The following is a 115,343-nucleotide window of genomic DNA, read 5'->3' on the forward strand; positions in this document are numbered from 1 at the left end:
CCTTCCCATCCCGAACAGGGAAGTTAAGCCCGTTTGCGCCGATGGTACTGCCACACCAGGTGGGAGAGTAGGTAGCCGCCTTCCTTGGACGCCCCTTGCAACAGCATGGGGCGTCTTTTGTTTCAATCAGTTTGGAAATAACCTTCCCATGGTAAGAAATTTTATTTTTTGCAAAGCTTAGCTTTAACGCAAAACATCTCTTTTCCCGAATCCGTTACCAATAAATCAAACGAACCTTCAGAGACAAGTTTTTTATATATCCGACCTTTATTTTCCTTGGTAGTATCATGGCCTTCTGATGGTATATGAACCACATAATACTTCATGTCAATTTTGTGTTTTCCATTTTTTAAACCGCTAGCGGTTAAAAGGCCATTCCAGAGGGGAGCTGCAGTATTGTAGATATAAAAATCTGTTTCAAGCAATGCTTCGCCAAAACTTCGGTTTCTGTCAAATCTGTCATGTAATTCTTGACCATCACGATTAGCAGATGCTTGTTTCAAACCAGTAAATCCTCTACCTACATTTTCATAAACCCCGATAAGTTCTCCATTTCTATAGTATTCCAACAATGGCCATGAATTTTGATAATCAGGGGATAAACCTTCCTTTATGAAAAGTTCTCGCATGGAATTAGTAGGGTCCTTTAAGACTACCCTAAAATAGATAGGTTCCCCAAGTGTAAATTCGGTTTTAAGACTTGATTCCGGAAGAGTTTTTTTAAGCTCTTCTGACGAGAAAACAATTTCTCCCACATGGTTTTTTTCAAGGGAAGAACGGCTCTCCTCTTCATTGGTGGAGAGTATCTTCATTTGTTGTACTTCCAATTTAAGTTCTTCATGGCTTTGTTCTCCAAAAAGTATAATACCTCCAGTATTTCCTCCCTCATTGAAGAAGTCATATTTCATAAATAAAGCACCATAAGGTTTTCCTTCTTTCGGAGGCGTTATGTAGAAGACTTGTTTGTCTTTTTCATCTCCTATTTTTTCACCATTGGGTCCATACGTAAAAGATGTCTTGGCCTGATAGGGTTCAGAAGTGTCTTGACCATTTTTGTACATCACCTTTTTTGTCCATTTAAAACCATCCTCACTTCTTGCAAGGGTAACAAAAAATTCTATATTCCTTGATTTGTATCCACTCGTGGAGAAATCAAAAAATTCAATTTTGTCATAAATGGGCGAGGAGGTATTGTACTCTTTCATCGCAAAAGGCGTTGCTTGAGAGTTTGGTGCCTCTACCTCTTTTCCAATAGTTTGATTTTCCCCTTCGTAAACAGATTCGATTGATGTATTTCCTTCTTTTTTAGGCTTGTTTTTACCGATTTCTTTTTTCACTTTCCCCAAAAGGCGTTGGGAGTGCAAGGTTTGGTTAAAAGCCGTACCCAAAAACACTACCAAGAAGGTTGAAAGAATAATATTATTTGAATTTGCTTTCATGTTTAAAAGAATTTAAAATTTTGAATGATAGATTTTCCTCGAAATTATTTATGAACAGGCTAAAGTTTCATAGTGAATTGATAGGAAGTTTATTTGAATTGATGGAATGGGGACAAAGTCGAATTTTCGGACATCGTCTCGGCTGTGATTTTACATTTGGGCATAGTTTTTAGCTATCTTTAGCTAAAAACTATGCAGAAGTTCTACCTATTTTTTTTCAGTTTTATTACATCCCTACTTTTGTTTTCACAAGATGGCCAGTTAAAAGCTTTGGTTGGCGGTACTCTGATTGATGGATACGGTGCAGAACCTATTCGAAATAGTGTCATCCTTATTGAAGGGGAACGCATAAAAGCCGTGGGTACACTGGGAACAATCGAAATCCCGGAAAATGCCGAAATTATCTCCACAGAAGGAATGAGTGTCTTGCCTGGATTATGGGATATGCATGTTCACACAATGATAAACGGGCATGCCGATTACAAGTATTGGGATAAAACATATCCTCCTCTTTTTAAGGATGTGATTATGCCTGCATCGGCGCATCAGCTTCTGATGGCCGGTGTTACCAGTGCCCGCGATTTAGGAGCTCCTTTGGAAGAAAGTATAGCCGTGCGAGACGCTATTAAAAATGGGGAGATACCCGGAGCAACCTTATATGTTTCCGGTCCTTTTATTCAGCATAAACCCTATCCAGGTACTGAGGCTTTTCGGTGGGGTGTAAAGGGCCCCGAAGATGGAAAGAAGAAAATCAGGTCTTTGGCCAATGCAGGCGTTGATGTGATCAAATTGATTGACCACGATCAAATGACGATGGAAGAACTACAAGCGGTTGTGGATGAAGCCCATAAGAACAATCTCAAAGTGGTTGCCCATGGACATCGACCTGAAGAGATTCGTAGGGGATTGAAGGTTGATGTGGATTGTTTTGAACATACGGGCCTTTCCTCAGCTCCAAAATACCCGGATGATGTCATGCAGATGATCAAGGAACGTACTGCCCAAATGAACAAAGGTCCCCTTTTTTGGTGTCCTACTGTTGAGGGACTCTACAATTATGAGTATGTAAGGGACAACCCTGAAAAATTGGATAACGATTCTTGGCATTTGGGTTTGCCAGACAGCATAATTGCGGATATCAAGGAAAGTATTAAACATCCGGACAGATTACCTTATTTTCAGTTGACTCCATCCAGACGACCTACTTTGAAAACCAAGATTCATCAATTGTTGGACGCTGGAGTTGTTCTACTGATTGGAACGGACAGCGGGATTCCCATGAAATTCCATAGTCAATCCACTTGGAACGAATTGGATGTTTGGGTGAACGAGTTTGGGATAGACCCCATGTACGCCATTCGTTCGGCAACCTATTGGCCCGCCTTATGGATGGGTGTTGCTGATGAAGTGGGTACCATTACGCCTGGAAAGTATGCCGATATCATAGCTGTAGATGGCGATGTCCTGCGCTATATCAGCTTGTTACAGGACGTAGATCTAGTAATTAAACACGGAAAACGCTATAAATAAAAGCTAAACTTGAAATCCCAATCTGCTACAACCTACGGTATTGAGGAACGTTGGAATGCCTATTCCCACGGATTTGGAATTCTACTGTCTTTGATCGGATTGCTTTTTTGGTTGAATCATTTTCAAGGAAGATCGCTTGAATTTAAGTCTGGCATAATCATTTATAGCGCTTCGCTGATTCTGCTTTTTACCGCATCAACAGTGTATCATGCGGTTGACGACGCAAGAACTAAGCGTAAACTTCGAGTGTTGGACCATATCAGTATTTATTACCTGATTGCCGGCACCTACACCCCGGTCTGTTTGCTCGCCTTGCAGGAATCCAAAGGTTCGCTGTTATTAATAATTGTATGGGGTATGGCACTCTTCGGAACCCTACTAAAATTGTTTTTTACTGGGAAATTTGAGGTTTTTTCTTTACTACTTTATGCGTTTATGGGCTGGTCTATCGTTATCGATTTTAATTTTTTAAAGGAGGTCCTTTCTAGCAGTGGCCTGTTTTATTTAGGTCTTGGAGGAGCATTTTATACTGTGGGAATTTTGTTTTATGCCATTCGTAAGATTCCCTATAATCATTTGATATGGCACTTCTTTGTTTTGGGTGGTGCCATAAGTCATTGGATTATGATTTATAAAGAAATGTTTTAGTCCACCAACCAATCATCCACAGCTCCGTGAATGTTGGATTCACTATTCAAAAAGATTGATTCGATTGTGTTTGAAACCGAAAATGGTCTTTTGTTGCTGGAAATTATTTTTTCTAGGTAATCATTAAAATCAATTATGTTTTCATATCGTTTTATTTCCACTTGTCTTACTTGTAGATCGCGGGTTGAAAAAGCATCATAGAATTCCCATGATTTAATTTCTTCAGGAATTTCAGGGATATTTACTTCATTGGCTAGTTGGCTGTCAAAGATTAATTCCCAGCTATATGGAATATAATTTGCGTCCACAATTTGAGAACCAAGAATTACCTTGCCCAAGACCTCATTAGTACTGTTTTTTTCTATCGAAATGTTTCTTTCAGAAACTGTATAATCCAGTGTCCAATCCAATGTTGTAACTGAACTAACTGGTATGCCGATACGATTGGTGTAATATCCATCTATGGTCACCTCGTAGGAGTATTGATCAAAGATGTCGTTAAAAATGTAAGTTGAATTCAAGTTGTCGGGAGCACTGCTTTTTCCGGTATCTATTAGATGATAGAAATTATTTTCAAAATCATTTTGACCAAAATAACCAACCAATCTAAAATTGGTATAATCTATAGGAAGACCTGATGCTTTGTTCATTTGAATTGTTCTATTTTCTAGTCCTTGATCGGTAAAAAGATTTGGCGTAAAAATGAAGTCTTCGGCAGTATCCCAATCCAGGGTGAGATATCTATATGGAACTTCAGAATCTTTCATGGTCAAATACAAGAAGTCTGAGGAAACATCGTCGCAGCTAACACATTCAAATCTATCTATTTGAACGCTATTGAAACTGGAATAATCTATGCTTGCAATATAGGCAATACCAAAACCACTAAGAACTATATCTGAAAGGGTATCAAATCCGGTGGCTTGAAAACTTTGGTTACCAGGTCGGAGTTCATATTGTGGATACGTATCTAGATTGATTTCCGGAAGGGACCCAGTCGTAAGATTACTTATTGTGCTAAATCGAGCGATACCCAAATCGTTTAATTCCGCAAAGGTCAGCATGAACATATCGGTGCTTGAGAAACTAGCTGTGGTACTTAGTATGATACTAGTATCGTTAGTTTGTACCCGTTCTATTCCCAAAACTTCGCCGTTCAAAGAGGAGGCAAATACGTAAAATTCAACTATATCCGAATTTAAAGGTTGATTTGGTGGAAAATTAATGGTAATTAAAGGAGTTTTGTTTTCAATATTTATGAGTTGTTCTTTTGAACTGGTATTTCCTGAAGTATCGGTTACCGTAATTTTTAATGTGTAATTCTTGAATTTGGATGTTTGAGCCAGTTTTGATTCAAATCCAGTCACGTCTATAACTATTTGATAGGGGGCTGAAGTATCTTCTCCAACTTTTTGGTCATCAATAAAGGCTTCAACCTTTGCAACACCACCAGCATCCCGCGCATCTACATTAATTATGATTTCGTTGCTCACCACAATAGGGGTGGAACCACTGCTGGTTGCGCCCGCTATATTGAAATCTACCGTTGGCGCTTGCGTATCCGGTTGAGGGGTTTCTTCTCCAGAATCTGAGGAACATGATAAAAAGAACAATAAAAATAAAGATAGAAGGGCAGGAAATATTTGATTCTTCATGGATGAGTTTAGTTATAGCCAACATAATAGTGGTTGAGACACTCCACAGTACTTCCCGAATAGGCCAATTGTATCCTTTTTGTGAAAAAGCCGTTGTGTCAAAATCGAGAATATGACAATTAGTTGAAGTGGAAGTTTTCAAAATTGAAAAATCCTCCGGTAACACTCAATTTTGATTCTACAATATCTGATATATTGTCATGCTCCTTTTGATTTTTTATAACAGTATCCAGATATTCCTCATATGTGGAAATATTGTCAAACGAAGTGATTTGAATTTGCTCTACGTTTAAGGTGCCTTCTTGATTGGCGGCGTAGAAATCCAAATCAGATAAGTCATCAGGAAGATCTGGAAAGACAATCTCGGAAGTATTTTGACTATCGAATAAGACCGTCATAACATAGCTATCACCACTAGTGGGTCTTAACAAAATTCGCCCTAGTCGGTGGTCCGCACCAGTTGTGGTTAAGGAAAGCGTATTGCCTGTCTGAATATTTGAAATAGTCCAATCTGGCACTGTGTATGTTTCTGGCGGAACCCCTCTTCTAATCGTATAATAGTCGCCAATTGCCAACGTATGGGAATAGTTGCTGAACGAATTGTTTAGGTAATACTGGTATACGCCCCCGAATATTAAAGGAGGGGTCTGACTGTAAATTCTATGAAAAATTCCTTCAGAAAAATCTTGGGGGGAATCGTAGCCATCTATGTTTAAGACGGGAAGACTAAATTCAAGTGCATTCACTATTGAAAAAGTCGGGGTTTCCAAGTCAATGTCAGTAATCATATCTGAACGGTTTAGACTAAAGGTTCCATCAACGGGTAAGGTTAATTTGTAATAAGCATAATCAATATCTGTGAGTTGAGAACTATACAGATAATAATAATCCCGACTAATTGAATCATCTCGGTCAAAAATATTCATATTCGGATTTTGTTCTGAAGGAAAATGACTTATCGCATAACCTTCACCATCGCCTGAAACCGATTCAACCAGCCCAAAGCCATTAGTATCAAATTGAGTAAGTTGCCCCACGTTATTCGGCCTTAAATTGAAAACCATTTGACTTAATGAGTTTCTAGAAATATCTTGGATGTTTGTCACCCTACTTTTTGCTCCATCGGGAGTGTTTTCAACTGCGAGATAGGTAATCATATATTTTTGTTCCGGAGTAAATTCACCCGGAGCATACAACGTAATAGCGTCTTCACCCAGTTCCACTGACTTCGAAACAATCATAGAACCATCATCAGAATTTGAGGCGAAAATCCAAAAACTGGTCCAGAATTGACTTAAAAAACCCTCTGGAAGAGTGACTTCCATAAGAAGTCTAAGAACTTCTGTGTCGATTTCCAGAATACTTTGGTTTCCTAGGTTATCAGTGGCAACAAAGGAAAACACAGCATCACCAGTTGGGTAGTTTTCAGGATTAAAATCGAACTCCACACTTATTGGATTTTCGTAGAGTTGAATTTGTTCACCTCTAAAAAGTACTTCCAAAGAAATAGCTTGTGAATATTCATCGCTTACATTTGGTTTTATGTTCAACAGGTTATCAAGAATCTGATTTTCTTCTAAGGTATCAATACTTATTTCTGGACCAGTATTATCTGAAATGAAATTTACACTATAGGCCGCTGTGTTATCTGCCAAATCCTTTGCTTCGAGTCTAAGCAAATTTTGACCATCCGAGAGAGCCAGGGTATTGATATTTAATTCATAGACCTCAGTATCAAACTCTTGAACAACCTCATTATTCAAATAGGCAATCACAGATACTAGGCCTTCATTGTCACTTACGTTGAAAGTGACCATATTTGAGTCCCCGTTGATCACTGTCCCTTCTTCAAGTGAGACTTCGGTAATACTTGGAAGCAAATTATCAATATTTATAGTTTGCTCTTTTGATGTTACATTTCCTGCGGCATCCGTTACAGATACTTTCAAGGTATAGTCCCTAAATTTTTGGGTCAATCTTATTTTAGATTCAAACCCCGAGACATCAATTCGAATTTGAAAGGGAGCCGTGGTGTCTTCTCCTTGTTTTTGATTATCAATAAAGGCCTCTACCTTAGATATAGTTCCATTATCCTGAGCATCAACATTAACGATGATTTCATTGCTTACCACAATGGGTCCTGTACTACCGCTAGGTGATCCCGCTATGCTGAAATCTACTATCGGTGCTTGCGTATCCGGTTCAGGGGTTTCCTCCCCAGAATCAGAAGAACATGATAAAAAGAACAATAAAAAAAAAGATAGAAGGGTAGGAAATATTTGATTCTTCATAGTTGAGTTTGGTTACAACTAATATAACAGGAATTTGAAAATATTAAAACACTCTTATGAAGATAAACTGATAATATCGATGAATAGACGGTTGGGTGATGAAATTAAAAGTATGACTTTCCATTTCAAAAAAGTTAGGGGGCAGACTTATAAAAAATACGCCAAGACCACTCCAACCATAATTACTCCTAGCTTTTTGAAGTCCAAGGAATGATCTTTGGAGCTCTCAAATAAAATAATGGTCGATACATGGAGAAAAACACCAATGGCTATTGCGGTTATCTGACTTCCAAAAGATGCAATCAAGTTTGTTTGCGTTGCCAGATAAGTGCCCAAAGGTGTTATCAGTGAAAAGGCAGCGATGAAAATGAGGGTATTCACTGGTTTTATCTTGGAATTAATCAAGAAAGTACTTAAAATAATGGCTACAGGAAGCTTATGGATGATAATTCCATATAAAATTGAATTTCCCTCTTCAATGGGCACGCCTTCAACAAGGGCATGCAACGATAGGCTTATAAATAATATAATGGGAAAATTGGATTTTTTAACTTGAATGTGCGTATGACCGTGCTCAGCACCTTTGGAAAAAAATTCCAAAAAGATTTGAAGCAAAATACCAACCAAAATGTAGACCGCTATCTCCTTACTATTTTCGGATTCATATACTTCCGGCAGCAATTCGAAAAAAGTCAATGCCAACAAAAATGCACCACTAAAGGCCAAGAGTAGTTGTATGCCCTTCGGACTTTTGGGCTTCAAAAAAATGGCAACAATATAACCGACCCAAACCGAAATTACGGGAAGTATGAAAATCATAAAACTGGGAAAACATTGATGGGTTGCAAGGGGTAAAAATAACCTATTTTTACCAAAAGCATTGGAATATCTATGGCAGGAAATTTTAGGATGTCAGCCAAGACCTTTTATGGTTTGGAACCTGTTTTGGCCCAAGAACTTAGGAATTTAGGGGCAGGAAGGGTTGAAGAGGGTCCTCGAATTGTTTCCTTTGATGGGGATTTGGGTTTTTTATACAAGGCCAACCTATGTTTAAGAACGGCTTTGCGGGTATTACGACCTATAAAGACTTTTCAGGTGTACCATGTCAAGGACTTGTACGATCAAGTTTATGTATTGGATTGGCCCAGTTATTTTGACTCAGATAAGACCTTTGCCATTGATACCACTATGAACTCCAGGGTGTTCAACAACTCTATGTTCGTATCACAAAAGGCCAAGGATGCCATTGTGGACAAATTTCGTAGTGTGGAACGAAAAAGACCTAACGTAAACTCACAGAATCCCGATATCCGTATCAACATACATCTGTTTAAAAACACCTGTACAGTTTCTTTGGATAGTTCTGGAGAGTCTCTTCATCAAAGGGGATATCGGATTGCTACCAATATAGCACCTATAAATGAGGTGCTTGCAGCTGGAATGCTATTGTTGAGTAGATGGGATGGACAAAGTGATTTTCTGGACCCTATGTGCGGCAGCGGAACAATTTTGATTGAGGCCGCAATGATTGCCTGTAATGTTCCTGCCAACATTAACAGGGAGCGATTTTCATTCTTGGATTGGAAGGATTTTGATAAGGAACTTTACGAAAAGATAAGGTCTGCAAGTTTGAAGAAAATCCGACCTTTTGAACACAAGATTATTGGATACGACAAGGCGCCTTCAGCGATTCGAAAGGCACAGGAAAATGTGGATAAGGCCAACCTTTCGGAATTTATTGAACTTGCTCGCAAGGATTTCTTTAGGACCGAAAAACCCGTTGAATCTCTGCTCCATATGGTATTCAACCCGCCCTATGGAGAAAGATTGACCATAGATGCCGATCTTTTCTATGAAAAAATTGGGGATACCTTGAAGCAGGGTTATCCAGGAACCAATGCTTGGTTTTTAACCTCGAACATGGAAGCTTTGAAGCGAGTTGGACTTAAACCAACAAGAAGAATAAAGCTCTTTAATGCAAAACTGGAATCCCGATTGGTGCACTACGAAATGTACGAGGGAAGCCGAAAGAAAAATAAAACAGAATGAAACCAAAACATAAAGCCTTACTTTTCAATTTTATCGCTTTCGTGGTGTTGTTCCTTTTCATACGTCTGCTATTAGGATATTTTCTGCCTCTCAATCGAATTTTTCTTGCGGTCACTTCTGCGATTGCCGCCAATATTTTAGCTCCGAAATTTGGGGCTATAGAAACGGAGGAAGGAGAAAAGATATTGATGAAATGGATTTTCATCAAAGGAATGCGGGAAATAAAATAAGACTTCTGCTGAAGTAGACGCTATTCAGGTTCCTCAGCTTTTTTTCGCTTGGTTTTTTTGTAAAGGGGAATGAAATATGAAATGGTGTAGTTGTATCCAACCCCAAAGTTGCTCGCATCAGTTACTTTGTTAAAACCCGGAATCCAAAGGTTGGGGAAACGGTCCGATTCATCATTGGTTACCAAAAATCCAACACGTACGCTAAGGCCAATATAAATATTGGCAAAAAGTTCAGCTTTTACTCCGGCGACAAATTCAAGCCACGAGGCACTTCGGCCACTAAATTCCTCTCCTTCCAGAGCTCCCGGCAAAAAGCCATCGGGAACGAATAAACGGTTGCTATCAAATATTTGATATTCGTTTAGGGTCTGGCTAAAGGTGGCGAATGAATAACGACCTCCAATACTGATCAAGTTATCCATCCCAAACCAATTTTGATAGGTGTTTAAATCAACCCCTAATTTTATGTAGCTGCCCGAGGTGGTATAGTTGTAGAGTGGAGTTCCGCCCAAATCTTCCGTTTGTGTTTTTTCCTCATTTCCCAACTCGGCTGCGAGATATAATTTATCGGTCAATCGGTAATCACCGACCAATTCCAAGCCTGTATAATCCTCATCGGCAAAGGATAGGACCAAACGACTCAAATCCACACCCACTCTTAACCCATATTGCTCCTTGTATTGCACACTATCTTGGGGAGCGGGGTTTTGATTGGACTCTTGACCCAGCACCAGCATGGGCAAGAGAAGGAAAAGACTAATGAAATATCTTGACATGAATATTATTGGAATTTTCTATGGTTGTCTGCACAATTCGAATATCCTGAATCCAATTGGCTCCATTTGGAGATAACGCTACGGATAAATCGTCATAGTTGGCCACAAAGCCACATGCTCTGGAGATAAACGCCTCCCGAGTCGTATAGGATATCGTCAATGAATCAATACTTCCCGTTTCCGCTCCTGAGGTTTCATCATCTGCTGATTCCGTAATAAATGTGAACCCAGTGCTAGAAGAATCAATACGCAAAGGAACGGCAATGGAATCCAAGGAACTAGAGCGGTCCGCAATCGTATTGATGTTCGTATCCAAAACCACCTCTCGGATTCGTAGGGAAGGCACGGTTTTGGACAAAGTGGTATCGGCACTATCAAAAAAACCGATTACCAAAAGAGGCGTATCGGCATCTACACAGATATCGTCCTTTTCACAGGAGGCTATGGTAATAAATAAGATTGTAATAAAGAGTACTGGGAGTATTTTTTTCATTCTGAAGCAAAAACTGTACATCTCAAAAATTATACCCGTTTCTCCAAAAGTACAACATTTTCCACGTGATGGGTCTGGGGAAACATGTCCACGGGTTGCACCTTCATGATTTGATAGTCATCTTTCAGGAGTGCTAGATCCCTAGCTTGTGTTGCACTATTACAACTCACATAAACAATCCTTTGTGGGCTTGCGTTCAAGAGTTGGGTAACTACCTCTTTATGCATACCATTTCGGGGAGGGTCGGTAATTACAAGGTCGGGGCGCCCATGCTGTTCAATGAAATCCTCTTGGAATACGTTCTTCATATCGCCAACAAAAAATTCAACATTCGAAATATTGTTGTTCAATGCATTGGCCCTAGCGTCATCAATAGCTTCAGGTACCGATTCCACACCTATAACCTTTTTAGCTTCTTTAGCCACGAACTGTGCAATAGTGCCTGTACCGGTATATAGATCATAGACCAATTCGTTACCTGTAAGTCCGGCAAAATCACGGGTGATTTTGTAAAGTTCGTAAGCTTGTGCCGAATTGGTTTGATAAAAAGACTTTGCGTTGATTTTGAACTCTAGCCCCTCCATTTCCTCCAAAATATAATCCCTTCCCAAAAAACAACGGATTTCCAAATCATAGAGGGTGTCGTTACCCTTAGTGTTGATGGTGAACAATAAAGATGTAATCTCGGGAAAAGTTTTTTGAATATGGTTCAGAAGCTGTTCACGCTTTTCCGAATGATCCTCATAAAATTGTAGAAGGACCATAATTTCGCCGGTGGATGCAGTTCGAATCATAAGGGTGCGCAACATCCCCTCCTGTTTACGTGGGTTGAAGAAAGATAGCCCATGCTCAACGGCATAGCTTTTGATTTCCAAACGGATGGCATTGGAAGGGTCTTGTTGTAAATGGCACTTACGGATATCCAGAATTTTATCCCACATTCCGGGAATATGAAATCCCAAGGCATTTCTGTCCTCAATGGTTGTCTCAGAACTAATTTCCTCTTCGGTCAGCCATCGACTATCAGAAAAGGAAAACTCCATTTTATTTCTATAGAAATATTGATTTTCAGAACCAAGAATTGGAGATATCTCCGGCAATTCAAGGTTGCCAATCCGTTGAAGATTGTTCTCAACTTCTTTTTGCTTGAAAAAAAGTTGGTGCTCATAGCCCATATTTTGCCATTTGCATCCTCCGCACGTACCAAAATGTTCGCAAACAGGGTCGGTACGCCTATCGGAAAGTTGATGGAATTTTGTAGCGACCCCTTCAAAATATGCTTTTCTTTTTTTCGTGGTGGTTACATCCACCACATCACCAGGAACAGCATTTGCCAGAAAAATAACCCGGCCATCGGGAGCCTTGGCCACGGCCTTTCCTTTGGCGCCAGCATCAATTACTTCAACCTGATGAAAGGTTTGCCTTTTATTTCTTTTTCGCATGAGGCAAATGTAAATTCTTTTGGTTGTTCGGCCATTGTTAAAGTTATATTTAAGGATGTAGGGAAGTGTCAAATTCCTCCTGATAGTATCTTAATTTTTTTTACGTTACTTCAAATATTTGTAATTTTCCCACTCTTCTAGGGATGATTTCTCTCCCACGCTGAATTTTCGAGACTTCGAAAGGAAAAAGGTATAGCAGGAATGGTTATTTTATTAATTAAAGCACAATTAAAATGGCTGTTTTAGAACATTTAACATCGCAAGAAGCGATAGACCTAGAAAACAAGTACGGAGCGCAAAACTATCATCCACTTCCGGTCGTCTTAAGCAAGGGCGAAGGGGTGTATGTATGGGATGTGGAAGGTAGAAAGTATTATGATTTTTTGTCCGCCTATTCCGCAGTGAACCAAGGGCATTGTCATCCTAAGATCATAGGTGCCCTAAAGAACCAAGCAGATCAGCTTACGTTGACCTCACGGGCATTTTACAATGACATGTTGGGCAAGTTTGAAGAGTTTGCGACGCAATTTTTTGGTTTCGACAAATTGTTGCCCATGAACACGGGTGCTGAAGCAGTTGAGACAGCAATCAAACTTGCCAGGAAATGGGGGTACGAAAAGAAGGGTATCCCTGCCAATCAGGCAAAGATTGTGGTTTGTCAAAACAATTTTCACGGACGGACCATTTCCATCATCTCCGCCTCCAATGATCCTATTGCAACAGAGAACTTTGGACCTTTTACACCAGGCATTATTTCTATTCGATATAATGACATCAATGCTTTACAGGAGGTTCTGAAAGATGAAAACATTGCAGCGTTCTTAGTGGAACCTATTCAAGGTGAAGCGGGAGTGTATGTGCCCGACGAAAATTACATCAAGGAAGCATTTGATTTGTGTAAGGCCAAGAACGTACTTTTTATGGCTGATGAAGTTCAAACTGGTATCGCACGTACGGGCAGATTGCTTGCTACCTGTGGCAATTGTTCATGTCCTGATAAAAACTGTTCGGGGACTCCGGATGTGAAGCCCGATGTTCTGATATTGGGCAAGGCAATTTCTGGAGGGGTTTTGCCAGTTTCCGCAGTGTTGGCCAACAATGAAATTATGGAGGTAATTCGTCCGGGCAACCATGGCTCAACCTTTGGGGGCAACCCATTATCTTGTGCAGTGGCTATGGCTGCTTTGGAGGTGGTCAAAGAGGAACGACTTGCCGAAAACGCGAGTACATTGGGTCAGCTGTTTAGGGAAGAGATGGAGAAGCTTATTGAGGAAACCGATTTGGTACGTCTTGTACGTGGGAAAGGACTTCTCAATGCTATTGTAATAAACGATTCTGAGGATAGCTCCACGGCATGGGATATTTGCATGGCGCTAAAAGAAAATGGCTTGTTGGCAAAACCTACCCATGGCAATATTATTCGTTTTGCCCCACCTTTGGTCATGAACCAGGAGCAACTATTGGAATGTGTTGCCATTATATCTAAGACGATCAAGGAATTTGAGAAATAAAAAAAGCCCCTTTAAAAGGGGCTTTCTTACACCTATTAAATTCATCACGGAGCTGCTGAAGTACCGTTCTTTGATTTTGATCTTCGTAGTTGACGCTGTATTTTTCTAATGGCCGATTCTATTGATTTTTCGGGCTCAATAATATTGTATTCTCCCCAGAAATCCGGATCGGAGAAACCAACGGCCTCCTCACTTAAAATAATGGATTTTTTAATCCGCTCCTTATTTTTTGGATATGCCCCGCTTACATTCTTTTCCCAATCCGTCACGGCCATTTCTGCGGTCATGGTGTAGACAGAATTGAACAATTTATCCTCCCAATCGACTTTAAATTCCAAAAGCACATTGCTATACCCGTAGTACCATCTACCACCTTTCTCTCGATAATCCACGCGATAAGCAACTTCGGTAGGCCAAACATCGACTTGGGCGGGCTTTCTTCGCACAAAGAGCTTTGAGGCCTTAACCTTGTCTGTTATGTTCAGGGTATAGATCGCACTGGTAAGGGTTCTGTTCTCCACATCAATAAACAACTCTCCTTGGTACAAGGGCTCAACAATTCCTGGCAGCTGATTAAACCTGATCACATAAATCAGCTTGTCGTTGATTCGTGTGGAACGACTGAAAGAGAAATTGTAGTTGTCCATAAGGCCATCGGCAAAAATATATTCAGGATACTTCATAATGTCGACATAGAGGGCATTGAAAGGGCCTCCCTGTAATTTAAGTGCCACTGTATCCAATTTGCTATAATCGGTACTCTTTCTGGCCTTGTACAGCTCTACAGCATCTTTTCGTTGCGAATTATAGGGTGACTTGTAGATGTTGACCACGGCTTCGGAAAGAGAAACATTCTTTCTACGTTTTTTAATGGTTTCGCGATAGAATGCAGTCATCAAGGTAGGGTCATCAAAATAATTGTCCCCTTTTCTTGCCAAAGTCTCCTGAACCAATGCTCGTGCGTCCCTTGGTGCATTTACATCAACCTCCGATAATTGGGTTACCGAAATGGAAAGGGCAATACGGTTTTTGTTAGTCTTCAAGTTTGTAAGAGGAATGGTTTTACTTTCATATCCCAAAAAGGATACAATGACGTTGGAAGCTGTATTGCTCTCTGGAATTTTCAAAAGGAATTCTCCCTCGGTATTGGTAATGGTGCTGATATTGGTTCCTTCCAAAGCCAAAGTGGCAAAGATCAACGGTTTATTGGTTGACTGGTCTACGACCTCTCCCTTATATTGTTTGAATTTTTCCTGTTGCCCGTCTTGAAATGCGTGAGTGGAGCTTGGTATGGCCAACAAGGCGAAAAACAGGCTCAATATTGTGTACGATACGTTATTATTTTTAAACATACTTTCTGTTGTTTTCGATTTAAATCTACTACTCTAATTTAATGATTTTTAATGATATAAGATGAATTAACAATTCTGGTCACAAAAATAACGAATGCTGTCTTCCTTCGAATTGATCAGTATCAGTTTACTTCCCTAAAGGTAGTTATAGTCTTAAAAATTCTGTATCTCCTTACAAACATTTACGGTTTATTTTCCAAAATCATGAGGCTTCTTTTACCAAAAGGTATTCAGAGGGGTTCTGACCCTCAAACTTTTTGAATGCTTTATAAAAAGAAGCTCTGTTATTAAAACCGCAATCATATGCAATTTGGGTCATAGTGCTCTTTTGTGAACCTAAGGTCATAAGACGCTTGGCCTCCTTGATTCGATGTTGGTTGATAAAATCAAAAAAGGACAGATTAAAATGTTGATTGATAATTTGGGAGGTATGGTTCCTTGAAAGATTGAGCATCCTGGCCACATCATCAAGTCGGAGGGTGTTCTCTAGAAAGATTTTGTCGTTTTCCATGATTTGAAGCAATCTGCCCTTCATCTCTAGGGAAAGGGCGTTCGAAAGTCCAGTTTTACGATACTTTACAAATGGAATGACCTCTTTAATGGTCTTGCCCTCGAAAATTTCGGGCTGTACGAATCCAAAAAAACTGAGCATCGCAATAAAAAATACAATGACCATGTCGACAAAATAATCGTAGTTCGGGTTCATTATTTGAAGCCGGGTCAGGTAAATGTAGCTTGCAAAGGCAAGAACAAAACCCATATAAGACCCAACAAACCACTTCAACCATTTGTTCTCATTGAAGCTTGGTGTTCTCCGAGGTCCAAAGTCAATATATGTAAGTATACCGTAAAAGGCCATGAGCAGAATAACAGCATCAATACTGAATGAGGGTAACCACGTATGAGCTCCGAATTGCCCAGTTTCAATTACCTCCAGCTTTGTTGTGGCGTCCAACAGGTAAAAAGGACCGTTCAAGACTACAATGGTTAAAACAGGTATCAAAAAAAGGAAGTCTGTCCTTTGAAAGCCTTGGTTTTGGGTCACATTTCGCACATAGATGTAAAGCAGAGGACCGTAAACCATCCACAAGGGAAACTGAGTGAACGTAAGATGAACAAAGGCCTCATCGTTCAAGTATCCTGACCACTTTAGGCAATTATTCAGAAGCTCGTATGAAAACAATAGGGTGTAAATCCCAAGAAGAGTATTGGCAAATCGATTTCCTTTGGTTTTGAAAAAAAACAAGACACCAATGCCCATGCCAAGGGCCGTGAAAAACAAAAAAAGCAGAATGTGCCAAGCCATATCTATACCTTTGATTTCAAAGATACAGCTAAGGTGAATTTTAGTGTCTCTTAGTGTAGGGACTTACAAAAGAGCGTTATTTTTGGCCTTAGTCCAACATGAAAAGCGCATTGGCAAAAAAGAGTTTTCCGTTTTCCCAGAAACCTCTAAACAGAGGATTGTCCACCATATAGACCACTTGACCTTTCCCTACGGATTCTGCTCCGAAAATCAAGGATTTTTGAACTTTCTTTTGGGCATCACTCCCCGCAAAACCAGAAACAGGTTTCACGGTGTCCTCTAGGTAGGCGGCATTACCCGACTTAAGGTAATCATAACTGGAGTTGCCCAACTTTAAGGTGAAATAGTCTTTGCCATAACCATAGGCGAGGGGGTGCGTATTATCGACTGTGGCCTTAAATATAGCACCAGTAATGGCGTTTTTTATCCGTTCACGTTGCCTATTTTTATGTAGTTTGGGCTTGCTTGTGGTAGTATCCTTTTTGGACTCCTTCTTTTTTATGCCAAATCCATTTTCACCTCCCATGGAGGCTATGGCACCACCCATTGCTATGAGCTTTCCTCCATCGGATACCCAAGCTTTGAGTTTTTTCAACTGACTTTCGTTGAGAAATTCCTTATAATTTCCGCCCGGTAAAATGAGAATGTGGTACGATTTTAAGTCTACAGATTTGTAATAATCGGTATCCAGAACTGTCAAGGGATAACCCAATTGTTGCTCGAAGAAATGCCATATTTCGCCAAATCGGAGGGTTGAGGTGGGTTTTCCCGATAGGATGGCGACCTTGGGTTTTTTTATCATTTTTACATAGCGGGAGCCAAAGTCTTTTCCTGAATCCACAAAACCAGTTGGGGTTATTTCCAAAGAAACAGCGTGCTTAGCTGAAATGCGTTTAAGTTTTGGAATGAAGTTTTTGGTGTTTTTGTTATCCGCTGTCGTGATGATGAGCCCTCCTCTTTCAAAGGATTTGTCTTCTATTTTGAAGGGATGATTTGTTTTTCGTACACGTATGCCTTCTTTTAACAAGTCGGCCAAAAACCGGGCATCCCTCATGCTGCTCCAGTCTGATAAGAATGCATAGGTGCCCTCTTTTATGATCCCCGCTGATATGGTATTGCTTGAATTGGAAGAAGGCGTAAAGCTGATATTGCTCATGGAGGCCACAGCGTCCAGTCCATAAGCATAGGGTAGTGACCATGCAGTGATATCATAGGTCAAAGAATCGCTAAGTTTCGATTTAGGCTCAAACAATACCTTGACCAAAGTTCCTTTAGTTTGGTTGGTTGACACCACCAAAGTGTTTTCTGTGATGTTTGCGTTGCCGCTAACTCCAGTACTATAATTATAACCCTTAACTGAACCCTTGGTATTGGCGTACCCAAACTCTATTTCGTGGGCTCTTAAAAGTTTTTCCAAAGCTTTTCTTTTATCACCATCGCCATTTAGGGCGTAGCTTTTGTACTTAAAGTTCTTCTTTTGATAGAATTTTTCGAACTCCGAATTCAGTTTTTCAGCATTTTTGGACGAAACTTCCACGGTGGACATACCTGTGGTGAAGTGATGGGAAATTCTATCCTTCAGGGTAAGGGTATCCCCAATTTTGGTAATCACGCCAAGGCCTGCTCTTCCGCTTCCACCCTGTTCATAGGTCATACCGATAGCTCCATTATAGGTTGGGTAGGTATCCCCATAACTTGGATAGAACAAGTCAAATATTTCCTTGGTAAAATAGAACCAACCGTTGGCATCAAAGTATTTCGCGTGGTTTTTTCCCAAAGTGACCTGAAATTCCCGCTGAAAATCGGTAATCACTTCGTGATAAGGCTCCGCGGCAGGAGCAAAATAATAAGGATTGTCCACGCCTTGTTCATGAAAATCAACATGTACATGGGGCAACCACTGATTGTACACTTTTAAGCGTTGCTGGCTTTCCACTTGGGTCAACCAGGCCCAATCCCGATTGAGATCGAACATATAGTGATTGCTACGGCCATTCCACCAACCTTCATGATGCTCTTTGCTATTGGGATCTACTTGATTGGGGGAATTTTTATATTGGTTGTACCAGTTGCTATAGCGGTCACGACCATCTGGATTTATACAAGGGTCGATAATTACCACCGTATTTTCAAGGTAGGCACTCTTATTGGTGAGCAACTCGTAAATTGTTTGCATAGAGGCCTCCGTACTCACACTTTCATTTCCATGTACGTTATAACTGAGCCATACTATTGCTTTTTCGGCCTTATTGGCTTCCCCTTGGGCTGATTTTAGATGCTCTTTTCTAATATTTTCCAAGTCCGAAATATTTTCTGGAGAACTCACATATACCAATAAAAGGGGCCGTCGCTCATTGGTTTTTCCGTAGGAAGTCAATTGTACACGCTCGGGTGCTTGTTGGGCCAAATAAGTATAATAATCTACTACTTCATGGTGTCTTGTAAATTCTGTACCCAATTCATAGCCAAAAAACTCAGAAGGGGATTTGATGTTTTGGGAAGACAGACTAAAGGAAATAAGGCAAAAGGAGACGAGTAAAAGTCTTTTCATGCGTCAGCAGTTAGTTGATAACCAAAGCTAGCAATAAAATCCAAAACGGCAATCTGCACCTCGTTAGGTGGACAAATCGATAAAAAGTAATTAACGTATTTTTAGGAAGAGTAAAAAAGAAGAGATTTATCTTTAGCACGTTTTTACTGTTTTTAATGGATGTAGATTGTATACCCTTTAGGGAGACCGGTTATTTTTCCAAGTTAATTTGCGATTATATCGACCAAAAAAGGGAATTGGCCCCTTTTTACAACAGATTTCCCTCTATGGAAGCTTTCAAAGACCAAATTGAGGAGAAAAAGGCCAACTACCCATCCAAAAACCGAAAGGTCCTTGTTGACCAACTTCAAGCCCAATATGCGCATCTGGAGATATCAAAAGCAACCCAGAAAAACATTGATGCATTAAAACAGGAAACAACCTTTACGGTGGTCACTGGTCACCAATTGAATTTGTTCACGGGCCCGCTATACTTTCTATATAAGATCGTATCAACCATAAATCTTGCAAAACAGCTCAAAAAGAAATATTCGAAGTACAATTTTGTGCCGGTGTATTGGATGGCCACGGAGGACCATGATTTTGATGAGATAAACTACTTCAATTTTAAAGGGCAAAAAGTACAATGGAACCGAGATGCCTCCGGTGCCGTCGGTGAGTTAGACACAGAGGGTCTTGATGCATTGTATGAAACTTTTTCAGGAGAACTTGGAGTTTCAAAGAATGCGGATGAGCTCAGGGATTTATTCAAAAATACCTATTTGGAGCACAATAATCTTACCGAGGCGACCCGATTTTTGGCCAATGCCCTTTTTGGAAAGCACGGTCTGGTCATTTTGGATGGCAATGATAAAGGTTTGAAGCAATTGTTGGTGCCCTATGCTGAAAAAGACATTTTTGAAAATATTCCCTATCAAAAAGTTACTGAATCCATGGAGAACTTATCAAAGGTCTCTTCGCACTATAAGATTCAGGTGAATCCGCGGGAAATCAACTATTTCTACTTAGATGAAGGCATAAGGGAGCGCATCGTTCAAACGAATGGAAAGTATGAAGTAAATTCTATGAACATTCAATTTTCCAAAGAAGAGTTAAAAAAAGAACTCATGGAGAATCCTGAGCGATTTTCGCCAAACGTAATTGCCAGACCCCTTTTTCAAGAAATCATATTGCCCAATTTGTGTTATATCGGGGGAGGAGGTGAACTGGCCTATTGGTTGGAACTGAAATCCTACTTTGATGCCATGGGAATCACCTTTCCGATGTTACTTTTGCGGAACTCCGTGCTTTTTATAACTCAAAAACAGGCAAAAAAGGTCGACAAGCTTGCTCTAAAGGTATCCGACTTGTTCTTAAAGCAACATCAGTTTATCAACAAGAAAATTCGGGAGATTTCAAATATTGACATTGATTTTGGACCGCAGAAGAAACATCTTGAAGCACAATTTGATGCTTTGTACGAATTGACAGAAAAGACGGACAAAACGTTTTTAGGAGCTGTTAAGGCCCAAGAGGTGAAACAAAAGAATGGATTGGATGCCTTGGAGAAACGATTGCTTCAAGCCCAAAAAAGGAAACTAAAAGACCATGTGGTTCGGATGACCGATATTCAAAACGCACTTTTTCCCAATCAATCCCTTCAAGAAAGACAGGCGAATTTTTCGGAGTTGTACCTCGAACTGGGAGAGGACCTCATTGCTGAGTTGATGAAGCATTTAGACCCATTGGAGCAGTCTTTTCTTGTGTTAAGGCACTAAATAGTTGCCTTCCCAACCTGTACCTTTTTTAATGAATTTTGCTCTAGTGTGATGGGTGCGTCCCAATTTTAAAAAATCAATTTCCTCTGGAACGATATGAACGATGGCGAAATGCTCTGTGCCTCTTAAATATTCTATCTCCTCGGGGTCCTTTATCGGAGATCCAGGGGTTTGACTGGCCGTGTAATCTTTTCTGGCATTTAATTGGACTCCGCTCCAATACTTTTTTAGAATCGCCGGGTCAGTTTCAACCGATGCTTTTCCCATTATTGTGAGCTGCCATAACTTTTTGGGATGATAAAAAAGTGCAGAAACCGACGGTTTTTCCTTTATCTCCTTCATTTTGGTGGAACGATTGTCTGTATAAAAGGTTAAGCATAAATCTTTCGTCACCTTTCGAAGTACTACGGTTCTTAGTCCGAGGCCGTTTTTCAGTCCATGTGTAGCCAAGGTAAAATAACGAAATGGATGCTTCTTTTTAGAGGTTCCCAACCTTAATTCAGTGGTTAATTCGTCCAGTAAAGTTTGAATCATGCCCCAAGAAAACAACTTTTTTCAAAAAAAAATTAAAAATGAGGTAGGGTTTTTTCGGGGTGGGTTGTTTTACATATGAAAATTGCTATGAATTTTTATAAATATTGAGTTGGTAAACTCATATGTTTAGGTTGGTTTTGATTTTATTAAAAGCCCCGGAGTGGTTCCCGGGGCTTTTGCCTTTTAACTAACTCAAATCAATGGAACACTAGTTGCATGCATTGGCAATATCCCTAGTTTCTGTAGATGTTTCTATAAGACGATCTATGGAGGTGGTACCACGAACGGTAACTTGAATGAATTTGTCTCCAACCTCTGTGACTACCCCAGTAAAGCTGTTGAATGCGAATTGGGTTAAAATTTCTTGTCCGGTCAAATCGTTGTTATCCTCCTGATAGTTTCCAGAGATAATAAATCGCTGTACAAAAGGGACCTTAATGTTTTGGTATTGTTGGTAAATATCAGCAACCGAGATAGCGGTCCCTGGAGGGACACCAACCTCCCTGGAAACTGAAACTTGAACGGATTGTTCCGTGCTCAAACTCCGAGATTTTGTATTGGTCTCAGTAGCTGTTTTTGAATATTCGTAGCTCCCTGTAATTGAACCTTTTATGGACTTTTTGGTCCCACTGCCAAAGAATTTGGCTTCAGCTTCATAAGCAACCTCCACACTTACTTCCACGCCAGCGGTATTGGTGGTAGAAACTGACATGGTTTCCTCATAGCCTGAAGTCTGTGTTGTAGTAATGGTCGTAGTTTCACCAATGGTCTGGGTAAGTGTTCCACTACTGCAATTGCGCAGAGTGCTGTTATAGGCACTATTGGTGGCGGATGGTGGCATTATGGGTTTCATGAATTGGGAATCAACTACTTGTATATCCCAATCAATATCAAAAAGTAGTATCCTGAAGTAGTGCGGCTCATCTGGAGTACTAGTGTTGGCAATTACAAAATTGCTACCAGACACTACTAAAGGGTTTTCTGTGCCTCGAGGTACAATCTTGAATAACCCAGGTCCGTCTTTCTCGATTTTGAACCAATAATTTTGAAAGTCAACAACATTGGTGTTGCCACCATTTACAGCTAGATTTCCCCTGCTTTGAACATTAAGTTGGCCACTTGACATGTATAAATAATGAATATCGTTACCATCATGTACTGCAATTGAGAAATATTCTTCATTACCAGAAATCCTTTCAAAATGATACGTTGTGTATCTTTCGAAGAAATCAGGTTCTTCCGAATAGTTCATAGTTCCCCTAAGTCTTATATCAGATGGTGGGTTGATGCCACCAGCAGGATAGCGTTGTGAAGATGGAGCACCTACTACATTATTGTCTTTATCCACTAACTGGACATAGTATTTTAAATCTGGTCGCAGGTTTACCTCGGCAAAAAGGTCATCAAGACCTTCAGCATCTATTTCTTCCTCATCAGGACTTGCCTTAAACGACAGCTTGGAAAAACTTTGAGTGGCCAGTACGGCATCTGTTTCATCCCGTACTGAGACCTCCAGGGCTACACCTTCCCTCAACTCTTGTTCTAGGGCATCATCAAGTTGGTCATTTTCAAAAGATAGGTTGGCCAGGTTGTTGAATTCGTCAAAAGGTACTGTTTCTTCAAAGGGAGAGGAAGATGAGATAGAAATTACCGCGGTAACGGGATTATATCCTCTTCTGGCAATTTCGCGGCCACTGATACTAATACCAATCTGACCTTCATCCGTTTCAAATTCATCTGTGGAAATCGTAGGGGCAAGTTCCTCGACCTTTTCATTTTCGGTGGGTGGTTGTTCACCAGAGTTCTCACTGCTACATGCTACAAGAATTATTAGCATAATGGATGTAGCAAGCCTGCTAGGTATTCTAAAATTTGTTTTCATCACGTTTTCGTTTTGTGGTTAAACTTGATTGTTTGTTTTGTGTGACCTGCCCGGTAATGGTCTGCAGCCCTTAGCCGAGCAAGACCACAAAACGGTTGTCAAATTGATGACACCACAAACCTAAATGACTGATATTGAGGTATAAAAAAATAAGGGTGGACAAGAGGTGGACATCCTAAAAATAGTTGTGGGACAAGAGGTGGACAGTTCTTAAAATGCCTATTTTCAAAGGCTTAGCACCAAATCTTGCAATGAGTCCTCTGTAGTGATATCCAGTTTTTTACGAAGTCGATATCGGGCCTTTTTAATCCCTTCAGGTGAAATATTAAGAATATTGGCAATCTCTTTTGATGACAAATTCATTTTTAAAAGGGCCAAAAGACGAAGCTCATTTGAGGTGACCTGGGGGTATTTTGACTTTACATTGCTATTGAAGTCTTTATGTACTTCTTCAAAGTACCGAGAGAAATTCTCCCAATTGTTATCGTCCTGTAAATCAAAGTCTATGGTACGAATCAATTGTTGGTAACCATTTTTGGATTCCTCTGTTTCCTTTAATTCCTTTGCTTTTTGTTTTAACCCTTCCAAGACTTCGTTTTTTTTGGCCAGATGCAGGGCATGGGTGGTGAGTTCTTTCTTTTTGAAAGCAAGTTCTGCATCAACCTTTTCTTTTTCCAACCGATTTCTTTTCATCTTCTGTCGAATTCCATAAAACCCGATAAAAGAAATAACCAAAAGACCGGCCAAGAGTATTTTTTGAAGATTACTGATTTCCGCTTTTTGTTCCAAAACAGTAATTTCCCTGTCTTGCAGAACAATTTGCTGCTCTTTTTTTTCGGTTTCATATTGTGTCTTCAGTTCTTCAATCTGTCTTGATTTGGTTTCATTGAATATAGAATCATTAAGGTTTTGGTAGGCCTTAAAGTCTTGAAGAGCTGCATAAGAATTTCCCATGGTCTCATACACTTCAGCACGTTCTTTAAAAGCATCAGCGAGATTATCGATGGAACCGATGGAATCGGCCAATTGTATCGCTTTTGTAAAATAAGTCACCGATTTGGGGTAATCAGCTTTTAAAAAATAGGTGGAACCAATATCGTTAAAACTAATAATCTGATTGTTGATGGAACCTCTCTTAACGGATAAATCGTTGGATTTGAACTGGTACTCTAGTGCTTCATCATAGCGGCCCTGTTCCATTAAAACGGCTCCAATGTTGCCATAATTGGCGGCTACAAAATCGTCCCTTTTCATTTTATGGCTTTGGTCCAGACTTGATTGATAATTTTCAAGAGCCTTTTCATAATCTTTCAAATGGTAATAAGCCGAGCCAATTTCCATATAGGTGATGGCAAGCCAATTGGTATGGTCTAGTTCTTTGAAGGCTTCGAGTCCTTTGAAAAGATAAGGCAGGCCTTCTTCACTATTGTTCCTAAGAACCTCTGTTCTGCCGATGCCTACGTCCACAATCGCTCTTTTCAAAGGGTTTTCCTGGTTTAAGGTGTCGAGCACCCGGACGGCATTTAAAAGTTGCTCGATGGCAAGTTTAAATTCTCCCTTGTCCAAATAAATAGTAGATTTTCTCTGGAAGGCATCACTAAGCATTTCTCCATTTTTCATTTCCTTGGCTACGGTAACGGATTTTTCAGAAAGATCAAGTGCCTTTTTAAAATTGCCTTCCAGATTTTCAAATCGTGTCCATTCATAGAGCGTGCCGAAAAGTAACTGTTTACTTTCCAATTTTTTCGATGCGGTTTCTGCTCTTTCGAAATAGTAGGCCACGGAATCTGGGAGGTAATAATTCTTATAGTACATGCCCAGATTCTTCAATGCCATTGCCTCGTCTTCTTTAGAGCTAATTTTTTCTGAAAGTTTTAGACCTTTATGGAGGTACTCTAGTGCCAGTTCAGGACTAGACCTTCTGGTTTCGATGAATATTGCCTCTGCAGTCTTCACTTTTTCTAAACCATCAGAAAGTGATTTGTAGGCGTTGAGAAGGCTATCCAATCCCTGATTATCCTGAGCACGGATGAAGGGAAGGCAAAAAAATAACAGGGTGATAAATAGGAGTGTTGAGGTTTTCATAGTGGATGGCTTATCTCTTAAAAATAGACAATTCCAATCAACCTTTTGAAAAAGAAGCATTTATAAATGAAAAGCCCCGGTAGTGGGCCGGGGCTTTGATTTACTTGACCGTGTATGTTTTTCGTTCTGGCCCTACACCTTTTAGGGTAAGGGACTTCCACTCTTTGGGCAGAATGGCATTCTTTTGTATGATGCCCTCTTCGCCAATATCCAAGCCTCCAAAACCAAACAAAACTACCTGTAGCATACCTCCAGCCCCTGTGGCAAAATAGGGGTTGTCACTGGTAGCGGCTTCAGCAAGTGCTCCAAACGGAGGGCGTTTGTTGGGTTCATAACTTCTTCTGAAAAGTCGGTAGGCCTCTTTGGCATTTCCTAGGCGGGCGTAGATCACTGCAAAAACAGACTGCCCCATAGCTGGACCTTCTTCAGCCAGTTTTGGCTCGTAATATTTCAAATCCTTTAGTACGGTTTCTTCATCATTGACTACATCCAAGGGGTAAGTCAATAAATTGACATCGGCCTGTTTTATCCGTTCTCCATCATAATCAGCGTGCTCTTTTGTAGTTCCATCAGGAAATTTGAGTATCCTGATTTTGGAAGCGACTTCGTTCCACTCAGGATTTGCTACTTCGCCGACAGCTTTTGCCGCTTCAGTGGCATATTGCAACGCCGTAATGGCAGAACCATTGGTAAAGGCATTGTCATCTACGTTAGGCGCAAACTCATTGGCACCCACCACATTTTTTATGCTATAACTGCCATCTTCGTTTTTTGTGGAACGGCTCACCCAATAATCAGCAACTTCTTTCATCATAGGATAGCCTCGTCCTTTGAGCCAGTCCATGTTTTGGGTTACCCTATAATAATTCCAAAAGGCAATGGCCACATCGGCGGTGATGTGATGCTCGAAAGTTCCGGTGAGTGCCCAAGCAGGTGTGGCTTCTTCGCCAGTGTCGTCGCTTTCCCAAGGAAACATGGCGCCCTTGTACCCAAAATTAATGGCCTTTTCTTTAGCCTTGCCCAGTCGGTCTGAGCGGTAGTTGACCAAAGAACGGGCAATATCTTGGTTCAACATCAAAAGGGGAGGGAACATCCACAATTCGGTGTCCCAAAAAATATGTCCGTTGTAGTTTTGCGAAGACAATCCCATTGGCGCAATGCTAAGATTGGAATCTCCTCGGGAAAATGCATAAAGATGATAAAGGGCCAGCCTTACATCCAATTGATCTTGAAGATTGCCTTCAATAATGATATCTCCTTCCCAAAGCTCTTCCCATAATTTTCTATGTTGCCCCAACAAATCTTCACGAGGGGTCAACAAGTTGAAGATGACAAAACGCTCCGATTCGGTTTGTGGGTCTTCAAAATCTTGGGTGCTACAAACAGCACCTGTCCAAGCAAACTCAAAAGTCTCACCTTTTTTCAACTCTTTTTCAAAAGAAAGGCGATTATCATAAGGGGTCACCATATCATGAACCAGCTCAGGACGTTGGTTTTCGCGAGTGGAATTGATGGCATGCCATATAAAGGTGGCCGAAGTACCTACCAGATGTCTTCCCAATCGACTTTCGGCTACCGTCTGCAAAATGGGCATGGTGGTTTCAAGGTCTTGCAGTACCCTAAAGGTACTATTGGGGCTGTGGTATTCATCCGGCGTTTCAATAATACCTGTTGCTTTGATTTCTATATCCTCCAAAGGTTCGACGTGAACATCAATATATCCGGAATACTGAATGTTTCTTAAGGCATAAATGGTGTAAGAGACCTTTGCTTTATTCTTAAAGGTAAAACTTGTGGTGAACCCAGCGGTCTTCATATTGAGACTTTGAGACCAATTGGACACATTGTTTTCATCAACTTTTTCACCGTTAATTTCTAATTCGAGTTGGGCGAAATTCATCCCTAAAAGAATCTTGCTTACCCCTAGGGGAGATTCCTTGTCATAGACATTATTGAGAATGATGGAACGGGTCTGAAAGGGTTTGTCCTCGGGAAGAATTCCAATTCTTCCGTTGGCGGCCACGATTCCGGTATATTTTTCAACTTTTCCTGAAGATAAGGTCCAACCATCTTCTTGGCATAGGACGGAGAGACAAAATAACAAACAAATTGTAAGGCTGATAGGATGTTTCATGTTAGGACTTTAAAACAAGTCCTTAAAATAAGATTTTATTTCGAAAAGCGTGGCTTCGGCCATGGTATCAAAACGAAGGTGTGCGTGCCCCACACGTTCATAGGGACCAATACCAACACTGTAGAAACCACCATTTTTGGCGGCATCTATACCCTTTTCGGCATCTTCAAATACAATACATTCTTCGGGCTGTAATCCGAGTTTTTCTGCTCCAAAAAGAAAAATTGCGGGATTCGGTTTGCTTTTGGTAACACTGTGTCCATCGCCTACAACATCAAAATAACCGGTAGCGCTTAATTGCTCCAGTACTTTTTGTGCATTTTTGCTGGAGCTTCCCAGGGCCACGTGAAACCCCTCGGTTCTTAAATGAGTTAGAATTTCTTTGGCTCCCGGGAGGAAATCCTCCGGAGTGATATCATTCAATAGGTCTTGATACACCACATTTTTCTTTGTGGCCAATTCCACAAGGGTCTCGTCATCCAGAGAAATTTCGTTGTGATCTAGGATGAATCTCAGGGAATCCATTCTCGATATTCCTCGAAGGTTTTCGTTCACTTCGCGGTCAAATTCCCAACCCATTTCGTCCGATAGTTTTTTCCAAGCTAGAAAATGCTGTTCCGCAGTATCGGTGATGACTCCATCCAAATCGAAGATGAATCCCTTGATCATAGCTAGTGTTTTAAGCATGCAAAGAAATAACGAAAATTGTTAAGAAAAAAGCTACTTAAGGCAATATTCCATTTTTTAGAGGTGCGTATCCCTCACAGGTTTTTGCTATTTTTTTGGAAAGCAGGCTGGCAAAAAACCTATATTTTTAGTGATTGAAAGCAATTCATATGGGCAGAAAGATCGGTATTGAAGAGGCGTTTATAAATTGTTGGAAATATCCCTAAAAAGATACTTTTTCAACTCGCTCAAATTGCTATTTTTGCCCATGCATAACAACGTACTTATCCTAGATTTTGGTTCTCAGTACACCCAGTTGATAGCGCGACGCGTAAGAGAACTTAACATTTATTCAGAAATTAAGCCGTATAACCATCTCCCTGAGGATTTATCGCTGTACAAAGCTGTTATTCTCTCCGGTTCACCTTTCTCGGTGCGGTCTGAGGATGCTCCCCATCCTGATTTATCTGAAATAAAAGGCAAAATACCTTTGTTGGCCATTTGTTATGGTGCACAATACTTGGCCCATTTCAATGGAGGTAATGTGGCGCCTTCCGCTACTCGGGAATACGGTCGGGCACACTTAAGAGCACTGAACGGAGACGAGTTTTTGAAGAATATTTCTGAAGGCAGCCAAGTTTGGATGAGCCATAGCGATACCATCAAAACGTTGCCGGATAATGCCGTCTTATTGGCCAGTACCGAAGATGTGGAAAATGCAGTTTTCCGCATTGACGGGGAAGACACATATGGCATTCAATTTCATCCCGAAGTGTACCATACAAAGGAAGGCTCCCAGCTTTTGCGAAATTTTCTGGTCGATATTGCAGGATTGGAACAAGATTGGACCCCTGATGCCTTTGTGGAGACCACGGTTCAAGAACTAAAAAATAAGATAGGATCGGATAAGGTCATTTTGGGCCTTTCAGGTGGGGTGGATTCCAGCGTGGCGGCCATGCTTTTGCATAAAGCCATAGGAAATCAGCTGCATTGTATTTTCGTAAACAACGGATTGTTGCGAAAAAATGAGTTTGAAACCGTACTTCACCAATATGAAGGTATGGGACTGAACGTGAAGGGAGTTGATGCTTCGGCACGTTTTTTGGATGCCTTGGCTGGAGAGTCTGACCCTGAAAAGAAACGTAAGATCATTGGAAGGGTTTTTATCGAGGTTTTTGATGATGAGGCCCACCAAGTGGAAAATGCAAAATGGCTTGCGCAGGGTACTATTTATCCTGATAGGATAGAATCCGTATCGGCGAGTGGCGGCCCATCGGCCACCATTAAAAGCCACCATAACGTGGGCGGACTGCCAGATTTTATGAAAATGGAAATTGTGGAACCATTAAAACTATTGTTCAAGGACGAAGTACGAAGAGTAGGGGCCAGTATGGGCATGCCCGCATCTATTTTGGGAAGACATCCTTTTCCGGGTCCAGGATTGGGCATTCGTATTTTGGGTGACATTACCCCTGAAAAGGTGTCTATACTACAAGAGGTGGATGCCATATTTATTGACGGGCTCAAAAAATGGGGACTGTACGATAAGGTTTGGCAGGCCGGTGCCATGTTGCTTCCGGTGCAAAGTGTTGGTGTTATGGGTGATGAACGTACCTATGAACGGTGTGTGACCCTGAGAGCAGTGGAAAGTACGGATGGTATGACCGCAGATTGGGTGAATTTACCCTATGAATTTCTACAAAAGACCTCCAATGATATAATAAACAGGGTTAAGGGCGTTAATAGAGTAGTGTATGACATTAGTTCTAAGCCACCTGCAACTATAGAATGGGAATGAAAAAATTTAAAATCGCTTTTGTGGCCCTTGTTTTTTTGGCCACTTCCAAGATTACTGCCCAGCAGTATACCACCCACGCGGTGAAGGAAGGGGAGACCTTACAGAGTATTTCCCAAAAATATCGGGTAACTCCCTACACCATTATTCAATCCAACAAAGAAATTAAGACCGCTGCTGATGTAAAACCCAATACGGTTTTGATTATACCCTTGGACGGAAAAATTGTTCAGACCGAAGAAAAGGTAGAGGAGCAAGAAGTTGAAGAAGTAAAACCCATAAGTTTTTCGCGACATCGGGTGCGCAAACGTGAAACCTTGTTTTCGCTTACCCAACGCTATGAAATCACCGAGGAGCAGCTCAAACGTTTTAACAGACAACTATACTCGGAGCCCTTGAAAAAGGGAATGGTATTGCAAATACCCAAGTATCCTGAGGTGGACCCCAATGAGGAAAAGGAACTCGATTTTGAGACCTATACCGTAAAACCGAAGGAGACACGATGGAGTATCGCCCATAAATATGGAATTACCATAGACAGCCTATTGGTTTTGAATCCGGATTTGGACAAAAACAGCAATTATTTGGCTATGGGCGAGGAGCTAAAATTGCCCAGACCCAAAGGCGATAGTTTAAAGGATCAGCAGATAGACTTGTTTACTTCATACACCGTTCCCGCCAAAATGACCTTGTATAGTCTGGGCAAAGAATTTAGTATTCCTTCCGATTCCATTGTGAAGTTGAATCCTGAAATCATGCAACAGGGTGGACTTAAGGAAGGGATGGTCATTCGACTTCCCAAAAAGAAAGATACCAGTGGAGAGGTGAATACGGACAACTTCATTTTTTATGAAGTTAAGCCCAAACAAAACATCTTTAGGTTGACCCAAAACCTGAAAATCACCCGTGAAGAACTCTTTAATTTGAATCCTTCTTTGGAAAATGGATTGAAAGCGGGTATGGTATTAAAAATTCCAAGGGCCAATGCGCAGGGATTGGAGGTAAAGAATGCCTTGGTATTGGACAAAATCAATTTGAGGGACAGTATCAATATTGCCAACAGACCCAAGTTGGTGTTTATGTTGCCGTTTCGGCTAGATCGTATCAATTTTAATGATGGAAAAAAGACCAGGAACCAGGTCATGACCCGTAAGGACCTTAGCCTAAGTCTTGGATTCTATTCAGGTGCCCTTGTGGCTTTGGATTCCATTAAAAAACTGGGCGTGTCTGTAGATGTGAAAACCTATGATACCCAATTGAGTGTTGAAAAAGTGAAGGAAACTCTACTTAGGGAAAATCTTATGGGAGTAAATGCGATTATAGGGCCAATTGCTCCTTTGGCATTGGATGAAGTTGCAGTTCAGGCCTCTTCCAAAAATATTCCGGTTATTGCTCCAACGGCTTCAAAAAGTGTTTTGAGTCATGGAAATGTATTTTATTCTGTTCCGAAAGAGGAAGTGCTCCGAGCCAAAATGTTGAGCTACCTTAAAAAAACCCATACGGACCAGAATGTGGTCATTATCGCAGATTCAACGCATCAAGCAGCGTATGATTCCATACTCAATAAGTTTCCAGCTGCTCAAATCGCAAAGATTATCGATAATAAGTCCTTGCACTTGGATGAATTTTTAATTCAGCTTTCCGAAACCAAAGAGAATTGGGTGTTTGTTGAGACAAATCAGCCCAACATGGTTTCTAGTGTTAGCTCAATTCTGAATTCTGCGAATACCGAAGAAATTCCTGTGCGTATGTTCACAACAAGTTTCAACAACGCTTTTGAGGATGATGCCATATCAAAAACGCACCTCTCCAATCTGCGTTTTACGTATCCTTCGTTTTATAGGGAATTGGGCAATGATGCTTTTTCAAGAGCCTACCGAAAACGCTTTAGGGGTGTAAAGCCCGACAGGTATGCGGCCCGAGGTTTTGATGTTACCATGGATGTTTTGCTGAAACTTGCCTATCAAAACAATTTGTTTGAAACTTCCAAGATCATTGGTCTCACCGAATATTCAGGAAACCGATTTAACTATTTCAACGATTGGTCTTCGGGGTATTTTAACAAAGCGGCCTATATAATGGAGTACGATAGTTTACAAATAAAAGAAATCAAACTGGATGACCTCGAAAGTAACCTATAACGGAGATCTTCGCACAACATGTCTGCACCTCAGGTCGGGCAATGAATTTATAACCGATGCTCCAATTGATAACAATGGAAAAGGGGAAGCATTTTCCCCAACGGATACGGTAGCAACTGGTTTGGCGAGCTGTATGATGACCATGATGGGCATAAAGGCAAGGGATTTGGGAGTTGACTTGGTGGGTTCGGAGGCTGAGGTTACTAAACATATGGCTGCCAATCCTCGTCGTATTGCCAAAATTGAACTGACTTTAGAACTGCCAGAAGCGGTTTCCGAAAAGAACCGAAAGATTTTGGAACATACGGCAAATACCTGTCCCGTTCACTTCAGTCTGCACCCCGATATTGAAAAAGTAATAGAATTTAAGTGGGGAAGGTAGTTTTCATATTCGCTTTTTTGTTCCTTGGATTTTTTGGATTTGCGCAAGAAATCGAGGAAAGTATTCTGTGGAATCCAAACAGAAAACTCAGCTGGTCCGATTTTAAAGGAAAAATACCTCCAGCGGCCGTTCCAGCGGCAACAACAGCAAGTGGAATAAGCTACAAGTATTCGGCAAACTTGATTCACCATGAGGTGGATTTGGATTTTGAGGTCAATGCCTACTTCTATCCCAATGAATCATGGTACAAACCCAATGATTGCGACGATTTGATTTTAAGTCATGAGCAACTTCACTTCGATATCTCTGAGCTTTTTGCGCGTAAAATGCGGAAGAAATTGGCACGCACTTCCTTTTCTGACAACGTAAAAGCTGAAATTCGCAGGATTTACAAGGACATCCTTCAGGAACTAGAAGATTTTCAGGATCAATATGACTGGGAGACCAATTTTTCAAGAAATCGGGAGAAGCAATTGGAATGGAATAAAAAGATTGCCAAAGCACTTCAAAATCCTAGCTAGTTCTTTTTTTAGTCTTCAAGATTGGAAACTTTGGACCCATGGCCAATGTGGCCTTTGCCTAAACATCGCATCTAAGGAAAGCATCTTTTAAAGCACCAATTTTGTCATCCCAGGTCACAATAAACTCTTGGGCCACATGGCCCTGAAATCCAGTATCCAAAATAGCCTTCATAATGGCGGGATAAAACAGTTCTTGGGTCTCATCAATCTCATTGCGCCCAGGCACACCTGCCGTATGGTAATGTCCAAAGTAGGGATGGTACTCCTGTATGGTCTGTATGATATTTCCCTCCTGAACCTGCATATGGTAAATGTCGTAAAGCAGTTTAAAGTTATCACTACCCAAACGTCTGCACAATTCAACGCCCCAAAGGGTGCTATCGCACATATAATCTGGGTGGTTGATTTGATTGAACAGTTCCATTTGAATGACCACACCGTGTTTCTCTGCCAAGGGTAAAATTTGGGAAATTCCCTCAACGCAGTTTTGCAGTCCGACATAATCGTCCATACCCCTGCGGTTACCACTAAAACAAATGAGGTTGGTATAGCCAGCTTCCGCTACTTGGGGAATTACTTCGGTATAGTTTTCAATAAGTTGATCATGGTACTTTGGGTCGTTCCAACCTTCAGTCAAACTGATTTCAGCACCATTGCACATGGAGCAATGGATATCATATTTTTTTAGTAATGGCCAATCCTTGGGCCCAATGAGGTCAATGGCCTTAATGCCCAAACTATTCAAAATCTTAAGAAACTCTTCCAAAGGAAGGTAATTGAAGCACCATTGGCACACGCTGTGGTTGAGGTTGTTCTTAAGCTTAAAATCTTGCTGTGGGATAGATTGTTGCCCCAAAAGGGCAGAGGAAGCCAATCCGGCCGAACCCACAGTCGCAGAGGCAATAAAATCACGTCGTTTCATTTGGATGGATTGTACCAAGAAAGATAGTACATTCACCCTACAAATGGAAATACAACCGAATCCACAACAACTGCTCGAACTGGCCCACTACAAAATGCCCTTTGGCAAATACAAGGACCGATACTTGGTTGATTTGCCCTTGCCATACTTGGTGTGGTTTCAGCAAAAGGGCTTTCCCAAAGGCAAATTGGGGGAGTATTTACAAATCACTTTGACCATTAAAGACAATGGTTTGGAACCCATAATCCGAAAACTTCAAAAAGAATTTCCAAAGGAATAGGGTTGTTTCGTTCAGCAATTTGTAATTTTACTTCCCGTAATAGAAAGTCCATCATGTCACAGACAAAATACATTTTCGTTACGGGAGGCGTTACTTCTTCATTAGGCAAGGGAATTATCGCAGCATCTTTGGCTAAACTACTGCAAGCCAGGGGGTACCGGACCACGATTCAGAAATTAGACCCTTATATCAACGTAGATCCAGGAACACTGAATCCATATGAACATGGGGAATGCTATGTGACCGATGATGGAGCCGAAACCGATTTGGATTTAGGACACTACGAGCGTTTTTTGAACGTACGTACCTCTCAGGCCAATAATGTGACTACAGGACGTATCTACCAAAGCGTCATTGAGAAAGAAAGAAAGGGTGAGTTTTTGGGAAAAACGGTTCAGGTGGTGCCCCATATTACAAACGAAATTAAAGAACGTATCCAGATTTTGGGGAACAGCGGCGATTACGATATTGTAATCACTGAGATAGGAGGTACCGTGGGTGATATTGAGTCACTGCCCTATATCGAGGCTGTTCGTCAACTGCTTTGGGAATTGGGGGAGAACAATGGTATTGTAATCCATTTAACGTTGGTTCCTTTTTTATCGGCTGCCGGAGAATTGAAGACCAAACCTACACAGCATTCGGTGAAGACTTTGATGGAAAGCGGAATAAAAGCCGATATCTTGGTATGTAGGACGGAACACGAAATTTCAGAAGATATTAAGCGCAAGCTGGCCCTGTTCTGTAATGTGAGGCAAGAAGCTGTAATCCAATCGATTGATGCATCTACAATTTATGACGTTCCGATTATGATGCAGGAGGAAGGTCTGGACACGGTGGCACTGGAAAAATTGGCACTTCCAAACGAAAATGAGCCTAATCTGGATTCATGGAAGCAGTTTTTGAACAGGCATAAGAATCCCAAAAATAAAGTCACTATTGGGCTTATTGGAAAGTACGTAGAACTGCAAGATTCGTATAAATCCATTTTAGAATCCTTTATCCACGCTGGAGCGGTCAATGAGGTAAAGGTCGATGTACGTTCCATACATTCGGAACACATTTCTGCTTCTGATATCGACAAAAAAATGATGGGTCTCGATGGTATCTTGGTAGCACCGGGATTTGGTGAACGGGGCATTGAGGGCAAAATAATGGCAGTGCGCTATGCTAGGGAAAATGACATTCCTTTTTTGGGGATTTGTTTGGGGATGCAAATGGCCGTAATTGAGTTTGCAAGAACCGTACTAGGTCTGGAAAACGCCAATTCCACAGAAATGGAAGCCAATACAGAGGACCCGGTCATCAATTTAATGGAGGAGCAAAAACAAATTACTAACATGGGAGGAACCATGCGTTTGGGAGCTTGGGACTGTCAGTTGCAAGAAGGTAGTTTGGTTCATGAAGTATATGGAAAAACAGAAATTTCTGAACGCCACCGACACCGTTTTGAATTTAATAATGCCTACAAATCCAGATTGGAGGAAGCTGGATTGAAGGCGACTGGTTTCAATCCGAAGACTGGATTGGTGGAAGTCATTGAAATACCTTCGCATCCGTGGTTTATCGGTGTACAATATCATCCTGAATACAAAAGTACCGTGGCTGACCCACATCCTTTGTTTGTTGGTTTTGTAAAGGCTGTCTTGGCGCAAAAACAGCAACAAACTAATGCCAGTTTGGCATAAACTGCGGTTTTGGACATATATTTGCCACCTGAAGAGCGAGAAAAAAATTTCTACTAAATAATTTTCATGGAAGAAAAGAAACTGGATATCAATTCCATAATTGGATTTGTGTTGATTTTTGGGATACTCATTTTTATGTTTTATCAAAATCAGCCCACTCCCGAGGAATTGGAAGCTCAGAAAGCGGAGCAGGAGCTAATTGAGGCAGAAGCCAAAGTAGCTGAAGAAGAAAAGGAGAGCAGTCCTGAAATAGAAAAACCGCAACCCATCAATGTGCAGGATTCCACGGCGGTAAGTGAGTACCAAAATTCTGTAGGAGCCTTCGGATTTACTTCAGTGTCCGAAGCAACGACCATACTTGAGAATGAGTTGGTTTATTTGGAAGTTGCTAACAGGGGAGGACAGATTGTAGAGGCAAAAATGAAAAATTTTGTCACTTACGATTCCATCCCCGTATATCTTGTGAAGGATGGCAATGCTAACTTTAAACTTAGTTTTTCCACTACGGATAATCGAGTTCTAAGCACAGCAGATTTGTTCTTCGAGCCCTCATTGACAAAAAATGGGGATGATCAAGTGCTTTCGATGAAAGCCAAGGTTAGCGAAAACCAATTTTTGGAATACCGCTACGAAATGAAACCGGATGACTACCTAATTGATTTTACCGTACGTTCCCAAGGATTGAATGGGGTCATCAACAGCGGACACCCCATCACACTTGAGTGGGATATGAAAGGTATCCGCCATAACAAAAGTGTGCAGTATGAAAACCGTTATACGCGGCTGACGTATAATCACGAAGACGGGAAGATCAGTAAACTTTCTGAGAGCAGTGACTTGGATGAAGAAACCGAGGAGGATATAAAATGGCTTTCTTATCGTCAGCATTTTTTCAGCAGCATTTTAGCCACGGATAATCCATTTAATACGGCCGAACTTACATCAAAGAACCTTGTTGAAGAAGAAAACAAAGAAACATTGTTTACCAAGGAATATAGTGCCAAAGTACCATTGGCGTTGCAAGGAGGCGAGCTTTCCCAAAATATGCATTGGTATTATGGTCCCACCGATGTGAAGATTTTGGATGATTATAAGGATTTAAACTTGGCAGATTCCATTCCTTTTGGATGGGGTATTTTTGGATGGATCAACCGGTACATATTTACACCTTTTTATGGGTTCTTGAGCTCATTTCTGCCCTATGGAATTGCCATTATTATCATGACCATATTGGTGCGATTGGCGCTCTCACCGGTTACATACAAGTCATACCTTTCGCAAGCCAAAATGAAGGTCCTGAAACCTGAAATCACCGAGCTTAACGAAAAGTACAAGGACAATGCCATGAAGAAGCAGCAGGAGACCATGAAGTTGTACAATAAGGCAGGGGTTAGCCCCATGAGCGGTTGTATACCGGCCTTGATGCAATTGCCCATTTTCTACGCCTTGTTCATGTTTTTCCCAACTTCTTTTGAGTTGCGTCAGAAATCGTTCTTGTGGGCTGAGGATTTGTCTTCCTATGATACGATTTTCAACTTGCCGTTCTCCATTCCATTTTATGGAGATCACGTGAGTCTTTTCCCAATTCTGGCGTCCATAGCGATATTCTTTTATATGACGCTGACTACAGGGCAGACCATGCAAATGCAACAGCAACCGGGCATGCCCAACATGAAGTTTATCATGTATCTATCACCGGTTATGATGTTGGTGTTCTTTAACAACTATGCCAGTGGATTGAGTTTATACTACTTCATCTCTAACTTGATCACCATCTTTATTATGTTGGCCATCAAGAATTACATTCTGGATGAGGACAAGATTCATGCCCAGATTCAAGAGAACAAAAAGAAGCCTAAAAAGGAGAACAAGTTCCAGCGTAAGATGCGTGAAATGATGGAACAGGCTGAGAATCAGAAGAAAACTGGGGGTCGAAGATAGTTTTTCTCATACGATGTAGCCCATTTTCCCGTTTTAATGATAGTGAGATTAAACCTTTTGGGTTGATCAAAGTCTAACAGGAAAACCTACTACATCAACAATATGAAAAACCTAAGATTTGCACTTTTTCTTTTGGCATTTATTTTTATCGGTTCTACGGAATATGTTGAAGCCCAAGTACGCAGACCTGCGGTGAAAACCGTTCGAAAAAAACGTAGGGTAAAACGCAAGGTACGTCGACAAAACCGCAGGGTGGTAAGAAGAACGTTGAGACGTTTGCCCAATAACACAAGACCCATAGTCTTTAGAAGAGTTACGTACTATCCCGTGGGTGGTATGTACTACGTTCAACGCCGAGGTATTTATGTAAGGGCGTTTCCCCCAAGGGGATTCAGACTGCGCTTGTTGCCAGCAACGGCGATTACCATAAGTGTTAGGGGAGTACCCTATCGTTATGCCGATGGTGTTTTCTATAATGAAATCAATGGGGAGTACGAAGTAACACAGCCACCGATCGGGGCGGTGTTAAATGAACTGCCTGAAGACGCAGAGGAAATCGATTTTGACGGTGTATCGGCTTACGAGCTCAATGAAGCCATTTACCAAGCGGTGGAGGATGGCTATGAAGTTATCGATGTTATCGAAGAAGAAGAACAGGAAGATTGAGCACTGATAAATAGAGTAGCCCTAAATCAAAAAAAACTCCCCCGATTTCGGGGGAGTTTCCATTTATAGGTATAGTTTGGAAAGATTTGGGACTCCAAAGATGCTGCTTAATATCTGCTTAAAAAATTAATAGTTGTCAAAGGGCCCGTTTTTGTATGGTAAAAACCCCCCTTTTGATGTGTCATCGACGAACGGTAAACTCCCCTAGATAAACGAACTCCCTTAACCGAAATCAAGGGAGTTTTTTAACAGAAAAATACTTACAAAATTTTTGTTTTTTGCAGCTACGAATTAGTGTAGTGCATCCAAAACTTCTTGAGGTAAAAGTACCTTGTCGATGATATGGACAACTCCATTGCTTGCGAAATTATCTTCCGCAATCACTTCGGCATCCACATGGGTCTTATCACGAATGAAAATTCCGTGGTTAAGGATAGCAATTACATCCTCACCCTGAACGGTATGTATTCGCTGATGATTTTTTAAATCTCCTGAAGCTACGGCCTGTCCTGCTACAACGTGGTATGTCAAGATTTTGGCCAAAAGTTCTTTTTCCTGTGGAGTATCAAAATCATCCAAACTGTTGTATTGATCGCCCAAAGCATTCAACAAGTCAACAAATGCCTCGTTGGTGGGTGCAAAGACCGTAAAGGGGCCTTCTCCACTAAGTACTCCAACCAATCCAGCATCGGCTTGAATCAAGGCATCCACAAGTAGACTTAAATCATCTACAGACTGGGCTAATTCTACAATGTTAGGTGTAGGAGGGAATAGAATATCCAATACTTCTTGTGGAAGCAATACTTTGTTGATTACATGTACCACACCATTACTCGCCTCTACGTCTGGAATAACTACAGTGGCATTGGTATCAGTGGCATCGACAATATGTACGGTATTGTTCTTAATGTTGATACCTACATTTTCCCCTTGGAAAGTTTCAATTTGCTGTCCGTGGGAAAGGTCAGCTTTGAATGCAGCTGTGCCAACTACTACATGATAGGTCAATACCTTCACAAGAATATCCAACTCTTCCTCGGTATCAAAATCTGATAAGCTGCTAAAGTCATCTCCAAGAATATCGAGCAATTCTATGAAAGCGGCATTGGTGGGTGCGAAGACCGTAAACGGCCCGTCTCCGCTTAACGTTTCCACCAAACCTGCATTCGCTGTTTGCAACGCTTCAACCAAAAGGCTAAGGTCGTCGGTTTCAACAGCGATTTCAACAATGGTCTTTAGCTGAAGTGAAGCCACAAAATCCAAGGCAGCCTGTGGAAGCAAAACTTTATCTATAGTATGGGCCACGCCATTGGAGGCCATAAAATCGGTACCTGTAATATTGGCATTGACTTCAGAGGCATCTCCGATAACAAAGGTTCCATCTTGCTTGATAACGGAAACGTTATTTCCAGCAAAGGCCGTGGGTACATCTCCAACTGCCAAATCAGCCTTTAATACTTTTGCAGGAATCACATGATATAGTAGAATGTTGCGAAGCAAATCGATTTCCTCGGTCGTATCAAAATCATCCAAAGAAGAATAGTCATCGCCCAAAATATCCAATAAGGCTACAAAGGCATCATCGGTAGGGGCAAAAACAGTAAAGGGTCCATCGCCGCTAAGAGTTCCAACCAAATCTGCTTTGATAACGGCAGCTTCAAGTAACGAAAGGGCTTCGGTTTCAACTACTAATTCTACCAAGTTGCCCAATTCCTCCTCGTCCTCATCGTCATCCTCATCGTCATCACCACTTAGAGCGTCAAGAATTTCTTGCGGAAGAAGAACTTTGTTGATGACATGTACTATACCATTTGATGCACTAACATCAGGAATAATAACCTGCGCATCCTCATCTGTGGCATCACCAATAAAAACACCTCCATCCAGGTCCACTACAACATCTTCTCCTTGAACGGTGGTGATGGCTTGGCCATCACTAAGTTCCGTAGATGCTACAGCAGCTCCAAGAACCACATGGTATTGCAAGATTTTCGCCAGAAGCTCTCTTTCTTCATCAGTATCAAAATCGTCAAGGGAATCAAAACCATCTAGGCTGCCCAATAGCGCAGAGAATGCCTCATTGGTGGGAGCAAATACGGTAAAAGGACCTTCTCCACTTAGGGTACCTATCAAATCTGAGTCTGCATTTTCATCCGCTTTGGCCAGCGCCATTACCAAGGAATTTAAGGCCTCGGTGTTTTGTGCCGTTTCGACAATGTTGTTTTGGGTTTCTGTAGATGCTTCAGCTATGGCTTGTCCATCATCTTCGTTGTCACAGGAAGAAAATGTGAACAGCGAAAGCATCATTAAGAGGAAATAGCTCCTCAGTTGTAGCACTTTTTTCATTTTTATATGTGTTTTCGGGTTAATACTTGTTTGTGGGGTGAAAAAAAGGTCATGCCGCGGCATGACCTCTATTTCGGTTTAATTTGTGGTGTCTGGAAGCAGAACGGTATTCAAGACGTGAACGACTCCGTTTGCGGCCTGCACGTCAACAGCAATTATGCCAATACCGGTATTGCCAGCTCCGTCGGTGACATCAGCTATATTGCCATCCGTTCCGGGAAGTGTAATGGTAAATGTATCGCCTTCTAGAGTAGCAGGTGTCGTTGTATCTCCACTAGGATTAAGGTCCCCAGAGCGAATGTTTGCTCCAGAAATTACATGATGTTGCAAAACACTGGCCAATAGTCCAGCCTCGATATCTTCCAAAGAATTCCACATGTCGTTACTGTCCAATAAAGCTTGGAAGGCCTCATTGGTTGGTGCAAAAACGGTAAACGGTCCATCCCCTAATAAAGAGATGCTTAATCCACTAGTATCCAATGCAGATTCTAATGAATCGAAGTTGGGGTCACCGGACACAAAATTGAGTATTTTAGGCAAATCAATCACTGTATCCACGGCATGGATCACACCATTGGTAGCAACAATGTCGGCAATAATAACATTGCTCGTATTATTTAAGGTAACGCCATCATCAGTATTGATGTACAAACTAAATGGTTCATCTGTATCGAATTCGGCAGCGGTATTTACGTAAGAATTTGTTAATCCGGAAGAAAAAGCAGCTGTACCGACGACTACATGATTGGAAAGAACGTCATTGATATCATTGGAATCTGGATTGGTAAATTCATCGAAAGCAGCATTTACCGGGGCAAATACGGTAAAATCTTGTTGAGCATCTGATAAAAGATCGGTGAAAGTTGTGTTTCCACCTTCTGTTAAGGCGGCTACCAGCGATGTTAAGCCGGGATTGGCCACTGCGTGGTCCACAATATTGGGTAGTCCGATAACTGCATCCACAACATGAACCACACCGTTCAACGCTTTAACATCTGCGGTTTCTACTGAGGAAACCCCGTTGAATTCCACACCATCAGTGGTATCAAAGAAAATACTTATGTTTTGGTCACCAGCTCCTGTGGCCAGCGTATTTGTGTATCCGGAACCTAATCCTTCCAAATCAGCTTGTAACAATGTTCCCTCGATGACGTGATTTAGCAGTACATTGGTCAATACGTCCACAGGGATATCCCCAAGTTGAGCTCCATTTAAAAAAGTGTCAAAAGCGGCATCGCTTGGAGCTAGTACGGTAAAGGGACCATCACCTCGTAAAACTGCAGGAAGATCTCCATTGGCCGCGGTAAGGGCAGCAACCAAATTTTCCAAATTATCATTACCCAAAGCCAAATCTGTAATGGGCACAAGGATAATGTCGGCCAATTCATCCAAGATAACCTGTGGCAAAAGTACTTTATTGATAATGTGGACAATGCCATTGGTGGTTTCCACATTAGCAGTGATAACTTCAGCATCCACATCAGTAGCATCTCCAATGAATACTCCGCCGGTGGTGGATACGGTAAGCGTACTGCCTTGCAGGGTGGTCAAGGTTTGACCATCTGTAAGATCTGTGGAAAGGGCAGCTGTTCCAGCTACTACGTGGTATTGCAAAATAACAGCTAATAGGTCTTGTAGTTGTTCTGAGTTGAAATCATCTAAGGAGTCAAACCCATCCAATTGCGCCAACAAATCGGCAAAGGCGTCATCGGTAGGGGCAAAGACCGTGAAAGGACCATCTCCACTCAAAGCACTAATCAAGTCATTATTGGCACTTTCATCGGCCTTTTGCAATGCACTGACCAAACTGCTTAGATTCGCGGTTGCCTCGGCTGCTTCTACAATATTTGCATTTTGTCCAGGAGGATTCGAATTATCGTCATCATCGGAGCATGATGTAAAGATCAAAGTAAATGCCAGAAAGGTAATCTGGGACAATTTAGTTAGTGCTTTCATAGAATGTTTTTTAGATTTCGTTTTGTTTAACTTTCTAAAGATATAACTGAACATTAATGGTTGCTTTTGTTTATAGTTTTTTATAAAAAGTTTAACAAAAATGTATATGAAAACTAATCAAAAAGAAAAATATGGATACCATGTCCATGGTACTGAAATCAATTTTGAGGAAAAATCAAACTTCTAAATCTAAAGTTAAATAAATAATAATCAATGATTTAAGTATTTTAGAATACTACTGCTAAAAACATTCATACTTTGAGAGGCTACTTCGGCAGGACTGCTCGCTTTGTCTGGGAAGAATAAGTTTGTTTTATAATTATGTTTAAGAAATAGCTTAAAATAGTAGTCAATTAATATTGCTTAAACAAGCAGGTCCGATTTATTTCGATTCTGAATCTGAAGCCGAAAAGAAAGATTAAATCATAGCTGGAAGATTACCCAAGCGGCAACCCTATTAACGTAAATGGGTGTAAATTATGTAAGCAATTCAGCTGACTACTCGTCTAAGCGACCTTATGTTTCCTTTCACAGTTGAAATGAGCACCATTTTGTATTTTTGCGGCACAATTAGAGCGAATGAAAAAGGTTGTTATAGGATTATCGGGGGGAGTAGACTCAAGCGTCTCCGCATATCTTTTGAAAGAACAGGGATATGAGGTGATTGGCCTCTTTATGAAGAATTGGCACGATGATTCTGTTATTATCTCTGATGAATGCCCTTGGGTGGAGGATAGCAATGACGCTTTGATTGTTGCTGAGAAATTGGGTATACCTTTTCAGACGGTCGACTTAAGTGCTGAATATAAGGAGCGTATTGTTGATTATATGTTCAAGGAATACGAAATGGGAAGAACTCCCAATCCTGATGTGCTTTGCAACCGCGAGATAAAGTTCGATGTTTTTCTTAAGATTGCGCTCCAATTAGGCGCCGATTATGTAGCGACCGGGCACTATTGCAGAAAGGGTATCATTAAGAATTCTGATGGCAGTGAGACCTATCAACTTTTGGCTGGTAAGGATTCGAATAAAGATCAATCCTATTTCCTATGCCAGCTGTCCCAGGAACAACTGGCAAAAACACTTTTCCCCATCGGGGAACTCTCCAAGCCCGAAGTACGGAAGATAGCAGCTGAGCGCAATCTCGTAACTGCTGATAAAAAAGATTCACAGGGTTTATGTTTTATAGGTAAAGTGCGCCTACCGGAATTCCTACAACAAAAATTGAAGCCCAAAAAAGGGGTCATCGTAGAAGTTCCTTCGAATGCCGAGCAATTTCATGGAACTGCCCCAGCTTTTGAAAACAAATGGGAAGAACTGGCGTATCAAGCAGAAAAAAAAGTGTATCAGCAAACCGATGGCAAGGTGGTCGGGGAACATCAAGGGGCCCATTATTTTACCATTGGGCAACGCAAGGGTCTTGACGTGGGAGGTACCAAAGAACCACTTTTTGTAATTGAGACCGATGTGGACAGCAATGTGATTTACACCGGTCAAGGGAAGTCTCACCCAGGTTTGTTCCGTCAAACTTTGTTTGTAAAGGAAGACGAGCTGCATTGGGTGCGTCCAGATCTGGCATTGCAGCCCGATGGCGAAATGGAAGTATGGGCAAGAATTCGATATCGCCAACCTTTGCAAAAAGCAAAATTGTATAAAACCGAGGCTGGGCTTTACGTAGATTTCGAAGAGAAACAATCAGCCATAACCGAAGGTCAGTTTGTAGCTTGGTATTTGGATGATGAGCTCATAGGATCTGGAGTCATTTCTTAAGTATGGAGCAAAATAAGATTACCCAACTTTTTCAAATCAAGTACCCCATCATTCAAGCAGGTATGATATGGGCCAGCGGTTGGCGTTTGGCGTCAGCTGTTTCCAATTCTGGGGGTTTGGGACTGCTGGGTGCGGGAAGCATGTATCCTGAAGTGCTAAAAGAACATATTGAAAAATGTCAGAATGCTACGGACAAACCTTTTGGGGTGAATGTTCCCATGCTGTATCCTGATATTGAAAAACTCATGGATATCATTGTGGAGAGCGGAGTGAAAATTGTATTCACCTCAGCAGGAAACCCGAAGACATGGACCTCTTTTCTTAAGGAAAAAGGAATTACTGTTGTGCATGTGGTGAGCAGTGTAAAGTTTGCGCTGAAGGCACAAGAGGCCGGAGTTGATGCTGTGGTTACCGAAGGGTTTGAAGCAGGAGGGCATAACGGCAGGGATGAAACAACCACTTTGGTATTGATTCCATCCGTTAGAGAAAAAATAAATATCCCATTGATAGCAGCCGGAGGAATAGCCAATGGAAATGCTATGCTGGCTGCCATGGTTTTGGGAGCAGATGGTGTTCAAATTGGAAGCCGATTTGTTGCCAGCGAGGAAGCCTCGTCCCATACTGCGTTTAAAAATGCAGTTGTTGATGCCAAAGAGGGTGCTACACATCTTACTTTAAAGGAATTGGCTCCGGTACGCATGTTGAAGAACAAATTTTATCAAGATGTACAACAGGCCTATGCTAGTGGTGCCTCGGTAGAAGAATTGAAAACCCTTTTGGGGAGGGCCAGGGCAAAAAGAGGCATGTTCGAAGGAGATATGGAGGAAGGAGAACTTGAAATAGGTCAAGTGTCAGGTCTTATCCACGATATCAAACCAGCTTCAAAAATCATGGAAGATTTACTGCAAGAGTTTAAGGAAGCCCAAAGGGAAGCATCAAAATTCTAGGGGGTCACGATTGATACTTCACCAATATTTGTAATCCAACATACAAAGTGGCCAAGACCAACCATATGATTTGGGGTGCCAAATAGTTGTGTAAGTTTTGTTTGACTTCCTTAAGTCGGGACCTATACTTTAGGGTAAGCCAAAGGGTAAGGAGATTTCCGGCTGCGCCAACTTCCAGTTGATTGAACAAATAGGTATAGAGAGGATACAACCAAACAAAAACCAGCAAAAACAAGCCGAGATAAAAATATGGGTTGTTCCGTCCCTTAAGCTTATCCACCCGGATTAAAATCCAAATCATAATGATTGACAGGAGAATCCAGACTCCTGCGGCCATAAAATCAATCCATGTGAAGTAATCCAAAATTTCTTTCAAACCTTTAATAATCAATTTAATTCCTCAAATGTAGTAAGAAAGAATTTCAAGGATTTATTAAAGTTGTATTATGGCTTTTTATACATTTGTTTGGACACGTATGAAAAAGCTAATCCCCACCTTAGTTCTTTTTTGCATGCTTACTTCTACGCATGCACAAGTGGAACGCGATAAAGCGTTGCACTTTATTGGTGGAAATCTTTTTGGTTTGGCAGGAGCTGGAATAGCAAAACAAGCATCGGACGGTAATCGCGTTTGGACCTTTGTTGGGTCCGTTATGGGAAGCACTTTGATTGGGATAGCCAAAGAATCGGTTGATGCGGGGCAGCAGGAAAATGGCTGGGATAACGACGATTTGGCTGCGACCATTCTTGGTGGTGTCACGGTGGGTGTCACCATTGAACTTTTTTCCAAAAAGAAGAAAAATAAACTACCAGCTGGTACTTACACTGTTCAAAAGATAGATTTGGAAGCCTTGGAAAAATCCAGTAAACTGGTTTGGGACTTTACACAAAGAAAAGAGCTGCCCATTTTGACCCCGCTTGGTTTTTCTGACGGTATGGCTTCTGTCAAATTTGAAGATTAACCCCTTTTAGATTAATCCTCTAGCCTTGATTTCCAAATACTTGTTTATCGTGTTTATGGTCAGGTCCTCTGGTTTGGTCAACATGGTTTGAATACCATGCTGTCGTAATTCGTTTACAATCAATTTCTTCTCATAAATAAACTTTTCGGCAATGGTCTGCTCAAATATCTGACGAATGTTCTCCGCTTTTTTCTGAGCAAACAGGTTCAGCTCTGTATTTTCAAAGAAAATGACCACTAAAAGGTGTTGTTTGGCAATTGCTTGCAAGTATGGCAATTGACGGTGCAGGGCATCCAGGGTCTCAAAGTTGGTATACAAAAGCAGTAAACTTCGCTGGTTGAGGTTACGTTTTATATCAATATAAAGCCGACTAAAATCGCTTTCCACAAAGTTGGTCCTTAAATTGTATAGGGTTTCAAGAATAAGGTTCATCTGGGAATTCCGCCTTTCCGCGACCACCCGATTCTCAATGCGATTGCTGAAGGCAAACATTCCGGCCTTATCCTGTTTCTTAATGGCAATATTGCTGATAACCAAGGTGGCGTTAATGGCATAATCCAGCAGGCTTAAGCCTTCAAAAGGCATTTTCATCACCCTTCCCTTGTCGATTACCGAATAGATGGGCTGGGATTTTTCATCTTGATACTGGTTGACCATCAATTGGCTTTTCTTGGCGGTGGCCTTCCAATTAATGTTTCGGATATCGTCACCTTGCACATATTCCTTGATTTGCTCAAACTCCATGGTATGGCCAATACGTCTAATTTTCTTTAAGCCGTACTCGTGCAGTCGGTTGGTAAAGGCGATAAGGTCATATTTTTGAAGCTGAAGGAAGGAGGGGTACACCGGAATCTCAGCAGAATCATCAAAGCGGTAGCGTCGGGCCAAAAAGCCTATGGGGGAAGAAGCATATATATTGAGACTGCCAAAGGAATAAACACCTCTTTCCGTTGGTCTCAGTTCGTAATTAAAAACGCCCGAGGCACCACTTTTTAGGGGACTGTTTATTTCAAAATCCCGCTTTTGAAATTGTAGTGGGATTTCATCGATAATCCTGGTTTGGATTTGGAACAAATAACCGTTTGATAGGGTAATCTGGATTGGATTTTGGTCGCCATTTGAGAGCTTGTCCGGTAAAATTCGACTTGCTGTTATTTTTCCTTTTGAAACAAAGAGTATCAAATAATCCACTGCGAGCAAGAGCACCATCCCATAAAAAAGTACTCGAGTTGTTCGATAAAGCGCTGGGAACATATAGCTTACTAAAAAAGCTATGATGATAGCCACCAACACTATGAAAAAGCGCTGCTTAACGTAGATATGTCGGAAGAATTTCTTCAAGTCGTGCGCTATCTTGGAATTTCAATGCTTTCAACAATTTGATTCACCACTTGATCCGATGTCAGGCCCTCCATTTCCCTTTCTGGGGTAAGCATAATCCGATGTGATAAAATCGGAGCGGCCACAGTCTTGATATCATCAGGAGTGATAAAATCGCGTCCTTTCATGGCCGCAAGGGCCTTTGACGCATCCAGCAGTGCAATGGAAGCCCTTGGCGATGCCCCAAGATAAAGGTTCGCATTGTGCCGGGTATTGTTCACGATGGAGGCGATATAGGAGAGAAGGTTCTTTTCTACCACAATTTCCTTAATCAGATTTTGATATTGGGCAATCTCCTTGGCAGAAAGAATGGAATTTACAATTTCTTCCACCACCTCCTTCTTTTGTTCGTGTTTTCGCTCCAAGATCTGTACTTCTTCATCCAAACTGGGATAGTCGACATCAATTTTGAACAAAAACCTATCCAGTTGGGCCTCGGGCAATCGATAGGTACCTTCTTGCTCTATCGGATTCTGTGTGGCGAACACCAAAAACGGAGGAGTCATTTCGTATCGGTGACCATCTATGGTAATTTGGCGTTCCGCCATGGCCTCAAAAAGGGCTGCTTGGGTTTTCGCAGGTGCCCTATTGATTTCATCAATCAAGATAATATTGGAAAACAAGGGTCCTTTTTTAAACTCAAATTCTGAGGTTTTTACGTTGAAGACCGAAGTTCCCAAAATATCGCTGGGCATGAGGTCGGGCGTGAACTGAATCCTGCTAAAATCAACACTCATTGTTTTGGCTAGCAATTTTGCCGTTACCGTCTTCGCTACCCCAGGGACACCTTCAATCAAGGAATGTCCATTGGCCAAAATGGAAATAATCAGTAGTTCGATCATCCGTTCCTGACCAATAATGACTTTTCCAATTTCACTTTTTACTTGCTCCACTGCGTTTTGCAATGGGCTTAAATCTATTCTAGAATCAAACTCCAACTTTTCGTTTTGCGAGTCCTTGTTTTCCATATATCAACTTTTAAATTGTGTAATTTTTTTGTTCAAGGTAATGCTATCTTGTTCGGTATGTTCCGTTTTCTTTTTTAGAGAAAGAATAAATTCAATGAGTTCTTTGGTTTCACTCAAACTTTTACCTGATTTGGCGGAAAGTTCCCGAATTGTTTTCTCATTAATGGTCTGGGTATCGATATAGAATCGATTTCGTAGGTAGGCTAAGAAATAGGTAAGCTTTTTGTGAACCAAATCTGTGTAATCCTTATGCTGATGGTACAATGACCCTACGGTTCTGGCAAACTCAACCGAAGAATTTTCAAGAGGTTTGATTACCGGAATAATACGTTGTTCGCGTTTCCCTCTGAAAAGTACAAAGAGTATTAGTCCGATAATGGCCAGGTAATAGGCCCATTTTAGCTCAATTTGAGTGAGCACAAAACGCATAGGCGATGTTACAACGACCCTCCCGGCCTTTTTGTATTCATCCCAATATACTTTGGTATTGGGAATGTAAGCGTAGGTGTGACCAACATAGTCTTCATTTCCTTCAAGCATATAATAATTGGTAAAGGCCTGTGGTGTTGTATTCAAAAGGAAAGTTCCTTTCCCAAAATCTGTCTTTATAAAATTTGGCATTCGAATATCTTCATCAGGTTTATTATCCAGAATATTGCTCTTCGTATAGCTGATATGCCCCAAAATTGTTGAATTGAGTGTGTCAAGACTCACAAAGTGAGTGTAAAGCATACCTCGGGAATAATCAAAACTTTCTCCTTGAAAGGTATCATGCGTAAAATCGAGGCGTGTATCCAGTTCTTCCACGGAATAATCCGAACGCACCCTGATGTTCAAAGTATCGGACAAGAAGCCGCCAAAATCGCTGGAAGCTATAAATACAGTATTCCCAGCACTCACATAGTCCAGCAGTTGATTGGTTTCCTGTTCATCAAAGTAGATGAAATTGTTGATGAACATGTAGGAGGAGGTTTCAGAGGTGTCCAAATCAATCAATTTTTCATATACGTTTTCGGTGACCTGAACTACTTCGTTGGTTGGGAAAACTGATGGAAGTTCATTGTACAAAACAAAACATCCGTATGGAATTTTATCTGTAGAGGTGTAGGAAGCATTCCAGTTGATGGGTCTAGGCCTAGTAATTTCAGTAATCACAATGCCAACGATGACCACAAGGATTGCCCACAACACTATTTTCGCTCGTTTATCCATATTATTGCGGAATTAGAACGTTTAGGTTGGTAAATCTCTGTTGGGTCATCTCGTATTGCCCTTCATTTATGGGTTGTTCACCATACCAAATGTTCTCATATAAGTAGGAAACTTCGCGAAATCCTGATTTAAGTCGTGTATCCTTAATTTCGCGCTCGTAGTCCGAATTGGTCTTTTCAAAATGCCAATCAATAATATGTTTTTGGGACAGTTGTTTCAATATCTTCAGATATTGATAGCGCACGGCCAGTCTGAAATCCCTACTTTTTAAGGCACTACGCATCAACTCATCCAAATCCAGACTTTCAATATGTTGTTCGGAAAGATCGATGTCTAAAATGCTATTGGCCTTCTTGGTGAAAATGGAACTGAATTTTTCGTTGATCAAGAACCGGGTGATGAGATAAATTACCAGAAGCCCCATGAGCCCGTAGATGAGATATTCAAGAATAACCGAAATATTTGGGGGAATATGAATGCCAAATAGGTCATTGAGCCCACTGAAAATCCAATTTAGAAATCGTGCCAAAAGATTTTGTGACTCACCGGTTTTCACATCATAATCGAACTCGCTGCCCGTATATTTTTCCGAAAGGTTTTTGTCAAAGCTTCGCTCGATTAAATCAGAATCCTGGTCGTAGGGCACTTTTAATGAGTCCTGCGGTTGAAGGTTTCCAAAGGAAATTAAGGGGAAAGCTAAAAGGATGAGTATTTTTTTTATCACAGACTTGACTTTCCTATTTCTTCTATTTTACTTCTTGTGTAAATATTATATTTTTTCTCGTGTAGGGAATAGTACAATACACCATTTACAAATTGCGAAAGGCAATAGCCATAAATGCCCACGGCCAGAGCAAACCACACCCCTAAGGTATAGATGACCGTTGCCAATACCGATTCTGAAAAATCGGTATTGCTTTCTACTGCGTGAAAGGTGTATATGCCAACAATCACAAACGGAATAATATCCAAAACTATCTGAATAAGATTGTTCAATATTCCCAATATGAAATTGGTGCCCACGGATTTCCAGAAATTATCAAAGACCAAATTCCAGCCTTCTTTTAAAGAGTCTACAATGCCTTTATCCTCCTGCATCATATGAAAAAATGATACTCCCACCCAAGCGATAAAAAAGAACAGAAGAATGTAATACGCGAAGATTCCAACAAAGGGCACAAGAAGCAGTATAAAGCTTACTACGATGAGTCCGATGAACATCAAGATAAGGCAGAAAACGAACAAAAGGATGCTACCAAGCCTTTCCTTTACGAGACTCCAAGCCTCCTGAGGCTGAAAATCTTGACCCTTGTTTTCTTGGTAGCGAATCATATAACTACTGGCTAAACTATAGTTTAGGGCGGTGGTGATTATAAAAATGACGAGAAATAATACGACACCCGAAATAATATAGGCGGTGTACTTCTCCTCCAATATCTCGGTAGAGCCGCCATAGGCATTTCTTCCTTCATAAACGAAAACCCCAATAAAACCAGAAACCAAGAGATAGCTGACGATAAGGAGACCTATCAGTGAAATACCATTGTATCGCAAAAAAACATTGGTAAAACTTTTGATGTTCTGTTTTAGAAACTCAAAATAAACGGATAGAATGTCCCCAAAATCCCTATTGATTCGTAGCTCTGTGAATTTGTTTTGCATGCAATCTGTTTAGTAAAATAGGATAATAGACGTAGTAGAAAACGATAAGTGTCAAGGAACCTCCAATGATTACCGCTGCCAACCAATTGGGCATATCCGCATAGCGGGTGATGAAACCTTCGATAAATCCGGCAATAATAAAGAAGGGGATGGTGCTCACTACCACCTTAAGTCCATCTTTGGCGCCTTTCATAAAGGAAACACGTCGGGAAAATGTTTTGGGAAACAGAATACTGTTGCCCATAATGAGACCCGCACATCCGGCTATAATGATTACCGATATTTCTATGGTTCCATGAAGCCAAATTTGGCGGTTGGCCTCAAAAAACACCCCTTTGGTATAGAAGAAGGTTACAAAAGCACCAAGCATAACCCCATTGCTAAAAAGAACATAGGCGGTTCCTAGGCTGGTTATCACACCAAAGGCAAAGGCAATAAAGGCCACCCTAATGTTGTTGATGGTGATTCCCAGAAATGTGCCGATTTCACTTCCTCCTTTATAAATCGCCGTGGGTTCGCCGTTGGCTATGTTGTTCAATGTTTCATTAACATAGGCGTCACCAAGAATGAGCCGTACAAAAGAAGCGTCGTGCAAAGCCGAGATACTTCCGATGGCTGTTGCCAGGGCAAAAATCAAAAAGGCGGTGAACAGCGTTTTATGGTACTGTTTGAAGAACAGGGGAAACTCATGGCCCCAGAAGCTGACAATGCGATTTCTGGATTCTTTTTTGTTCTTATAAATTTTTTGATGGGCCTGTGAAGCAAGCGAATTTAAGTACATAAGTGTCTTACTTTCTGCATAGTAGGTCTGGGCATAGGCAAGATCATTGGTCAGGTGGATGTAACCCTCGGCCAATTCATCGGGAGAGGTGCTCATTCCATTATTGATAGCCTTTTCAAATGCTATCCATTTTTCCTTATTTTGCTTGACAAAGGCGGCTTCGCGCATAGTATGCTCTTAGGTGCTGCTTAAAATTAATGTTATATGGGCAACCTCCAAATCAATACAACGCAAAATGTAAACCTAGATTATAAGATTGTCGGTTTAGGGGAACGAATTTTGGCTTTTTTGATTGATGGACTGATTCTTTACATGTATGCCTTATTGATCAGTGTGATTGCCGATGCCATGCGCTATGTCTATGAAGACACTTGGACGCAACGCGGTCTCGTTTCGCTGATTTTTCTTCCGGCCATGTTCTATAGTTTATTGATGCACAGTATTTTCAATGGAAGAACCGTGGGGAAAATGCTGTTGAAAATGAGAGTAGTCCGTTTGGATGGAACCCCTGTTCACTGGAGCAATTACTTGGTTCGATGGATGTTGCGCTTAGTTGACATTTGGATTTTTGCGGGATCCATAGGGTTGTTGAGCATTCTTTTTTCTGAAAGAAAACAACGTTTGGGAGATGCTGCGGCAGGAACCGTTGTTATCAGTACCAAAAATAAGGTGAAGGTATCCCATACTATTTTGGAGGAAGTCGAGGAAAAGTATGAGCCCATGTTCACCAATGTTACCGTCTTGACGGACAAAGACGTACGTTTGATCAAGGAGACCTACCAAATCGCTAAAAGAAGTAATGACTTTAAAACCTTAAAGGCGCTTCGGGTAAAGGTGGAAAGCATTTTGAATACGAAGTCTGAGCTGTACGACGCTCCTTATTTGGATACGGTCCTTAAGGACTATAACTATTATACCCAAAAAATGTAATGCTTTATCAACTGACGGATATTTTGGGGACTGTTGCCTTTGCCATTTCAGGGGTATTGGTGGCTATGGACAAGCGCTTGGATTTGTTCGGCGTTTTGATTATTGCTTTCGTTACTGCAATAGGAGGAGGTACATTACGTGATCTTTTGATTGGCAATACACCCGTTACTTGGATACAGGATCTTACTTACATTATGGTTATTCCCATCACGGTGGTCCTGGCCATTGCTTTTGCCAATCAATTAAAGTATTTGCGAAAATCTCTTTTCCTATTTGATACCTTGGGCATAGGGTTGTATACCATGGTGGGTATTGAAAAGGGCTTGGAAGCCCAATTGTCCCCTTTGGTGTGCATTGCTTTGGGCACTATGACGGCCAGTTTTGGTGGGGTACTCCGTGATATTTTATGCAACGAGATTCCCGTGATTTTCAGAAAAGAGATTTATGCCACTGCTTGTATTTTGGGAGGAGCCTTATATTTTCTGCTTTTGACTTTCAAGATGCCAGAAAGTTACGCCTACCTCAGTGCCATCCTTTTGGTAATCCTTTTACGAATACTGGCAGTGCGTTTCAAGATTCGATTGCCCAATATTTATCGTGCCCGCGATTAAAATACTTCGGCTTTTAAAATATACACATTTTGGTAGGGCCAGTCTCCGTCACCAACAGGAACATTGTTGATGGCATCTACAACATCCATGCCCTGGATGACTCTTCCGAAAGGGGTGTAGGATCCATCCAAGTGATAGGAACCTGGTTTGGTCACCACAATAAAAAATTCATAAGGTGAGGCCAACTTATGGGGATTGTCGCGCTCACTACTCGGCATGGAAATCGTACCACGGTGATGCTTATGGCCCTTTTTGGCATCGGGAGGTAGCAAATAACGGCCAATGGCCCTTCGCTTTCGGGAGGTTTCCTTGTCATCGGAGTTACCTCCTTGAATGATAAAATCTTTGACAACCCTATGAAATTGAGTATTGTTGAAATAACCTTTTCGTGCCAAATAAATAAAATTGGCCTTGTGATAGGGAACATCATCGTAGAGCTGCACCGTGAAGCTTCCCATGCTGGTTGTTAGTCGTACCTTGTCTTCTTTTAGTTCCTTGGCGTAGTTGAAGTAGAAATCAATAACATTTTCCTCATTGAGCATAAATGCCTCCTCTTTTTCCTCTTTGATTTCTTCTACTTCTGATATTTGTTGGGTGCTTGCGGTGTCTTTTTCGACCTCATTCTGAATTTTTTCGACTTCCTTTTTTTTAGGATTTTCTCCGCAGGATGCCAAAAAAAATAATAGTATACTTGCAAGCAATGCCGAAGGTTTGAGCCCCATGGATTTTCAAGAGTTTTATCAACAAGCTTTAAAAATAAAAAATCTGCCGCTTCCCGGTAGTGAATCGCATCATAAAATGTCACCTTCCTTTCGTAGGCAATGGATTGAATCAAACAACATTACCAAACGGAATCCCAAAAGGGCAGGAGTATTGGCCTTGTTTTATCCTGATGAAGTTCACATTACCCGCCTGTTGTTGATTTTAAGAAAAACCTATCCAGGGGTGCATTCCAATCAGGTAGCTTTTCCTGGGGGGAAAATTGAGCAAGGCGATAAAGATATTTTGGCCACGGCTTTGAGGGAAACCCATGAAGAGGTTGGAATTTCACCAAGTAATGTAACGGTAGTAAAGGAACTGAGCGAGGTTTATATACCGCCCAGTAATTTTATGGTGCAACCCTTTATTGGTCTTATGACAAGCGCTCATTCATTCGCTATTCAAGAAAGTGAAGTCGAGCGTTTAATTCAGGTTCCTTTGTCCGATTTTATGGACAATACCAATTTGTTCGAACAAAAAATCACTACTTCCTATGCCAAAAACATTGATGTACCTGCCTTTAAACTAAATGGTTATACCGTATGGGGGGCCACAGCGATGATGATGAGCGAAATCAAAGAACTTTTGGAACAAGTGCTATAAACTTCATTTTTGTAAATTAGCTTATAACGCAAGCATATGGGGCTGTTTAAAGAAAATCCTTTTGGTCATATTTTATTTCTTAAAAAGTGGCTGATACGTATTGCAGGGATGATTACCCATCAGCGTTACAAAGGTTTCAATACGTTAGAGATTGAGGGATCCCAAATCATCAGGGATTTGCCCGAAACCAATGTCCTTTTTGTCAGTAATCACCAGACCTATTTTGCCGATGTTGTGGCCATGTTCCATGTGTTTAACGCCAGCCTCAGCGGGAGGGAAGACAGTATCAAAAATTTGGGCTATTTATGGAACCCCAAGTTGAACATCTACTACGTGGCAGCCAAGGAGACGATGAAGAAAAGCTTGTTGACCAAAATATTGGCCTATGCAGGCTCTATAAGTATTGAGAGAACTTGGCGAGCGGACGGTGAGGACGTAAATCGCCAAGTTAAGATGAGTGACATTAGCAATATAGCCAAGGCTCTGGAAGATGGCTGGGTGATTACCTTTCCCCAAGGGACCACCACACCTTGGAAACCCTTACGAAAAGGCACTGCGCATATCATAAAAAGGTACAAACCCGTGGTTGTGCCCGTGGTTATTGACGGATTTAGACGTTCTTTTGATAAAAAAGGCTTACGGGTAAAAAAGAAGGGAATATTGCAGTCCATGCATATCAAAGAACCCTTGGAAATCGACTATGTTAATGAAACCGTGGAATCCATAATCGAGAAATTGGAGTATGCCATTGAGCAACATCCCTCGTTTTTACGAGTCATTCCCAAGGAAGATTTGATGGCCTATGAAGAAGAGCATCAAAAACGGAAATGGCGTTATTAAACTTCGAGCTTTCGAAGTTCGTTGTAGTTTTCCTTAAGTCGCTTTAGAAGAATACCGTAAAGCAGTTTATAAAAGAACCATATCAGCACCAACAATACTGCTGTAAACACTAAGGATACCACAATGACCATAAACCAAAAAGTGGTCTCGTTCCCTTGTTGAATTGCCGATTCTGTTATTTCTTTTCCTTCAGGGCCATAGATCAAGACCCCGTAAATGCTAATGATCATGGTAATCGTGAAAATAATCAGGTTGAACCAAACATATTGGGTCACCGTTCTTTTTACATCCAATATGGTTTTCATGAGTTTTCTGGAGGAATCGGTGACAGAAATTTTCCGATAGTTCATGTAAAACTTAAAAATGAAATAAAGGATGATGGCATAGTTCACAAAGTTCAATACCATCATGGCATTGTAGATATGCATGGCCTTGAGCTCTTGCATGGACTCAGGGTCGCTAAATATGATGTTGATGGCCGCCCAAAAAACAAATTCAATGATACTGATGTAAAAAATCCATTTTACCATGGAAGATGACTTTTTCCATATCATCTTATAAATTTGGTCATAACTCAGTTTGGGAAGATGTCCTTCCTTTTTCTGCCAGTCTTGCTTTAAGAGCTCCAGTTCATCCATCATATCTCAAGGATTTAGTATGGTTCTTAATTTATTTTTTACCCGATTCATTTTCACCCTTGCGTTCACCTCACTGATACCGAGGGTTTCTGAAATCTCTGCATAGTCTTTATCTTCCAGATACAGAAAAACAAGTGCTTTATCAATATCTCCAAGCTGTTTTATGGCATTGTACATCAATTTGAGCTGTTTTTCCTGGGTGTCATCATATTCGTCGGTTTTGATCTTAAAAATTACCGAATCATAGTCTTGGGTCTGAACGCGCTTTTTGGACTTTCGGTACAAGGTTATGGCCGTATTTAGGGCCACTCGGTACATCCATGTACTGAACTTGGCATCGCCCCTAAACTTGGGATAAGCTTTCCAAAGTTGTATGGTGATTTCTTGAAATAGGTCATTGTGCGAATCCCTGTCATTCGTATAAAGGCTACACACTTTGTGAACAATGTTCTGATTGTTCTCAAGTTCCGTAACAAAACGATGTTCCAGTTCTTTGTTCAAGTGGTTGGCAAGTTTATGTATTGGTAGCGATTTTACCGCTTTTGTTACATATATGGAGCGTGTAAAATACTATTTTCGATAATCTAGGGCAGGTGGACGGTCTCCCAGTAAAGGAATGTATTGAAAGTCTTTTCCCCGTCGTTCTTCGAATTCGATCTTAGCCTTTTTTATAATTTCTGGGTTTTCGAATAGGTTTAGGGTAGTGAGGGTCAATGCCTTGGCAGCTACCATCATCCCTTTGGTCCCAATGGAAGTTCCACCGGCGGCTACGGCTTGCCAGCTGTGGGCAGGAGTACCTGGTACCCAAGTGGCAGCTCTCATCCCAACGGTGGGGACTGCAAAACTTACATCACCAACATCTGTTGAGCCATAGGCCCTAGCTACCTCTTTGTAGGGCTGTACTTTGGTGGCTGAATCAACATCCAAAGCAGCATACCCAAGACTAGATGAGATTTTTTGGGCAAATTCGGTTTCCGTTTCAGAATAATTAATGCCTCCCACAGCACTTAGGTTATCATGCATAAGCTTTTGAAGGGTAAGGTTGGGCAAAAGTTCATGGGTGCCTCCAATCATTTCATAATCCATGGTTGTACCAGTTCCTGTAGCAGCTCCTTCTGCAGCTTTTACAATACGGTCGAAAATATCGATGACCACATCTCTCTTGTTGTGTCTGGCATAGTAATAGACCTCAGCAAAGTTGGGTACTACGTTTGGCGCCTTTCCACCATCGGTGATTACGTAATGTATTCGTGCTTCTTGTGGAATATGCTCCCGCATCATGTTCACCATCATGTTCATTGCTTCTACGCCGTCAAGCGCAGACCGGCCTCTATCAGGAGCTCCAGCCGCATGGGCCGAAGTGCCATAAAATCTAAATTTTGCCGATTTATTCGCCAAGGCGGCACCAGCACTTGCACCGTTTTGCGCTCCTGGATGCCAATGTAAGGCCACATCAACGTCATTAAAAAGTCCTTCGCGCACCATATACACCTTGCCCGAACCCCCTTCCTCGGCAGGGCAACCGTAAAAACGAATAGTTCCTGGCGTGTTTGTTTCCTTCAACCAGTTTTTGGCGGCAATGGCAGCAGCGGAGGAAGCCGTTCCGAACAGGTGATGACCACACGCATGACCTGCTTCTTTATTCGCCGATTTCTTCTCGGTAACAGCTTGTTGTGATAGGCCAGGTAAGGCATCGTATTCACCTAAAATGGCAATAACTGGATATCCAGAGCCGTATTCTGCTATAAATGCGGTTGGAATACCAGCAACCCCTTTTTTGATGGAAAAACCTTCATCAGAGAGGGTCTTTTGCAAAAGAGCTGTGCTTTTTTCCTCTAGATAACCCATTTCGGCCCAGTCCCAAATCTGTAGGGCGATATCCGAATACATTTGGCTTTTTTGGTCTAAATCCTGTAATACGGCATCCTTATTTTTTTGGGAAAAAGAGGTTGATACAATGAAGCTGGTCACTAAAGTGAGAAGAATTGATTTTTTCATGGATAAGTTAGAATTAGTCAGAAGAAATAAAGATACTAAAAAAGCGACCCAAAATGATTCTGCCTTTTCGGGAATTCTTAAATTTACGGCTATGTCAGCCATGAATATTCCCCAGTCAAGTTTTCCCAGGGTCATTGTCATAGGAGGTGGTTTTGGGGGAATTGCCCTAGCTAAAAAACTTTGCAAAAAGGACGTCCAAGTTGTCCTTTTGGACAAACACAACTACCACACCTTTCAACCGCTGTTGTATCAAGTTTCCACTGGGGGCTTGGAGCCAGATTCCATTGCATATCCCATTCGAAAGGTGCTTCAGGGCTATCCCAATTTTTATTTTAGATTGGCCGAGGTCCTTAGAATCAATCCTGACATACGAACCATTCAAACCAATATTGGCGAAATCAACTATGATTATTTGGTGGTAGCCACAGGTTCTGAAACGAATTTCTTCGGAAACACGAGCATTGAGGAAAACAGTATGGCCATGAAGTCCATTCCGCAATCCCTTAACCTGCGAAGCTTGATTTTGGAAAATTTTGAGCAGGCCCTATTGACGGATGACCTTCATGAACGGGATTCCCTTATGAATTTTGTAATAGTGGGAGGGGGACCGACTGGAGTGGAACTGGCAGGTGCCTTGGCAGAAATCAAAAAAGGAATACTCCCCAAGGATTATCCTGATTTGGATACCCGACGGGCGCAAATCAACTTGGTTCAGGGAGGAGATCGAATTTTACCTGCCATGAGCGAGGTTGCCTCCAGGAAAGCTGAGCGTTTTTTGGAAAAACTAGGGGTTAATGTTTGGAAAAACATTCGCGTTGAAGCGTACGATGGCAAGTTTGTGAAGACCAACACCGATACCTCTTTCGAAGCGGCCACCTTGGTGTGGGCGGCAGGGGTGAAAGCGATTTGTATTGAGGGGTTGGATGCTAAGGAATTCTTGTGCAGGGGAAATCGCCTAAGGGTAAATGAATTTCATCAAGTTGAAGGCTTTGCAGAGATTTTTGCGGTAGGGGATGTGGCGCAAATGGAGTCTGAAGAATTTCCGAACGGCCATCCCATGATGGCCCAACCCGCCATACAACAAGGTCAAAACCTAGGGGAAAATCTGGTCCGAATTATAGAAAACAAACCCTTAAAACCCTTCATTTATCGCGATAAGGGCAGTATGGCCACTATTGGACGAAACAAAGCAGTGGTGGACTTAAAGAAATTTAAGTTCCAAGGCGTTTTTGCCTGGTATGTTTGGATGTTCATTCATCTCTATTTCTTAATTGGTTTTCGCAATAGGGTAGTGGTATTCATAAATTGGGTCTATAACTATATCAAATTTGATCGGGAGGCGCGATTGATAATCAGGCCTTTTAAAAAACAACACCAAGTTTCTCGGAAACAACCTGTTGAATGACTTGAAACTTGCCGTCTATTACGGAATGGGGTATGATGTGAGACTAGGATTTTCTGTTGAGGCCTCCTTGCAGCATATAATCAATGAACCCGAATTTCTACCTGTGGGCTCATTGAGGGGCAATACCTTTTTGAAAACAGGCACTAAATATAAGTTCTAACTAAGAGTTTGTCCTGGGATGAAATTCTCCCAAAACTTTTGCCAGATGCTTCCGGTTTACATGCATATAGACTTCTGTGGTCGTGATACTTTCGTGTCCGAGCATTTGTTGAATCGCCCGTAAATCCGCACCATTTTCCAAAAGGTGGGTGGCAAAGGAATGTCTAAAGGTGTGAGGGCTAATGTTTTTTTTGAGTCCAATATCCTCCGCCAAACGTTTTACAATGGTGAAGACCATGGCTCGGGTCAATTGCGCCCCCCTTCTATTCAAAAACAAAAAATCTTGGAAAGGTTCCTGTATTTTTTGATGAATACGAATTTCATTGCGATAGATGTTGATATACTTCTTGTTGATTTCACTGATTGGTACAAATCGCTGTTTATCACCCTTACCCGTTACTTTGATAAAACCTTCCTCAAAAAAAAGATCGGAAAGCTTTAAACCAATTAATTCGGATACCCTAAGGCCACAACCGTAGAGAGTTTCTAAAATAGCGCGGTTTCGTTCCCCTTCAGGTTTGGAAAGGTCGATGGCGGAAATCAGGGCGTTGATTTCCTTGAGGCTTAGCGTATCAGGAAGTTTTCTTCCAATTTTTGGGGATTCTATCAAATCCATGGGATTGTCATTCCTGTAATCCTCGAACACTAAGTAATTAAAGAAGCCTTTGAGCCCTGAAATGATACGGGCTTGCGACCTTGGATTCACTTTCTTGGCCATTTCATAGACGAACTGCTGTAAAAGATCCTTAGTTATGCTTATTGGCCCTTCTTTAAGGTCATTTTCATCAGCATATGTAATGAGCATCTGAATATCTTGGGAATAGCTTTTTATAGAATTGACGGACAACCCCCTCTCAATTTTCAAGTAGTCTTGGTAATCTTTTAGTGCATGATTCCAATTCATTTTTTAAAGATATGCACAAAAAATTTCAGTCCGTAATCGATAAGGGTCATTCATTAAAACATGCATAGGTCAATTCATACAGCTGTATAGTCAATTGTACTTAAATCAAAAAACCACATTCGATACATTGTTTTTCTGGAATGATAAATTTATTGGGATTGAAAGATTGGATGGGCCAACTAAATTTAGCTGGAAAACGATACTATAACGATTTGGATTTCGTTTTACCCTTTGATAAAAACCAAGAAACCATGAAAAAAACCATTCTTTTAGTAATTATTACGCTTTTGGGCATATGTTCAATTTTCGGTCAGAATGTCGATAGAAGCAGCTTTAAAGCTGGATTTAATGCAGGTATCCCTGTTGGCGATGCTTCTGAAATTGCGAGCTTTAGCATTGGGGTGGATGTAAACTACCATTGGGGTATTTCCAAAACCTTCGATGTCGGTTTGGCATCCGGCTTTATAAACTCTTTTTCCGAAGAGGAGTTCGAAGATTTTCAATTTCTTCCAGTAGCAGGTTCAGTAAGAATATATCCAACTTACGAATTTAAGTTGGGAGCTGATGTGGGCTATGCTGTTGGTATCAATGAAGGCAATGAAGGAGGATTTTACTATCGACCCATTATTGGATACAACATTACGGGTAATACCGAACTGAATGTTTCTTACACAGCAATCGAAAATAATGGAACATTTGGTTTGGTAATGGCGGGTATTTTATTCCTTTTTTAGGGTTGGATATCATCTAAAAAATCAACTTGGACGTAAATAATTAACTTAATAACAAATGCTGAATTATGAAACAAATGAAAAAATCACTTTTATGCTTGTTCGCCATTGTTGCGTTCAGTGCAACTTCGTACGCTCAAACCAGTTATACCGGAGCGGTAGGTTTGGGTATTGACCTTTGGGACTCAGCAACCTTTGTTGGACCCAGTGGAAAATACTTCTTTTCGGACAACCATGTTGGCCAGTTCGATTTGGGTTTTGAAGATGGAGGTACAATCTTAACGGCCCTTTATTCCTATCACGACGAGTTTACAGGTGCAGCTGGTTTACGTTGGTATGCAGGTATTGGACCAAGCATTGTTTTAATTGAAGATTTTGACAATGTTTTTGCCTTGCGTCCGCACGCAGGACTCGATTTCAAGATTGATGGTGTTCCCATTGTCATTAATTTCGATTGGAGGCCGGCAATTGTCATCAGTGATGCGGGAGACAATGAGGCAGGGGCATTTGGCTTCGGCATTCAATACGCATTCAATTAAATAAACGACATCATATTTAAGGAAAAGGGCGATAATTCGCCCTTTTCTTTTTATTGTATTTTTACCTCCATGAAACTAATGATCATCAACGGCCCCAACTTAAACTTATTGGGAAAACGAGAACCTGAAGTATACGGAAGCACCACCTTTGACACCTATTTTTCGGAATTGCAAGCCAAGTTCCCTGATGTAAAGCTAGGCTACTTTCAATCCAACATAGAGGGCGAATTGATCGATAAAATTCAAGAGGTAGGCTTCGAATATGACGGAATTGTCCTGAATGCCGCCTCTTATACCCATACCTCTGTGGGCATTGGCGATGCGGTCAAAGCCATTGATGCGCCCGTGGTGGAGGTGCATATCTCCAATACCCACAAACGTGAGGATTTCAGACATGTATCTTATATTTCTGCAGGCGCCAAGGGAGTCATTCTAGGTTTTGGGCTGCAAAGCTACGACCTGGCCGTACAGAGTTTTCTTTAGTTCAACGTATTGACTCCAAGCGTTTTCGATAATCTTTAGTAGTACTTTTTTCGTATCTTTTTATAACCCCACATAAAATTGATATGAAAACGAATAGCCTATTTTTTAGCTTGATCTTATTTTTTTTAGTCTCCTGCAGCAATTCAGACGATAACGGAGGAAATACAGATGATGATACAGTAATAACGGCAACTTTCACTTTAGAGAACGCCTTTCCCAATTTGTCTTTTTCACGACCGGTTGATTTTCAGACGGCCAAAGACGGTACCGCAAGGGTCTTTGTGGTGGAACAGGGTGGTGTGATTCGCGTATTCGATAACGCTTCCACAACAACGAATTCTGAAATTTTTCTGGACATAAGTGCTAGAATTAATACCCAGGCCGACGAACAAGGTCTACTGGGGTTGGCCTTCCATCCAAATTTTAACACAAACGGATATTTTTACGTGAACTATACGCCCAACGAGAACCTTTCGGTTACGTCGCGATTTCAAGTAAACCCTTCAAGTGCAAATGTTGCCGATTCCAATAGTGAACTCATACTTTTGGAAATGCCGCAACCCTTTACCAATCACAACGGCGGTCAGTTGGCGTTTGGCCCAGATGGATACCTCTACATTGCTTCGGGGGATGGAGGTTCTGGCGGAGACCCACAAGGCAATGCCCAGAACAAAGGCAATCTTTTGGGGGCGGTACTTCGCATTGATGTGGATAATCGTGAAAATGGCTTAAACTACGCCATACCCCCAACCAACCCTTTTGTTGGTGAACCCAACTCCCGTCAAGAAATATATGCATTTGGACTTCGAAATCCTTGGCGTATGAGTTTTGACCCAGATACTGGTTTACTGTGGTCCGGCGATGTAGGTCAGGGAGAGTTGGAAGAAATAAACGTTATCGAAGCGGGAGGTAATTACGGCTGGAACTTCTTCGAAGGGACTGCCTGCTTCTTGGGAAATTGTGATGAAACGGGATTGATTCCACCGGTTTTTGAGTACAACCATGATGCCGGGGACAAATCCATTACGGGCGGTTATGTGTATCAGGGTACCTTGGCCCCTTCTTTAGAAGGGAAGTACGTGTACGGGGATTTTATATCCGGACGCATTTGGGCCTTGGATGCCATAACCAACAATCCCAGTAATGCGTTAGTCTTGGAGACAGGCTTAAATATCGCTTCTTTTGGAATTAATGCCGATGACGAACTTTATGTTTGCGCTTTTAACGGATCCATATACCGGATAGTGGAAAACTAGGCAGGTTTCAATTCCGGGCTTAAACCACTTAGATACTTTTTGTCGATATAAAAGGTTCCAAAGGGTAGAAGAGAGGCAACAAATAGTATTGAAAATCTTTTGATGCCCCATTTTCGTTCCCAGCAGAACATAGCGGCCAAAACTACGTATAGGATGAAAAGTCCGCCATGGGCATAGCCAATTACCTTATTTGGTTCTGGTATGTCGGCCCAATATTTCAAAGGCATGGAAAAAGCAAAAAGCAAGAGATAGGATATGCCCTCCAAAATAGCCGTGGCCCTAAACAATTTTAGCATAAACTATAGGTGAATTACTTCATCATAAGCATCGGCAACGGCTTCCATCACCGCTTCACTCATGGTTGGGTGAGGGTGAACAGCTTTCAAGATTTCATGGCCCGTGGTTTCCAATTTTCTTGCCACAACGGCTTCAGCAATCATATCGGTCACACCGGCGCCAATCATATGGCAACCTAACCATTCCCCATATTTGGCATCAAAGATCACCTTTACAAAACCATCAGAATTTCCGGATGCCTTTGCTTTTCCACTGGCAGAGAAAGGAAATTTACCCACTTTGATATCGAAACCTTGCTCTTTGGCTTGCTTCTCCGTTAAACCTACCGAGGCAACTTCTGGCATGCAATAGGTACACCCTGGAATGTTTCCATAATCCAAAGGCTCAACATGCATCCCAGCTATTTTTTCCACACATAGTATACCTTCGGCCGATGCAACATGGGCCAAGGCTTGCCCAGGTGTAACATCACCAATGGCGTAGTATCCGGGTATATTGGTTTGGTAGTAGTCGTTGACCAGAATTTTATCACGATCAACAGCAATTCCAACTTCTTCCAATCCAATGTTCTCAATATTGGTTTTGATACCTACTGCGGAAAGTAAGATATCCGCTTCAATCACTTCTTCACCTTTGGCGGTCTTTACAGTAGCCTTAACACCTTCACCAGATGTATCCACTTTGGTCACTTCTGCCGAAGTTTTGATTTTTACCCCAGCTTTTTTGAAGCTCCGCTCTAACTGCTTGGAAACATCTTCATCTTCCACGGGCACAATATTGGGAAGGAACTCCACAACGGTGACCTCTGTACCCATCGAATTGTAGAAATAGGCGAATTCAATACCGATGGCCCCACTACCGACAACAATCATTTTCTTGGGCTGTTTTTCCAAGGTCATGGCCTCTCTGTAACCAATTACCTTTTTGCCATCTTGCGGAAGGCTTGGTAATTCTCTACTTCGTGCCCCTGTGGCAATAATAATGTGATCAGCGGTGTATTCCGCAGGGTCCCCATGCTCGCCTTTTACAATCACCTTTTTTCCGGGTTGTACCTTTCCATATCCGTTGAGCACTTCAATTTTGTTTTTTTTCATCAAAAATTGAACACCTTTGCTCATGCCATCCGCTACACCTCTACTTCTTTTGACAACGGCATCAAAATCGTGCTCCACTTTTTTGGCGCTCAATCCATAATCCTCGGCATGTTTCAAATATTCAAAAACCTGAGCGGATTTCAACAAAGCTTTGGTCGGGATACAGCCCCAGTTAAGGCATACACCCCCAAGACTTTCCTTTTCAACAATGGCCGTCTTGAATCCCAATTGCGAAGCCCTAATGGCGGTAACATATCCCCCAGGACCACTTCCCAAAACAATTACATCGAAATTGCTCATTCGTTTAGATTTTAGTTTTTAAAATTGAAGTGCAAAAGTACGGAATTCAGTCACCAAAAACCAAGTGTTGATTTTATCGATTGGATTCCAGAATGAAACCTATTTGAACATTTTTTTATTGAAATCCTCTGATTTTCCTTTGGGTATGGAAAGTGACTCCCAATCAGAGCCTTTTATCATTTTCCCCACATAGACGATTTGTCCCACATGATTGGAATAATGGGCCAACTGACGATTAATGGCTTCGGGAAGGGTGTGTTTTTGGTCACGAATTTTGATTCTAGAGGAAAAATTGGATGCATCAATGCTGTTCAATGCTTCAAAAAGACAGTTCCAACCCTTTTCCCAAGCGACAAGCATATCATCTTTGGAACTATAGGGACCTTCAAATTCCATTTCCCGATCTCGCCACACCTTTTCCCCATCCTCAATCAGGAAATTGGTCCATCGGCTAAGCATGTTGCCAACCATATGTTTAACAATTATCGCGATGGAATTATCCGATTCTTGATAGCGCCAATAAATTTCTTTTTCAGAAAGTTGTGCAAAGGTCCTGTCCCCAAGCGTTTTATAGCGCTTGAACTCAAAAGTTACATTCGCCAAATAGTTTTCCGCAAAATTCATGAATCCTCCGAAGGGTCAAACCCAATACTTACGGAGTTAATGCAATAGCGTTGACCTGTAGTTTCTTGGGGTCCGTCATTAAAAACATGGCCCAAGTGGCTTCCGCAATTGGCACAAACGGTCTCGGTACGGATCATACCAAAGGAAGTGTCCCGAATGTACTCAATGGCCCCTTCCACTGCCTGATCAAAGGAGGGCCATCCACATCCACTTTCAAACTTGTGATTACTTTCAAAAAGTTTAGCGTTGCAGGCCTTGCAGTGATAATCACCATTTTCAAAATGAAGATTAAATTCACCAGTATGCGGTCGTTCTGTGCCCTTTTGACGCAGAACACGATATTCATCGGGAGAAAGTTCTTTTCTCCATTCCTCCTCAGTTTTTTCGACGGTGTATTTTTTTTCTTTTTCCAAAAATCAAAAGCTTTTTAAGGTGATTATTTTTCATCAGGAATGAAATCCAGTGCCACTCCATTGATGCAGTGTCTTTTGCCAGTGGTTGCCCTAGGTCCATCATTAAAAACGTGGCCGAGATGCCCACCACAGGTTGCACAATGCTCCTCGGTGCGTGCATAACCAATCTTATAATCAACGTCGTAGGCTACGCTACCGTCGATTTCTTGGTCGAAACTGGGCCAACCGGTGCCTGAATCAAATTTGTTCTCGCTTCGGAAAAGAGGGGTAGCGCATGCAGCACATACATAGGTCCCCTTCTCTTTGTTATCCAATAAGTCGCTTGTGAACGCATTTTCCGTGGCTGCCTTTCGGAGAACATAATACTCCATATCGGTAAGTTCGGCGCGCCACTCGCTATCCGATTTGGTGATTGGATAGTCCACTTTTTCAGCTATTTCTTTTTTATCTTCTTGGGATACCCCTTTACAGGCCACTATGCTCAGTAAAGCTATCCACAGCAAATTTTTCTCCATTGTTTTCTTTTTCAAAATAGACGTTTTTTTCTGCAATTCCTTTCAAAAATAAGGCTCAAAATGAATTCAATACAAATAAAAAAGTCCCACTGCGAAGCGGGACTTTGTTTTAAATGCCTTTATGAATTAATTCATCTGTACTTTTATAATATCATCTTCCCCAACACCCAAGGCAGACATTACATTGGCGATGTTCGAGGTATCCATTCGGGAGGATTCCGCGAAGACACTCGGCAGAATAACAATCCTAAAGGATTGATTGTCCGTAAAATCGATGTTAATTCCAGAGAGATCAAAGTTACCATCGATAAAAAGCTCGACATCCACAAAAGTATGCGCAAAAACGTACTGCAAAGTACCTTCAGGCAGGAAGAAATTTTGTGGTAATTGGCTCCATGCATCGGCGGTGCTACCATCATCAAGGTCAATTACCCCGTCAAAACGGTAGACCAAAACGGCATCGGACTCAAAAACCTCAAAATTGGTTTCATCTTCAAAGGTGATTAGGGCGCTATAAAGGTTGTTAGCCCCATCATAGGCAAAATTTACCCCATCTACCTCGATAACCTGGCCTTGTATTCCAGGTTCACCATCCAGACCGTCGAGGCCATCCCTTCCGTCAAAACCGGGAGGTCCTTCAGGTCCCTCACAGGCAACGGCAAACAAAACGATAAGCGCACCAATAATTGTATTGAATTTTTTCATGATTTTTGACTTTTTGATTCGTACTTTCTCTTATGCTTTTCTTGTTAAATCAAAAAGCGTTCCATAAAATTTAAGAACCCAAAGAGGGCTTCTGAAAAAAAGCGGTTTTGTCCCGTAGTTTTTTGGTTTAATTTCTATATTTATCAAAAGAGACCAACTAAATCCAAATTATGCTCAGGCAACAAAGGGTTGTTATCGATAATGTGCAACCACAGCTCGATTCTGGTGAATTTTTTATAAAAAGAATCGTTGGCGATAAAGTTCATGTCACCGCAGATATTTTACCCGATGGACATGACGTGATGCAGGCAGAACTGCTCTACAGGCATGAAAAGGAAAAAAACTTTTCGGATGTACGGATGCAACATCAAGGGAACGATGCGTACAGTGCCTCTTTCCAGGTTAAAAGACAAGGTTTTTATGAGTATAAATTAAGAGGTTGGGTCGACTATGCCCTAAACTGGCAACATGGGGTGGAGGCAAAACTGAAAGACGGCCAACACCTCAAGAGCGAGCTGTTGGATGGAGTTCAGTACCTTAAATACCTGTCGAAAAAAGTTTCAGACAAGGATAAGGATCGCCTTAAAAAATGGATAGACCAGTTTAAAGACCCTGGCAAGTACGAGGAAGCGGTAAAAAATGCTACTTCGGAAAAACTGCATAAGTGGTTTCTAAAACATCCGCAACGGGTACTGGCCAATGAAAGTAAAACCCTTCAGGTTTATGTAGATAGGAAAAAGGCCAGTTTTAGCACATGGTACGAGTTTTTTCCACGCTCTTCTTCTCCCAAACCTAACGTACATGGAACTTTTAAGGACTGCGAGACCCTGCTGCCACGTATCGCCAAAATGGGATTTGATACCCTGTATTTTCCACCGATACATCCTATTGGTGAGGTAAATCGCAAGGGAAAGAACAATACCGTCACCGCCAAAGAAGAGGATTCTGGTGTTCCATGGGCCATCGGTTCCAAACATGGGGGACATAAATCCATTCATCCCGAACTTGGTGATGAAAAGGATTTCAAAAAATTGGTGAAGAAGGCAAAGGAGCTGGATATTGAAATAGCCATGGACATTGCCTTTCAGGCGGCGCCGGACCACCCTTACATAACAGAACATCCTGAGTGGTTTAGAAAACGGCCTGATGGAACAATCCAGTATGCGGAAAATCCACCTAAAAAGTATCAGGACATTGTCAATTTTTATTTTGAGACAAAAGCATATAAAGAGCTTTGGGAAGAACTAAAAAGCATTGTCTTTTATTGGATAAGCTTCGGTGTAAAGGTTTTTCGAGTGGACAACCCCCATACGAAACCCTATTACTTCTGGAATTGGTTGATTTCAGAAGTGAAGAAGGAGTATCCAGATGCACTTTTCTTGGCAGAGGCGTTTTCACGCCCTAGGGTAATGCAGCAGTTGGCAAAGCAAGGGTTTTCACAATCCTATACGTACTTTACTTGGCGAGTGAGCAAGCATGAGTTGACCGAATACGTTACGGAACTGACCCAAACGGACATGAAGGAGTATTATCGCCCCAATTTTTGGCCGAATACACCAGATATCAACCCATACCACTTACAAGGTGCCAACGAATCCATGCATATTATTCGATATGCTTTGGCAGCCACACTGAGCAGTAGCATTGGTATTTACGGTCCCGTTTACGAATATATGGTTACTGACCAACTTCCTCCAAAGGAGGAATACTTGGATTGTGAAAAATATGAGATTCGCCATTGGGATTGGACCCTAGAAAACAATTTGATTCGACACATTACAAAAATCAATGCGATACGGCATCAACATCCTGCGCTTCAGCAAACCAATAACATTAAGTTTTGTGCAACGCAACACGATAATTTGATTGCTTTTTACAAATGGGATGACGACCTTATCGACCAATTGCTTGTTGTCATCAGTCTTGATTCGAATCATATGCAACAGGGACATATTCAGTTTCCTTGGCATGATGTGGGACCCGTTTATGGAAACGGCGTGCGTATCAAAGATTTGGTCACCAATCGTGAATTTCGATGGCATGATGAGTGGAACTTTGTGGAATTACAGCCCAATGTGCCCTTCCACATTTTTCAGATTTTAAAAGATTAATATAAACAACGCTCGACTTGAAACCTCCTTACGAATTTAATATTGCATGGGAAAACCTGCTGGATGACGAAAGCTTCACAGAGGTTTTTTTATCCACCGTGCTTCAGGACTATATCGTTCGCCAGAGATGGTACGGAGGGAAATCAAGTAAGCTGAAGTATATTGAACTACCTGAGCATTTCCGCATTCAACAACACGGGGAGGTGTATTACGGACTCATTTTGGAAGTTAATTTTGAGGAAGCCTTTTACCAACACTATTTCTTGCCAATTGCCTTTGTATCTGATGAGAATTTTGCCAAAAAGGATAGGATTCTTCCCCTAAAACTCAACGGGCAGGATGGATTCATCATCGATGCACTGAATTTGGATGCATTTAGAAAATTGGTCTTTGAGCGTTTAACTACTGCCGAACCGAACGATACCACTAAAGTAAGATACCACAAGAGTGTCAATTTCACCGATACGGAATACCAATCTTCGCGCTTCATGGGAGTCGAGCAAAGCAATACCTCCATCATCATGAATGACAAATACGTTATTAAGTTTTTTAGACGTATTTATGCCGATAAGAATCCGGATTACGAAATGAGCCGGTTTTTGTCTGAAAAGAAAGAATATAAGAACACCCCTGCCTATATGGGGAGTTTGAGTATCATCGATTCGGAAAATGCCAATATAACCATTGCATTGATGCAAGAACTCTTGCCCAATGAAGGAGATGCGTGGGATTTTATGCTCAAAGAAATAGATGTCATCTTTCTGTGTTTGGAACGAAAAGGAATTGATGCGTATGCAATGCCCCAAGTAGACCTCTTTAAAAGACTTCAGATTGCCGATGTCCCCCCTCAAATTATAGACTGGGCAGGCTTGAGCATTTTCCTAAAACTTCAAACTTTGGCCAAGCGCACCGCAGAAATGCACATAGCCTTGGGTTCGGAGTTTGAGGATACTGCGTTTACCCCAGAACATTTTAACGGCGATTATGAAGTTTGGTTAAAAAATCGCTTGCTGTACCAGTTTCAAAATCGCTTAAATACGGTCGAGAACAACATCGGAAGACTTAAAGGGCTTTCCGCAGAGTTGGCCAAAGAGTTTTTGGAGCGTAAAAACGATATTAGAAAACGGTTTATTAGCTTTGATTGGACCAAATTAAAGGGCGAGCGGCTTCGGGTACATGGCGATTATCATTTAGGTCAGGTATTGGTTAGAAATGATGATTTTTATCTTTTGGACTTTGAAGGCGAACCCGAAAGTACCATTCGTGACCGAAAAGTAAAACAACCCCCGTTGAAGGATGTTGCGGGCATTTTTAGGTCGTTTCACTATGCCGTGTATGCCACGATTTTCAATAACGAAGAAAAATATCCCTATTCCCAAGAAGAACTGTTTCACGCGGGTGAAATTTTATATAACTACTTTACCGGTGTTTTCCTGCAAACCTATGTTGCCCTAATTCAGGAAAACAATATCAATATTGGATACACTCAGGAGAGGGTTTTCCTTTTGGAGTACTGCATGCTTGAAAAAGCAGTTTATGAATTAGGGTACGAAATGAATTCAAGACCTCTATGGGCGGTCATTCCGCTTCGAGGTATAATGAGTATAATCAACAATAAGTAAGGATGATGAAGGTAATTCCACATAGTTTATTCACAGATTTTGATATCAATCTTTTTAAGTCAGGAAAGCACTATCGTCTTTATGACAAATTGGGCTCGCACCTCACCGAGGTCGAAGGCAAAAAAGGTACCTACTTTGCCGTTTGGGCACCTACGGCCAAAGCTGTTTCCGTGATTGGGGATTTTAACCATTGGCAAGAAGGGGCACATGAACTCTACGTGCGTTGGGATGAGAGTGGCATTTGGGAAGGATTTATCCCTGGAGTGGATATGGGCAGTCTTTACAAATACAAAATACATTCCCATAATAATGATATCAAGACTGAAAAGGCAGACCCCTTCGGAAGGTATTGCGAACACCCTCCAAAAACAGCCTCTGTCGTATGGGATGCTTCCTATAATTGGAAGGATGACTCTTGGATGGAGAATCGAGCCGAAAAGAATGCTTTGGACAAGCCTTTTTCGGTATACGAGGTGCATTTGAGTTCTTGGAAAAAGAAAAATGGTTGGGAATCCCTCACCTATGTTGAGATGGCCGATGAGCTTGTGGATTATGTGGTTGAAATGGGCTTTACCCACGTGGAGTTTATGCCTGTTATGGAATATCCATTTGATCCCTCATGGGGTTATCAACTAACAGGGTATTTCGCCCCGACTTCCCGCTTTGGAAAACCAGAGGATTTTAAATTATTGGTAGATAAATTTCATCAGAAAGGAATAGGCGTGATTTTGGATTGGGTACCGTCCCATTTTCCGGAAGACGCACACGGCTTGGGCTTTTTTGATGGTTCACATCTGTATGAACATCCCGATAGACGCCGTGGCTATCATCCTGATTGGAAGAGTCTCATTTTTAATTATGGAAGAAATGAAGTTCGTGCTTTCTTGATCAGCAATGCCATTTTTTGGTTAGATCAATATCATGTGGATGGACTTCGGGTGGATGCTGTGGCCTCCATGTTATACTTGGACTATTCTCGGGAAGATGGCGAATGGGAGCCCAATATGTATGGCAACAATGAGAATTTGGAAGCGATGTCCTTTTTACGGGAGATGAACCAAGAGGTTTATGCAAGTTTTCCAGGTGTACAAACTATTGCAGAAGAATCAACCGCTTTTTCAGGCGTGACCAAGCCTGTTCATTTTGGGGGTCTTGGTTTTGGGATGAAATGGATGATGGGATGGATGCATGATACCTTGGAATTTTTCAAAAAAGAGCCTATTCATCGTTCTTACGATTTAAATGATATCACTTTCAGTATGACCTACGCTTTCACGGAAAACTTTATGTTGCCCTTTTCGCATGATGAGGTTGTTTACGGCAAACAATCCCTGCTGTATCGAATGCCTGGAGATGAATGGCAGCGCTTTGCCAATCTCAGATTACTCTTCGGCTATATGTTTACCCACCCCGGAACCAATTTGTTGTTCATGGGAGGGGAATTCGGTCAATCTTCTGAATGGGATTTCCAGAACAGTTTGGAGTGGCATTTGACCCAGTACGATTTTCATTCCGGCATACAAGAAACCATTAAGGACCTAAACAAACTCTACAAAAGCAATCCTGCGCTCTACGAAAAACAATTCAGTCCAGATGGATTTCAATGGATTGAATACAATGATCAGGAAAACTCAGTCATTTCTTATTTGAGAAAGGGCAATGACCCAAAGGACGATTTAATAATTGTATGCAACTTTACTCCAGTACCCCGAGAGAATTATAGGGTAGGCGTGGCCAAAACCAAGCAATTGAAGCTGTTGTTCAGCAGTGATGACAAAAAATATGCTGGTGGTGGTATCGGCAAAAAAACCTTGAGACCTGGAAAAAAAGAATGGAATGGTTATGAACACTCTGTATCTATGACACTTCCACCATTGGCCGTGGTTGTCTATAAATAATTGAGGTTGTAAGACATCAACACTTTGTTCAAAACATCTTTTTCAATTCTCACCTTAATGTGTTTCTTTTGTCAGTCTCAATTAGCCAACGATGATTACCAATACAGAAGTTGAAAAAAGGGGCAATCAGCACCCCAGTCATATAGTCGATTTCAAACATGATAATGATAAAATCTATTTCACCACCCATAATGGGGTGATTTTAGAGTTAACCATATTAAGGGACAGCGCCATTCGCTTTAGATATGCTACGGAGCATGTTTTTGAACCTGATTTTTCATATGCACTTAATGATGATGTAAGCCTTGGGTATAACGAACTCGAAGTCAAAGAAGAGATTCCAGAGTATGTGATTACCACTTCCAAGATTAAAATCTATGTGCAAAAAGCAGATTTAAAAATCCAGATTGTCGACCTCGATGATGTGGTTATTTGTGAAGATGAGCTTGGTTTTCACTGGGAAGAAAACTTTGACTATGGTGGAAACATAGTAAAAATGAGCAAGGTGTGCCATTCTGGGGAAAGTTATTATGGCATGGGAGACAAAGCTTCCCATACCAACCTCAAGGGAAAACGGGTAAACAACTGGGTAACTGACTCCTACGCCTATGGAAAGGATCAGGAGCCTTTGTACAAAGCAATCCCATTTTATGTGGGCTTGAAGGAAAACATTGCTTACGGTGTCTTCTTCGATAATTCTTTCAGCACCTATTTCGATTTTGCCAATGAAAAACGAAATGTCACCAGTTTTTGGGCCGATGGTGGCGAAATGAATTATTACTTCTTCTATGGCCCCAAAATAGGTCAGGTAGTTGAAGCCTATACGGATCTGACTGGAGTTCCCGAACTTCCGCCCCTATGGGCGCTTGGGTTTCATCAATCTAAGTGGAGCTATTATCCCGAAAAAAAGGTAAAAGAACTAGCCTCAAGTTTTAGAAAACTTAAAATTCCTTGCGATGCCATTTATTTGGACATTGATTATATGGAAGGTTTTCGCTGCTTTACTTGGAACAATCGACGCTTCCCCAACCCCAAAAAAATGGTTGAGGAGTTGGAGAAGGATGGTTTTAAGACCGTAACCATGATTGATCCGGGAATCAAAATAGATAGGGATTATTGGGTGTACCAACAGGCAATGGACAATGGTTTTTTCTGTCGAAGGGCCGATGGACCACACTTCAAAGGGAAAGTATGGCCTGGGGAGTGCAAATTTCCAGATTTCACCAATCCCGAGGTACGTGAGTGGTGGGGCGGACTCTACAAAGAAATGATTTCGGACATGGGTGTACATGGCGTTTGGAACGATATGAATGAACCTGCTGTAATGGAGGTGCCCACTAAAACCGCCAATCTTGATGTTCGCCATGATTACGATGGACACCCTTGTAGTCATAGAAAGGCTCACAATGTATACGGAATGCAGATGGTAAGGGCCACCTATGACGGTGTAAAGAAATTTACTTTTCCAAAAAGGCCATTTGTGCTTACAAGAGCTGCATATTCGGGTACGCAACGTTATTGCGCAACTTGGACCGGTGACAACGTGGCCACTTGGGAACATCTTTGGATAGCCAACGTACAGATGCAGCGCATGTGTATGAGCGGGTATTCCTTTGTAGGGTCCGATATTGGAGGATTTGCCGAGCAGCCCAATGGTGAACTTTTCGCACGTTGGGTGCAACTTGGTATTTTCCATCCTTTTTGCAGAGTGCACTCCAGTGGAGATCATGGAGAGCAAGAACCTTGGTCTTTCGGCGATGAAATCACGGATATTGTAAGAAAGTTTATCGAGTTGAGATATCAACTACTTCCTTATCTGTACACCATGTTCTATAAGTACATAAATAATGGGCTTCCGATGCTACAGTCTTTGGTGCTCTATGATCAGGAGGATACACAGACCCACTTTAGAACGGATGAATTCCTGTTTGGAGAGCAAATATTGGTTTGCCCCGTGCAAGAACCCAACGCAAAAGGAAGACGTATGTATCTTCCCAAGGGCAAATGGTTCAATTTTTGGAATGATGAAGTAATTGAAGGGGGTGTGGAAAAATGGATTCCAGCGGATATTGATGAAATTCCAGTATTTGTAAAGGAAGGAGCCATGATACCAAAATACCCAGTTCAACAGTACGTGGGTGAAAAAGAAATCAAGGAGCTCGAAATTGATGTCTACTATACCGAGGGTATTGAAAACTCTAGCGTATATGAAGACCAGCAAGATGGTTACGATTACAAAAAGGGGAGATACAGCCTTCGTAAATTTAGGTTACGTGGCAAGAAGAACGAATTGATCATTCAACAATTCAAGGATGGAAACTTCATTACACCCTATACTAAATTTAAAATGACATTTCACGGGCTTCCATTCAAAATTGGCAGCATAGAAATTGATAACGAAGTTGTAAATCCTAAGGATATCAAACTAAATGGAAATAACGTCATAGAAGTGAGCAAGGATTTTACGGAACTCCACTTAACTGGACAGTAATTTTTTGTAAATTCCCTTTGCTAAACACTATAAATCATATGAAAAGGTTAATTCTAACAGTAATCATTTTTATTGGGATTGCCGCTTGCAAGACCAATCCGTTTACGGGAAAAAGCACGCTTAACTTTTATCCCAACAGCCAAATTTTTCCAATGGCATTTGCCCAATATGACCAATTTCTGACCGAAAATAAGGTTGTATCCGGAACCAAGGATGCCCAAATGATAACCACTGTGGGCAAACGCATCTCTTCTGCGGCCGAACGTTGGTTGGATGCAAATGGCTACCCGGGATATTTGAAGGATTACAAATGGGAGTACAATCTGGTAAATGACGAAACCGTCAACGCTTGGTGCATGCCAGGGGGAAAGATTGTATTCTACACAGGTATTTTACCCATTACCCAAACTGAAACGGGAGTAGCAGTTGTGATGGGACATGAGGTGGCACACGCCTTGGCCGATCATGGCGCCCAGCGTATGAGCGCCGGAATGCTGCAGCAGATAGGTGCAGTAGCCGGAAATGTGGCAATCAAGGATCCAGAAAAGAGAAATACGTTCAATCAGGCCTACGGTCTTGGATCTACTGTTGGGGTTATGCTACCCTTTAGTAGAGGCCATGAAACTGAGGCGGATAGAATTGGTCTTCAGATTATGGCGATTGCAGGATACAATCCTGATGAGGCCGCGAATCTTTGGAGAAGGATGAAGGCCAAGGCTGGTGGGCAAGCCCCTCCTGAATTTTTGAGCACGCATCCATCAAGTGATACAAGAATCAATAACCTTACGGCATGGGCTCCTTCAGCACGACAAGAAGCGGCCAAGTTTGGGGTTACATCATTTAAATAACCAATTTTGACCAACTTAGATGTCATTTCAAGCCAAGAGAGTCATAAAATGTACTTGGCTTGAAGTGACATTTTTATTTTAATATCACATGGCACGAGTTCTCGCAATGAAAGGAAGTAAAAAGCTTTTGAATGCTTGGGCTTTTTACGATTGGGCCAATTCTGTATACAGTTTGGTCATTTCCTCGGCTGTTTTCCCCATTTTTTACGGGGCGTTGTTTCGCGTAGCCGAAATTGAAAAAGTAACCGTATTTGGAGGTGAAATTGCGAGGGCTCCTTTAATTAGTTATGTTACTTCCCTGGCCTTTGTTTTTATTGCCATCGTCACACCCTTGGTTTCTGGAGTGGCGGATTACATAGGCAACAAGAAAATCTTCTTGAAGTTTTTTTGCTATCTGGGCGCTTTCTCCTGTATTGGTCTGTATTGGTTTTCTTTGGAAAACATCTACTTCGGACTTATCTGCTATTTCTTTGGCTTGGTTGGTTTCTGGGTGAGTTTTGCCATTAACAATTCATATCTACCAGATATTGCTTTTCCCGACCAGCAAGATGGCATAAGTGCCAAGGGCTTTTCCCTGGGGTATATTGGCAGTGTGATTCTATTGGTCTTTAATTTGGCCATGGTCATGCAGCCCGATGTTTTTGGTATAACGGATAGTGGGGGTGAAGTGGCTGAAATCAAGGCCATGAAATATTCGTTTATTTCGGTCGGAATTTGGTGGATACTCTTTAGCCAGTACACCTTCGCTCATTTGCCAAAAGGATATAAAAGGGAAGGCGCGCGCACGAATATTGTACTTAATGGCTTTCGGGAGCTCCAAAGTGTTTGGAAGCAATTGGGCGAAGAAACTCGTTTAAAAAGGTACTTAGGAGCCTTTTTTGTATACAGTATGGCAGTGCAGACGATTATGTTGATTGCCACCTATTTTGGAGAAGAAGAGATTCAATGGGGCACAGATAGTGAAAGAACCACAGGGTTGATCATAAGCATTTTGGTCATTCAAATTGTGGCCATAATTGGCGCAACCTTGACGGCTAGGGCCTCCCGAGTTTTTGGGAATATCAAGACTTTGGTGGTCATCAATATTTTTTGGGCATTGCTCTGTGTTTATGCCTATTTCTTACAAACCCCTATGGACTTCTATATTGCGGCCGGACTGGTGGGCATTGTCATGGGAGGGATTCAGGCCTTATCGCGTTCTACATACTCCAAATTTTTACCGGAAACTACTGACACTACGTCCTTTTTTAGCTTTTATGACGTAGCCGAAAAAATAGGAATTGTAATTGGTACTTTTCTTTATGGGGCCGTTGCACAGCTAACGGGTAGTATGAGGAACAGTACCATCTTTTTGGGGCTCTTCTTTCTGATTGGAATATTCCTTTTGTTGCGTGTAAGAAAGGTTAAAACTTAGATTTCTTCAAAGAAAAAGCCCCTGCTGTTCGCAAGGGCTCATCCCGTTTTCGATTGATGTGGTTGTTTGACTCTCAAACAAATGTTTTACCCTCTGGTGATATCACCTGAACCAGAACTTTTGGTATTGATTTTCTTTGGATTCCCGCGATAGCTAATATCTCCTGATCCTGAAACCCGTGCCTGGATGCTCTGATTGGCGGTAACCTTAATGTCGGCAGACCCAGAAACTTGTGCTGTAACAAATTCTGCCTCAAGGCCATACGCTTTTATATCCCCAGACCCAGAAACTTGAACATCCAAATCCGTCGTTTTTCCATCTAGAGTGATATCCCCCGAACCAGACATGGAAGCTTCAATACTGTCTGCTTCTACAGTCAATACAATATCACCGGATCCTGAAATTCGGGTTTTAAAATCGTCGGCTTTGATGGTGGTTTTCCCTACAACATCCCCCGACCCAGATAAACTTACCGAATTTACGGACTCAATGGGAACGGTGATTTGGATTCCATTTCCCCAGTTGGAGGGTCTTAGATTCACCCCTTTTTCGGTTTTGATGATCAATTTTCCGTCTTTAACCTCAGTTTTGATGTATTCCAAGAGGTTTGATTCTCCTTCAAGAGTGATTTCTCCTTCATTGCCATCGACCAGTTCAACATCGAACCATCCTGCCAGGGCAATGGCATCATACTCTCCAACAGAGCGTTCCAAGGTTACTACGTTGCCATTTCCTTTTACTCGTTTGCCCCATTGCGCATTGGTAACTGCTACTGTACAAATGGCCAAGCCTAATGTGATTAACTTTTTCATGATTGTGTTTTGTATTTGTTTTTTGATTTGTTACTTAGTTTTGATAGAAGGTGATTCCTCCATATTCACTGTCAATAAGAACCTTGTTTCCGGAGTTCTCCCTGCCATAATATCCCTTGTAATACTTCTGGGACGATTTCTCTTTGCTAATATTGATTTCAAAAGCATCTTTTCCGCTAACGCCGGCATATTCCGTAGTAATTTCAAAATCAAAATGGTATCCGGGGTCATACCCAATCTTGATTCCGGTATAATCGGTTCTAATTTCGATATTACCAGCATCGGAAGCCATTTCAGCGATTTTGATTGAGCCATAATCGGAGGTTATGGCGACATTACCACTCACGGTACCTAATTTTACTCCGATATAATCTCCATTTCCATTGACATTCTGTACGTCATTCACCTCAATGGAACCATAATCTCCTGCGTACTCCAGGTTTTCCATTTTTTTGATGACCGCATTTGTATAATCGGTTTTAACGGTGAGGTTACCAGCCTTTCCGATAGTAAAACTGGAGTAATCCGCAATAATTTGACCACTATTCACATAATCAAAGTTGGAACGTGAGGTGTAATCAAATCGCAACTCATTGTTACGGCCCCTCAATTCACCAATTTCCATTTTTCCGTAGTCACAGCTTATTTTGGCGTGGCCATCGATACGGTCAAGATATATATTCCCATAATCATTGCTGAGGTTGACGTTGTTCTTTATCGGCAGTTTTATGGTATAGTTCACCTGAACATTTACGTTTTTCTTTTTGTTCCATTTCCATCCCCAGCCACTGTCACGATCTCCAAAAAGTGTTCTGGCAGAAACCAAGCTTGCGCTGTTTTCAAAGGCTACATCAATCTCATTGAGCCTCTCTTGCACACGCTCTTCGTTGTTACCATTGGTTTTGATATGAACTTCAATAACCACTCTATTTTCGTTCCAAGAGGTAAGATTCAAATTGCCATAGCTGTTTTTTACCTTGAAAAGGGCATCAGAATTGACATCGAACTCTTTCTTTATCGTTTTTTCCTTGGTATACCTTCCGCCCATTTTATCAGTTCCGGCACTTAAGGCCAGAGGTACGAGGGCAAGAATTAGAATTACCTTTTTATATAGTAATGTTTTCATCATTAAATGCTTTTAAGTTTTTGATATTTTCAATGTTGTTGAGCACCTCTTTTAAAAGGTCTATTCTGGTTTGAAAGTTGATTATCATGGCGTTTAAAATGATCTTACTGTCCCCTCCGTTTATCAATTCCTGCTCTAGGGTACCGTAATCATTTTCCAGTTTGTCCAACTGTGCGAGCGTATCATCGACCAGTTTTGCCGTTTCCGGAGATTTGGCATCCCTAAGTTGCTGAACCTGCTCTTCAATAAGACCGGCAAAATAAAACTCGGTCTGAGACACTTCAGGAGCGATTTCCACTACTTGTTGCTTTATGGATGGCCTTGCATTGAAAATCTGAAGGCCAACTACGCAAAGCAAGGCGATGGAAGCTGCAATGGACAAGGGTTTCCACCAGTTTGTCTTATTCTGTGCTAGGGTTTTTACCCCTTTGGCTTGGTTGAGTTTTTCCAAAAATCGCTCTTGGTGCCCGATAGTGGGTTCTTCGAGATCAAATGATCTTTGAAGTCTATTGAACAACTCTTCTACATTATCTTTTTTCATAATCCGGCATTTACGGTCAACTTTTTTCTTAGGCTTTCCTTAGCCCTGGAAATTGTAGTTCTGCAATTCGCATAACTGATATTCATTATTTCACTGATTTCTTCGTAATCGTACCCTTCAACTAAATGTAAGGTCAAAGAAACTCTGTAATTGTCTTTTAAACTTTTCATGGTCTCCATCACTTTTTGAGCCTTCAGTTCAGTATAACCATTATCATTCAAAGCAACTTCATCATTATCTTCGACCTTGTACATTACATCTTCCAATTGAACAGATCGTGTTTTTTGTTGTTTCTTGTAATGATAGATACTGTTGTTGATCACTATTCGCTTTAACCATGCTCCAAAGGTGACATCTCCTTTAAAGGTTTGCAGTTTCGTAAACGCGTTCAAAAACGACTCCTGCATAATGTCTTCAGCTTCGGCAGAGTCCTTTACAATTCGAAAGGCCGTATTGTACATGGCTTTGTAATATCGATTGTAAATTTCCATTTGCGCTCGTTGCTTTCCTTCCAAGCACGCTTTCAGCAGTGCATCAGTATGTTCATTTTGGTGGCTCAAAAAATGATTAGTTTGCTCTAAAGATGATTTAACAATTCGAATGTTACACTTTTTTCAATCTTTTTGAAATTTAAATGGCACAAGAATTGCCCATTTAGGATGGACATTGAGGTTCTAAACATAGAAATACGCTAAGAATCAGCATTTTTACTAAGTTTTGCGACCTAGAAAGTACAAAAACGTTTTGTCGTGAATGACAAAATGTCTGAAAAAGAAAATATGGGAGAAATTAAGATATCAACTTTTGGCAGCTTTTCAGTTCAGGGATTGGATGAGGAAGCGGAACTTATTCCCTTGTTGACACCTGAGGATGAAGAGGAAATGAATCGGGAAAGCTTGCCAGAAACCCTACCTGTATTGCCCTTACGCAATACGGTGTTATTTCCAGGGGTTGTTATTCCAATAACAGCGGGAAGGGATAAATCCATTGCCCTAATAAAGGATGCCAACAATGGCAACAAGACCATTGGTGTGGTTTCCCAAAAGGACGAACAGGTAGAGAACCCTGGAGTTGACGACATCAATAGACTGGGCACAGTGGCCCGGATACTTAGGGTGTTGCAAATGCCCGACGGTAATACCACGGTGATCATCCAAGGAAAAAAACGCTTTGAGATTGATCAAATCATAACCGAAACCCCGTATTTGACGGCTACGGTCAAAGAAGCCAAAGAAGAAAGGCCCAATGAAAAAAGCGAGGAATTTGAGGCTATTATCGAATCTATAAAGGAACTGGCCTTCAAAATCATAAAGGACAACCCAAATATTCCGAGTGAAGCTACGTTTGCCATTCGCAACATACAGAGTAACTCGTTTCTCATCAATTTTGTTTCCTCCAATTTGAACCTCACGGTTGCAGAGAAACAAAAACTTCTTGAGATTCCAAACCTTCAAGAACGGGCATTGACCACCCTGAAGTACATGAACATGGAACTTCAGAAGTTGGAGTTGCGAAATGATATCCAGTCCAAGGTTCGCAGTGATATGGACCAACAACAACGCGAATACTTCCTTCACCAACAAATGAAGACCATTCAGGAAGAGTTGGGTGGCATCTCTTATGAGGAAGAAGTTGAAGAAATGCGCGTTAGGGCCAAGGACAAAAAATGGAATAAAAAAGTTGAAGAACATTTTGAGCGTGAGTTGGGCAAAATGCAACGCATGAATCCGCAGGTTGCGGAGTATTCCATTCAAAGAAACTACTTGGACCTTATATTGGATTTGCCCTGGAATGAATTCTCCAAGGACAAGTTTGATCTAAAAAAGGCACAACAAATTTTGGATAGGGACCATTATGGTCTTGAGGATGTAAAAAGGAGAATCATTGAGTATTTAGCGGTACTGAAGCTCCGAAATGATATGAAATCACCCATTCTCTGTTTTTATGGCCCTCCCGGGGTCGGAAAAACATCTTTGGGAAAATCCATTGCTGAAGCATTGGGCAGGGAATATGTGCGCATGTCGCTAGGAGGTTTACGGGATGAAGCCGAGATTCGAGGACACCGAAAAACCTATATTGGTGCGATGCCGGGCCGAATTATTCAAAGTCTCAAAAAAACGGGGACTTCCAATCCGGTTTTTATTTTGGATGAAATTGATAAACTTTCCCACAGCCATCAGGGGGACCCTTCTTCCGCCATGTTGGAAGTGTTGGACCCTGAACAAAATAGCGAGTTCCACGATAATTTCTTGGAAATGGGTTACGATTTGTCCAAAGTGATGTTCATTGCCACTGCCAACAGTTTGGCTACCATTCAGCCGGCTTTGCGCGATCGGATGGAAATCATAAATGTCACAGGCTATACCATTGAAGAGAAAGTTGAAATTGCCAAAAGGCATTTGCTTCCCAAACAATTAAAGGAACACGGGTTGTCTTCGAAGGATTTGAAAATCGGCAAGGCCCAGCTGGAAAAAATAGTTGAGGGTTACACTCGCGAGTCTGGGGTTCGTGGCCTTGAGAAACAATTAGCGAAAATGGTGCGCTATGCTGCGAAATCCATAGCGATAGAAGAAGAGTACAACATCAAGGTAAGTAATGGGGATGTAGAAAAAATATTGGGTCCTGCTCGCCTCGAACGCGATAAATACGAAAACATCGATGTTGCCGGTGTTGTAACCGGGCTGGCCTGGACCAGTGTTGGAGGCGACATTCTTTTTATAGAATCCATATTGTCCAAAGGAAAAGGTACCTTGAACATCACGGGGAATCTGGGCAAAGTAATGAAAGAATCGGCGACCATTGCCATGGAATATATCAAGTCAAATGCCAAGACTTTTGGTATAGAACCCGATGTCTTCGAAAAATATAATGTCCACATTCACGTGCCTGAAGGTGCAACTCCAAAGGATGGCCCCAGTGCAGGTATCACCATGTTGACTTCGTTGGTATCCCTATTCACCCAAAAAAGAGTGAAAAAGAGTTTGGCCATGACCGGAGAGATTACCCTTAGGGGCAAGGTTTTGCCCGTAGGCGGTATTAAAGAGAAGATTTTGGCCGCCCGTAGAGCTCGAATTAAGGAAATCATTCTTTGTGAGGAAAACAGAAAGGATATCGAAGAAATCAAACAAGATTACCTCAAAGGATTGACTTTCCACTATGTCACCGATATGAGTGAGGTGATCGATATTGCGATTACAGACAGAAAGGTGAAGAACGCCAAGGTACTTTAACCCCACATGAAATTCTTTCAACACCAAATTCAATGTGCCCAATTCTAGGTACATTTGGCCTATGCGAAAAATAATCATCGCCATAGATGGGTATTCCTCAACCGGTAAAAGTACGGTGGCCAAAAAGTTGGCCAATGCCCTTGGTTATGTTTATGTGGATACCGGTGCCATGTACAGAGCGGTTACTTTGTTCGCCTTGGAAAAAGGATTCGTATCGGACTCCCTTGATGCCAAATCCCTAATCGAGGCTTTGCCAAACGTCGAGCTCAAATTCCGGCCCAACAAAAAACTTGGTAAATCGGAAATGTTTCTCAACGGCAAAAATGTGGAGAAAGAAATCCGGACCATGCGGGTTTCTGAACAAGTGAGCCAAGTTTCGGCAGTAAAAGAGGTTCGTGAGAAATTGGTAGAGCTGCAACAGGCCATGGGGCTTGATAAAGGAATAGTAATGGATGGACGGGATATCGGAACCGTGGTCTTTCCAGAAGCGGAACTGAAGATTTTTATGACCGCATCCGCTCGAACCAGAGCCCATCGCCGCTATAAGGAATTACTTGAAAGAGGGGATGAGGTGTCTTTTGAGCAAGTGCTTAAAAATGTGGAAGGGCGCGATTTTATCGATTCCACCCGAACGGTTTCCCCATTAAAACCTGCCAAGGACGCCATTACTTTTGACAATAGTGATATGGGTGTGGAGGAGCAGTTCGAACGCATTCACAGCTACGCCCAGCGGGTTATTGGAGAAGAAAATTGAAAGGTAGGTTGGTTTTTCACGAATGCACTTATCGGTATTGCATAACGCTTCGTTCCGCTATGCTCAGATTTAAAGTTACTTAAAATAGAACATTTCCCTCTTCTACAGGAAACCAATAAAGCAATGAGGGTTATACGTTGTTTGCAAAAGTCTAGTTCTCTATATAGGAACTAATGCACATAACAGTATCGTTTGTATTAATTGGTGGGGTAGCTAGCATATATAATATAATGCCATCCTTTGATGCTGTGTATTCTTCCAAAATAAAGCCAAATTCATTAGTCGTGTACCCAACGATATCATCTTTCCTTACCTCATCCCCAGCTTTATAATCGCTATAAAAAATGCTATTGACACTTGCTTTTATATATGTCTGACTATTGCGATAGACAATATTTTTATGGGCTCCAGTTCCGTTAAAATACATGCCCATAGTTTCAAGCATATTATAAACACCTTGTTTTATCAAATTGACATTCTCTTTTTGTACATTTCCTAATTTACCACATTCAATGCTCAATGCGATTTTTCCATCTTGAACCGCTTGTTTGAATGTGTATTTCGCTGGCTCCGTTGCCGAAATGTTATAAGGATAGGAGACGAAATATTCAAATCCGCTCTTTTCGGATAGTCTTTTCGCCATCGAAGTTTGCTCCGGTTTTTTTTGGTTGTCATAATAACAAACAAAGGGAAGTAGATCTTCACAGGCATCTCCGCCATGGATATCCAGAAAAACATCGCTGACGGAAATTATATTAGTAGTTATGAAATATGCTATTTGTTCGGTAATGCTGCCATTATTTTTTCCCGGAAAAGCATTGTTTAAATTTTTCTGATCCTGGGGATTGATAAAAGGTGTTCGTGTAAAAAAGGAAGCCATATTGGCAATTGGAACGATAATTAATGTTCCGCTAAGTTCCTCTACATTGATTTCCCTTAGTAATTTTTGTGTTGCGATAATTGGTGGGTATTCGTAACCGTGAACACCTGCAACAATGGTGAAAACTGGTCCTTGAGTTTTACCTTTTACAATCGATATTGGCAAATGTCCAGAATTTCCTAAATCATCAAAAAACTCTATGCGAACGTTTTCTTTTGTTGATTTACTTTCTGATTTGAAAGCTTTTTGAAAGTCATTTTGCGCAAGAGTAAATTGAGCCGCAAAACATATCAAAAAGGGCAAAATTATTGTTCTCATTTGGTTTAAAGTTCTGTTTAAGACTTTTGCTAACTAAAAGGATATGAATCGGTTTTGATGATATTTATCCTATGATACGTGAAGTTCGTGGATTTTGGTTAAAAAAGCAATCTCAAATGTATGTGCGTCCCATCTGGGAACAAGGTGCTTATTTTTTACTTGATGTAAAATTCCACAAAAGAAAAAGGCACTTGAAAAAGCGCCTTTAGAACAAATCTACAATTCGTTTTTAGATATTCGGAATCACCAAAACTTGGTCTGGGTGAATCAAATCTGGATTTTTTAATTGGTCGGTATTGGCCTCAAAAATCTTGTTGTACTTCATGGCGTCACCGTAGTAATGTTTAGCAATCAAACTCAAAGATTCGCCACTTTTAACCGTATGTCTATGATAAACACTGTCATCTTCCACGGAGATGTTGGCTTTGATATCTGATGGACTTTGTCCCCCGATTTCTTTGATCTTGTCCCACATGATATTCTTCTCGTAAGGTGTTGCGGCCACACCTTTGATTTTTAGAACGCCTCCATCCTCAGAAACATCCCCATCTTTTATATTTAATTCTTGACCTAGGTCCAAAACTGCCTGATACTTTGCTTTTGCACTCATAATATTCTGTATTGTTTTAATGGTTACTATTTAGAAACAAGATATGCATAAAAGTCACATTTTACTTTAAATTATCCTGAATTCTTCGGGATAAGACAGAAGTGTCCAATAAGGGTTTGTAAAACAAGGAATTAATTGTATTTTTGCGCTCCTTTTTGTGGCAGATATCAAGAGGCAAAAAGGAAAACAAAAACAAAGTTTATAACAACTTTCGCAATCACTGCCCAGCTCTTGTAACATTGTGGAATACAAATTTAAAATCAGCGCATGGCTGAAGAAAAAGCAAATGCTGAGGTAGCAGAAACTACCGAGGCCGTAAAAGAAGTTAAAGAAACAAAGACCCAGCAAGATCCCCAAGCCTATTTGGACAGTTTCGATTGGGACAAGTACGAAGAGGGAATTGAGCGTGTAGAGGATTCCAAACTAAAGGAGTTTGAAGCACTTGTTGAGGAGAATTTCGTAGATACCGCCGATGAGGAAGTGGTTGAAGGTACTGTGGTACACATGACCGACCGTGAGGCGATCATCGATATCAACGCCAAATCTGAAGGTGTTATTTCGTTGAACGAGTTCCGATACAATCCCGATTTAAAAGTAGGGGACAAGGTTGAGGTCTTAATCGATATCAGGGAGGACAAAACAGGACAGTTGGTCCTTTCCCACAGAAAAGCCAGAACCATTAAGGCATGGGATCGCATCAATGACGCCCACGACAAAGAAGAGATCGTTACAGGTTTTGTAAAATGCAGAACCAAAGGAGGTATGATCGTTGACGTTTTCGGAATTGAGGCGTTTTTACCTGGTTCCCAAATTGATGTTAAGCCAATTCGCGATTACGATCAGTACGTAGGTAAGACCATGGAATTCAAAGTGGTAAAGATCAACCACGAATTCAAAAACGTTGTGGTTTCGCATAAAGCGCTTATCGAAGCTGATATTGAAGAGCAGAAGAAAGAGATCATTGGCCAATTGGAAAAAGGTCAAGTGCTTGAAGGTATCGTGAAAAACGTAACATCCTACGGTGTGTTTATCGACCTTGGAGGTGTAGACGGATTGATTCACATCACCGACCTTTCCTGGAGTCGTATCAACCATCCGAACGAAGTGGTTGAGCTTGATCAGAAACTGAACGTGGTTATTTTGGATTTTGATGACAACAAATCAAGAATCCAATTGGGTCTTAAGCAGTTGGAAAAACACCCATGGGATGCTTTGGGTGACGAAATCAAGGTTGGCGACAAGGTCAAAGGAAAAGTTGTTGTTATTGCTGATTACGGTGCGTTCATCGAAGTGGCAGAAGGTGTTGAAGGATTGATTCACGTTTCTGAAATGTCTTGGTCCACGCACTTGAGGTCAGCTCAAGACTTTGTAAAAGTTGGTGATGAAGTTGAGGCTGTGGTATTGACCTTGGATAGGGAAGATCGCAAAATGTCTTTGGGCATTAAGCAATTGACTCCAGACCCATGGACCGATATTACTACCAAATATCCTGTCGGTTCTCGACATGAAGGTATTGTTCGAAACTTTACCAACTTTGGAGTATTTGTTGAAATGGAAGAAGGAATCGATGGTTTGATCTACATTTCTGACCTTTCTTGGACCAGAAAAATCAAGCACCCATCTGAATTCGTTACCGTAGGTGACACTCTAGAAGTTGAGGTATTGGAGTTGGATGTTGAAGGACGTAAGCTAAGCTTGGGCCATAAGCAGACCACTGAGAACCCTTGGGATAAGTACGCACAAGAGTTTGCTGAAGGCACTGTACACAAAGCAGCGGTTTCTGAAATCGTTGATAAAGGTGCTACTGTTGCCTTTAATGAAGATATCGTTGCCTTTATACCATCTCGCCATATGGAGAAAGAAGATGGAAAGAAAATCACAAAAGGCGAAGAAGTTGAATTCAAGATTATTGAGTTTAACAAAGACTTCAAGCGAGTGGTTGCTAGTCATACCGCAATCTTCAGAGAGCAGGAAGAACGCAACGTTCGCTCTGCGAAGAAGAAAATGGCTGCAAGTCAGGAAGATGCCCCTACTATAGGTGATGCAAATTCTCAATTGCAAGCATTGAAGGAGAAGATGGAAGCAGATTCCAAAAAGAAATAAAAAATATTTCTTATCGATAGAAAAGCCCCGCTGATTCCAGCGGGGCTTTTTCTTGCAGTAAACATTCTAAAGATTTGATTACTTTTGCATACAATTGAGCGGGTAGTAAACCAAATGAATCAAAAGGTACTTCTTACTTCAAAAGAGATCAATATCATCCTGCACCGTTTAGCTTGTCAACTTATTGAAACCCATCTCGATTTTTCCAACACGGTTCTTATTGGTCTCCAGCCACGAGGAATTTTTCTCGCTGAGCGCCTGACCAAGATTTTAAGGGAAGATTACAAGGTAAAAAACATCAAGCTTGGTTTTTTGGACATTACCTTTTATCGTGATGATTTTCGACGGGGCGAAAAGACCTTGCAGGCCAATACCACCGAAATCGATTTTCTGGTAGAGGATAAAAATGTGGTTTTTATTGATGATGTGCTATATACGGGAAGAAGTATTCGCGCTGCGCTCACAGCAATACAGTCGTTTGGGAGACCCTCGAACATCGAATTACTGACCTTGATAGATCGAAGATTTAGCAGGCATTTGCCCATTCAGCCCAATTATCGGGGACGTCAGGTAGATGCCATAAATGAAGAGAAGGTAAAGGTGATGTGGAAGGAAAATGATGGAAAAGACATAGTTTATTTAGTAAACAAATAATTAAAAATGAGCGAGTTAAGTGTAAACCACTTATTGGGAATAAAATATCTGAACAAGAAAGATATTGAGCTCATTTTTGAAACAGCCGACCACTTTAAGGAAGTGATAAATAGATCCATTAAAAAAGTACCTACACTTCGCGATACCACAATTGCCAACATATTCTTTGAGAGCAGTACCCGTACAAAGCTTTCATTTGAATTGGCGGAGAAAAGGTTGTCTGCCGATGTCATCAATTTTTCAGCTTCGCAGTCCTCGGTAAAAAAGGGAGAAACCTTAATTGATACGGTCAACAATATTTTGTCCATGAAGGTAGATATGGTGGTGATGCGACATCCCAATCCAGGTGCTGGCATTTTCCTATCCAAACATGTGAAGGCATCTATCATCAATGCAGGCGATGGAGCTCATGAACACCCTACACAAGCCTTGTTGGATTCATATTCCATTAGGGAAAGACTTGGTGAGGTTACCGGAAAGAATGTTGTAATAGTTGGGGATATCTTACATTCCCGAGTGGCGCTTTCCAACATCTTTGCCCTTAAAAAACAAGGAGCTCAGGTAAAAGTCTGTGGACCCAAGACCCTTATCCCAAAATATATTGAATCCTTGGGAGTTAGTGTGGAAACCAACTTGAAAAAGGCTTTGGAATGGTGTGACGTGGCCAACATGCTTCGGGTGCAGAATGAAAGAATGGATATCAGTTATTTTCCTTCAACACGTGAATACACCCAGCAGTTTGGTGTGAACAAGAAATTACTCGATAGTCTGGACAAACAGATTGTGATTATGCACCCTGGACCGATTAATCGCGGGGTGGAGATCACAAGTGATGTGGCAGACTCCAACCAATCCATTATCTTGGAACAGGTTGAAAATGGTGTGGCCATTCGTATGGCAGTAATCTACTTATTGGCTTCAAAAATTAAATAGAAAATGATTTTCGATAAAGAAGGGACAACAACTATCGTCTTTCAAGAGAAGACCTCCCTATCCACATTTTTAAAAAATCTAAAGAGCGCATATCAAAAAATAAAGCACGACAACATCATAGTTAACCTTTTTTCCTTCGATAATTTAACCTCTGGGGACCTGTTGGAGTTTTTACAACTGTCCTACACCCATAAAAACTCGGGCAAGTCCTTCGTTTTGGTATCCGGTGAGGTGTCTTATGATGAAGTTCCCGAGGAAATCACATTGGTTCCATCCATTCAGGAAGCTAAAGACATCATCGAAATGGAAGAAATTGAACGGGATTTGGGCATATGAAGCTGACCATTCTCGGTTGTTATTCCGCTACTCCAAGAACATTTACAAATCCGACCTCCCAGGTTCTTGAGACTAAGGGACATCTTTTTTTAATTGACTGTGGCGAAGGTACCCAAGTGCAATTGAGAAAGTTTAAGGTGAAATTTTCAAGAATTAACCATATTTTCATTTCTCATCTTCATGGAGACCATTTCTTCGGATTGCCCGGCCTTGTTTCGACTTTCAGATTATTAGGCCGTGAACGGGAACTGCACATTTATGGCCCCAAAGGAATAAAAGAAGCCATCACCCTGTTGTTGAAATTGGGAGATTCGTGGACCAATTTTCCGCTCATCTTTCATGAATTGAAATCCAAAGATTCAGAAATATTGTTGGATGATGAAAACATAATAATCAAAACGGTTCCGTTGTATCACAGGGTGTATACCAACGGTTTTCTTTTTAGTGAGAAACCAGCAGCACGAAAACTTAAAATCGAAACCGTAGAAAAATTTGGAATAGATAAATCACAATATAGCGCCATTAAAAATGGCGCGGATGGTATCCAAAATGATGGCAATGTAATTCCGAATAAAGACCTTACCCAAGCCCCGCCAAAGCCCAAAAGCTATGCGTTTTGTAGTGATACAGTATACAATGAGGAGATTGTGCCCCTAATCCATCAGGTGGATACGCTGTACCACGAGTCCACTTTTTTACAATCGGAGGAAAGACTTTGTGCCAAAACAAAACATTCCACGGCCCAACAGGCTGCTAAAATTGCCAAAAAAGCTGAGGTAAACAGACTTATATTGGGCCATTATTCCACAAGGTATGGGTCCATTGAGCTTTTTAGGGATGAAGCCAAGGAAATATTTCCTAGGGTAGAATTGGCCGATGATGGAAAGTCATTTGAAATCTAAGCTTTTTTTTGCATTAAACTTGGTTTTTTAGTCTCCCGACTTTTGCGGAAATTTGATAGCGTACAGAATCGTTAAAAAATGCAGCAAGACCTTAGCAACTATAGAAAGTCTTATCAGAAAAGTGCTCTAACCGAGGAATCTATCAAAGAAAACCCTTTGGAACAATTTCAAAAATGGTTCTATGAGGTAGAGGCCACCGATGGGTTGGAGGAACCCAATGCCATGACCATTTCTACAATTGGTCTCGATGGGTTTCCAAAAAATAGAGTGGTTCTCATGAAAAGATATACGTATGAAGGCTTCATTTTCTATACAAACTATGAGAGTGAGAAGGGGAGGGCCATAGCCCAAAACCCTTCAGTGAGCCTTTCATTTTTTTGGCCCAATTTGGAACGACAGGTCATCATAAAAGGAACCGCTGAAAAAATTGCCGATAACCTTTCAGATGGTTATTTTGAATCAAGGCCGGTCGGCAGCCAACTGGGAGCAGTGGTATCCAATCAAAGCGAGGTAATTCCTTCCAGGGAAATTTTGGAATCAAAATTAAAGGAGTTGGAGGAAGCATACCAAGGGAAGGAGATTGAGCGTCCAGCCTATTGGGGAGGATATTTGGTGAGGCCCATATCCATTGAATTTTGGCAGGGGCGTCCCAATAGACTGCATGACAGGATAAGGTATACCCTGCAAGATGACTTCAACTGGAAAATTGAACGCCTAGCACCCTAACTTGAGCAGTATGAAACAAATTATACTAATGAGGCATGGTAAATCCTCTTGGGAGTATGACGTGTCGGACAAGGACAGACCTTTAAAGGAAAGAGGGATTCGAGATGCTCATTTGGTAGCTCGAAAGTTCATCGATTCCGGGGTAAAAATAGATGCCGCATTTTCCAGCCCAGCGAACAGGGCCCTGCATACAAGTATGATTTTTTTGCGAATCTTGAATTATGACCTTGATGATTTTGGGGTTAAGGAGAATTTATATGATTTTTCAGGAAATTCAGTTTCCGATTTTGTCAAAAGTTTGGATAGTGGTTTAGAAACCATTGTGATTTTTGGCCATAATTATGCCTTTACAAACCTTGCAAATAGATGGGGAGATCAGTATATTGAAAATCTTCCTACAGCTGGGCTGGTTCAGATTCAATTTAATGAACAAGACTGGTCTAACATTCAAAAAGGAAGCACCAAACAAATTATTTTTCCAAAACAGTTGAGAACTACATGATCAAGGTCAAAAACGAATACATCAATCGAGAAATAAGCTGGTTACACTTTAACTCACGGGTTCTTCAGGAGAGTGAGGATAAAAACGTTCCCTTGATTGACCGACTTCGATTTTTGGGAATATTCAGTAACAATCTTGATGAGTTTTTTAAGGTCCGCTATGCCACTGTAAAGCGTATTGTTGACGCAGGAAAAAAGGGGAAAAGTGTATTGGGTGGCGAAAAGGCGAAAGATCTATTGGAGGAAATCACCAAAATTGTAATTCAACAACAAGCGCAGAGTCAGGAAATCCTTCTTCAAATAGAAGAAGAGCTGAAGGCCGAGAATATTTTCATTATTGACGAAACGGAAATCAATGAAAATCAAGCAGAGTTTGTTCGGGAATACTTCTTTAAAAAGGTGAACCAGGAGTTGATGACCATCATCCTTAATGATCTAACGGAATTTCCATTACTGAAGGACACTGCTGCCTACTTGGCCGTGAAGATGGTAATGAAGGACAAAGAGTTAAATGCTTCCTCAGGAGGCAATCGTTATGCTCTGATTGAAATTCCGAAGGGGATTGATCGTTTTGTTGTGCTTCCCAAAGAAGGAGAAAAAAACTATATCATTCTTCTCGATGATTTGATTCGCTACTGTCTCGACAGCGTCTTCACCATGTTTGAATACGAAGCCATCGGCGCGCACATGATCAAAATCACCCGGGACGCTGAACTGGATATTGATAATGACCTAACCAAAAGTTTTATTGAGAAAATATCCTCAAGTGTTGAAGGTAGAAAAATAAGCGACCCAGTTCGCTTTGTGTACGACAAGAGTATTGATAAGGACACCCTTCAATTCCTAAAGGAAAAAATGAACATCATTGATACCGATAGTGTCATTCCCGGTGGAAGGTACCACAACAGAAGGGATTACATGGGCTTTCCAAGTCTGGGAAGAACTGATTTGATGTATGACAAAATTGAACCCCTGCCCGTAAAGGGATTCAGCATGATCGGTAGTTTGTTGGAATTGATTGCCAAAAGAGATTACCTTATTTATACGCCCTATCATACGTTCGCCTATGTAACCAAATTTTTGAGGGAGGCGGCCTTGGATCCCAAAGTGCGTGCCATTAAAATTACAGTATACCGACTTGCAGAATCCAGTCAAGTGGCATCCGCGTTGATCAATGCGGTAAAAAATGGGAAACAAGTCACGGTTCAAATTGAACTACAGGCCCGCTTTGATGAACAGGCCAATATCGAATATGCCAACCAATTAAAAGAAGAGGGGGTCAATCTTATTTTTGGAGTTCCAGGGTTAAAAGTGCATAGCAAGATTTGCTTGGTGGAACGTGAAGAGGCTGAAGGAATAAAAAGATACGGCTTCATAAGTACAGGAAACTTCAATGAATCAACAGCGAAGATTTATACAGACTATACCCTGTTCACGGCTCATGAAGGGATTTTAAAGGAAATGAGCCGGGTTTTCGAGTTTTTTGAGACCAATTACAAGGTAAACAAATACAAACATCTGGTGGTTTCACCTCATTACACCAAAATGACCTTCAATAAGCTGATTGATACAGAAATCGCGAATGCCCAAATGGGATTGGAAGCCTACATCAAGATCAAGATGAACAGTCTTACATCTTATAAAATGGTAGACAAACTCTATGAAGCCAGCCGGGCTGGTGTTAAGATTGAGTTGATTATACGAGGAGTCTGTTGTTTAATTCCTGGAGTTGAGGGAATGAGTGAAAATATCGAAGCCATAAGTGTTGTTGATAAATTCTTGGAACACCCGCGCCTCTTTATCTTCGGAAATGGGGGTGACCCAAAGATTTATATCTCCTCTGCCGACTGGATGACCCGTAATCTGGACTTTAGGGTAGAGGTGGGATGCCCCATCTATGACCCGAGTATCAAACAAGAACTGTTGGATACCTTTGAAATCTCTTGGAGAGATAATATGAAAGCTAGGGTTTTCTCAGAAGAACAGGACAATGCCTATCGGGAAAGGCAAGAAGGGGAACCCCTGGTTCGGTCGCAGTTCGCACTTTATGATTATTATAAAGGAAAGCTAGAATCTTAATCTTACCATTTTGATACTAAGAAAGTTTGCTGCCATAGATATCGGGTCAAATGCGGTACGCCTTCTTGTGCATAATGTGATTGAACAGCCAGATAGAGAACCTTCTTTTAAGAAAAGCGCTCTGGTTCGCGTTCCAGTGCGATTGGGCGAAGACTCCTTTTTGAAGTCAAAAATATCCGACCATAACTTACAACGACTGATTAAGACGATGCAGTCGTTTAGTTTGCTCATGGAGGTCTACGGAGTAGAGAAATATATGGCCTGCGCCACTTCTGCCTTGCGAGAGGCTGCGAATGGAAAAGAGGTTATAAATGCAGTTCATAAAGCTTCTGGAATAAAAATTGAGATTATAGACGGGAAGCGCGAAGCCTCAATCATAGCTTCCACGGATTTAAAAGAACTGATTCAAAAAGACCGGGCCTATTTGTACGTAGATGTGGGAGGGGGGAGTACGGAATTCACGGTGTTTGACCGTGGCCAATTGATAGCTTCAAAATCCTTTAAGATTGGAACCGTTCGAATGCTGAATGGACTGGAGGATGAAGGTGTTTGGAATAAAATTCAGGAATGGATCAAAAGTCATTTAGGCGGCAAGGACAAAGTTGAAATTATCGGTTCTGGGGGGAATATCAACAAGCTTCACAAAATGTCAGGAAGGAAATTGAATCAACCCTTGTCCTTCATTTGGTTGAATGCCCAATATCACTTCTTGAACAGTATGCAATATGAGGACCGGATTTCGGAACTTGGTCTCAATCAAGACCGAGCCGATGTTATCATTCCGGCAGCGAAAATATTTTTGTCCGCAGCCAAATGGAGCGGGGCAAAGAAAATTAATGTTCCTAAGATTGGGTTGGCCGACGGAATGATCAAAACGCTATATTATCAATAGCTATGGTTAACCGTGCATGGTTTCCTTCTTACCCAACTTCTCCATTAAAGTGGCTTCGTATTCCAATAGCTGCTGCCATTTTTGGTTTACCTGCTCCCTGTTGCCATATTTTCGGGCGAATGTGAGAAACATAGTATAGTGATTGGCTTCACTTACCATTAAGTTTTTGTAGAACTCAGCCAGTTCCTTATCGTTGATTTCTTCTGAAAGAAGACGAAAACGTTCGCAACTACGGGCCTCAATCAGTGCAGCATACAGAAGCTTGTGTACTAAATGGGTCTCACGGCTTCCACCCTTTGGAAAAAATTTCATAAGCTCGATAACATATTCATCTTTTCGCTCTCTTCCCAATACCCAACCTCGTTTCAATATTTTATCATGGACCATATTGAAGTGTCCCATTTCTTCTCGTGCCAAAGCGGTCATTTCCTTCACCAATTCTGATTTTTCCGGAAAACCGATAATCAACGAAATGGCCGTACTTGCCGCTTTCTGCTCACAGTAGGCATGATCGGTTAATATTTCTTCGATATTTTTCTCAACAATATTGACCCATCTGGGGTCTGTAGGAAGCTTAAGACCAAGCATTTTTTTACAATTTAGGGGTAAAGATAGGAATTGATAAACCTAAAAGAAAAGGCGCTCCAAAGAACTTGAACACTAAAAATCGAGATCGAATTCTTTTCTCAGAATTTCAATGGCAGGATTCTTTTCTTTTAGCTTTTGATACTTTTCTTCCGGTGTAAACGCATATTTTTTAGCTACTTCCTCGTTTACCGTAATTTGAAGTGAAATGGAATGATTCTTCAATTTTATTTTCAAAAAATCCATTAAAGGACCCTGTCCGCGTTCTACTTCTTTTTTCATGGTACCATTGGGCAGCTCAATCCAAATGGTGTTTTCGTTTTTTAGTTTTGGAGTGTCGGTCAATAGGTTGCTTGCAAGAATCTTTTTCCCATTTTTTTCCAATTGACCCACGAATTCATTCCAATACTTTTGCATATCCTGTTCGGTAAAGGCTTCATGAGGCAAATCCTTTTCCGTTTCGTTGGACTTTTTCGTATTTAGATGCTCTTTTTTTGCCTTTAGGCTTGAAAGTGATAGGCCAGAAACCCTATTGCCACTGTTTTCAATAACAATTTTCTTGACAACGGGAGCGGGTACAGGATCTGGCTTTTTCTCTGTGACGGGCTCTGGTGTTTTCTCTGGAACAATTTCTGCAGTGGTTTCAACAGCTTCCGCACTTTGTTTCGCATCCAAAACTTCAGATACGAGCTGTTTTTTGAAATGGGAAGCCGGAATTATGAAATCAGGCTTTTTTTTTTCGTCTTCAAAGGTAAGAGAGGCCAATTTCATCAGCGTAAGTTCTACCAACAGCCTTTGGTTTTTACTGGCCTTGTATTTCAGGTCGCATTCGTTGGCTAAATCCAAAGCGGTGAGCAAAAAATCCTTAGAACATTTTTTCGTCTGTTCTTGGTACTGATTTTTCACGTCTTCACCAACTTCCAAAAGTTCCAGGGTTTCTGGATGTTGACAAACCAGCAAATCCCTAAAGTGGGACGCCAGGCCCGAAATAAAATGGTGACCATCAAAGCCTAGAGACAAGGTGTTATTGAAAAGTACCAGCAACTCTGGGATATTGTTGTCAAGAATTAAGTCCGTTGTAGAAAAGTAGGTGTCGTAATCTAAAACATTCAGGTTTTCAGTGACTGCTTTACGAGTAAGGTTTTTGCCAGCAAAACTTACTACCCTATCAAAAATTGAAAGCGCATCCCTCATAGCGCCATCGGCTTTTTGTGCAATAATGTGCAGTGCACTTTCCTCTGCAGTAATGCCCTGCTGTTCTGCTATGTGTTTCAGGTATGCCGTGGCATCCTTAACCGTAATTCGTTTAAAATCAAAAATCTGGCAACGTGACAGAATGGTGGGGATAATTTTGTGCTTTTCTGTAGTGGCCAAAATAAAAATGGCATGTTTTGGGGGCTCTTCCAACGTTTTCAAAAAAGCATTGAAGGCAGACTGCGAGAGCATGTGCACCTCATCAATGATGTAGACCTTATATTTTCCTACCTGCGGCGGAATCCTTACCTGGTCAATTAAGCTTCGAATATCATCCACAGAGTTATTGGAAGCAGCATCCAACTCAAAAATGTTGAAGGCAAAATCTTCGTCGATCCTTTCGTTCCCATCTTGGTTTATCTTTTTGGCCAGAATACGGGCACAGGTGGTCTTACCAACCCCTCTTGGGCCACAAAACAACAGAGCCTGGGCCAAATGATTATTTTCAATGGCGTTGAGCAGGGTGTTGGTAATGGCTTCTTGGCCAACAACATCCTTAAAGGTTTGTGGACGATATTTTCGGGCTGATACTACAAAAGGTTCCAAAAAGATGAAGCTTTAGTGATACACAAATATAAAAATACGAATCTGCAATGTGCCCTTGGCGTTAGCGGCCAAATCATTTTTTATTAACAATTAGCCGTACCTTTGCAACTAGCAGGCCACCTTATCGCTGTAATCCGACTTTTGTTGGGTTGAAGAGGAAAGTCCGGACACCAAAGTGCGGCATAGCGGATAACATCCGTCCGCCGAAAGGCGAGGACCAGTGCAACAGAAAGTATGTACAGTTCGGCTGTAGTGAAATCAGGTAAACTCTATGCGGTGAAACGTCATGTATACCAATGTTCGAGGGCTGCACGCCCAAATTGGAGGGTAGACGGTTTGAACTATGGGGTAACCCAATGTCTAGATAAATGATAAGGCTCGACAGAATCCGGCTTATGGCCTGCTTTTCACTCCACAGTTCTTTGTTTGTTGACCAGTTGCATTAGAAAGGGAAGCTGCAATAGAAAAAGCCCCAATAATGAAATGGCAAAAACCATAGTCCTTGAAATTTGAACACCTTCAAAGATATTCCTGGCAAAACCCAATCGAAATTGGCGGACTTGGTCGAACAACTCGATTCCTTCTTTTGGGTAGAAGTAGATGAGGCTGCAACAAACCACAAAAACAAGGATGATTACCGACCATCCCTTTTTTGATAGCAATGGTGCCGGTTTTATATGTCTCACCATCTTACGCTCAAGGGCGGTCATCACGTTTGCCGTGAATTCCATTGAAGGTTTTTCCAGACCTACCTTTTGGACGGCCTTTTTCAACTGTTCTTCTTCTCGACTAGATAGTTTGTCCATGATTCCTTAAATTTTCTGATAATACAGCTTGTCTTTTCATTAAGTCATACAGCTTTTTTCTGCTACGATGCAATTTGACCTTTACATTGTCCTCCGAAAGCTCAGTAATACTTGCAATTTCCTTTATGCTTAGTTCATCAAAATAAAAAAAAGTAATCAAAGCTGCTTCGGTATGACCCAATTGATGGATGCATTGTTTAATTCTCTGATTGCGTTCCTGCTCTTCCATAACTTCCGAAGGATTACTTGCTAATACATGCTTATCTTCAGTTAATTCCTCCATCAACTCAAAGGCCTGAACCCTATTTTTATTTTTTCTTATTTGATCCAAAGCTTTGCGATAGGCAATGCGGTAGAGCCAAGTTGAAAATTTGGATTCTCCCTTAAAACTTGAGAGCGATTCATACACCTTGATAAAGATGTCCTGTGCCACTTCCTCAGCTTCCTCCCGTACTTTGAGCATACGAATCACTATAGTGAAAACATACTCCTGGTATTTTTCCACCAATTGGGCAAAAGCCCGCGAATCCCCATTTAGGGTTTGTTGTATTAATTGTTGGTCAGCGTTGTTAGCCATTGTTCATTTGACGTAAACCAGGCGGTTTTGGTTACAGGGAAATACTTTAAAAAAATTGTAACCTAAAATTAGAATGTTTCGTCATAAGGGCAGACAAAGACAAACAACAATTTTTTAAATCATTCAAAATGGAAAATCCAGAAATCATTATTATTCCCATTATGTTTGGGGTCATCTTCGGTATATTTTACTTGTATATTTCAGCTAGAAACAAGGAAAGATTGGCTTTGATAGACAAAGGTGCAGAGGCATCCATCTTTTATGGAAAAAGCTCACGGGTCACTCCCATATGGAAGGTCATTGTAATCAATTTAGCAACTTTAATGATGGGTATAGGCCTTGGTATTTTTACTGCCGGTATGCTAATGCAATTTGGAATGGATGAAGAGATTGCCGCTCCAGGTGCAGGTTTCTTTATGGCTGGATTGGGATTGTTGGCAGGTTTCTTTATCACCAAAAAAATGACCGAACAGGCTTAGAATTCCTTTTTTCTTCCATGCATAACGCCTTCCCTGACTTAGTTTTGGGAAGGTTTTTTTATGAAGTGCTAAGGTTCAAAAAAACTGAACACATTGCCACCGTATTTTCTTGATTCCACGAATTTTGGATGCAAAGATAAATCGGTTTGGGTCGAATGCTCTACCACCAACAAGCCCTCTGAATCAAGTATGTCCTTATCAAAAACAAGGTTTGCCAACTTTTCAAATTGGGAAGGCTCAAAATCATATGGGGGGTCGGCAAAAATGAAATCCACTTTATTTTGGGTACGCTCCAAATACTTGTAAACATCTGATTTAATGGTCTGGATAGGGAAATTCAATTCTTTGGAGACCTTTGAGATGTACTGTACACATCCACTGTAACTGTCGACTGCTGTGATGGTCTTTACACCCCGTGAAGCAAACTCAAAACTTATATTGCCCGTTCCGGCAAAAAGATCCAAAACCTCTATGGTATCAAAATCAAATCGATTGTTCAAAATGTTGAAAAGGCCTTCTTTGGCCATATCCGTGGTCGGGCGAACAGGTAATTTTTTGGGAGCGGTCAATCGCTTTCCTTTATAAATCCCCGAAATAATACGCATTACAGGGTATTTAAAATGGTGAAATCGATGGTCGAAGTCTCAGATTGCTCCAAGATATCCGATAAACCCGGAGGTACGAATACTGAGATGTTTTTTACATAGCGGTGGCAAATCTCATAAACAGCATCACCTTCTTCAATGCTCCCGAAGAGTTTGAGCTGCACTTCTGAAGTATCCAGATTAAGTTGTTCAAACGTAAAGAGCAGATAATACAAAAAGTCTTCCGGTGAACTGTACTCGAAAAAGTTATAGTAAAGGAGTTTCTTTTCAGAGACCACAACGATCTCCATTTCTTTTTCGGAAACTTGCACATAACACATGGTTTCAGAAGAAGATTTGCTTTGACCCAATAGGGTGGAAATCAAAACCGAACCGCTGTGTTTAAATTCGAATTCCCCGAAAAGCTCAAAAATATAGTTGTTTACATTGGTGAAGGGAATGTAAACATTAACCATTTCATGATTGTCAAGTTCATCATAAACGATATGGTCATTGGCCATTATTTTCGCATTGAACTTTAGATAATTCGGCAGTTCTTCCTTGTTAAAAAGGGGTTTGGGCACTAAACTGAACAAATTGTTTTTATGAATGACCACTACTTCTTCAAAAGAAGTATTCTTAATATTGTTCGTATTTAGAATTTGCTTTAGCTCCTTTAAGAGTAAGTATGGTGTGGATGCTGTCTTAAAGGGAATTTTTTCAAAGGCCAGTACCTTATTGGAAATGGTGTCCAAGGCACAAAAAGAAAGTCCATTCAAACCAACTTGAATGGACAGCTTATTAAAGTTATTTTCTATTTCCTTAGTCTCTTTTTCGGTCATAAATAGGAGGCCAATTACCATTGGTGCTTACATCCACCAAGGAACCTACTTTGATTTCGGTACCGTTGACTTCTTCCACACTCTGATGTGCGTTTTCCCTATCCAACAAATCTTTGGGCTGGTCAAAAAGGACTACATTTTTCTTCACTTTTGCTTCAAATACTGGAGCTTTATAGCCGCTCTTGTCAATGATGTCTGCTTTCATCTCAAACTTTTCATTGTTCTGGGCGCCAGGAACATCCATCATATTTTTATATCTGTCGTCATTTTTGAACAAGGAATCTTTGACTTTTACAAATCCGAGTGTATCGATAACAACAGTATCTTTTTGTAGCTCAATGCCATACGTCTTGTCAAAACGCATGAAAGAAGAATCTCTTTGCTGGGTTATGGTATAACTTCCGGTATCTACAAACTTAACCAAGCTGTTGAAATCGTTGGCAAACTTACCGTTCACGGTCTTGTATGCTTCCTGGGAGTTTCGAATATCCTTAAGTTTTGAGATAACTTGGGAAAATCGTTCCTGTCTTACCTTTTTAAATTCGATAGGCGAATTGATGGACTGATAAATCTTATATCCAAGAAAAATACTCAAGAGTCCAAATGCCAATACCAAAAATGGCTTGATCTTCTGAGGTAAGAACCTGTCGATTAAAAATACAAGGCCTATGGTCAGCAGGCATATAAGTACTACGATTATAATTAAGTTTAACATACCAATATTGTCTTTCTGAGTTAATTTAGCGGTTACAGACAAATCTACAATTTTTTTTTAATCACGAAACTTTTTGCTTTAAAAATCAGTGGTATCTTTAAAGCTTATGAACTACCCTACACCGCAAGAATTTCGGTCTTTGCTCATCCAAAAGTTCCCGCATCAGGTCACCCTAAAACAAGAGATGACTCTTGCCAAACTTTCGGATTTTGTATTGAACAAAAGTCAAGAACAACTTTTTCTTTTGAGGGGTTTTGCGGGCACCGGTAAGACCACCATTATTGGCACCTTAGTCTCAAGTTTATGGAAGGTACGAATGAGCGCGGTACTCATGGCCCCTACCGGAAGGGCTGCCAAAGTGATGACGGCATACTCCGGAAACAAGGCCTTTACCATTCACAAGAAAATCTACTTTCCGAAGAAACAGACTTCTGGGGGAATTCAATTTGTACTTGCACCCAACAAACATCGAAACACTGTATTTATAGTGGATGAGGCCTCTATGATTTCCGATACACCAGCGGACACCAAGCTCTTCGCGAATGGCTCTCTTCTGGATGATCTCATCTTCTACGTATACTCGGGCCACAATTGTAAATTGATGCTCATAGGGGACACGGCACAGCTTCCACCCGTAAAGCGAACGTTAAGCCCAGCCCTTGAAGAGCAACAGCTCTCCTTGAATTATAATAAAGAAGTTGTGGGGTTGGAATTGGATGAGGTTATGCGACAAACCCAGGATTCAGGTATCTTGCATAATGCAACAAATATTAGAGAGCAGATTCAGTCTGAGTTTTTTGATGAATTTCAGTTTCAACTAGGTAGTTTCAAGGATATTGTTCGATTAATGGATGGTTCAGAAATTCAGGAAGCGATTGATGCCTCCTATCATGAAGACGGGAAAGAGGAAACAGCCATTATAGTGCGGTCGAACAAAAGGGCCAACCTTTATAACCAAAATATTCGGGAGCGAATCCTCTTTTTGGACCATCAGATTGCGGTTGGCGATTATATGATGGTAGTTAAGAACAACTACTTCTGGTTGAGACCGAACTCAGAGGCGGGCTTTATCGCCAATGGGGATATTCTTGAAATCTTGGAACTTTTTGCGATTAAGGAACTTTACGGTTTTTCCTTCGCAGAGGTAAAAGTAAAAATGGTGGATTATCCCAATCAAAAACCCTTTGAAACGGTATTGTTGTTGGATACCATATCCGCAGAAACACCCTCATTACCTTACGAGGAGAGCAATAGGCTATACCAAGAAGTTCAGAAGGACTATGCACACGAAAAATCGAAGTATAAAAAGTTTTTGGGGGTTAAAAACAACAAATTTTTCAATGCCCTTCAAGTGAAATTTTCCTATGCCATAACATGCCACAAGTCGCAAGGAGGCCAGTGGAACACCATTTTCGTGGAACAGCCATATCTGCCCAATGGCGTTGATATGGACTACTTAAGATGGCTTTATACGGCGGTCACCCGCGCTAAGGAAAAGTTATATCTCATCGGATTTAAGGATGATTTTTTTCTTGACTAGGAATACCCTATTTTAGTCCAAATCATGGGTATGTCACCTGACACAATTATTAGCATTTTTCTAGGGGTTGGCTTGGCCGCTTCTGTAGGTTTTCGAGTTTTTCTGCCCTTGTTTGCACTCAGTTTGGCTGCGTATTTTGGAGCTTGGGACCTCAATGAAAACTGGCAGTGGATTGGTGGTCTACCGGCATTGCTTGCCTTTGGGGTTGCTACCTTGGTTGAAATATTTGCCTACTTCATTCCTTGGGTGGACAATCTCCTCGACAGTGTGGCCATTCCCTTGGCCGGTATTGCAGGCACCGCCGTAATGGTTTCAACAATGGCCGATTTAGATCCTGTTGTTACCTGGTCACTTGCAATAATTGCTGGAGGTGGCACGGCTACAGCAATTAAAGGTGCCAATGCCGCAGGACGGTTGACCTCTTCCTCAACTACAGGGGGACTTGCCAATCCAATCGTTTCCACGGTTGAAACCGGAACGGCTGTGGCCGTATCCACCGCTTCAATTTTGGCCCCTCCTTTAGCGGCGATTCTCGTAATCATTATTCTGGTGATTATCTTCCGAATTTATCGCAAACTGAGACCTAGAAAGAAAACCTAGCACGGCTATGAAAATAATCTCCATGATTCCGGCCAGATATAAGGCGTCCAGATTTCCAGCGAAACTTATGCAGGACCTGGGGGGAAAACCGGTTATTGTACGCACCTATGAAGCTGCCACTGCTACAGGCTTGTTTGACGAGGTTTTTGTTGTCACCGACAGTGATATCATTTTTGATGTCATCACAGGTATTGGAGGTAAAGCCATAATGAGCAAGGAGGAGCATGAAAGTGGAAGTGATCGTATTGCCGAAGCGGTTTTGGATTTGGATGTTGATATTGTGATCAATGTTCAAGGGGACGAACCCTTTATTGATTCAGAAAGTCTTACTCGAGTGATCCAAGTGTTTCATGAAGATGACAATAAAGAAATCGACCTTGCTTCCTTGATGACGCCTATCACCGATTGGAACGAGATCTCCAACCCGAACACGGTCAAGGTCATTGTCGATAAAAACAAGTTTGCCCTATATTTTTCACGTTCTCCAATTCCCTATCCCAGAGATGAATCATTTGAGGCGGTTTATTACAAGCACAAAGGCATTTATGCTTTCCGAAAAAGGGCCCTGCTCGATTTCCAACGCTTGCCCATGATGCCCTTGGAAGCAAAAGAAAAAATTGAGGCGATTCGGTTTTTGGAATACGGAAAGAAAATTAAAATGGTGGAAACCCATGTCACCGGAATAGAAATTGACACCCCAGAAGATTTGGATAGAGCAAGAAAGGTATGGAAGTAGACTTCAGCGGAATAAAAGTAATAGGATTTGATGCGGATGACACCCTTTGGGTGAATGAAACCTATTTCCGTGAAACGGAGGAACAGTTTGCCGAGCTCTTGGAAAATTACGAGACCAAAAACAAAATTGACCAAGAACTCTTCAAAGTTGAAATGGATAATCTGAATCTCTATGGTTACGGCATAAAGGGATTTGTGTTATCCATGATAGAATCTGCTTTGGACCTTTCAAACAACACCATATCCCAAACTACAATCTCGCAAATATTAGATCTTGGAAAAAAGATGATAGCCCATCCTGTTGAATTGTTGGATGGGGTTGAGGAAGTACTTGAAGAACTAAAGGACAAATACCGGCTCATTGTTCTTACCAAGGGAGACTTATTGGACCAGGAACGGAAATTGGAAAAGTCCGGTCTTTCTGAGTATTTCCATCATGTAGAGGTATTGAGTGATAAAAAAGAGCATAACTATAAAAACCTTTTGGACCATCTTGATATTCATGTGAAGGAGTTTTTGATGGTTGGAAATTCGCTTAGATCGGATGTATTACCTATATTGAACATTGGGGCAAAAGCAGTTCACGTTCCCTTTCATACAACCTGGGCCCATGAGATGGTCTCGCAAGATGAACAGGTAAACGACCATCTAAAGCTCAATAGTTTGAGGGATATTTTGAAGTACTTGAATAAATAATGCAGTTTGGCTGATTTGAAGAAAAAAGAAGTGATATCTGTGCGTAAGACCCCTTACAAGAACTTTCCTATGGTACCCCGTGTGGTCTTTGGCCGGGGGAGTTTTGATCAATTGGGAGACTTATTGATGCCAAAACGGAAAAATTCCGAAGCCCCTTTCATTTTTTTGGTGGATGATTATTTTGAAAATCCGGAGTTCTTGAGGAGAATACCAATGCTTTTCAATGATGAAGTCATTTTTATTTCTTCCAAGGAAGAACCCAAAACAGAGCAGGTTGATGCCCTAGTCAATCGAATCAAGGATGCTTATGAAGAATTGCCTTCCGGTATTGTTGGTATTGGTGGAGGTACCTTATTGGATTTAGCAAAAGCTGTATCCATCTTGCTTACCAATCCAGGAAAGGCCGAGCACTATCAGGGGTGGGATTTGGTGGGCAGACCATCTTTGTTTCATGTGGGCGTTCCCACCATTAGTGGAACAGGAGCAGAGGTTTCCCGAACCACTGTACTATTGGGGCCTAAAAGAAAATTGGGAATCAATTCGGATTACACTACCTACGATCAAGTCGTTTTGGATCCAGAATTGACCAAAACGGTCCCTAAAGATCAATGGTTTTATACAGGAATGGATTGTTTCATCCATTGTGTGGAATCCTTGGACGGAACTCACCTTAATGCCTTTAGTCAGAGCTATGGGGAAAAAGCGCATGAGCTTTGTGAAGAAGTTTTCTTGGGAAACCCTAAAGAAAAGGATGGTCAAGACAAATTGATGATGGCTTCATGGCATGGTGGCATGAGTATCGCCTATTCACAGGTGGGTATTGCCCATGCGATGAGCTACGGACTGTCCTATTTATTGGGTATCAAACATGGGATAGGAAATTGTCTGGTTTTCCAGCATTTGAAAGATTATTATCCGCAGGGAGTGGCCCTTTTTCATCAAATGAAGGAGAAACACGGCATAGAACTTCCAAAAGGCATATGTGCCAACCTTACCCAAAACGATTTTGATATCCTTAGCGAGGTATCTCTGGGCATGGAAGCCCTTTGGGAAAATGCACTGGGAAAAGATTGGCGCTCTAAAATGGATGCCAATAGATTGCAAGAGCTTTTCGCTAGGATTTAGCTCAATTCCCTCGCTCCTTTAAAACACATTCAAAAATGAAATGGCTATCCCGCTTTCTGTATTTTAAAGTTTTGGGATGGAAGCTTGTGGGGAAGTTTCCAGATTTGGATAAATGCGTTGTCATCGTGATCCCGCATACACATTGGTATGATTTTTTTATAGGGCTGATGATTCGTGAAATTGTTGGAAAACAAATCAATTACGTGGCTAAAAAGAGTCTTTTTAAACCACCTTTCGGATGGATCTTTCGAATAACGGGAGGGGCCCCAGTGGACCGTTCTCAAAGCTCAAACACCGTAGATAGCGTGGCCCAAATTTTCGAAGAAAAAAAAGTGTTTCGATTTGCTTTGGCTCCCGAAGGTACCCGGAAGAAGGTCAAAAAATTAAAAACCGGATTTTATCATATAGCCAAAAAGGCCAGAGTTCCCATTGTTATGGTTGCCTTTGACTTTGGGAAGAAACAAGTTAAGATATCGGAACCTTTTCATCCTACCGAAAACGTGGATGAAGATTTTCAAAGAATCCATCAATTTTATGAGGGGGTCAAAGGTCGAATTCCCGAATACAGCTTCTAGGTCTTCTTTAAAGGCTTCGGTTTGGGTTTTTCCACTTTTTTGGTATTCCCGGGAAATACCAAATTGGTACTGGAGTAGGAACCTCCAAATGTAAGCGCTGCGGCATACACCTGTTGAATGGCATCGACCACCTGTGCTTCACTTAACTCCCTCAAAGGGTGGGCGTAAACCGACCACAAGATTTCGTCACTTAGCGCATACTTTACATCCAAAACCGAATGAAAATTGGCGACGAGGGCGTTCAAGAGTTCTTCTTCCCCGATTTCTTCTCGTTTCACAATGGGTGCAATGATGCGCATCCTATTGGCATTTTCGTCGTAAATGCAGACCAACATACTTTCATTGAACAAAAACTGATATGAATTGCCAGTTACTTTTACCGTATCCGCTTCCTGTTCGATGATGTCGTACAATTTGGAAGCATCCATATTTTGGGAAAATCCAGAAACAAAAAATAAGAAAGCCAAAAGCGGAAGAATAGTATTGCGCATACCGAAAGTTTTTAAATAGGTCGTGTTTTTCTTTTTGAATTTACACAATTACCGAATGTCCTTGTGGTTTGTAAACAAAAAACGACCCATAAAAGGGCCGTTTTAACTTTTCCATAGTTTTGACTATTATTCTTTCATGGTGTGATACACGTTTTGCACATCATCGTCCTCTTCGATTTTTTCCAATAGCTTTTCTACATCGGCCACTTGTTCTTCGGTAAGTTCTTTCGTCACTTGTGGTATTCTTTCAAACCCCGACGAAAGGATTTCCAGTTCCCGGGACTCCAATTCTTTCTGAATGGCCCCAAAATTCTCAAAGGGCGCATAGATCAGTATACCATCGTCGTCCACAAAGACTTCTTCAGCACCATAATCGATCATTTCCAATTCAAGTTCTTCGGAATCGACACCTTCGCCATTGATCCTAAAATTGCAAGTATGGTCAAACATAAATTCTACTGAGCCAGAAGTTCCCAAACTCCCATTGCATTTGTTGAAATAACTTCGGATGTTGGCGACAGTGCGTGTATTGTTGTCCGTTGCGGTTTCAATAAGTACGGCAATACCATGTGGGCCATAGCCCTCAAAGAGCACTTCCTTGTAATCCCCTTGGTTTTTATCGGAAGCCCTTTTAATTGCCCTTTCGATATTGTCTTTGGGCATGTTGACCGCTTTGGCATTTTGAATCACCGCGCGTAATCGAGAATTGGCATCCGGGTCTGGCCCACCTTCCTTTACCGCCATCACAATGTCCTTGCCGATTCGTGTAAAGGCCTTGGACATAGCTGCCCAACGTTTCATTTTTCTTGCCTTTCTAAACTCAAATGCTCTTCCCATAGTTGTTTTTCAGAATGAACGGGAACAAATTTAACAAAAAAAGGTGCCCTACCAAGTCTATTGTATGGCCTGTATTACTTGGATTTTACCAAGGATTCTATGGTCTTGGCAAGATTGATATCATTTTCGGTGATACCCCCAACATCATGGGTGTTGAGACGTATGGTAAGATTGTTATAAACGTTTTCCCAATTGGGATGGTGGTTCATTTCTTCGCATTCAAAGGCGATGCGGGTCATTATGGAAAAGGTTTCCTTGAAATCGCTGAACACAAAATGCTTTTGGATAAATCCGTCCTTGAAGCTCCATCCTTTTAACTCCTCCAAATGCTCTCTAATCTGTTGCTCTGTCAATTTTTCCATGGTGGGTTCTTTTTCTAAAATTAGTGAATCTAACTACCGAAAGCGACAAATTATTTTGATTATTCCACCGTGAGATGGTGATCAATAATCTCTTGGTAGCTTATCCTCAAATTTTTGGGTAAAAGATGGTCTTTCGGTAAAGCTGCCAAATATCGGTCCTCGTTGGTCGTATAGACACGTTTAAGAATAGGGTGGTAGTTCCCCATTTTTCGAATGATTTCTTTAATGAACTCCTCATGCTGAATGAGGTCTTCACTCCCCAAATGAAAAATACCATATTTATCCCTATTGATCAAATAGTGGATTTGTTGGGTGAGACGGTCGTCATTGGTAACGTTGATGATGAGGTTCGGAAAAACCTCGATGGGGTCATTGTTTTCCAGTAACAACCGTATTTCTTTGATTCGGGGAGACGTGTTTCCAAAAACCATGGGCACTCGAAGAATTGCCATCTTTTTCTTCGGAATACGCATGAGCATGTTCTCAATCTTTATCTTGAGACGGCCGTAGATGCTCTCGGAAAGGGTTTTGTCCATTTCATAGGAAGGAAATTTACTGTACGCATCAAAAACATTGGCAGATGAAATAAAGTACAGTTTGCACGGGTTTTTCAAAAGGTATTCGATAATATGTTGATGCGCTTGAATCTGCGCTCCAAAACTGCCCCGTAAAGCAGAGATGATAAAATGAGGCTTTACCCTTTCCAGGATTCGGAAAATATCATCCTCTTGAAGATCATACCTATAGAATTGCCTGTTATCCTGAAATAGTGTATTTGAGCAATACGTGCCATAGGTATCAAAATAAGAACAAAGTTCTTTGTAAATGGCATTACCAATAAACCCACTTGCCCCTAGTATTAAGATCCTTTTTTTCTTCAATACCTAAAAAATTGAAAGACCACTTTCCGTAGTCAATTTTTCCAAAGCTTGAAGACCAAGCTTCGAATTTCCTTTTTCATTCAGACCAGGAGACCATGCGGCCACGCTAAAACTGTTCGGATGTACCGCAACAATGCCTCCGCCAACACCACTTTTTCCTGGCAGGCCCACCTCATAAGCAAATTCCCCGGCCTCATCATAAAAACCGCAGCTCAGCATAATGGCATTTATCCGTTTTACTTGACTTAGGTTTAGATACGATGTTTGCTTCAAACATTTTCCTCTATTGGCAAAAACATAAAAGGTATAGGCCAGTTGCTCACATGACATGCTTAAAGAACATTGATGAAAATAAAAATCCAAAACGGTCTCAACCTCATTTTCGAGGTTTCCAAAGGATTTAATCAGATAAGCGGCAGCATAATTTCGAAAACCAGTTTCCTTTTCCGATTTTGCGACACTCTTGTCATATGCAATGGTAGGGTCGTGTGCAATTTTCCGGACATATTCCAATAAATCCTGTTTTGGGTTTCTGAGTTGTGAAACCAGTACATCTGCAACCACAATGGCCCCGGCATTTATGAGAGGATTACGAGGTTTTCCATTTTCTTGTTCCAGAAGGGACAAATGATTGAATGGGTCTCCAGAAGGTTCTACCCCCACACGGTTCCAAAGCTGCTCTCCAAGTAATTCAAATGCCAATGATAGCGTCAAAACTTTGGAGATACTTTGAATGGAGAACTTATCTTTTGTATCCCCTGCCGAGTACAAAACCCCATTTTGGTCCAAAAGCGCTATCCCAAATTTGTTGATATCCATGCAGGCTAGCTGCGGAATGTAGGAGGCTACTTTACCTTTATCATGAGTTGTTTTTGCTTGAGCACAGATGTTATCGAGAATGTTCTGAAACTCAGGCATCAATTCTTGTAAAATGGAGGTTTGACAACCGTTGCCGGCACTTGATTTTTTCGTATTTGAATGAAAATGGTTTCATCCAAAGTAGCATTTTCCACTTTCACATATCCCATTCCAATACCTTGACCCATGGAAGGCGACATGGTACCAGAAGTTACTTTGCCAATTTCATTTCCAGAGGCGTCCACTATTGCATATCCCTGTCTCGGAATTCCCTTTTCCTGCATTTGGAAGCCAATAAGCTTACGTTTTGGACCTTCAGCCTTCTCTTTGGCCAAAGCCTCGCTGTTCACAAATTCCTTGGTGAACTTGGTGATCCATCCCAACCCAGCCTCAAAAGGGGAGGTATTGTCGTCAATGTCATTCCCGTAAAGGCAATAGCCCATTTCCAACCGCAATGTATCCCTAGCCGCCAATCCGATGGGTTTAATGCCGAAATCAGCTCCGGCCTCCAATACTTTGCTCCAGATTTGGACTACTTCGGAGTTCTTACAATAGATTTCAAATCCCCCTGAACCGGTATAGCCGGTCGCCGAGATGATGACATGATCAATACCCGCAAAATCGCCAACTACGAAATTGTAAAATTTGATGCTTGACAAATCAACCGAGGACAAGGATTGCATGGCTTCAACAGCCTTGGGACCTTGAATGGCCAATAAAGAAAAATCATCGGAAATGTTCCGCATTTCGGCTCCGATAGTTTCATTGTATTTGGCAATGTGGTTCCAATCTTTCTCAATATTGGAGGCATTCACCACCAAAAGATAGGTTTCATCCTTTATACGGTACACGATCAGGTCATCTACAATTCCACCAGTTTCGTTGGGGAAACAACTATATTGCGCCTTACCGACGGTCAATTTAGAGGCATCGTTGGATGTGACCCTTTGTATCAAATCCAAAGCATTGGGGCCTTCAATAAGAAATTCCCCCATGTGGGAAACGTCAAAGACACCAACAGCTTTTCTAACAGTTTCGTGCTCTGCATTGACTCCTTCATAGGAAACAGGCATGTTGAACCCGGCAAAAGGCACCATTTTGGCACCTAGCGCCTCATGTATCTCACTGAGGGCAGTATTCTTCATAAACTACTTTTTACTGAGGTAAATTTATCGATTTCGCTCCAGTTGCGATGCTCAAATCCCTATTGTTTTGAACAAAGCATTGTTAACTTGAAAAGGGGAAGACCTAACTATCGAGGAGATAGGATTTTAATTCTGAATACGAATCTATTTTGATGGAACGCTTGGTTCTATGCAGTACTTTTTCGATTTGAGCAGGAATGTTGGGAGTAAAATCCAAGGTTTCTTTAACCACATCCAAAAACTTTACAGGATGTGCTGTTTCTAGAAAAATACCGTAGGTATTTGGATGTTTTTTTTGATATTCTTTCAGCCCTAAATACCCGACAGCACCATGGGGATCGGCCACATAACCGGAGTTTTTACGGATGTGTTTCATGGCAGCTTTAGTTTCCTCATCGGTAAATGAAAAACTTGAAAGGGAGGTCTTCAATTTTTCAAAATCATTGTCATATAGTTTTCTGATTCTGATAAAGTTGCTGGGATCACCAACATCCATTGCGTTTGAAATTGTAGCGACGGAAGGCTTTGGTATATACTGGCCATCCTGCATGAACTGAGGTACCACATCATTCACATTGGTCGCCGCCACGAATTGTTTGACAGGCATTCCAAGTTTTTGTGCCACCATTCCAGCACAAATGTTTCCAAAATTTCCAGAAGGCACTGAGAAAACTAAATCTTTATTCTTTGATTTTGCTTGTTTGTAGGCAAACAAAAAATAGAAGCACTGGGGTAACCATCTGGCGATATTGATGCTGTTTGCAGAGGTGAGTTTTCGTTGCGAAGTGATACTTTCATCCAGAAATGCATTTTTCACCATAGTTTGGCAATCATCAAATGTACCGTTGACCTCAAGGGCTATAATGTTCTGACCTAAAGTGGTAAGTTGCTTCTCTTGAATATCACTGACTTTTCCGCTCGGATAGAGAATCACAACATTTACTCCTTCAACGCCCAAAAAACCGTTTGCTACAGCACCACCCGTATCCCCAGAGGTCGCAACCAGAACCGTAACTTCGGAAGCTCCTTCTTCGGAAAAATGGCCCAGACAATTGGCCATGAATCGGGCGCCAACGTCCTTAAAGGCCATAGTGGGACCATGAAAAAGTTCCAACGTACCTATGTTTTCTTCGATGGGAACAATTGGAAAGTCGAAATCCAAGACCCTTTTCACAATGTCGTGCGATACGGCTTTGGGAATTTCATCACCCACAAACTGCTCAATGGCTTTTATAGCTATTTCATGATTGGACATGCGTTCAATGGTCTCGAAAAACTCTTGGGGAAGAGGATGAATTTCTTCCGGAAAGTAAAGTCCCTTGTCAGGTGCAATACCTTGAATTACTGCCTGCTTGAAAGAAGCTTTTAATTGCGGGTTGGTCAAACTATAATATTGCATGGATTATGAAATTATTTTGACACCTTCAGAACCAATGGAAGATACGTGAACATCAAAATCAATATCAAAATGCTCATAAGTTGCTTTCATGGAATCTGCAACCTTCTTTGCAATTTCAAAACCTTGACTGAGTGCAAAAATAGAGGGTCCGGAACCGGAAATTCCACATCCCAGGGCACCAGCTTTCATGGATTCTGATTTAATCTCGTCGTACCCTGGAATCAAAATGGAGCGAATAGGTTCGATAATATGGTCCTGCAAAGACCTCCCTATTAATGGATAATCACTTTGGAACAAACCTGCGATGAGTCCACCAAGATTTCCCCATTGTTGAATGCCTTGTGCGAGAGTGATTTTAGTTTTCAAAACTTTACGCGAATCGGAGGTTTTTACTTCTATTTGCGGATGAATAATGGTCGCATAGAGCTCAGATGGGGTAGGAAGGGGAACCACATCCAAGGGTTCGTAGCTTCTCACTAAAGTGAAACCGCCATAAATGGCGGGGGCCACATTGTCTGCATGAGCAACATTGCTGGCCAGTTTTTCTCCTTGCATGGCAAATTCTACCAATTCCAATTCGGAAAAAGGCTTCCCAAGCAGCTCATTTATGGCCCAGACCACTCCGGCCGAGCTTGCCGCACTGCTGCCAATACCACTTCCTGGTTTGATTTTCTTGTGGATTTCAATCTCAAAGCCACCAGAATAATCGGATTTTTCCAACAAGGCCAGGGCGGCAACTCCAGCTACATTTTTGGAAGGTTCCAGAGGCAGGTCCTGACCAAGTATTTTGGTGATGCTAATTCCCTTATTCGAAGATTTTCGAACAATCATTTCATCACCCACATTCTCCAAGGCCAAACCCAATACATCGAAACCGCAGGATACATTGGCAATTGTGGCCGGACAAAAGACTTTTATGGCTTCCATACTAAAAATTTCCAATACGTATGATATCTGCAAAGATACCCGATGCTGTAACTTCAGCTCCGGCTCCGGCTCCTTTAATTATTAAGGGTTGATTGGGATAACGTTCCGTGAAGAACAGTACCACATTGTCGCTCCCCTCCAAATTGTAAAAATCATGTCCCTTAGGAATTTGGCTCAAACCAATCTTTGCTTTTCCATCTGCAAATTCTGCAACATATTTTAGTTTGGTATCGGCGTCTCTTGCTTCCTTGTACAGCTGCTGAAAGTCTGATTCATATTTTTTCAGGGATTCAAAAAAAGCTTCATTTGAATCGCTTTGTAAACTTTCTTCAGGAAGAAAAGAGTCATTTGTAATATCTTCAATATCAATTTGATGTCCGCTTTCCCGGGCCAAAATCAAGATTTTGCGCATCACGTCAATACCACTTAAATCAATGGTGGGGTCTGGTTCTGTATAGCCTTCTTCTTGTGCTTGTTTCACGACATCGTGAAAAGTGGTGGAATCATTAAAATTGTTGAAAACGAAATTCAAACTCCCAGAAAGTACG

The 115,343-nt window shown here is 41.3% G+C and carries 109 protein-coding genes, 1 rRNA gene and 1 other RNA gene (1 of these 111 running past the window's edge); 53 read left to right on the top strand and 58 right to left on the bottom strand.

Annotation, left to right across the window (positions count from 1 at the left end; translation table 11 throughout):
• A 5S ribosomal RNA gene (gene rrf / locus EW142_RS00005) occupies nucleotides 1-84 on the top strand; the annotation flags it as partial.
• 77 nt (nucleotides 85-161) lie between these two features.
• Here the strand turns inward: rrf and EW142_RS00010 are convergent.
• Nucleotides 162-1,439, bottom strand: coding sequence for a hypothetical protein (locus EW142_RS00010; protein ID WP_130607873.1), 1,278 nt, complete (start codon nucleotides 1,437-1,439; stop codon nucleotides 162-164).
• A 192-nt stretch (nucleotides 1,440-1,631) separates the two neighbouring features.
• Here EW142_RS00010 and EW142_RS00015 point away from each other — a divergent pair, with 192 nt between their 5' ends.
• Together EW142_RS00015 and trhA are read left to right on the top strand one after the other, a co-directional pair.
• On the top strand, nucleotides 1,632-2,969 hold the full coding sequence (locus tag EW142_RS00015; RefSeq protein WP_130607876.1) for an amidohydrolase family protein: 1,338 nt from the start codon (nucleotides 1,632-1,634) through the stop codon (nucleotides 2,967-2,969).
• Between the two features lie 9 nt (nucleotides 2,970-2,978).
• Entirely contained in the window at nucleotides 2,979-3,617 is a 639-nt protein-coding gene (trhA, locus tag EW142_RS00020; RefSeq protein WP_240740118.1) for a PAQR family membrane homeostasis protein TrhA, read from the top strand.
• Here trhA and EW142_RS00025 read toward each other — a convergent pair.
• From EW142_RS00025 to EW142_RS00035, 3 genes are all read right to left on the bottom strand, one after another.
• Nucleotides 3,614-5,272 (bottom strand): Ig-like domain-containing protein, encoded by a 1,659-nt coding sequence (locus tag EW142_RS00025; RefSeq protein WP_130607879.1) that lies wholly within the window; start codon nucleotides 5,270-5,272, stop codon nucleotides 3,614-3,616. The two genes, trhA and EW142_RS00025, sit on opposite strands and share 4 nt — an antisense overlap.
• Nucleotides 5,273-5,391: 119 nt before the next feature.
• Nucleotides 5,392-7,563, bottom strand: a complete 2,172-nt coding sequence (locus EW142_RS00030; protein WP_130607882.1) for an Ig-like domain-containing protein — start codon at nucleotides 7,561-7,563, stop codon at nucleotides 5,392-5,394.
• A 147-nt stretch (nucleotides 7,564-7,710) separates the two neighbouring features.
• Entirely contained in the window at nucleotides 7,711-8,382 is a 672-nt protein-coding gene (locus EW142_RS00035; RefSeq protein WP_130607885.1) for a ZIP family metal transporter, read from the bottom strand.
• A 72-nt stretch (nucleotides 8,383-8,454) separates the two neighbouring features.
• Between EW142_RS00035 and EW142_RS00040 the strand changes: the two genes are divergently transcribed.
• Together EW142_RS00040 and EW142_RS00045 are read left to right on the top strand one after the other, a co-directional pair.
• Complete coding sequence (locus tag EW142_RS00040) at nucleotides 8,455-9,612, top strand: THUMP domain-containing class I SAM-dependent RNA methyltransferase (protein ID WP_130607888.1); 1,158 nt, start codon at nucleotides 8,455-8,457, stop codon at nucleotides 9,610-9,612.
• Nucleotides 9,609-9,842 (top strand): hypothetical protein, encoded by a 234-nt coding sequence (locus tag EW142_RS00045; protein WP_130607891.1) that lies wholly within the window; start codon nucleotides 9,609-9,611, stop codon nucleotides 9,840-9,842. Before EW142_RS00040 ends, EW142_RS00045 begins: the two co-directional genes overlap by 4 nt.
• Before the next feature lie 20 nt (nucleotides 9,843-9,862).
• On the opposite strand, the gene EW142_RS00050 is transcribed toward EW142_RS00045, so the two are convergent.
• Genes EW142_RS00050 through rlmD form a run of 3 tightly spaced genes read right to left on the bottom strand, consistent with a single transcriptional unit; the run spans nucleotide 9,863 to nucleotide 12,553 of the window.
• Nucleotides 9,863-10,618: a DUF6048 family protein gene (locus EW142_RS00050; protein ID WP_130607894.1), complete on the bottom strand. Its 756-nt coding sequence runs from the start codon at nucleotides 10,616-10,618 to the stop codon at nucleotides 9,863-9,865.
• The gene (locus EW142_RS00055) at nucleotides 10,599-11,111 is read right to left on the bottom strand and encodes a DUF6452 family protein (RefSeq protein ID WP_130607897.1); all 513 of its coding nucleotides are present in this window, start codon (nucleotides 11,109-11,111) and stop codon (nucleotides 10,599-10,601) included. Before EW142_RS00055 ends, EW142_RS00050 begins: the two co-directional genes overlap by 20 nt.
• Nucleotides 11,112-11,140: 29 nt before the next feature.
• Entirely contained in the window at nucleotides 11,141-12,553 is a 1,413-nt protein-coding gene (gene rlmD, locus EW142_RS00060) for a 23S rRNA (uracil(1939)-C(5))-methyltransferase RlmD (RefSeq protein WP_130607900.1), read from the bottom strand.
• Nucleotides 12,554-12,786: 233 nt separating this feature from the next.
• Between rlmD and rocD the strand changes: the two genes are divergently transcribed.
• Nucleotides 12,787-14,064: an ornithine--oxo-acid transaminase gene (gene rocD, locus EW142_RS00065; RefSeq protein ID WP_130607903.1), complete on the top strand. Its 1,278-nt coding sequence runs from the start codon at nucleotides 12,787-12,789 to the stop codon at nucleotides 14,062-14,064.
• A 44-nt stretch (nucleotides 14,065-14,108) separates the two neighbouring features.
• On the opposite strand, the gene EW142_RS00070 is transcribed toward rocD, so the two are convergent.
• The 3 genes from EW142_RS00070 to EW142_RS00080 all read right to left on the bottom strand — a co-directional run bounded on the left by EW142_RS00070 (nucleotide 14,109) and on the right by EW142_RS00080 (nucleotide 19,273).
• On the bottom strand, nucleotides 14,109-15,416 hold the full coding sequence (locus EW142_RS00070) for a carboxypeptidase-like regulatory domain-containing protein (protein WP_130607906.1): 1,308 nt from the start codon (nucleotides 15,414-15,416) through the stop codon (nucleotides 14,109-14,111).
• A 202-nt stretch (nucleotides 15,417-15,618) separates the two neighbouring features.
• On the bottom strand, nucleotides 15,619-16,722 hold the full coding sequence (locus tag EW142_RS00075; protein ID WP_130607909.1) for a helix-turn-helix domain-containing protein: 1,104 nt from the start codon (nucleotides 16,720-16,722) through the stop codon (nucleotides 15,619-15,621).
• 88 nt (nucleotides 16,723-16,810) lie between these two features.
• Nucleotides 16,811-19,273, bottom strand: a complete 2,463-nt coding sequence (locus EW142_RS00080) for a M14 family metallopeptidase (protein WP_130607912.1) — start codon at nucleotides 19,271-19,273, stop codon at nucleotides 16,811-16,813.
• 155 nt (nucleotides 19,274-19,428) lie between these two features.
• Here EW142_RS00080 and bshC point away from each other — a divergent pair, with 155 nt between their 5' ends.
• On the top strand, nucleotides 19,429-21,030 hold the full coding sequence (gene bshC, locus EW142_RS00085) for a bacillithiol biosynthesis cysteine-adding enzyme BshC (RefSeq protein WP_130607915.1): 1,602 nt from the start codon (nucleotides 19,429-19,431) through the stop codon (nucleotides 21,028-21,030).
• On the opposite strand, the gene EW142_RS00090 is transcribed toward bshC, so the two are convergent.
• From EW142_RS00090 to pgmB, 5 genes are all read right to left on the bottom strand, one after another.
• Nucleotides 21,019-21,564 carry a pyridoxamine 5'-phosphate oxidase family protein gene (locus EW142_RS00090; RefSeq protein WP_130607918.1) on the bottom strand — a complete coding sequence of 182 codons (546 nt, stop codon included), beginning with the start codon at nucleotides 21,562-21,564 and terminating at the stop codon, nucleotides 21,019-21,021. The two genes, bshC and EW142_RS00090, sit on opposite strands and share 12 nt — an antisense overlap.
• 208 nt (nucleotides 21,565-21,772) lie before the next feature.
• Nucleotides 21,773-23,446 carry a hypothetical protein gene (locus EW142_RS00095; RefSeq protein ID WP_130607921.1) on the bottom strand — a complete coding sequence of 558 codons (1,674 nt, stop codon included), beginning with the start codon at nucleotides 23,444-23,446 and terminating at the stop codon, nucleotides 21,773-21,775.
• A gap of 225 nt (nucleotides 23,447-23,671) precedes the next feature.
• Nucleotides 23,672-25,531, bottom strand: a complete 1,860-nt coding sequence (locus EW142_RS00100) for a tetratricopeptide repeat protein (protein ID WP_165395187.1) — start codon at nucleotides 25,529-25,531, stop codon at nucleotides 23,672-23,674.
• A gap of 100 nt (nucleotides 25,532-25,631) precedes the next feature.
• Complete coding sequence (locus tag EW142_RS00105; RefSeq protein WP_130607926.1) at nucleotides 25,632-27,665, bottom strand: glycosyl hydrolase family 95 catalytic domain-containing protein; 2,034 nt, start codon at nucleotides 27,663-27,665, stop codon at nucleotides 25,632-25,634.
• 9 nt (nucleotides 27,666-27,674) lie between these two features.
• A complete protein-coding gene (pgmB, locus tag EW142_RS00110; RefSeq protein ID WP_130607929.1) occupies nucleotides 27,675-28,334 on the bottom strand; it encodes a beta-phosphoglucomutase in 660 nt (219 codons plus the stop codon).
• A gap of 265 nt (nucleotides 28,335-28,599) precedes the next feature.
• On the opposite strand from pgmB, the gene guaA reads away from it, so the two are divergent.
• From guaA to EW142_RS00130, 4 genes are read left to right on the top strand one after another with little or no spacing between them, the layout of a single operon-like run.
• On the top strand, nucleotides 28,600-30,129 hold the full coding sequence (gene guaA / locus EW142_RS00115) for a glutamine-hydrolyzing GMP synthase (protein WP_130607931.1): 1,530 nt from the start codon (nucleotides 28,600-28,602) through the stop codon (nucleotides 30,127-30,129).
• Nucleotides 30,126-32,267 carry a PBP1 and LysM peptidoglycan-binding domain-containing protein gene (locus tag EW142_RS00120; protein WP_130607934.1) on the top strand — a complete coding sequence of 714 codons (2,142 nt, stop codon included), beginning with the start codon at nucleotides 30,126-30,128 and terminating at the stop codon, nucleotides 32,265-32,267. Before guaA ends, EW142_RS00120 begins: the two co-directional genes overlap by 4 nt.
• Entirely contained in the window at nucleotides 32,245-32,649 is a 405-nt protein-coding gene (locus EW142_RS00125; protein ID WP_130607937.1) for an OsmC family protein, read from the top strand. Before EW142_RS00120 ends, EW142_RS00125 begins: the two co-directional genes overlap by 23 nt.
• A complete protein-coding gene (locus EW142_RS00130) occupies nucleotides 32,637-33,170 on the top strand; it encodes a DUF922 domain-containing protein (RefSeq protein WP_130607940.1) in 534 nt (177 codons plus the stop codon). The genes EW142_RS00125 and EW142_RS00130 overlap by 13 nt, the downstream gene beginning before the upstream one ends.
• Before the next feature lie 58 nt (nucleotides 33,171-33,228).
• Here the strand turns inward: EW142_RS00130 and EW142_RS00135 are convergent, their stop codons facing one another.
• Nucleotides 33,229-34,092 carry a hydroxypyruvate isomerase family protein gene (locus tag EW142_RS00135; RefSeq protein WP_130607943.1) on the bottom strand — a complete coding sequence of 288 codons (864 nt, stop codon included), beginning with the start codon at nucleotides 34,090-34,092 and terminating at the stop codon, nucleotides 33,229-33,231.
• Nucleotides 34,093-34,135: 43 nt separating this feature from the next.
• Between EW142_RS00135 and EW142_RS00140 the strand changes: the two genes are divergently transcribed.
• From EW142_RS00140 to EW142_RS00155, 4 genes are all read left to right on the top strand, one after another.
• Nucleotides 34,136-34,372, top strand: a complete 237-nt coding sequence (locus EW142_RS00140; RefSeq protein ID WP_130612313.1) for a DUF3820 family protein — start codon at nucleotides 34,136-34,138, stop codon at nucleotides 34,370-34,372.
• Nucleotides 34,373-34,425: 53 nt separating this feature from the next.
• A complete protein-coding gene (locus tag EW142_RS00145) occupies nucleotides 34,426-36,060 on the top strand; it encodes a CTP synthase (protein WP_130607946.1) in 1,635 nt (544 codons plus the stop codon).
• A gap of 66 nt (nucleotides 36,061-36,126) precedes the next feature.
• On the top strand, nucleotides 36,127-38,001 hold the full coding sequence (gene yidC, locus EW142_RS00150) for a membrane protein insertase YidC (RefSeq protein WP_130607949.1): 1,875 nt from the start codon (nucleotides 36,127-36,129) through the stop codon (nucleotides 37,999-38,001).
• Nucleotides 38,002-38,103: 102 nt separating this feature from the next.
• A complete protein-coding gene (locus EW142_RS00155; RefSeq protein ID WP_130607952.1) occupies nucleotides 38,104-38,667 on the top strand; it encodes a DUF6515 family protein in 564 nt (187 codons plus the stop codon).
• A 291-nt stretch (nucleotides 38,668-38,958) separates the two neighbouring features.
• Here EW142_RS00155 and EW142_RS00160 read toward each other — a convergent pair whose 3' ends face one another.
• Nucleotides 38,959-41,013 (bottom strand): fasciclin domain-containing protein, encoded by a 2,055-nt coding sequence (locus tag EW142_RS00160; RefSeq protein WP_130607955.1) that lies wholly within the window; start codon nucleotides 41,011-41,013, stop codon nucleotides 38,959-38,961.
• A gap of 78 nt (nucleotides 41,014-41,091) precedes the next feature.
• On the bottom strand, nucleotides 41,092-42,969 hold the full coding sequence (locus EW142_RS00165) for a fasciclin domain-containing protein (RefSeq protein WP_130607958.1): 1,878 nt from the start codon (nucleotides 42,967-42,969) through the stop codon (nucleotides 41,092-41,094).
• A gap of 579 nt (nucleotides 42,970-43,548) precedes the next feature.
• On the opposite strand from EW142_RS00165, the gene mnmA reads away from it, so the two are divergent.
• Together mnmA and EW142_RS00175 are read left to right on the top strand one after the other, a co-directional pair.
• On the top strand, nucleotides 43,549-44,739 hold the full coding sequence (mnmA, locus tag EW142_RS00170) for a tRNA 2-thiouridine(34) synthase MnmA (protein ID WP_130607961.1): 1,191 nt from the start codon (nucleotides 43,549-43,551) through the stop codon (nucleotides 44,737-44,739).
• A 2-nt stretch (nucleotides 44,740-44,741) separates the two neighbouring features.
• Nucleotides 44,742-45,686, top strand: a complete 945-nt coding sequence (locus EW142_RS00175; RefSeq protein ID WP_130607964.1) for an NAD(P)H-dependent flavin oxidoreductase — start codon at nucleotides 44,742-44,744, stop codon at nucleotides 45,684-45,686.
• A gap of 4 nt (nucleotides 45,687-45,690) precedes the next feature.
• Here EW142_RS00175 and EW142_RS00180 read toward each other — a convergent pair whose 3' ends face one another.
• Nucleotides 45,691-46,062: a hypothetical protein gene (locus EW142_RS00180; protein WP_130607967.1), complete on the bottom strand. Its 372-nt coding sequence runs from the start codon at nucleotides 46,060-46,062 to the stop codon at nucleotides 45,691-45,693.
• Nucleotides 46,063-46,162: 100 nt separating this feature from the next.
• Between EW142_RS00180 and EW142_RS00185 the strand changes: the two genes are divergently transcribed.
• On the top strand, nucleotides 46,163-46,648 hold the full coding sequence (locus EW142_RS00185; protein ID WP_205783202.1) for a YfiM family lipoprotein: 486 nt from the start codon (nucleotides 46,163-46,165) through the stop codon (nucleotides 46,646-46,648).
• 6 nt (nucleotides 46,649-46,654) lie between these two features.
• Here EW142_RS00185 and EW142_RS00190 read toward each other — a convergent pair whose 3' ends face one another.
• The 6 genes from EW142_RS00190 to EW142_RS00215 are packed head-to-tail and all read right to left on the bottom strand — an operon-like array spanning nucleotide 46,655 to nucleotide 52,819.
• On the bottom strand, nucleotides 46,655-47,989 hold the full coding sequence (locus tag EW142_RS00190) for a DUF58 domain-containing protein (protein ID WP_130607970.1): 1,335 nt from the start codon (nucleotides 47,987-47,989) through the stop codon (nucleotides 46,655-46,657).
• Nucleotides 47,990-47,997: 8 nt separating this feature from the next.
• Nucleotides 47,998-48,996 carry an AAA family ATPase gene (locus EW142_RS00195; protein ID WP_130607973.1) on the bottom strand — a complete coding sequence of 333 codons (999 nt, stop codon included), beginning with the start codon at nucleotides 48,994-48,996 and terminating at the stop codon, nucleotides 47,998-48,000.
• A gap of 3 nt (nucleotides 48,997-48,999) precedes the next feature.
• Nucleotides 49,000-50,208, bottom strand: coding sequence for a DUF4350 domain-containing protein (locus EW142_RS00200; protein ID WP_130607975.1), 1,209 nt, complete (start codon nucleotides 50,206-50,208; stop codon nucleotides 49,000-49,002).
• A gap of 1 nt (nucleotide 50,209) precedes the next feature.
• Nucleotides 50,210-50,932: a DUF4129 domain-containing protein gene (locus EW142_RS00205; protein ID WP_130607978.1), complete on the bottom strand. Its 723-nt coding sequence runs from the start codon at nucleotides 50,930-50,932 to the stop codon at nucleotides 50,210-50,212.
• Nucleotides 50,929-51,870, bottom strand: coding sequence for a hypothetical protein (locus EW142_RS00210; RefSeq protein ID WP_130607981.1), 942 nt, complete (start codon nucleotides 51,868-51,870; stop codon nucleotides 50,929-50,931). Before EW142_RS00210 ends, EW142_RS00205 begins: the two co-directional genes overlap by 4 nt.
• Entirely contained in the window at nucleotides 51,836-52,819 is a 984-nt protein-coding gene (locus tag EW142_RS00215; protein ID WP_130607983.1) for a stage II sporulation protein M, read from the bottom strand. Before EW142_RS00215 ends, EW142_RS00210 begins: the two co-directional genes overlap by 35 nt.
• A gap of 36 nt (nucleotides 52,820-52,855) precedes the next feature.
• Here EW142_RS00215 and EW142_RS00220 point away from each other — a divergent pair, with 36 nt between their 5' ends.
• Complete coding sequence (locus EW142_RS00220; RefSeq protein ID WP_130607986.1) at nucleotides 52,856-53,581, top strand: RDD family protein; 726 nt, start codon at nucleotides 52,856-52,858, stop codon at nucleotides 53,579-53,581.
• On the top strand, nucleotides 53,581-54,192 hold the full coding sequence (locus EW142_RS00225; protein WP_130607989.1) for a trimeric intracellular cation channel family protein: 612 nt from the start codon (nucleotides 53,581-53,583) through the stop codon (nucleotides 54,190-54,192). The genes EW142_RS00220 and EW142_RS00225 overlap by 1 nt, the downstream gene beginning before the upstream one ends.
• On the opposite strand, the gene EW142_RS00230 is transcribed toward EW142_RS00225, so the two are convergent.
• Nucleotides 54,189-54,914: a peptidylprolyl isomerase gene (locus tag EW142_RS00230; RefSeq protein WP_130607992.1), complete on the bottom strand. Its 726-nt coding sequence runs from the start codon at nucleotides 54,912-54,914 to the stop codon at nucleotides 54,189-54,191. The genes EW142_RS00225 and EW142_RS00230 overlap by 4 nt on opposite strands.
• 76 nt (nucleotides 54,915-54,990) lie before the next feature.
• Here EW142_RS00230 and EW142_RS00235 point away from each other — a divergent pair, with 76 nt between their 5' ends.
• Both EW142_RS00235 and EW142_RS00240 read left to right on the top strand, forming a co-directional pair.
• On the top strand, nucleotides 54,991-55,554 hold the full coding sequence (locus tag EW142_RS00235) for an NUDIX hydrolase (RefSeq protein ID WP_313790890.1): 564 nt from the start codon (nucleotides 54,991-54,993) through the stop codon (nucleotides 55,552-55,554).
• A gap of 36 nt (nucleotides 55,555-55,590) precedes the next feature.
• Nucleotides 55,591-56,394, top strand: a complete 804-nt coding sequence (locus EW142_RS00240; RefSeq protein WP_130607998.1) for a lysophospholipid acyltransferase family protein — start codon at nucleotides 55,591-55,593, stop codon at nucleotides 56,392-56,394.
• Here the strand turns inward: EW142_RS00240 and EW142_RS00245 are convergent.
• The 3 genes from EW142_RS00245 to EW142_RS00255 form a co-directional block, all read right to left on the bottom strand.
• Nucleotides 56,391-57,032 carry a hypothetical protein gene (locus EW142_RS00245; protein ID WP_417935764.1) on the bottom strand — a complete coding sequence of 214 codons (642 nt, stop codon included), beginning with the start codon at nucleotides 57,030-57,032 and terminating at the stop codon, nucleotides 56,391-56,393. The genes EW142_RS00240 and EW142_RS00245 overlap by 4 nt on opposite strands.
• A 6-nt stretch (nucleotides 57,033-57,038) precedes the next feature.
• Nucleotides 57,039-57,533 carry an RNA polymerase sigma factor gene (locus EW142_RS00250; protein WP_130608003.1) on the bottom strand — a complete coding sequence of 165 codons (495 nt, stop codon included), beginning with the start codon at nucleotides 57,531-57,533 and terminating at the stop codon, nucleotides 57,039-57,041.
• Nucleotides 57,534-57,602: 69 nt separating this feature from the next.
• Complete coding sequence (locus EW142_RS00255; RefSeq protein WP_130608006.1) at nucleotides 57,603-59,030, bottom strand: amidohydrolase; 1,428 nt, start codon at nucleotides 59,028-59,030, stop codon at nucleotides 57,603-57,605.
• Between the two features lie 100 nt (nucleotides 59,031-59,130).
• Here EW142_RS00255 and EW142_RS00260 point away from each other — a divergent pair, with 100 nt between their 5' ends.
• Nucleotides 59,131-60,435, top strand: a complete 1,305-nt coding sequence (locus EW142_RS00260; protein ID WP_130612316.1) for an NAD(P)/FAD-dependent oxidoreductase — start codon at nucleotides 59,131-59,133, stop codon at nucleotides 60,433-60,435.
• Nucleotides 60,428-60,595, top strand: a complete 168-nt coding sequence (locus EW142_RS16610; RefSeq protein ID WP_165395188.1) for a hypothetical protein — start codon at nucleotides 60,428-60,430, stop codon at nucleotides 60,593-60,595. Before EW142_RS00260 ends, EW142_RS16610 begins: the two co-directional genes overlap by 8 nt.
• Here EW142_RS16610 and xerD read toward each other — a convergent pair whose 3' ends face one another.
• Nucleotides 60,596-61,498 carry a site-specific tyrosine recombinase XerD gene (gene xerD, locus EW142_RS00265; RefSeq protein ID WP_130608009.1) on the bottom strand — a complete coding sequence of 301 codons (903 nt, stop codon included), beginning with the start codon at nucleotides 61,496-61,498 and terminating at the stop codon, nucleotides 60,596-60,598.
• Between the two features lie 251 nt (nucleotides 61,499-61,749).
• On the opposite strand from xerD, the gene EW142_RS00270 reads away from it, so the two are divergent.
• The 4 genes from EW142_RS00270 to EW142_RS00285 all read left to right on the top strand — a co-directional run bounded on the left by EW142_RS00270 (nucleotide 61,750) and on the right by EW142_RS00285 (nucleotide 64,507).
• The gene (locus EW142_RS00270) at nucleotides 61,750-62,232 is read left to right on the top strand and encodes a hypothetical protein (protein WP_130608012.1); all 483 of its coding nucleotides are present in this window, start codon (nucleotides 61,750-61,752) and stop codon (nucleotides 62,230-62,232) included.
• Nucleotides 62,233-62,297: 65 nt separating this feature from the next.
• The gene (locus EW142_RS00275; protein WP_130608015.1) at nucleotides 62,298-62,768 is read left to right on the top strand and encodes a hypothetical protein; all 471 of its coding nucleotides are present in this window, start codon (nucleotides 62,298-62,300) and stop codon (nucleotides 62,766-62,768) included.
• Nucleotides 62,769-62,837: 69 nt separating this feature from the next.
• Nucleotides 62,838-63,251, top strand: coding sequence for a type II 3-dehydroquinate dehydratase (gene aroQ / locus EW142_RS00280; RefSeq protein WP_130608017.1), 414 nt, complete (start codon nucleotides 62,838-62,840; stop codon nucleotides 63,249-63,251).
• A gap of 83 nt (nucleotides 63,252-63,334) precedes the next feature.
• The gene (locus EW142_RS00285; RefSeq protein ID WP_130608020.1) at nucleotides 63,335-64,507 is read left to right on the top strand and encodes a PQQ-dependent sugar dehydrogenase; all 1,173 of its coding nucleotides are present in this window, start codon (nucleotides 63,335-63,337) and stop codon (nucleotides 64,505-64,507) included.
• Here the strand turns inward: EW142_RS00285 and EW142_RS00290 are convergent.
• The 6 genes from EW142_RS00290 to EW142_RS00315 form a co-directional block, all read right to left on the bottom strand.
• Nucleotides 64,504-64,803, bottom strand: a complete 300-nt coding sequence (locus EW142_RS00290) for a DUF3817 domain-containing protein (protein WP_130608023.1) — start codon at nucleotides 64,801-64,803, stop codon at nucleotides 64,504-64,506. The genes EW142_RS00285 and EW142_RS00290 overlap by 4 nt on opposite strands.
• Nucleotides 64,804-64,806: 3 nt before the next feature.
• Nucleotides 64,807-66,198: a dihydrolipoyl dehydrogenase gene (gene lpdA, locus EW142_RS00295; protein ID WP_130608026.1), complete on the bottom strand. Its 1,392-nt coding sequence runs from the start codon at nucleotides 66,196-66,198 to the stop codon at nucleotides 64,807-64,809.
• Nucleotides 66,199-66,297: 99 nt separating this feature from the next.
• Nucleotides 66,298-66,822, bottom strand: a complete 525-nt coding sequence (locus tag EW142_RS00300) for a DUF1572 family protein (protein WP_130608029.1) — start codon at nucleotides 66,820-66,822, stop codon at nucleotides 66,298-66,300.
• Nucleotides 66,819-67,235 (bottom strand): peptide-methionine (R)-S-oxide reductase MsrB, encoded by a 417-nt coding sequence (gene msrB, locus EW142_RS00305; protein WP_130608032.1) that lies wholly within the window; start codon nucleotides 67,233-67,235, stop codon nucleotides 66,819-66,821. The genes EW142_RS00300 and msrB (EW142_RS00305) overlap by 4 nt, the downstream gene beginning before the upstream one ends.
• Before the next feature lie 23 nt (nucleotides 67,236-67,258).
• A complete protein-coding gene (msrB, locus tag EW142_RS00310) occupies nucleotides 67,259-67,750 on the bottom strand; it encodes a peptide-methionine (R)-S-oxide reductase MsrB (protein ID WP_130612319.1) in 492 nt (163 codons plus the stop codon).
• A 126-nt stretch (nucleotides 67,751-67,876) separates the two neighbouring features.
• The gene (locus EW142_RS00315) at nucleotides 67,877-68,455 is read right to left on the bottom strand and encodes a collagen-like triple helix repeat-containing protein (RefSeq protein ID WP_130608035.1); all 579 of its coding nucleotides are present in this window, start codon (nucleotides 68,453-68,455) and stop codon (nucleotides 67,877-67,879) included.
• A 170-nt stretch (nucleotides 68,456-68,625) separates the two neighbouring features.
• Between EW142_RS00315 and EW142_RS00320 the strand changes: the two genes are divergently transcribed.
• The 6 genes from EW142_RS00320 to EW142_RS00345 all read left to right on the top strand — a co-directional run bounded on the left by EW142_RS00320 (nucleotide 68,626) and on the right by EW142_RS00345 (nucleotide 78,839).
• Nucleotides 68,626-70,566 (top strand): alpha-1,4-glucan--maltose-1-phosphate maltosyltransferase, encoded by a 1,941-nt coding sequence (locus EW142_RS00320; RefSeq protein ID WP_130608038.1) that lies wholly within the window; start codon nucleotides 68,626-68,628, stop codon nucleotides 70,564-70,566.
• A gap of 17 nt (nucleotides 70,567-70,583) precedes the next feature.
• Nucleotides 70,584-72,188, top strand: a complete 1,605-nt coding sequence (locus tag EW142_RS00325; protein WP_130608040.1) for a trehalose synthase — start codon at nucleotides 70,584-70,586, stop codon at nucleotides 72,186-72,188.
• Between the two features lie 2 nt (nucleotides 72,189-72,190).
• The gene (gene glgB / locus EW142_RS00330) at nucleotides 72,191-74,086 is read left to right on the top strand and encodes a 1,4-alpha-glucan branching protein GlgB (RefSeq protein ID WP_130608043.1); all 1,896 of its coding nucleotides are present in this window, start codon (nucleotides 72,191-72,193) and stop codon (nucleotides 74,084-74,086) included.
• A gap of 91 nt (nucleotides 74,087-74,177) precedes the next feature.
• Nucleotides 74,178-76,577, top strand: coding sequence for a glycoside hydrolase family 31 protein (locus tag EW142_RS00335; RefSeq protein WP_130608046.1), 2,400 nt, complete (start codon nucleotides 74,178-74,180; stop codon nucleotides 76,575-76,577).
• 38 nt (nucleotides 76,578-76,615) lie between these two features.
• On the top strand, nucleotides 76,616-77,425 hold the full coding sequence (locus EW142_RS00340; protein ID WP_130608050.1) for a M48 family metallopeptidase: 810 nt from the start codon (nucleotides 76,616-76,618) through the stop codon (nucleotides 77,423-77,425).
• An 88-nt stretch (nucleotides 77,426-77,513) separates the two neighbouring features.
• On the top strand, nucleotides 77,514-78,839 hold the full coding sequence (locus EW142_RS00345; RefSeq protein WP_130608053.1) for an MFS transporter: 1,326 nt from the start codon (nucleotides 77,514-77,516) through the stop codon (nucleotides 78,837-78,839).
• 86 nt (nucleotides 78,840-78,925) lie between these two features.
• On the opposite strand, the gene EW142_RS00350 is transcribed toward EW142_RS00345, so the two are convergent.
• From EW142_RS00350 to EW142_RS00365, 4 genes are read right to left on the bottom strand one after another with little or no spacing between them, the layout of a single operon-like run.
• A complete protein-coding gene (locus EW142_RS00350; protein WP_130608056.1) occupies nucleotides 78,926-79,651 on the bottom strand; it encodes a head GIN domain-containing protein in 726 nt (241 codons plus the stop codon).
• A gap of 34 nt (nucleotides 79,652-79,685) precedes the next feature.
• A complete protein-coding gene (locus EW142_RS00355; protein WP_130612322.1) occupies nucleotides 79,686-80,777 on the bottom strand; it encodes a DUF4097 family beta strand repeat-containing protein in 1,092 nt (363 codons plus the stop codon).
• Nucleotides 80,758-81,318, bottom strand: coding sequence for a hypothetical protein (locus tag EW142_RS00360; protein ID WP_130608059.1), 561 nt, complete (start codon nucleotides 81,316-81,318; stop codon nucleotides 80,758-80,760). The genes EW142_RS00355 and EW142_RS00360 overlap by 20 nt, the downstream gene beginning before the upstream one ends.
• Nucleotides 81,315-81,878, bottom strand: coding sequence for an RNA polymerase sigma factor (locus EW142_RS00365; protein ID WP_130608061.1), 564 nt, complete (start codon nucleotides 81,876-81,878; stop codon nucleotides 81,315-81,317). Before EW142_RS00365 ends, EW142_RS00360 begins: the two co-directional genes overlap by 4 nt.
• 219 nt (nucleotides 81,879-82,097) lie before the next feature.
• Between EW142_RS00365 and lon the strand changes: the two genes are divergently transcribed.
• The gene (lon, locus tag EW142_RS00370; RefSeq protein WP_130612325.1) at nucleotides 82,098-84,548 is read left to right on the top strand and encodes an endopeptidase La; all 2,451 of its coding nucleotides are present in this window, start codon (nucleotides 82,098-82,100) and stop codon (nucleotides 84,546-84,548) included.
• 61 nt (nucleotides 84,549-84,609) lie between these two features.
• Complete coding sequence (cmk, locus tag EW142_RS00375) at nucleotides 84,610-85,302, top strand: (d)CMP kinase (protein ID WP_130608064.1); 693 nt, start codon at nucleotides 84,610-84,612, stop codon at nucleotides 85,300-85,302.
• Nucleotides 85,303-85,453: 151 nt separating this feature from the next.
• On the opposite strand, the gene EW142_RS00380 is transcribed toward cmk, so the two are convergent.
• Both EW142_RS00380 and EW142_RS00385 read right to left on the bottom strand, forming a co-directional pair.
• Nucleotides 85,454-86,500, bottom strand: a complete 1,047-nt coding sequence (locus EW142_RS00380; protein WP_130608067.1) for a M14 family metallopeptidase — start codon at nucleotides 86,498-86,500, stop codon at nucleotides 85,454-85,456.
• A 229-nt stretch (nucleotides 86,501-86,729) separates the two neighbouring features.
• Nucleotides 86,730-87,110, bottom strand: coding sequence for a LysM peptidoglycan-binding domain-containing protein (locus EW142_RS00385; protein ID WP_130608070.1), 381 nt, complete (start codon nucleotides 87,108-87,110; stop codon nucleotides 86,730-86,732).
• A 267-nt stretch (nucleotides 87,111-87,377) separates the two neighbouring features.
• Here EW142_RS00385 and rpsA point away from each other — a divergent pair, with 267 nt between their 5' ends.
• The 9 genes from rpsA (at nucleotide 87,378) to EW142_RS00430 (ending at nucleotide 96,236) form a co-directional block, all read left to right on the top strand.
• Nucleotides 87,378-89,213, top strand: a complete 1,836-nt coding sequence (gene rpsA, locus EW142_RS00390) for a 30S ribosomal protein S1 (protein ID WP_130608073.1) — start codon at nucleotides 87,378-87,380, stop codon at nucleotides 89,211-89,213.
• 114 nt (nucleotides 89,214-89,327) lie between these two features.
• Nucleotides 89,328-89,867, top strand: coding sequence for a bifunctional pyr operon transcriptional regulator/uracil phosphoribosyltransferase PyrR (gene pyrR / locus EW142_RS00395; protein WP_130608076.1), 540 nt, complete (start codon nucleotides 89,328-89,330; stop codon nucleotides 89,865-89,867).
• A 6-nt stretch (nucleotides 89,868-89,873) separates the two neighbouring features.
• A complete protein-coding gene (locus tag EW142_RS00400; protein WP_130608079.1) occupies nucleotides 89,874-90,800 on the top strand; it encodes an aspartate carbamoyltransferase catalytic subunit in 927 nt (308 codons plus the stop codon).
• A 3-nt stretch (nucleotides 90,801-90,803) separates the two neighbouring features.
• Complete coding sequence (locus EW142_RS00405) at nucleotides 90,804-91,136, top strand: ribonuclease Z (RefSeq protein ID WP_130608082.1); 333 nt, start codon at nucleotides 90,804-90,806, stop codon at nucleotides 91,134-91,136.
• On the top strand, nucleotides 91,133-92,038 hold the full coding sequence (locus tag EW142_RS00410; RefSeq protein WP_130608085.1) for a ribonuclease Z: 906 nt from the start codon (nucleotides 91,133-91,135) through the stop codon (nucleotides 92,036-92,038). The genes EW142_RS00405 and EW142_RS00410 overlap by 4 nt, the downstream gene beginning before the upstream one ends.
• A 78-nt stretch (nucleotides 92,039-92,116) precedes the next feature.
• Nucleotides 92,117-92,764: a pyridoxamine 5'-phosphate oxidase gene (pdxH, locus tag EW142_RS00415; RefSeq protein ID WP_130608088.1), complete on the top strand. Its 648-nt coding sequence runs from the start codon at nucleotides 92,117-92,119 to the stop codon at nucleotides 92,762-92,764.
• Between the two features lie 10 nt (nucleotides 92,765-92,774).
• On the top strand, nucleotides 92,775-93,266 hold the full coding sequence (locus EW142_RS00420; RefSeq protein ID WP_130608091.1) for a SixA phosphatase family protein: 492 nt from the start codon (nucleotides 92,775-92,777) through the stop codon (nucleotides 93,264-93,266).
• Complete coding sequence (ppk1, locus tag EW142_RS00425; protein ID WP_130608094.1) at nucleotides 93,263-95,344, top strand: polyphosphate kinase 1; 2,082 nt, start codon at nucleotides 93,263-93,265, stop codon at nucleotides 95,342-95,344. The genes EW142_RS00420 and ppk1 overlap by 4 nt, the downstream gene beginning before the upstream one ends.
• 10 nt (nucleotides 95,345-95,354) lie before the next feature.
• Nucleotides 95,355-96,236: a Ppx/GppA phosphatase family protein gene (locus EW142_RS00430; protein ID WP_130608097.1), complete on the top strand. Its 882-nt coding sequence runs from the start codon at nucleotides 95,355-95,357 to the stop codon at nucleotides 96,234-96,236.
• 6 nt (nucleotides 96,237-96,242) lie between these two features.
• Here EW142_RS00430 and EW142_RS00435 read toward each other — a convergent pair whose 3' ends face one another.
• Both EW142_RS00435 and EW142_RS00440 read right to left on the bottom strand, forming a co-directional pair.
• On the bottom strand, nucleotides 96,243-96,824 hold the full coding sequence (locus tag EW142_RS00435) for a MiaE family protein (protein ID WP_130608100.1): 582 nt from the start codon (nucleotides 96,822-96,824) through the stop codon (nucleotides 96,243-96,245).
• A 72-nt stretch (nucleotides 96,825-96,896) separates the two neighbouring features.
• The gene (locus tag EW142_RS00440; protein ID WP_130608103.1) at nucleotides 96,897-98,621 is read right to left on the bottom strand and encodes a DNA polymerase III subunit gamma/tau; all 1,725 of its coding nucleotides are present in this window, start codon (nucleotides 98,619-98,621) and stop codon (nucleotides 96,897-96,899) included.
• A 108-nt stretch (nucleotides 98,622-98,729) separates the two neighbouring features.
• On the opposite strand from EW142_RS00440, the gene rnpB reads away from it, so the two are divergent.
• An RNA gene (gene rnpB / locus EW142_RS00445) (RNase P RNA component class A) lies at nucleotides 98,730-99,032 on the top strand.
• Here rnpB and EW142_RS00450 read toward each other — a convergent pair.
• Nucleotides 99,029-99,427: a hypothetical protein gene (locus tag EW142_RS00450; RefSeq protein ID WP_130608106.1), complete on the bottom strand. Its 399-nt coding sequence runs from the start codon at nucleotides 99,425-99,427 to the stop codon at nucleotides 99,029-99,031. The genes rnpB and EW142_RS00450 overlap by 4 nt on opposite strands.
• Nucleotides 99,411-100,004 (bottom strand): RNA polymerase sigma factor, encoded by a 594-nt coding sequence (locus tag EW142_RS00455; RefSeq protein WP_130608109.1) that lies wholly within the window; start codon nucleotides 100,002-100,004, stop codon nucleotides 99,411-99,413. The genes EW142_RS00450 and EW142_RS00455 overlap by 17 nt, the downstream gene beginning before the upstream one ends.
• Nucleotides 100,005-100,132: 128 nt before the next feature.
• On the opposite strand from EW142_RS00455, the gene EW142_RS00460 reads away from it, so the two are divergent.
• Nucleotides 100,133-100,483, top strand: coding sequence for a DUF6249 domain-containing protein (locus EW142_RS00460; RefSeq protein ID WP_130608113.1), 351 nt, complete (start codon nucleotides 100,133-100,135; stop codon nucleotides 100,481-100,483).
• A 68-nt stretch (nucleotides 100,484-100,551) separates the two neighbouring features.
• On the opposite strand, the gene EW142_RS00465 is transcribed toward EW142_RS00460, so the two are convergent.
• Genes EW142_RS00465 through EW142_RS00475 form a run of 3 tightly spaced genes read right to left on the bottom strand, consistent with a single transcriptional unit; the run spans nucleotide 100,552 to nucleotide 102,624 of the window.
• Nucleotides 100,552-101,088: an RsmD family RNA methyltransferase gene (locus EW142_RS00465; protein WP_130608116.1), complete on the bottom strand. Its 537-nt coding sequence runs from the start codon at nucleotides 101,086-101,088 to the stop codon at nucleotides 100,552-100,554.
• Nucleotides 101,088-101,909, bottom strand: a complete 822-nt coding sequence (locus EW142_RS00470) for a DUF3822 family protein (protein WP_240740119.1) — start codon at nucleotides 101,907-101,909, stop codon at nucleotides 101,088-101,090. The genes EW142_RS00465 and EW142_RS00470 overlap by 1 nt, the downstream gene beginning before the upstream one ends.
• Nucleotides 101,890-102,624, bottom strand: a complete 735-nt coding sequence (locus tag EW142_RS00475) for a hypothetical protein (RefSeq protein WP_240740120.1) — start codon at nucleotides 102,622-102,624, stop codon at nucleotides 101,890-101,892. Before EW142_RS00475 ends, EW142_RS00470 begins: the two co-directional genes overlap by 20 nt.
• A 106-nt stretch (nucleotides 102,625-102,730) precedes the next feature.
• Between EW142_RS00475 and EW142_RS00480 the strand changes: the two genes are divergently transcribed.
• From EW142_RS00480 to EW142_RS00505, 6 genes are all read left to right on the top strand, one after another.
• Nucleotides 102,731-104,164 carry an ATP-dependent DNA helicase gene (locus tag EW142_RS00480; RefSeq protein ID WP_130608122.1) on the top strand — a complete coding sequence of 478 codons (1,434 nt, stop codon included), beginning with the start codon at nucleotides 102,731-102,733 and terminating at the stop codon, nucleotides 104,162-104,164.
• 30 nt (nucleotides 104,165-104,194) lie between these two features.
• The gene (locus tag EW142_RS00485; protein WP_130608124.1) at nucleotides 104,195-104,764 is read left to right on the top strand and encodes a DUF4126 domain-containing protein; all 570 of its coding nucleotides are present in this window, start codon (nucleotides 104,195-104,197) and stop codon (nucleotides 104,762-104,764) included.
• 7 nt (nucleotides 104,765-104,771) lie between these two features.
• Entirely contained in the window at nucleotides 104,772-105,500 is a 729-nt protein-coding gene (gene kdsB, locus EW142_RS00490; protein ID WP_130608127.1) for a 3-deoxy-manno-octulosonate cytidylyltransferase, read from the top strand.
• The gene (locus EW142_RS00495) at nucleotides 105,491-106,195 is read left to right on the top strand and encodes an HAD family hydrolase (protein WP_130608130.1); all 705 of its coding nucleotides are present in this window, start codon (nucleotides 105,491-105,493) and stop codon (nucleotides 106,193-106,195) included. The genes kdsB and EW142_RS00495 overlap by 10 nt, the downstream gene beginning before the upstream one ends.
• 69 nt (nucleotides 106,196-106,264) lie before the next feature.
• The gene (locus EW142_RS00500; RefSeq protein ID WP_130612331.1) at nucleotides 106,265-107,320 is read left to right on the top strand and encodes an iron-containing alcohol dehydrogenase family protein; all 1,056 of its coding nucleotides are present in this window, start codon (nucleotides 106,265-106,267) and stop codon (nucleotides 107,318-107,320) included.
• 35 nt (nucleotides 107,321-107,355) lie between these two features.
• The gene (locus EW142_RS00505) at nucleotides 107,356-107,895 is read left to right on the top strand and encodes a 1-acyl-sn-glycerol-3-phosphate acyltransferase (protein ID WP_130608133.1); all 540 of its coding nucleotides are present in this window, start codon (nucleotides 107,356-107,358) and stop codon (nucleotides 107,893-107,895) included.
• Here the strand turns inward: EW142_RS00505 and EW142_RS00510 are convergent.
• The 9 genes from EW142_RS00510 to thrA form a co-directional block, all read right to left on the bottom strand.
• On the bottom strand, nucleotides 107,892-108,386 hold the full coding sequence (locus tag EW142_RS00510) for a hypothetical protein (protein ID WP_130608136.1): 495 nt from the start codon (nucleotides 108,384-108,386) through the stop codon (nucleotides 107,892-107,894). The two genes, EW142_RS00505 and EW142_RS00510, sit on opposite strands and share 4 nt — an antisense overlap.
• Nucleotides 108,387-108,512: 126 nt before the next feature.
• A complete protein-coding gene (locus EW142_RS00515) occupies nucleotides 108,513-109,223 on the bottom strand; it encodes a YebC/PmpR family DNA-binding transcriptional regulator (RefSeq protein WP_130608139.1) in 711 nt (236 codons plus the stop codon).
• 74 nt (nucleotides 109,224-109,297) lie between these two features.
• Complete coding sequence (locus tag EW142_RS00520; RefSeq protein WP_130608142.1) at nucleotides 109,298-109,585, bottom strand: 4a-hydroxytetrahydrobiopterin dehydratase; 288 nt, start codon at nucleotides 109,583-109,585, stop codon at nucleotides 109,298-109,300.
• Nucleotides 109,586-109,644: 59 nt separating this feature from the next.
• Nucleotides 109,645-110,466, bottom strand: coding sequence for a sugar nucleotide-binding protein (locus EW142_RS00525; RefSeq protein WP_130608145.1), 822 nt, complete (start codon nucleotides 110,464-110,466; stop codon nucleotides 109,645-109,647).
• Between the two features lie 3 nt (nucleotides 110,467-110,469).
• Nucleotides 110,470-111,384: a glutaminase gene (locus EW142_RS00530; RefSeq protein ID WP_130608148.1), complete on the bottom strand. Its 915-nt coding sequence runs from the start codon at nucleotides 111,382-111,384 to the stop codon at nucleotides 110,470-110,472.
• A complete protein-coding gene (gene gcvT / locus EW142_RS00535; RefSeq protein ID WP_130608150.1) occupies nucleotides 111,384-112,469 on the bottom strand; it encodes a glycine cleavage system aminomethyltransferase GcvT in 1,086 nt (361 codons plus the stop codon). Before gcvT ends, EW142_RS00530 begins: the two co-directional genes overlap by 1 nt.
• Before the next feature lie 103 nt (nucleotides 112,470-112,572).
• Nucleotides 112,573-113,868 (bottom strand): threonine synthase, encoded by a 1,296-nt coding sequence (gene thrC, locus EW142_RS00540; protein WP_130608153.1) that lies wholly within the window; start codon nucleotides 113,866-113,868, stop codon nucleotides 112,573-112,575.
• 3 nt (nucleotides 113,869-113,871) lie between these two features.
• Nucleotides 113,872-114,795: a homoserine kinase gene (locus EW142_RS00545; protein ID WP_130608156.1), complete on the bottom strand. Its 924-nt coding sequence runs from the start codon at nucleotides 114,793-114,795 to the stop codon at nucleotides 113,872-113,874.
• Between the two features lies 1 nt (nucleotide 114,796).
• On the bottom strand, nucleotides 114,797-115,343 hold the 3' end of the coding sequence (thrA, locus tag EW142_RS00550) for a bifunctional aspartate kinase/homoserine dehydrogenase I (RefSeq protein ID WP_130608159.1). The gene runs 1,898 nt beyond the window's last position; 547 of the gene's 2,445 nt are visible here — the last part of the coding sequence; its start codon lies beyond the right edge, outside the window — the gene reads right to left on this strand; the stop codon is at nucleotides 114,797-114,799.

Source organism: Flagellimonas allohymeniacidonis (assembly GCF_004296335.1).
Classification (GTDB): Bacteria; Bacteroidota; Bacteroidia; order Flavobacteriales; family Flavobacteriaceae; genus Flagellimonas; species Flagellimonas allohymeniacidonis.

Bases quoted from the DNA above. Each gene is read 5' to 3' on its own strand.
- EW142_RS00410 (WP_130608085.1), top strand. From the start codon at position 91,133: ATGAAGCTGACCATTCTCGGTTGTTATTCCGCTACTCCAAGAACATTT.
- cmk (WP_130608064.1), top strand. From the start codon at position 84,610: ATGCGAAAAATAATCATCGCCATAGATGGGTATTCCTCAACCGGTAAA.
- aroQ (WP_130608017.1), top strand. From the start codon at position 62,838: ATGAAACTAATGATCATCAACGGCCCCAACTTAAACTTATTGGGAAAA.
- EW142_RS00165 (WP_130607958.1), bottom strand. From the start codon at position 42,969: ATGAAAGCACTAACTAAATTGTCCCAGATTACCTTTCTGGCATTTACT.
- EW142_RS00125 (WP_130607937.1), top strand. From the start codon at position 32,245: ATGACCTCGAAAGTAACCTATAACGGAGATCTTCGCACAACATGTCTG.
- lpdA (WP_130608026.1), bottom strand. From the start codon at position 66,198: ATGAGCAATTTCGATGTAATTGTTTTGGGAAGTGGTCCTGGGGGATAT.
- EW142_RS00405 (WP_130608082.1), top strand. From the start codon at position 90,804: ATGATTTTCGATAAAGAAGGGACAACAACTATCGTCTTTCAAGAGAAG.
- EW142_RS00105 (WP_130607926.1), bottom strand. From the start codon at position 27,665: ATGAAACATCCTATCAGCCTTACAATTTGTTTGTTATTTTGTCTCTCC.
- EW142_RS00400 (WP_130608079.1), top strand. From the start codon at position 89,874: ATGAGCGAGTTAAGTGTAAACCACTTATTGGGAATAAAATATCTGAAC.
- EW142_RS00530 (WP_130608148.1), bottom strand. From the start codon at position 111,384: ATGCCTGAGTTTCAGAACATTCTCGATAACATCTGTGCTCAAGCAAAA.
- EW142_RS00480 (WP_130608122.1), top strand. From the start codon at position 102,731: ATGAACTACCCTACACCGCAAGAATTTCGGTCTTTGCTCATCCAAAAG.
- rocD (WP_130607903.1), top strand. From the start codon at position 12,787: ATGGCTGTTTTAGAACATTTAACATCGCAAGAAGCGATAGACCTAGAA.
- pdxH (WP_130608088.1), top strand. From the start codon at position 92,117: ATGCAGCAAGACCTTAGCAACTATAGAAAGTCTTATCAGAAAAGTGCT.
- EW142_RS00270 (WP_130608012.1), top strand. From the start codon at position 61,750: ATGAAAAAAACCATTCTTTTAGTAATTATTACGCTTTTGGGCATATGT.
- EW142_RS00200 (WP_130607975.1), bottom strand. From the start codon at position 50,208: ATGGATAAACGAGCGAAAATAGTGTTGTGGGCAATCCTTGTGGTCATC.
- thrC (WP_130608153.1), bottom strand. From the start codon at position 113,868: ATGCAATATTATAGTTTGACCAACCCGCAATTAAAAGCTTCTTTCAAG.
- EW142_RS00360 (WP_130608059.1), bottom strand. From the start codon at position 81,318: ATGAAAAAAGATAATGTAGAAGAGTTGTTCAATAGACTTCAAAGATCA.
- EW142_RS00175 (WP_130607964.1), top strand. From the start codon at position 44,742: ATGGAGCAAAATAAGATTACCCAACTTTTTCAAATCAAGTACCCCATC.
- EW142_RS00195 (WP_130607973.1), bottom strand. From the start codon at position 48,996: ATGGAAAACAAGGACTCGCAAAACGAAAAGTTGGAGTTTGATTCTAGA.
- EW142_RS00030 (WP_130607882.1), bottom strand. From the start codon at position 7,563: ATGAAGAATCAAATATTTCCTACCCTTCTATCTTTTTTTTTATTGTTC.
- gcvT (WP_130608150.1), bottom strand. From the start codon at position 112,469: ATGAAGAATACTGCCCTCAGTGAGATACATGAGGCGCTAGGTGCCAAA.
- bshC (WP_130607915.1), top strand. From the start codon at position 19,429: ATGGATGTAGATTGTATACCCTTTAGGGAGACCGGTTATTTTTCCAAG.
- EW142_RS00040 (WP_130607888.1), top strand. From the start codon at position 8,455: ATGGCAGGAAATTTTAGGATGTCAGCCAAGACCTTTTATGGTTTGGAA.
- EW142_RS00500 (WP_130612331.1), top strand. From the start codon at position 106,265: ATGGTACCCCGTGTGGTCTTTGGCCGGGGGAGTTTTGATCAATTGGGA.
- pgmB (WP_130607929.1), bottom strand. From the start codon at position 28,334: ATGATCAAGGGATTCATCTTCGATTTGGATGGAGTCATCACCGATACT.
- kdsB (WP_130608127.1), top strand. From the start codon at position 104,772: ATGAAAATAATCTCCATGATTCCGGCCAGATATAAGGCGTCCAGATTT.
- EW142_RS00455 (WP_130608109.1), bottom strand. From the start codon at position 100,004: ATGGCTAACAACGCTGACCAACAATTAATACAACAAACCCTAAATGGG.
- EW142_RS00320 (WP_130608038.1), top strand. From the start codon at position 68,626: ATGCTCAGGCAACAAAGGGTTGTTATCGATAATGTGCAACCACAGCTC.
- EW142_RS00240 (WP_130607998.1), top strand. From the start codon at position 55,591: ATGGGGCTGTTTAAAGAAAATCCTTTTGGTCATATTTTATTTCTTAAA.
- EW142_RS00345 (WP_130608053.1), top strand. From the start codon at position 77,514: ATGGCACGAGTTCTCGCAATGAAAGGAAGTAAAAAGCTTTTGAATGCT.
- EW142_RS00520 (WP_130608142.1), bottom strand. From the start codon at position 109,585: ATGGAAAAATTGACAGAGCAACAGATTAGAGAGCATTTGGAGGAGTTA.
- EW142_RS00045 (WP_130607891.1), top strand. From the start codon at position 9,609: ATGAAACCAAAACATAAAGCCTTACTTTTCAATTTTATCGCTTTCGTG.
- EW142_RS00210 (WP_130607981.1), bottom strand. From the start codon at position 51,870: ATGCAAAACAAATTCACAGAGCTACGAATCAATAGGGATTTTGGGGAC.
- EW142_RS00275 (WP_130608015.1), top strand. From the start codon at position 62,298: ATGAAACAAATGAAAAAATCACTTTTATGCTTGTTCGCCATTGTTGCG.
- EW142_RS00120 (WP_130607934.1), top strand. From the start codon at position 30,126: ATGAAAAAATTTAAAATCGCTTTTGTGGCCCTTGTTTTTTTGGCCACT.
- EW142_RS00135 (WP_130607943.1), bottom strand. From the start codon at position 34,092: ATGAAACGACGTGATTTTATTGCCTCTGCGACTGTGGGTTCGGCCGGA.
- rlmD (WP_130607900.1), bottom strand. From the start codon at position 12,553: ATGCGAAAAAGAAATAAAAGGCAAACCTTTCATCAGGTTGAAGTAATT.
- mnmA (WP_130607961.1), top strand. From the start codon at position 43,549: ATGAAAAAGGTTGTTATAGGATTATCGGGGGGAGTAGACTCAAGCGTC.
- EW142_RS00350 (WP_130608056.1), bottom strand. From the start codon at position 79,651: ATGAAAAAGTTAATCACATTAGGCTTGGCCATTTGTACAGTAGCAGTT.
- EW142_RS00475 (WP_240740120.1), bottom strand. From the start codon at position 102,624: ATGTTAAACTTAATTATAATCGTAGTACTTATATGCCTGCTGACCATA.
- EW142_RS00505 (WP_130608133.1), top strand. From the start codon at position 107,356: ATGAAATGGCTATCCCGCTTTCTGTATTTTAAAGTTTTGGGATGGAAG.
- EW142_RS00225 (WP_130607989.1), top strand. From the start codon at position 53,581: ATGCTTTATCAACTGACGGATATTTTGGGGACTGTTGCCTTTGCCATT.
- EW142_RS00545 (WP_130608156.1), bottom strand. From the start codon at position 114,795: ATGGAAGCCATAAAAGTCTTTTGTCCGGCCACAATTGCCAATGTATCC.
- EW142_RS00185 (WP_205783202.1), top strand. From the start codon at position 46,163: ATGAAAAAGCTAATCCCCACCTTAGTTCTTTTTTGCATGCTTACTTCT.
- EW142_RS00010 (WP_130607873.1), bottom strand. From the start codon at position 1,439: ATGAAAGCAAATTCAAATAATATTATTCTTTCAACCTTCTTGGTAGTG.
- EW142_RS00155 (WP_130607952.1), top strand. From the start codon at position 38,104: ATGAAAAACCTAAGATTTGCACTTTTTCTTTTGGCATTTATTTTTATC.
- EW142_RS00470 (WP_240740119.1), bottom strand. From the start codon at position 101,909: ATGACCGAAAAAGAGACTAAGGAAATAGAAAATAACTTTAATAAGCTG.
- EW142_RS00495 (WP_130608130.1), top strand. From the start codon at position 105,491: ATGGAAGTAGACTTCAGCGGAATAAAAGTAATAGGATTTGATGCGGAT.
- EW142_RS00230 (WP_130607992.1), bottom strand. From the start codon at position 54,914: ATGGGGCTCAAACCTTCGGCATTGCTTGCAAGTATACTATTATTTTTT.
- EW142_RS00075 (WP_130607909.1), bottom strand. From the start codon at position 16,722: ATGGCTTGGCACATTCTGCTTTTTTTGTTTTTCACGGCCCTTGGCATG.
- EW142_RS00515 (WP_130608139.1), bottom strand. From the start codon at position 109,223: ATGGGAAGAGCATTTGAGTTTAGAAAGGCAAGAAAAATGAAACGTTGG.
- EW142_RS00235 (WP_313790890.1), top strand. From the start codon at position 54,991: ATGTCACCTTCCTTTCGTAGGCAATGGATTGAATCAAACAACATTACC.
- yidC (WP_130607949.1), top strand. From the start codon at position 36,127: ATGGAAGAAAAGAAACTGGATATCAATTCCATAATTGGATTTGTGTTG.
- EW142_RS00290 (WP_130608023.1), bottom strand. From the start codon at position 64,803: ATGCTAAAATTGTTTAGGGCCACGGCTATTTTGGAGGGCATATCCTAT.
- EW142_RS00355 (WP_130612322.1), bottom strand. From the start codon at position 80,777: ATGAAAACATTACTATATAAAAAGGTAATTCTAATTCTTGCCCTCGTA.
- EW142_RS00015 (WP_130607876.1), top strand. From the start codon at position 1,632: ATGCAGAAGTTCTACCTATTTTTTTTCAGTTTTATTACATCCCTACTT.
- EW142_RS00285 (WP_130608020.1), top strand. From the start codon at position 63,335: ATGAAAACGAATAGCCTATTTTTTAGCTTGATCTTATTTTTTTTAGTC.
- EW142_RS00215 (WP_130607983.1), bottom strand. From the start codon at position 52,819: ATGCGCGAAGCCGCCTTTGTCAAGCAAAATAAGGAAAAATGGATAGCA.
- EW142_RS00510 (WP_130608136.1), bottom strand. From the start codon at position 108,386: ATGCGCAATACTATTCTTCCGCTTTTGGCTTTCTTATTTTTTGTTTCT.
- ppk1 (WP_130608094.1), top strand. From the start codon at position 93,263: ATGATCAAGGTCAAAAACGAATACATCAATCGAGAAATAAGCTGGTTA.
- EW142_RS00160 (WP_130607955.1), bottom strand. From the start codon at position 41,013: ATGAAAAAAGTGCTACAACTGAGGAGCTATTTCCTCTTAATGATGCTT.
- lon (WP_130612325.1), top strand. From the start codon at position 82,098: ATGGGAGAAATTAAGATATCAACTTTTGGCAGCTTTTCAGTTCAGGGA.
- EW142_RS00245 (WP_417935764.1), bottom strand. From the start codon at position 57,032: ATGGATGAACTGGAGCTCTTAAAGCAAGACTGGCAGAAAAAGGAAGGA.
- EW142_RS00070 (WP_130607906.1), bottom strand. From the start codon at position 15,416: ATGTTTAAAAATAATAACGTATCGTACACAATATTGAGCCTGTTTTTC.
- EW142_RS00080 (WP_130607912.1), bottom strand. From the start codon at position 19,273: ATGAAAAGACTTTTACTCGTCTCCTTTTGCCTTATTTCCTTTAGTCTG.
- EW142_RS00485 (WP_130608124.1), top strand. From the start codon at position 104,195: ATGTCACCTGACACAATTATTAGCATTTTTCTAGGGGTTGGCTTGGCC.
- EW142_RS00055 (WP_130607897.1), bottom strand. From the start codon at position 11,111: ATGAAAAAAATACTCCCAGTACTCTTTATTACAATCTTATTTATTACC.
- EW142_RS00435 (WP_130608100.1), bottom strand. From the start codon at position 96,824: ATGCTTGGTCTTAAGCTTCCTACAGACCCCAGATGGGTCAATATTGTT.
- EW142_RS00380 (WP_130608067.1), bottom strand. From the start codon at position 86,500: ATGAGAACAATAATTTTGCCCTTTTTGATATGTTTTGCGGCTCAATTT.
- EW142_RS00025 (WP_130607879.1), bottom strand. From the start codon at position 5,272: ATGAAGAATCAAATATTTCCTGCCCTTCTATCTTTATTTTTATTGTTC.
- glgB (WP_130608043.1), top strand. From the start codon at position 72,191: ATGATGAAGGTAATTCCACATAGTTTATTCACAGATTTTGATATCAAT.
- rpsA (WP_130608073.1), top strand. From the start codon at position 87,378: ATGGCTGAAGAAAAAGCAAATGCTGAGGTAGCAGAAACTACCGAGGCC.
- EW142_RS00385 (WP_130608070.1), bottom strand. From the start codon at position 87,110: ATGAGTGCAAAAGCAAAGTATCAGGCAGTTTTGGACCTAGGTCAAGAA.
- EW142_RS00140 (WP_130612313.1), top strand. From the start codon at position 34,136: ATGGAAATACAACCGAATCCACAACAACTGCTCGAACTGGCCCACTAC.
- EW142_RS00465 (WP_130608116.1), bottom strand. From the start codon at position 101,088: ATGCGTATTATTTCGGGGATTTATAAAGGAAAGCGATTGACCGCTCCC.
- EW142_RS00335 (WP_130608046.1), top strand. From the start codon at position 74,178: ATGATTACCAATACAGAAGTTGAAAAAAGGGGCAATCAGCACCCCAGT.
- EW142_RS00460 (WP_130608113.1), top strand. From the start codon at position 100,133: ATGGAAAATCCAGAAATCATTATTATTCCCATTATGTTTGGGGTCATC.
- EW142_RS00255 (WP_130608006.1), bottom strand. From the start codon at position 59,030: ATGAAAAAATCAATTCTTCTCACTTTAGTGACCAGCTTCATTGTATCA.
- xerD (WP_130608009.1), bottom strand. From the start codon at position 61,498: ATGAATTGGAATCATGCACTAAAAGATTACCAAGACTACTTGAAAATT.
- pyrR (WP_130608076.1), top strand. From the start codon at position 89,328: ATGAATCAAAAGGTACTTCTTACTTCAAAAGAGATCAATATCATCCTG.
- EW142_RS00260 (WP_130612316.1), top strand. From the start codon at position 59,131: ATGAATATTCCCCAGTCAAGTTTTCCCAGGGTCATTGTCATAGGAGGT.
- EW142_RS00340 (WP_130608050.1), top strand. From the start codon at position 76,616: ATGAAAAGGTTAATTCTAACAGTAATCATTTTTATTGGGATTGCCGCT.
- EW142_RS00095 (WP_130607921.1), bottom strand. From the start codon at position 23,446: ATGAAAACAAATTTTAGAATACCTAGCAGGCTTGCTACATCCATTATG.
- EW142_RS00420 (WP_130608091.1), top strand. From the start codon at position 92,775: ATGAAACAAATTATACTAATGAGGCATGGTAAATCCTCTTGGGAGTAT.
- EW142_RS00300 (WP_130608029.1), bottom strand. From the start codon at position 66,822: ATGAATTTTGCGGAAAACTATTTGGCGAATGTAACTTTTGAGTTCAAG.
- EW142_RS00035 (WP_130607885.1), bottom strand. From the start codon at position 8,382: ATGATTTTCATACTTCCCGTAATTTCGGTTTGGGTCGGTTATATTGTT.
- EW142_RS00090 (WP_130607918.1), bottom strand. From the start codon at position 21,564: ATGATTCAAACTTTACTGGACGAATTAACCACTGAATTAAGGTTGGGA.
- EW142_RS00100 (WP_165395187.1), bottom strand. From the start codon at position 25,531: ATGAAAACCTCAACACTCCTATTTATCACCCTGTTATTTTTTTGCCTT.
- EW142_RS00450 (WP_130608106.1), bottom strand. From the start codon at position 99,427: ATGGACAAACTATCTAGTCGAGAAGAAGAACAGTTGAAAAAGGCCGTC.
- EW142_RS00220 (WP_130607986.1), top strand. From the start codon at position 52,856: ATGGGCAACCTCCAAATCAATACAACGCAAAATGTAAACCTAGATTAT.
- guaA (WP_130607931.1), top strand. From the start codon at position 28,600: ATGCATAACAACGTACTTATCCTAGATTTTGGTTCTCAGTACACCCAG.
- EW142_RS00315 (WP_130608035.1), bottom strand. From the start codon at position 68,455: ATGAAAAAATTCAATACAATTATTGGTGCGCTTATCGTTTTGTTTGCC.
- EW142_RS00050 (WP_130607894.1), bottom strand. From the start codon at position 10,618: ATGTCAAGATATTTCATTAGTCTTTTCCTTCTCTTGCCCATGCTGGTG.
- EW142_RS00145 (WP_130607946.1), top strand. From the start codon at position 34,426: ATGTCACAGACAAAATACATTTTCGTTACGGGAGGCGTTACTTCTTCA.
- msrB (WP_130612319.1), bottom strand. From the start codon at position 67,750: ATGGAGAAAAATTTGCTGTGGATAGCTTTACTGAGCATAGTGGCCTGT.